Annotated in this window: 109 protein-coding genes, 3 tRNA genes, 2 pseudogenes and 1 riboswitch (1 of these 115 running past the window's edge); of the genes and pseudogenes, 58 read left to right on the top strand and 56 right to left on the bottom strand. The window is 59.0% G+C overall.

Annotated features, from left to right (window positions below):
* Window positions 1-1060, top strand: partial view of a DEAD/DEAH box helicase gene (locus tag JN12_RS03455; protein WP_170241829.1) — the 3' end only. It extends 1457 nt beyond the left edge of the window; 1060 of the gene's 2517 nt are visible here — the last part of the coding sequence; its start codon lies off the left edge, out of view; its stop codon occupies window positions 1058-1060.
* 170 nt (window positions 1061-1230) lie between these two features.
* Here the strand turns inward: JN12_RS03455 and JN12_RS03450 are convergent, their stop codons facing one another.
* Window positions 1231-1554 (bottom strand): BrnA antitoxin family protein, encoded by a 324-nt coding sequence (locus JN12_RS03450; RefSeq protein ID WP_145018206.1) that lies wholly within the window; start codon window positions 1552-1554, stop codon window positions 1231-1233.
* A 458-nt stretch (window positions 1555-2012) separates the two neighbouring features.
* Between JN12_RS03450 and JN12_RS20950 the strand changes: the two are divergent.
* Window positions 2013-2087: pseudogene (locus tag JN12_RS20950) on the top strand (hypothetical protein); the annotation flags it as partial.
* Between the two features lie 171 nt (window positions 2088-2258).
* Window positions 2259-2483 carry a restriction endonuclease gene (locus JN12_RS20945; RefSeq protein ID WP_281287711.1) on the top strand — a complete coding sequence of 75 codons (225 nt, stop codon included), beginning with the start codon at window positions 2259-2261 and terminating at the stop codon, window positions 2481-2483.
* Window positions 2484-2524: 41 nt separating this feature from the next.
* On the opposite strand, the gene vapC is transcribed toward JN12_RS20945, so the two are convergent.
* Both vapC and JN12_RS03430 read right to left on the bottom strand, forming a co-directional pair.
* Window positions 2525-2932 (bottom strand): type II toxin-antitoxin system VapC family toxin, encoded by a 408-nt coding sequence (gene vapC / locus JN12_RS03435; RefSeq protein ID WP_145018200.1) that lies wholly within the window; start codon window positions 2930-2932, stop codon window positions 2525-2527.
* The gene (locus tag JN12_RS03430) at window positions 2929-3129 is read right to left on the bottom strand and encodes a type II toxin-antitoxin system VapB family antitoxin (protein WP_145018197.1); all 201 of its coding nucleotides are present in this window, start codon (window positions 3127-3129) and stop codon (window positions 2929-2931) included. Before JN12_RS03430 ends, vapC begins: the two co-directional genes overlap by 4 nt.
* Before the next feature lie 173 nt (window positions 3130-3302).
* Between JN12_RS03430 and trpB the strand changes: the two genes are divergently transcribed.
* The 6 genes from trpB to JN12_RS03400 all read left to right on the top strand — a co-directional run bounded on the left by trpB (window position 3303) and on the right by JN12_RS03400 (window position 9260).
* Window positions 3303-4493: a tryptophan synthase subunit beta gene (gene trpB, locus JN12_RS03425; protein ID WP_145018194.1), complete on the top strand. Its 1191-nt coding sequence runs from the start codon at window positions 3303-3305 to the stop codon at window positions 4491-4493.
* Window positions 4494-4893: 400 nt separating this feature from the next.
* Window positions 4894-5433, top strand: coding sequence for a lysozyme family protein (locus JN12_RS03420; protein ID WP_342795399.1), 540 nt, complete (start codon window positions 4894-4896; stop codon window positions 5431-5433).
* Between the two features lie 45 nt (window positions 5434-5478).
* Window positions 5479-5976, top strand: coding sequence for an LEA type 2 family protein (locus JN12_RS03415; RefSeq protein ID WP_145018186.1), 498 nt, complete (start codon window positions 5479-5481; stop codon window positions 5974-5976).
* Between the two features lie 139 nt (window positions 5977-6115).
* Window positions 6116-6922, top strand: a complete 807-nt coding sequence (gene trpA / locus JN12_RS03410) for a tryptophan synthase subunit alpha (RefSeq protein ID WP_145018183.1) — start codon at window positions 6116-6118, stop codon at window positions 6920-6922.
* 89 nt (window positions 6923-7011) lie between these two features.
* Window positions 7012-7863: an acetyl-CoA carboxylase, carboxyltransferase subunit beta gene (gene accD, locus JN12_RS03405; protein ID WP_145018180.1), complete on the top strand. Its 852-nt coding sequence runs from the start codon at window positions 7012-7014 to the stop codon at window positions 7861-7863.
* Window positions 7864-7952: 89 nt separating this feature from the next.
* The gene (locus JN12_RS03400; protein WP_145018177.1) at window positions 7953-9260 is read left to right on the top strand and encodes a BamA/TamA family outer membrane protein; all 1308 of its coding nucleotides are present in this window, start codon (window positions 7953-7955) and stop codon (window positions 9258-9260) included.
* A 90-nt stretch (window positions 9261-9350) separates the two neighbouring features.
* Here the strand turns inward: JN12_RS03400 and JN12_RS03395 are convergent, their stop codons facing one another.
* The 3 genes from JN12_RS03395 to JN12_RS03385 form a co-directional block, all read right to left on the bottom strand.
* Window positions 9351-11036, bottom strand: a complete 1686-nt coding sequence (locus JN12_RS03395; protein WP_145018174.1) for a DUF4382 domain-containing protein — start codon at window positions 11034-11036, stop codon at window positions 9351-9353.
* 60 nt (window positions 11037-11096) lie between these two features.
* Window positions 11097-11432 (bottom strand): hypothetical protein, encoded by a 336-nt coding sequence (locus tag JN12_RS03390; RefSeq protein WP_211360493.1) that lies wholly within the window; start codon window positions 11430-11432, stop codon window positions 11097-11099.
* A gap of 105 nt (window positions 11433-11537) precedes the next feature.
* On the bottom strand, window positions 11538-11828 hold the full coding sequence (locus tag JN12_RS03385) for a hypothetical protein (protein WP_145018149.1): 291 nt from the start codon (window positions 11826-11828) through the stop codon (window positions 11538-11540).
* Window positions 11829-12264: 436 nt separating this feature from the next.
* Between JN12_RS03385 and JN12_RS03380 the strand changes: the two genes are divergently transcribed.
* The gene (locus JN12_RS03380; RefSeq protein WP_145018146.1) at window positions 12265-12861 is read left to right on the top strand and encodes a peptidylprolyl isomerase; all 597 of its coding nucleotides are present in this window, start codon (window positions 12265-12267) and stop codon (window positions 12859-12861) included.
* A 7-nt stretch (window positions 12862-12868) separates the two neighbouring features.
* Here JN12_RS03380 and JN12_RS03375 read toward each other — a convergent pair whose 3' ends face one another.
* Window positions 12869-13666 (bottom strand): L,D-transpeptidase, encoded by a 798-nt coding sequence (locus tag JN12_RS03375; protein ID WP_342795398.1) that lies wholly within the window; start codon window positions 13664-13666, stop codon window positions 12869-12871.
* A gap of 163 nt (window positions 13667-13829) precedes the next feature.
* Here JN12_RS03375 and JN12_RS03370 point away from each other — a divergent pair, with 163 nt between their 5' ends.
* The 13 genes from JN12_RS03370 to JN12_RS03310 all read left to right on the top strand — a co-directional run bounded on the left by JN12_RS03370 (window position 13830) and on the right by JN12_RS03310 (window position 29790).
* Window positions 13830-15104 (top strand): bifunctional folylpolyglutamate synthase/dihydrofolate synthase, encoded by a 1275-nt coding sequence (locus tag JN12_RS03370; protein ID WP_145018143.1) that lies wholly within the window; start codon window positions 13830-13832, stop codon window positions 15102-15104.
* Window positions 15105-15213: 109 nt separating this feature from the next.
* Window positions 15214-17229: an LPS-assembly protein LptD gene (locus JN12_RS03365; RefSeq protein ID WP_170241828.1), complete on the top strand. Its 2016-nt coding sequence runs from the start codon at window positions 15214-15216 to the stop codon at window positions 17227-17229.
* 69 nt (window positions 17230-17298) lie between these two features.
* Window positions 17299-18372, top strand: a complete 1074-nt coding sequence (gene rfbB / locus JN12_RS03360) for a dTDP-glucose 4,6-dehydratase (protein WP_145018137.1) — start codon at window positions 17299-17301, stop codon at window positions 18370-18372.
* Between the two features lie 75 nt (window positions 18373-18447).
* Window positions 18448-19275 carry a dTDP-4-dehydrorhamnose reductase gene (gene rfbD, locus JN12_RS03355; protein ID WP_145018134.1) on the top strand — a complete coding sequence of 276 codons (828 nt, stop codon included), beginning with the start codon at window positions 18448-18450 and terminating at the stop codon, window positions 19273-19275.
* An 82-nt stretch (window positions 19276-19357) separates the two neighbouring features.
* Window positions 19358-19723, top strand: a complete 366-nt coding sequence (locus JN12_RS03350) for a phosphomannose isomerase type II C-terminal cupin domain (protein WP_211360492.1) — start codon at window positions 19358-19360, stop codon at window positions 19721-19723.
* Between the two features lie 11 nt (window positions 19724-19734).
* Window positions 19735-20883, top strand: coding sequence for a sensor histidine kinase (locus JN12_RS03345; RefSeq protein ID WP_145018128.1), 1149 nt, complete (start codon window positions 19735-19737; stop codon window positions 20881-20883).
* A gap of 122 nt (window positions 20884-21005) precedes the next feature.
* Window positions 21006-23714 (top strand): preprotein translocase subunit SecA, encoded by a 2709-nt coding sequence (gene secA / locus JN12_RS03340; RefSeq protein ID WP_145018125.1) that lies wholly within the window; start codon window positions 21006-21008, stop codon window positions 23712-23714.
* 98 nt (window positions 23715-23812) lie between these two features.
* Window positions 23813-24220, top strand: a complete 408-nt coding sequence (locus tag JN12_RS03335) for a DUF2914 domain-containing protein (RefSeq protein WP_145018122.1) — start codon at window positions 23813-23815, stop codon at window positions 24218-24220.
* A gap of 58 nt (window positions 24221-24278) precedes the next feature.
* Window positions 24279-25454, top strand: a complete 1176-nt coding sequence (locus JN12_RS03330) for a serine hydrolase domain-containing protein (RefSeq protein ID WP_246125736.1) — start codon at window positions 24279-24281, stop codon at window positions 25452-25454.
* 111 nt (window positions 25455-25565) lie between these two features.
* Window positions 25566-26396, top strand: a complete 831-nt coding sequence (locus JN12_RS03325) for a metallophosphoesterase family protein (protein WP_145018119.1) — start codon at window positions 25566-25568, stop codon at window positions 26394-26396.
* Window positions 26393-27274 carry a CRISPR system precrRNA processing endoribonuclease RAMP protein Cas6 gene (cas6, locus tag JN12_RS03320; protein ID WP_145018116.1) on the top strand — a complete coding sequence of 294 codons (882 nt, stop codon included), beginning with the start codon at window positions 26393-26395 and terminating at the stop codon, window positions 27272-27274. Before JN12_RS03325 ends, cas6 begins: the two co-directional genes overlap by 4 nt.
* 57 nt (window positions 27275-27331) lie before the next feature.
* Window positions 27332-29173: an ATP-dependent zinc metalloprotease FtsH gene (gene ftsH / locus JN12_RS03315; protein ID WP_145018113.1), complete on the top strand. Its 1842-nt coding sequence runs from the start codon at window positions 27332-27334 to the stop codon at window positions 29171-29173.
* A gap of 56 nt (window positions 29174-29229) precedes the next feature.
* Window positions 29230-29790, top strand: a complete 561-nt coding sequence (locus JN12_RS03310) for a nitroreductase family protein (RefSeq protein WP_145018110.1) — start codon at window positions 29230-29232, stop codon at window positions 29788-29790.
* 45 nt (window positions 29791-29835) lie between these two features.
* On the opposite strand, the gene JN12_RS03305 is transcribed toward JN12_RS03310, so the two are convergent.
* The 5 genes from JN12_RS03305 to JN12_RS03285 all read right to left on the bottom strand — a co-directional run bounded on the left by JN12_RS03305 (window position 29836) and on the right by JN12_RS03285 (window position 35491).
* The gene (locus JN12_RS03305) at window positions 29836-32091 is read right to left on the bottom strand and encodes an ATP-binding protein (RefSeq protein ID WP_145018107.1); all 2256 of its coding nucleotides are present in this window, start codon (window positions 32089-32091) and stop codon (window positions 29836-29838) included.
* An 8-nt stretch (window positions 32092-32099) separates the two neighbouring features.
* Window positions 32100-33815 carry a methyl-accepting chemotaxis protein gene (locus tag JN12_RS03300; protein WP_145018104.1) on the bottom strand — a complete coding sequence of 572 codons (1716 nt, stop codon included), beginning with the start codon at window positions 33813-33815 and terminating at the stop codon, window positions 32100-32102.
* A 36-nt stretch (window positions 33816-33851) separates the two neighbouring features.
* Window positions 33852-34415 carry a CheB methylesterase domain-containing protein gene (locus JN12_RS03295; RefSeq protein WP_145018101.1) on the bottom strand — a complete coding sequence of 188 codons (564 nt, stop codon included), beginning with the start codon at window positions 34413-34415 and terminating at the stop codon, window positions 33852-33854.
* A gap of 2 nt (window positions 34416-34417) precedes the next feature.
* Window positions 34418-34849, bottom strand: coding sequence for a response regulator (locus tag JN12_RS03290; RefSeq protein ID WP_145018099.1), 432 nt, complete (start codon window positions 34847-34849; stop codon window positions 34418-34420).
* A 483-nt stretch (window positions 34850-35332) separates the two neighbouring features.
* Window positions 35333-35491: a hypothetical protein gene (locus JN12_RS03285; protein WP_145018096.1), complete on the bottom strand. Its 159-nt coding sequence runs from the start codon at window positions 35489-35491 to the stop codon at window positions 35333-35335.
* Window positions 35492-35585: 94 nt separating this feature from the next.
* On the opposite strand from JN12_RS03285, the gene malQ reads away from it, so the two are divergent.
* The gene (gene malQ / locus JN12_RS03280; protein ID WP_145018093.1) at window positions 35586-37076 is read left to right on the top strand and encodes a 4-alpha-glucanotransferase; all 1491 of its coding nucleotides are present in this window, start codon (window positions 35586-35588) and stop codon (window positions 37074-37076) included.
* An 87-nt stretch (window positions 37077-37163) separates the two neighbouring features.
* A complete protein-coding gene (locus JN12_RS03275; RefSeq protein WP_145018091.1) occupies window positions 37164-38450 on the top strand; it encodes a homocysteine synthase in 1287 nt (428 codons plus the stop codon).
* 77 nt (window positions 38451-38527) lie between these two features.
* Here JN12_RS03275 and JN12_RS03270 read toward each other — a convergent pair whose 3' ends face one another.
* On the bottom strand, window positions 38528-38911 hold the full coding sequence (locus tag JN12_RS03270) for a glutaredoxin domain-containing protein (protein ID WP_145018088.1): 384 nt from the start codon (window positions 38909-38911) through the stop codon (window positions 38528-38530).
* Window positions 38908-39258 carry a S41 family peptidase gene (locus JN12_RS03265; protein WP_246125735.1) on the bottom strand — a complete coding sequence of 117 codons (351 nt, stop codon included), beginning with the start codon at window positions 39256-39258 and terminating at the stop codon, window positions 38908-38910. The genes JN12_RS03270 and JN12_RS03265 overlap by 4 nt, the downstream gene beginning before the upstream one ends.
* Window positions 39259-39394: 136 nt before the next feature.
* Between JN12_RS03265 and asnS the strand changes: the two genes are divergently transcribed.
* The 7 genes from asnS to JN12_RS03230 all read left to right on the top strand — a co-directional run bounded on the left by asnS (window position 39395) and on the right by JN12_RS03230 (window position 45564).
* Window positions 39395-40777, top strand: a complete 1383-nt coding sequence (gene asnS / locus JN12_RS03260) for an asparagine--tRNA ligase (protein WP_145018082.1) — start codon at window positions 39395-39397, stop codon at window positions 40775-40777.
* Window positions 40778-40818: 41 nt separating this feature from the next.
* Complete coding sequence (locus JN12_RS03255; RefSeq protein ID WP_211360491.1) at window positions 40819-41406, top strand: RNA polymerase sigma factor; 588 nt, start codon at window positions 40819-40821, stop codon at window positions 41404-41406.
* Window positions 41403-41786 (top strand): DUF3619 family protein, encoded by a 384-nt coding sequence (locus JN12_RS03250; RefSeq protein WP_145018079.1) that lies wholly within the window; start codon window positions 41403-41405, stop codon window positions 41784-41786. Before JN12_RS03255 ends, JN12_RS03250 begins: the two co-directional genes overlap by 4 nt.
* Window positions 41735-42334 carry a DUF3106 domain-containing protein gene (locus JN12_RS03245; protein WP_246125733.1) on the top strand — a complete coding sequence of 200 codons (600 nt, stop codon included), beginning with the start codon at window positions 41735-41737 and terminating at the stop codon, window positions 42332-42334. Before JN12_RS03250 ends, JN12_RS03245 begins: the two co-directional genes overlap by 52 nt.
* A 40-nt stretch (window positions 42335-42374) precedes the next feature.
* Entirely contained in the window at window positions 42375-42695 is a 321-nt protein-coding gene (locus JN12_RS03240; RefSeq protein WP_145018072.1) for a hypothetical protein, read from the top strand.
* Window positions 42696-42810: 115 nt separating this feature from the next.
* Window positions 42811-42885, top strand: a riboswitch (cyclic di-GMP riboswitch).
* Window positions 42886-42957: 72 nt separating this feature from the next.
* Entirely contained in the window at window positions 42958-44721 is a 1764-nt protein-coding gene (locus JN12_RS03235) for a coiled-coil domain-containing protein (RefSeq protein ID WP_145018069.1), read from the top strand.
* 87 nt (window positions 44722-44808) lie between these two features.
* On the top strand, window positions 44809-45564 hold the full coding sequence (locus JN12_RS03230) for a TSUP family transporter (RefSeq protein ID WP_145018066.1): 756 nt from the start codon (window positions 44809-44811) through the stop codon (window positions 45562-45564).
* A 32-nt stretch (window positions 45565-45596) separates the two neighbouring features.
* On the opposite strand, the gene JN12_RS03225 is transcribed toward JN12_RS03230, so the two are convergent.
* The 5 genes from JN12_RS03225 to JN12_RS03205 all read right to left on the bottom strand — a co-directional run bounded on the left by JN12_RS03225 (window position 45597) and on the right by JN12_RS03205 (window position 48408).
* A complete protein-coding gene (locus JN12_RS03225; protein WP_145018064.1) occupies window positions 45597-46016 on the bottom strand; it encodes a hypothetical protein in 420 nt (139 codons plus the stop codon).
* Window positions 46017-46141: 125 nt separating this feature from the next.
* Window positions 46142-46969, bottom strand: a complete 828-nt coding sequence (gene lpxC / locus JN12_RS03220) for a UDP-3-O-acyl-N-acetylglucosamine deacetylase (RefSeq protein ID WP_145018061.1) — start codon at window positions 46967-46969, stop codon at window positions 46142-46144.
* A gap of 70 nt (window positions 46970-47039) precedes the next feature.
* Complete coding sequence (locus tag JN12_RS03215) at window positions 47040-47654, bottom strand: NUDIX hydrolase (protein WP_145018058.1); 615 nt, start codon at window positions 47652-47654, stop codon at window positions 47040-47042.
* 1 nt (window position 47655) lies between these two features.
* Window positions 47656-48096 (bottom strand): DUF4149 domain-containing protein, encoded by a 441-nt coding sequence (locus JN12_RS03210; RefSeq protein WP_145018055.1) that lies wholly within the window; start codon window positions 48094-48096, stop codon window positions 47656-47658.
* A gap of 78 nt (window positions 48097-48174) precedes the next feature.
* The gene (locus JN12_RS03205; RefSeq protein ID WP_170241827.1) at window positions 48175-48408 is read right to left on the bottom strand and encodes a hypothetical protein; all 234 of its coding nucleotides are present in this window, start codon (window positions 48406-48408) and stop codon (window positions 48175-48177) included.
* A gap of 294 nt (window positions 48409-48702) precedes the next feature.
* On the opposite strand from JN12_RS03205, the gene JN12_RS03200 reads away from it, so the two are divergent.
* The 5 genes from JN12_RS03200 to JN12_RS03180 all read left to right on the top strand — a co-directional run bounded on the left by JN12_RS03200 (window position 48703) and on the right by JN12_RS03180 (window position 52354).
* Window positions 48703-48948 (top strand): hypothetical protein, encoded by a 246-nt coding sequence (locus JN12_RS03200; protein WP_145018052.1) that lies wholly within the window; start codon window positions 48703-48705, stop codon window positions 48946-48948.
* 203 nt (window positions 48949-49151) lie between these two features.
* On the top strand, window positions 49152-50801 hold the full coding sequence (locus JN12_RS03195; protein ID WP_145018050.1) for a fatty acid--CoA ligase: 1650 nt from the start codon (window positions 49152-49154) through the stop codon (window positions 50799-50801).
* Between the two features lie 76 nt (window positions 50802-50877).
* Window positions 50878-51711 (top strand): rhomboid family intramembrane serine protease, encoded by an 834-nt coding sequence (locus JN12_RS03190; protein WP_145018047.1) that lies wholly within the window; start codon window positions 50878-50880, stop codon window positions 51709-51711.
* A gap of 85 nt (window positions 51712-51796) precedes the next feature.
* Complete coding sequence (locus JN12_RS03185) at window positions 51797-51994, top strand: hypothetical protein (protein ID WP_145018044.1); 198 nt, start codon at window positions 51797-51799, stop codon at window positions 51992-51994.
* A gap of 177 nt (window positions 51995-52171) precedes the next feature.
* Window positions 52172-52354, top strand: a complete 183-nt coding sequence (locus JN12_RS03180; protein WP_145018041.1) for a MerR family transcriptional regulator — start codon at window positions 52172-52174, stop codon at window positions 52352-52354.
* A gap of 77 nt (window positions 52355-52431) precedes the next feature.
* On the opposite strand, the gene JN12_RS03175 is transcribed toward JN12_RS03180, so the two are convergent.
* A complete protein-coding gene (locus tag JN12_RS03175) occupies window positions 52432-52812 on the bottom strand; it encodes a hypothetical protein (protein WP_145018038.1) in 381 nt (126 codons plus the stop codon).
* Window positions 52813-53041: 229 nt separating this feature from the next.
* On the bottom strand, window positions 53042-54667 hold the full coding sequence (locus JN12_RS03170) for a fumarate hydratase (RefSeq protein ID WP_145018035.1): 1626 nt from the start codon (window positions 54665-54667) through the stop codon (window positions 53042-53044).
* Window positions 54668-54948: 281 nt separating this feature from the next.
* On the opposite strand from JN12_RS03170, the gene JN12_RS03165 reads away from it, so the two are divergent.
* Window positions 54949-55128, top strand: coding sequence for an SAP domain-containing protein (locus JN12_RS03165; RefSeq protein ID WP_145018032.1), 180 nt, complete (start codon window positions 54949-54951; stop codon window positions 55126-55128).
* 143 nt (window positions 55129-55271) lie between these two features.
* On the top strand, window positions 55272-55544 hold the full coding sequence (locus tag JN12_RS03160) for a hypothetical protein (protein WP_170241826.1): 273 nt from the start codon (window positions 55272-55274) through the stop codon (window positions 55542-55544).
* A gap of 14 nt (window positions 55545-55558) precedes the next feature.
* Here the strand turns inward: JN12_RS03160 and JN12_RS03155 are convergent, their stop codons facing one another.
* Window positions 55559-56758 (bottom strand): L,D-transpeptidase family protein, encoded by a 1200-nt coding sequence (locus JN12_RS03155; protein ID WP_145018029.1) that lies wholly within the window; start codon window positions 56756-56758, stop codon window positions 55559-55561.
* A 156-nt stretch (window positions 56759-56914) separates the two neighbouring features.
* The gene (gene hcp / locus JN12_RS03150) at window positions 56915-58561 is read right to left on the bottom strand and encodes a hydroxylamine reductase (protein ID WP_145018025.1); all 1647 of its coding nucleotides are present in this window, start codon (window positions 58559-58561) and stop codon (window positions 56915-56917) included.
* Window positions 58562-58854: 293 nt separating this feature from the next.
* Here hcp and JN12_RS03145 point away from each other — a divergent pair, with 293 nt between their 5' ends.
* From JN12_RS03145 to JN12_RS03135, 3 genes are all read left to right on the top strand, one after another.
* Complete coding sequence (locus JN12_RS03145) at window positions 58855-59424, top strand: hypothetical protein (protein ID WP_145018022.1); 570 nt, start codon at window positions 58855-58857, stop codon at window positions 59422-59424.
* A gap of 282 nt (window positions 59425-59706) precedes the next feature.
* Window positions 59707-60111 (top strand): response regulator, encoded by a 405-nt coding sequence (locus tag JN12_RS03140; RefSeq protein ID WP_145018019.1) that lies wholly within the window; start codon window positions 59707-59709, stop codon window positions 60109-60111.
* Between the two features lie 18 nt (window positions 60112-60129).
* Complete coding sequence (locus JN12_RS03135) at window positions 60130-62925, top strand: response regulator (RefSeq protein ID WP_145018016.1); 2796 nt, start codon at window positions 60130-60132, stop codon at window positions 62923-62925.
* Window positions 62926-63039: 114 nt separating this feature from the next.
* On the opposite strand, the gene darG is transcribed toward JN12_RS03135, so the two are convergent.
* From darG to gabT, 20 genes are all read right to left on the bottom strand, one after another.
* Complete coding sequence (darG, locus tag JN12_RS03130) at window positions 63040-64089, bottom strand: type II toxin-antitoxin system antitoxin DNA ADP-ribosyl glycohydrolase DarG (RefSeq protein ID WP_145018013.1); 1050 nt, start codon at window positions 64087-64089, stop codon at window positions 63040-63042.
* Between the two features lie 13 nt (window positions 64090-64102).
* Window positions 64103-64747, bottom strand: coding sequence for a type II toxin-antitoxin system toxin DNA ADP-ribosyl transferase DarT (gene darT / locus JN12_RS03125; protein WP_145018011.1), 645 nt, complete (start codon window positions 64745-64747; stop codon window positions 64103-64105).
* Window positions 64748-64762: 15 nt separating this feature from the next.
* On the bottom strand, window positions 64763-65176 hold the full coding sequence (locus JN12_RS03120; RefSeq protein WP_145018008.1) for a DUF4020 domain-containing protein: 414 nt from the start codon (window positions 65174-65176) through the stop codon (window positions 64763-64765).
* Window positions 65177-65293: 117 nt separating this feature from the next.
* Window positions 65294-65380, bottom strand: a tRNA-Leu gene (locus JN12_RS03115).
* A 23-nt stretch (window positions 65381-65403) separates the two neighbouring features.
* Window positions 65404-65688, bottom strand: a complete 285-nt coding sequence (locus JN12_RS03110; RefSeq protein ID WP_145018005.1) for an integration host factor subunit beta — start codon at window positions 65686-65688, stop codon at window positions 65404-65406.
* Window positions 65689-65745: 57 nt separating this feature from the next.
* The gene (locus tag JN12_RS03105) at window positions 65746-67500 is read right to left on the bottom strand and encodes a 30S ribosomal protein S1 (RefSeq protein WP_145018002.1); all 1755 of its coding nucleotides are present in this window, start codon (window positions 67498-67500) and stop codon (window positions 65746-65748) included.
* 66 nt (window positions 67501-67566) lie between these two features.
* Complete coding sequence (locus JN12_RS03100) at window positions 67567-68415, bottom strand: 4-hydroxy-3-methylbut-2-enyl diphosphate reductase (protein WP_145017999.1); 849 nt, start codon at window positions 68413-68415, stop codon at window positions 67567-67569.
* A gap of 12 nt (window positions 68416-68427) precedes the next feature.
* A complete protein-coding gene (cmk, locus tag JN12_RS03095) occupies window positions 68428-69102 on the bottom strand; it encodes a (d)CMP kinase (protein ID WP_145017996.1) in 675 nt (224 codons plus the stop codon).
* The gene (aroA, locus tag JN12_RS03090) at window positions 69099-70388 is read right to left on the bottom strand and encodes a 3-phosphoshikimate 1-carboxyvinyltransferase (protein WP_170241825.1); all 1290 of its coding nucleotides are present in this window, start codon (window positions 70386-70388) and stop codon (window positions 69099-69101) included. The genes cmk and aroA overlap by 4 nt, the downstream gene beginning before the upstream one ends.
* A 23-nt stretch (window positions 70389-70411) precedes the next feature.
* Window positions 70412-71272 carry a prephenate dehydrogenase gene (locus tag JN12_RS03085; protein WP_145017993.1) on the bottom strand — a complete coding sequence of 287 codons (861 nt, stop codon included), beginning with the start codon at window positions 71270-71272 and terminating at the stop codon, window positions 70412-70414.
* A 16-nt stretch (window positions 71273-71288) separates the two neighbouring features.
* On the bottom strand, window positions 71289-71591 hold the full coding sequence (locus tag JN12_RS03080; protein ID WP_246125732.1) for a hypothetical protein: 303 nt from the start codon (window positions 71589-71591) through the stop codon (window positions 71289-71291).
* Window positions 71592-71720: 129 nt separating this feature from the next.
* On the bottom strand, window positions 71721-72797 hold the full coding sequence (gene pheA / locus JN12_RS03075) for a prephenate dehydratase (RefSeq protein ID WP_145017987.1): 1077 nt from the start codon (window positions 72795-72797) through the stop codon (window positions 71721-71723).
* Window positions 72798-72944: 147 nt separating this feature from the next.
* The gene (locus JN12_RS03070; RefSeq protein WP_145017985.1) at window positions 72945-74882 is read right to left on the bottom strand and encodes a GspE/PulE family protein; all 1938 of its coding nucleotides are present in this window, start codon (window positions 74880-74882) and stop codon (window positions 72945-72947) included.
* Window positions 74883-74915: 33 nt separating this feature from the next.
* The gene (locus JN12_RS03065; RefSeq protein ID WP_145017982.1) at window positions 74916-76277 is read right to left on the bottom strand and encodes a peptidoglycan-binding protein LysM; all 1362 of its coding nucleotides are present in this window, start codon (window positions 76275-76277) and stop codon (window positions 74916-74918) included.
* 28 nt (window positions 76278-76305) lie between these two features.
* Window positions 76306-77511, bottom strand: coding sequence for a hypothetical protein (locus JN12_RS03060; RefSeq protein WP_145017980.1), 1206 nt, complete (start codon window positions 77509-77511; stop codon window positions 76306-76308).
* A 139-nt stretch (window positions 77512-77650) separates the two neighbouring features.
* The gene (locus JN12_RS03055) at window positions 77651-78394 is read right to left on the bottom strand and encodes a hypothetical protein (RefSeq protein ID WP_145017977.1); all 744 of its coding nucleotides are present in this window, start codon (window positions 78392-78394) and stop codon (window positions 77651-77653) included.
* Window positions 78395-78433: 39 nt separating this feature from the next.
* Window positions 78434-79600, bottom strand: coding sequence for an ABC transporter permease (locus JN12_RS03050; RefSeq protein ID WP_145017974.1), 1167 nt, complete (start codon window positions 79598-79600; stop codon window positions 78434-78436).
* Window positions 79601-79833: 233 nt separating this feature from the next.
* Window positions 79834-80286: an IS200/IS605 family transposase gene (tnpA, locus tag JN12_RS03045; RefSeq protein ID WP_145017972.1), complete on the bottom strand. Its 453-nt coding sequence runs from the start codon at window positions 80284-80286 to the stop codon at window positions 79834-79836.
* Window positions 80287-80678: 392 nt separating this feature from the next.
* Window positions 80679-81029, bottom strand: a complete 351-nt coding sequence (locus JN12_RS03040; protein ID WP_145017970.1) for a TIGR04076 family protein — start codon at window positions 81027-81029, stop codon at window positions 80679-80681.
* Window positions 80972-82315: a 4-aminobutyrate--2-oxoglutarate transaminase gene (gene gabT / locus JN12_RS03035; protein WP_145017968.1), complete on the bottom strand. Its 1344-nt coding sequence runs from the start codon at window positions 82313-82315 to the stop codon at window positions 80972-80974. The genes JN12_RS03040 and gabT overlap by 58 nt, the downstream gene beginning before the upstream one ends.
* A 342-nt stretch (window positions 82316-82657) precedes the next feature.
* On the opposite strand from gabT, the gene JN12_RS03030 reads away from it, so the two are divergent.
* From JN12_RS03030 to JN12_RS02970, 13 genes are all read left to right on the top strand, one after another.
* Window positions 82658-84433 (top strand): sigma 54-interacting transcriptional regulator, encoded by a 1776-nt coding sequence (locus tag JN12_RS03030; protein ID WP_145017966.1) that lies wholly within the window; start codon window positions 82658-82660, stop codon window positions 84431-84433.
* A gap of 370 nt (window positions 84434-84803) precedes the next feature.
* Complete coding sequence (locus JN12_RS03025) at window positions 84804-86048, top strand: amino acid ABC transporter substrate-binding protein (protein WP_145017964.1); 1245 nt, start codon at window positions 84804-84806, stop codon at window positions 86046-86048.
* Window positions 86049-86195: 147 nt separating this feature from the next.
* Window positions 86196-87080, top strand: coding sequence for a branched-chain amino acid ABC transporter permease (locus tag JN12_RS03020; RefSeq protein ID WP_145017962.1), 885 nt, complete (start codon window positions 86196-86198; stop codon window positions 87078-87080).
* Window position 87081: 1 nt separating this feature from the next.
* Window positions 87082-88071, top strand: a complete 990-nt coding sequence (locus JN12_RS03015) for a branched-chain amino acid ABC transporter permease (RefSeq protein WP_145017960.1) — start codon at window positions 87082-87084, stop codon at window positions 88069-88071.
* A 2-nt stretch (window positions 88072-88073) separates the two neighbouring features.
* Window positions 88074-88799 carry an ABC transporter ATP-binding protein gene (locus JN12_RS03010; RefSeq protein WP_145017958.1) on the top strand — a complete coding sequence of 242 codons (726 nt, stop codon included), beginning with the start codon at window positions 88074-88076 and terminating at the stop codon, window positions 88797-88799.
* The gene (locus JN12_RS03005; protein WP_145017956.1) at window positions 88796-89506 is read left to right on the top strand and encodes an ABC transporter ATP-binding protein; all 711 of its coding nucleotides are present in this window, start codon (window positions 88796-88798) and stop codon (window positions 89504-89506) included. Before JN12_RS03010 ends, JN12_RS03005 begins: the two co-directional genes overlap by 4 nt.
* Window positions 89507-89751: 245 nt before the next feature.
* Window positions 89752-91206, top strand: a complete 1455-nt coding sequence (gene gabD, locus JN12_RS03000; protein WP_145017955.1) for an NADP-dependent succinate-semialdehyde dehydrogenase — start codon at window positions 89752-89754, stop codon at window positions 91204-91206.
* A gap of 48 nt (window positions 91207-91254) precedes the next feature.
* Window positions 91255-94251: an NAD-glutamate dehydrogenase domain-containing protein gene (locus tag JN12_RS02995; RefSeq protein ID WP_145017953.1), complete on the top strand. Its 2997-nt coding sequence runs from the start codon at window positions 91255-91257 to the stop codon at window positions 94249-94251.
* Window positions 94252-94277: 26 nt separating this feature from the next.
* A complete protein-coding gene (locus JN12_RS02990) occupies window positions 94278-95078 on the top strand; it encodes a universal stress protein (RefSeq protein ID WP_145017951.1) in 801 nt (266 codons plus the stop codon).
* Window positions 95079-95114: 36 nt separating this feature from the next.
* Window positions 95115-95570, top strand: coding sequence for a pyridoxamine 5'-phosphate oxidase family protein (locus JN12_RS02985; RefSeq protein ID WP_145017949.1), 456 nt, complete (start codon window positions 95115-95117; stop codon window positions 95568-95570).
* A gap of 205 nt (window positions 95571-95775) precedes the next feature.
* The gene (locus JN12_RS02980; RefSeq protein ID WP_145017948.1) at window positions 95776-97155 is read left to right on the top strand and encodes a hypothetical protein; all 1380 of its coding nucleotides are present in this window, start codon (window positions 95776-95778) and stop codon (window positions 97153-97155) included.
* A 188-nt stretch (window positions 97156-97343) separates the two neighbouring features.
* On the top strand, window positions 97344-97622 hold the full coding sequence (locus JN12_RS02975; protein ID WP_145017946.1) for a hypothetical protein: 279 nt from the start codon (window positions 97344-97346) through the stop codon (window positions 97620-97622).
* Between the two features lie 80 nt (window positions 97623-97702).
* Window positions 97703-99166 (top strand): FG-GAP repeat domain-containing protein, encoded by a 1464-nt coding sequence (locus tag JN12_RS02970; RefSeq protein WP_145017944.1) that lies wholly within the window; start codon window positions 97703-97705, stop codon window positions 99164-99166.
* A gap of 99 nt (window positions 99167-99265) precedes the next feature.
* Here JN12_RS02970 and cobO read toward each other — a convergent pair whose 3' ends face one another.
* The 8 genes from cobO to JN12_RS02930 form a co-directional block, all read right to left on the bottom strand.
* Window positions 99266-99793: a cob(I)yrinic acid a,c-diamide adenosyltransferase gene (cobO, locus tag JN12_RS02965; RefSeq protein ID WP_145017942.1), complete on the bottom strand. Its 528-nt coding sequence runs from the start codon at window positions 99791-99793 to the stop codon at window positions 99266-99268.
* A gap of 51 nt (window positions 99794-99844) precedes the next feature.
* Window positions 99845-101686 carry a feruloyl-CoA synthase gene (locus JN12_RS02960; RefSeq protein ID WP_145017940.1) on the bottom strand — a complete coding sequence of 614 codons (1842 nt, stop codon included), beginning with the start codon at window positions 101684-101686 and terminating at the stop codon, window positions 99845-99847.
* Window positions 101687-101850: 164 nt separating this feature from the next.
* Window positions 101851-103803, bottom strand: coding sequence for a solute symporter family protein (locus JN12_RS02955; RefSeq protein WP_145017938.1), 1953 nt, complete (start codon window positions 103801-103803; stop codon window positions 101851-101853).
* Window positions 103800-104123, bottom strand: a complete 324-nt coding sequence (locus JN12_RS02950) for a DUF485 domain-containing protein (protein WP_145017936.1) — start codon at window positions 104121-104123, stop codon at window positions 103800-103802. Before JN12_RS02950 ends, JN12_RS02955 begins: the two co-directional genes overlap by 4 nt.
* Window positions 104124-104199: 76 nt before the next feature.
* Entirely contained in the window at window positions 104200-105558 is a 1359-nt protein-coding gene (locus tag JN12_RS02945; RefSeq protein WP_145017934.1) for an MmgE/PrpD family protein, read from the bottom strand.
* 44 nt (window positions 105559-105602) lie between these two features.
* Window positions 105603-107024 (bottom strand): methylaspartate mutase accessory protein GlmL, encoded by a 1422-nt coding sequence (gene glmL / locus JN12_RS02940; RefSeq protein WP_145017933.1) that lies wholly within the window; start codon window positions 107022-107024, stop codon window positions 105603-105605.
* A 49-nt stretch (window positions 107025-107073) separates the two neighbouring features.
* The gene (glmS, locus tag JN12_RS02935; protein ID WP_145017931.1) at window positions 107074-107496 is read right to left on the bottom strand and encodes a methylaspartate mutase subunit S; all 423 of its coding nucleotides are present in this window, start codon (window positions 107494-107496) and stop codon (window positions 107074-107076) included.
* The gene (locus JN12_RS02930; RefSeq protein ID WP_145017929.1) at window positions 107486-108955 is read right to left on the bottom strand and encodes a hypothetical protein; all 1470 of its coding nucleotides are present in this window, start codon (window positions 108953-108955) and stop codon (window positions 107486-107488) included. Before JN12_RS02930 ends, glmS begins: the two co-directional genes overlap by 11 nt.
* Window positions 108956-109650: 695 nt before the next feature.
* On the opposite strand from JN12_RS02930, the gene JN12_RS02925 reads away from it, so the two are divergent.
* Window positions 109651-110451, top strand: a complete 801-nt coding sequence (locus JN12_RS02925) for an IclR family transcriptional regulator (protein ID WP_211360490.1) — start codon at window positions 109651-109653, stop codon at window positions 110449-110451.
* Window positions 110452-110600: 149 nt separating this feature from the next.
* On the opposite strand, the gene JN12_RS02920 is transcribed toward JN12_RS02925, so the two are convergent.
* The 3 genes from JN12_RS02920 to JN12_RS02910 form a co-directional block, all read right to left on the bottom strand.
* On the bottom strand, window positions 110601-111485 hold the full coding sequence (locus JN12_RS02920; protein ID WP_145017928.1) for a DMT family transporter: 885 nt from the start codon (window positions 111483-111485) through the stop codon (window positions 110601-110603).
* Window positions 111486-111507: 22 nt separating this feature from the next.
* Window positions 111508-112584 carry a butyrate kinase gene (gene buk / locus JN12_RS02915; protein WP_145017926.1) on the bottom strand — a complete coding sequence of 359 codons (1077 nt, stop codon included), beginning with the start codon at window positions 112582-112584 and terminating at the stop codon, window positions 111508-111510.
* A gap of 246 nt (window positions 112585-112830) precedes the next feature.
* A tRNA-Leu gene (locus JN12_RS02910) sits at window positions 112831-112916 on the bottom strand.
* A gap of 142 nt (window positions 112917-113058) precedes the next feature.
* On the opposite strand from JN12_RS02910, the gene JN12_RS02905 reads away from it, so the two are divergent.
* Window positions 113059-113134, top strand: a tRNA-Ala gene (locus JN12_RS02905).
* A 277-nt stretch (window positions 113135-113411) separates the two neighbouring features.
* On the opposite strand, the gene JN12_RS21300 is transcribed toward JN12_RS02905, so the two are convergent.
* Both JN12_RS21300 and JN12_RS02895 read right to left on the bottom strand, forming a co-directional pair.
* Entirely contained in the window at window positions 113412-113846 is a 435-nt protein-coding gene (locus tag JN12_RS21300; protein ID WP_456237309.1) for an IclR family transcriptional regulator domain-containing protein, read from the bottom strand.
* A gap of 172 nt (window positions 113847-114018) precedes the next feature.
* A complete protein-coding gene (locus tag JN12_RS02895; protein WP_145017922.1) occupies window positions 114019-114567 on the bottom strand; it encodes a glycine zipper 2TM domain-containing protein in 549 nt (182 codons plus the stop codon).
* Between the two features lie 541 nt (window positions 114568-115108).
* Here JN12_RS02895 and JN12_RS02885 point away from each other — a divergent pair.
* Window positions 115109-115343 (top strand): annotated as a pseudogene (locus tag JN12_RS02885) (IS110 family transposase); the annotation flags it as partial.

The following is a 115343-nucleotide window of genomic DNA, read 5'->3' as shown; positions in this document are numbered from 1 at the left end:
GCTCGTGGCCAAGTGGCGACGCTTTAAATTCCTCTGTGAGGCGGATCAGAAGCGGCTCCAGGCGGCCCTTGCCACCATGCGCATGGCTGCCGACAACACCTATCTCGTGGACAGGAAGACCGTCTTCGGACCGAAGCTCGATGAACTGGAGACGCTGCTCAGGGAGCTGGTTGTGGAGGGGAGCGAAAAGGTGGTCATCTTCAGCCAGTGGCTCCGGATGACCGAGCTGGTGGAGGGAGTGCTGGAGCGCAACGGCATAGGCTACGCCCATCTGAACGGCAGCATCCCATCGAAGGAGCGCAAAGGGCTCATGGCCCGTTTCAAGGAAGACCCCGCCTGCCGGGTCTTTCTCTCCACCGATGCCGGCGGGGTGGGGCTCAACCTCCAGAGCGGTTCGGTGGTGATCAACATGGACATCCCCTGGAACCCGGCGATTCTCGAACAGCGGATCGCCAGGGTCCACCGGATGGGGCAGAAGAAGCCGGTACGGGTGGTCAATTTCGTCTCCCGTGCCTCAATCGAGGAGCGGATTCTCGATCTCCTGCGCTTCAAGAAATCGCTCTTTGCCGGAGCCCTCGATGATGGCGGCGCCGACGTGGTCATGATGGGCGAATCGCAGTTGGAAGGGTTTATGAAGTCGGTCGAGGAAGTCAGTGGCGGCATTGAGCGGCCCGACCCGGCCGATGAGCAGGCGGAGCGGCTGGAGGAGGCGTACGATACCTGCACTGCCGAGGCGGCGGAACAGGCCGAAGAGCAGGTGGAACTGGCCGAACGTGTCCCGGCGGGCGGCGGGGAAGCCCTGGCCGGTCTGCTCGCCAGCGGCGCGGAGTTTTTGCAGAATCTGAGCCGGGTTGTTGCCGGTGCTGCGCTGTCTGCTGACGCCGCTTCCGGCTCGACGCGGCCGGTGGAGAGCGCCCTGGCCGGGATGATCGCCAGGGACGAGGCAACGGGAAGGACCTGTCTGAAGATACCGCTGCCGGAGCCGGAGGTGCTGACCAATCTTCTCTCCGGGTTCGGGCAGTTGCTGGCGGGGGTCATGACGAGGCGAAAAGGGGCATAGCTACCGTCGGCATCTGACTGATACGTGCATTCAATTGTCTTGGGCGATTCTTGGGGAAAATGATGAATCTGTCCCCGGTTCGGTAAAATGCTTTTTGGGCTGATTAGCACCAAACAGGATCGACTTTCAACCACTCGGCGGCAGCAGGCCGGCGCGGATGACCGCGCCGTTCACGCACGTTTCAACGGATGGCCGGACATCCATTCGTGAAGTGCAGCATCGATACGTGATTGCCAACCAGTACCTGTGGCCTTGAAATATTCAACCACATCAGGAGAAAGGCGAATAGCAATTGGTACTTTAGTTGTTTCTGCCTTAGGCCTCCCCGGTTTTCGCGCAACCTTTGCAGAAGAAAAGAAGTTCGCCACCTGTTCAGGGTCGTTAGGGTTATACAGGTCAGTATCGGGATCATATGGTGGTATGGGAGCATCTGAAGAGGCATCCCGTTTCACCTGATCCCAATCAGTCTTTGAATCCTTTTTCAAGCCAGGCATGGTAAGCCTCCCTTTCGTTTTTGTGAGCCCTGCGAAAGCTGATAATCCGTTGTTTTTCGCCCGGAAGCCATATAACTGTGAGGACGGTCAACACTTCTGCAACATACGCAAAAGTCTGCCGCCTTATTTCGCCGTTACGAACAGTTTCAAACTCAAGATGATACGATTGGACAAGACAAGTCCCGCATCAGCAAAGTCAAGATGATGCTTTTCGAGGTTACTCTGGCGGTTTGTTTCGTCCCAAACCATAATTATTGTATATACTGTAATTGCTAAAACGTCAACCGGCTAATACTGAAACATAATTTGCAGGAGTTCCCAACTCTCGCGTGGATACGGACGCGATAAATCCGCACCGGTCACGCTCACAACCGTTGGCCCAAAATCAGGAGATTGATTTGAGTGCGATCGAAGATTGGGTAGCCGCGAAGAAAAAAATATAGGCTCTCAAATGGGCTCGCGCCCATATGAAAATGGCAGGTCTTGTCGAGAATACGAGACGTGGCATCTTTCGCATAACCCAACGTGGTTCTAAGCTTTTGGAAAAATCACCTTCCGAAATCAACTTGCGCATCCTGCGCGAATTTCCGGAATACCTCGAAGCAAGAGACCGGACCCAGTCCAGCCAAGTAGGTGACGTCTCCGCTGCAACCGACGAGCAGGAAAGCAAGACGCCAGCGGAGCGACTGGAAGAGGCGTATGAGATGCTGAGAAAGAATCTTGCTGACAAGCTTCTTTCGCAACTGAAGTCATCGTCTCCGAGTTCCTTCGAGAAAATCGTGGTCGAGGTTCTGGTAAAAATGGGGTACGGTGGTTCTCGAAAGGATGCTGGTCAGGCAATTGGACGTAGCGGTGATAAAGGCATCGACGGCATCATCAAAGAGGATTGGCGCGGGAGTAGACAAGGATACAAGACGAATAGGTGCTGACGAATTTCTTTCCCGTTTCGTGCTGCTGCAGGCTAGATCGTTCAGCAGCGGGGAGAGTGAAGCGTTATCGGCAGGTGAGGCTGAAACAGGGGAAAATCTCCATCCGTCGTGAATATGGGGATCTTGCGCCGCACTGCAACGGCACAGATAAGAAAGTCCGTGTTTGATCCCTGGATTCCCTTGCCACGACAAAGGTTGAAAAATTCAGCCGCAGTTTCGTAATCACCGGTTGTCAGTTCAAGATCCGGAAATGCCCGCAGGTGGTTGCGCAGCTTCTGGAACTGGGCCTGGCTCTTCACCCCGGAGAGGAGTTCCTGACGTACCGGTCCGATGACCTGTACCCGCACCTCCCTGATCAATTCGATCAGTTCTGACACCTCAGGCCCATCAGCAGGCTGATTGCGCCTGAGCGCCAGGGACCATACCGATGTGTCAACCAGAACCTTCACTGCTTCTTCCGCTGTATCTTGTAGTCATAGTCGGGAACATATTCCACTGCGTGGAACAGGCTGATGATCTCGGCTTGTTTCCGGCGCTGGATATATTCAGTTAGTGCTTCGTTTACCACCGCCTTTTTGGTTGAGTGCTTGCCGACGATCCGGGCCTCTTCGAGCAATTTGTCGTCAATGGCGAGGTTTGTAGCCATGGGATACCTCCGTTACACAAATTTTTACACTTTGCATTGTGTGAAGTCAAGCGGGGAGGCGGTAACTACTTCCCGGACAATAATTTGAAGTTATAGATGGTCCGGCGCAGCCACGCTTGATTTGCAGGGGCAATGTTGCTACTATTGCCCAATTTTGCGGACCAGGGAGTATTATGAAATTACCCGATAAACAAGGACATTTCGGTCAGTTTGGCGGCAGGTACGTTTCCGAAACACTGATGCCTGCCCTCCTGGAGCTGGAGGCTGCCTACCGTAACTACAAGAACGACCGGGAGTTCAAGGCCGAGTTCGACTACTACCTGAAACAGTACGTGGGACGCCCCAACCCGCTCTATTTCGCCCGGAAGCTGACGGAAAAGCTCGGCGGGGCGCGGATCTACCTGAAGCGGGAGGACCTGAACCACACCGGCGCCCATAAGGTGAACAACACCATCGGCCAGGGGCTTCTGGCGAAGCGGATGGGGAAGCGGCGGGTGATCGCCGAGACCGGTGCCGGCCAGCACGGCGTGGCGACCGCCACCATCGCCGCCCTGTTCGGCATGGAGTGCGAGGTCTTCATGGGGGAGGAGGATATCCACCGCCAGTCCCTTAACGTCTTCCGGATGAAGCTCCTGGGGGCCACGGTGACCCCGGTCAACTCCGGGACAGCCACCCTCAAGGACGCCATGAACGAGGCGATGCGCAACTGGACCACCTATGTCGCTGACACCTTCTACGTCATCGGCACCGTGGCCGGCCCGCACCCCTATCCGATGATGGTGCGGGACTTCCAGTCAATCATCGGCCGTGAGGCGCGGTCCCAGCATCTGAAGGCAGAGGGGCGGCTTCCCGATGTCCTGGTGGCGGCGGTCGGTGGCGGGAGCAATGCCATGGGACTGTTCTATCCGTTCCTCAACGACCGGGAGGTGCGGATGGTCGGTGTGGAGGCTTCAGGTTACGGCATCGGCAGCGGCAAGCACGCGGCCCCGCTCTGTGCCGGCAGTGTCGGCGTACTTCACGGCAACCGGACTTATCTATTGCAGGACAATGACGGCCAGATCAGCCATGCCCACTCCATTTCGGCCGGCCTGGATTATCCGGGGGTCGGTCCCGAGCATGCCTGGCTCAAGGAGAGCGGTCGGGCCGACTATGTGCCGATCAGCGACGACGAAGCGATGGAGGGGTTCCAGACCCTTACCAGGGAAGAGGGGATTCTGCCGGCCCTGGAGTCGGCCCATGCCATTGCCCATGTCCTGAAGCTGGCGCCGACCATGGGCAAAGAGCAGAGCATCGTGGTTTGCCTTTCCGGACGGGGCGACAAGGACATCCATACGGTCGCCGAGGCCATGGGAGTTGGTCTGTAACATGTCGGAATTATGTTTGTTATGGTTTGCTGGTAAAACGCAATTGTGTGTAATTAAAACATTGTTATCTGATTTTCGTTGACATAGAGACGGGGGTGGGGTATATACGCCACCACTGTTCAGCGGCGAACGCCAACAAGAGAAAAGGCCCTTTCGAGGGCCTTTTGGTGTTTTACGGCCGATAGCAGTAACCCTTTAAATTCACTGAGAAAGGAGTTCCCCGCCGGAGCATCCGGAGCCATGGAACGGGCGCTTACACCCATCCGGCAAAGCCGATACCACTTCCCCTTTATTACTTATGCGAATAGCTCTCATTATTGCAGGATTACTCTCCCTGATCGTAGTTTCCACCAATCAGGCCTATGTGCGCCAGGATTCGAGACCGACGGACAGCGCAGCCGTGGAATTGTACCGGGGAGAACTGCAGATCATTGAAAAAGGAACCTCCCTGGAAGAGCGTTGGCGGCAGGTTCCGGCCATTGCCGCTGCCTTTGCCCGCAGGACCGACGAAAAACGAGCGTGGCACCTGGCGAAACTCTGCTACCTGAAGACTCTCGGCACTACCTTTATTCCGCTTGACCTTGCGGAGATCGCCCTGGCCGAGACCGGCGGTCATGGTCTGGTGGGGAAATCGGTTTCCCCTCGTGGTGCCCTCGGTGTCTGGCAGCTGATGCCGGTTCGGGCAAAAAGTCACGGTTATGCACCCGAAGAGATGGCCGACGACGCAAAATGTGCCGATGCAGCCGTTCGGGAACTGTTGTGCAAGATGGCGATGGCGGGCGGTAATCTGCCCCTTGCCAAGCGGTATTACTGCGGTACCGGCGCCGAGGCACGGATGTATGCCGTCCGCATCCGCCAGTATCACCGCGAACTGATGAGCGAGATGCAGTCGTTGACGACCCGGCAGGCGGTGATCGGCATCAATCAGTTTCCGTCATAACGTAACGGACCAGCCGCAGCCGGCTGACTGCACGGAGCAATGACAGTGAAGAGAATCCTGGCCCTTGTTTTTCTGGTTATCACCGGTTGTACCATGTTCGTTGCCGAACCGACGGTGACGGTGCAACGTGCCAACATTATCAACCTGGATACCCGCGGGGTCGATCTGGAGTTTTTGTTGGCGGTCCAGAACCCCAATTCTTACGGGATTACCCTGAACGGCTACCACTACGATCTCCAGGTCGTCACCCTCCCTGTTGCCCGGGGAGGGGCCAGGGAGCGGGTCGAGTTCAGAGGTAAGGGGACCACCGATTTCCGGCTCCCGGTCAGGATCGAATATAAAGATCTGCTTGCGATCATGAAGCGTCGCCCCGATCCGGACAAGATCCCCTACCGGCTGCAGGCCGACCTGGACGTGGAAACTCCCGTGGGCCAACTGCTCATCCCGATCGACAAGGTCGATGCCTTTACCGTTCCCGATCACTACCGCCCTTCCTTTTATCTGAAAGAGATCCCGGAATTCGTACGACAACTGCTTAAATAAAGGATTGAGGTACGAGGATAGGGGATCGAAGGTCTGGTTCTTCCTCGGTCCTTTATCCTCGTAACTTGTTTGTTGGCCTGTACAAAGGTGTGCCCATCTGCTATAAACGGACGGATTCCATACCTATCAGGAGCTGCATATGAGCAGGATCGGCGACACCTTTGCCCGCTTGGGCAAAACCGGGGACAAGGCCCTGATTACCTTCATTACTGCCGGCGACCCGGACCTGACGGCCACCGCCGGGCTTATCCCCCGCATGGCCGCGGCCGGGGCCGACATCATCGAGCTCGGGGTGCCGTTTTCCGACCCAATGGCCGACGGTCCCACGATCCAGAAGGCATCAGAGCGGGCGCTGGCGGCCGGCGCCACCCTGGCGGGAATTTTAGCCATGGTAAAGGAGGTGCGCAACTCCTGCCAGGTGCCGCTGCTTCTCATGGGGTACTACAACCCGATCTACATCTACGGGGTCGAACGTTTCTGCCGTGACGCGGTCGCTGCCGGTGTGGACGGCGTGCTGGTGGTGGACCTTCCCCCTGAGGAATCTGCCGAGCTGAAGACCGTCGCCGATCAGGCCGGTCTGGACGTAATCTTTCTCCTGACCCCGACCTCGGACGCCTCCCGGATCAAAACGGTGAACCGCCTGGGCCGGGGGTTCATCTACTACGTCTCGGTAACCGGGGTGACCGGTGCCCGTACCTCCCTTGCCGACTCCCTGTCAGCGTCGGTAACGGCGATACGGAGTCAGGTACGCCTGCCGCTGGCAGTAGGTTTCGGAATCTCCACCCCGGAGCAGGCAGCGGGTGTTGCCGCCGTAGCAGACGGCGTGGTAGTGGGAAGCGCCATTGTCAAACTGTTCGAGGAGCGTCGGGACGGGGAGTTGGTCGAGCGGGTCGCCGACATGGTGCGGGTGCTGAAGGACGGGGTTCGTTCCGGGCAAAACAATTGACTTCCAATCAGGTTTCTGGTACCAAACGCTTTTATTTTAACTAAAATTCTACCCACCTGCACCATGGGTGCCACCTGCGAGGTATCACAATGGCTTGGTTCAAGCGTGACAGAGCCCCATTCAAGGCAAACGAAGACGAAAAAAAGGTCAAGGTTCCCGAAGGGCTCTGGACCAAGTGTCAGAACTGCAGTGAGGTGATCCTCTCCAGGGATATCGAGGAGAACCTGAACGTCTGCCCCAACTGTTCCTTCCATTTCCGGGTGTCGGCCAGGAAACGGCTGGCGATCCTGCTGGACGAGGGGACGTTTGACGAGCACGATGCCAACATGGTCTCCGTCGATTTCCTGGAATTCAAGGACTCCAAGAGCTATCAGGTCCGGATCGACGCTGCCGTGGCCAAGGGGGGCTCCAAGGACGCCATCATCTGCGGGGGCGGAAAGCTCAACGGTATTCCGGTCCAGATCGGCGTCTTCGACTTCTCCTTCATGGGCGGCAGCATGGGGAGCGTGGTGGGGGAGAAGATCACCCGGGCCATCGAGCGCGGGATCGAGCAGCATACGCCGGTCATCGTCGTCTCTGCCTCGGGCGGGGCGCGCATGCAGGAGAGCATCCTCTCCCTCATGCAGATGGCCAAGACCTCGGCCGCCCTGGCCAAGCTGAAGGCCGAGGGGCTGCCGTTCGTCTCCATCCTGACCGATCCGACCACCGGTGGGGTCACCGCCAGCTTCGCCATGCTGGGGGACATCAATATGGCCGAACCGCGGGCATTGATCGGCTTCGCCGGGCCACGGGTCATCGAACAGACCATCCGGCAGAAGCTCCCCGAAGGGTTCCAGCGGGCCGAGTACCTCCTGGACCACGGCATGGTCGACCTGATCGTGGAACGCAAGGATATGAAAAAGACCCTCGGCAACATCCTTTCCATGCTCTACCATCGCTGATGGGGCGCGAACATCGTTTATCGGCGACGAGACGGGAAATGGTTACATCAGTGCGAAAAGCTACCTTAGTCGGAACATTGAACAATGCTATGATACATGTTTTCCCCACCCTCTGCCGGCTCCTCCTGTGCACCCTGCTGATCTGGGTCTCGCGGGGTGCGGCCCTGGCCGACAGTCATCCCGCCCTCCTGCAACAGGCACAGATCGACCGGCTTTCGGCGTCGGAATACCACACTCCTCTCGCGGGAGAGCCCTGTACCCCGGAGGTTTTCGGGGAGCGCATCAACATCCTGGGCCGCGACCGGGACAATTCCGCGGCCCTGGTACTGGGCGGTACCATGTTCACCCCTCCGCTGGCAGGGCTGGAGGCCCTCCCCATCGGCGCCGTATACCTGAAACACCGCTGGGACGATACCCGGTTCCGGGGGGTCTTCAGCATCTTCGTCAACGAAGCGGATGTCTCGAAGAGTGTCGGCTCCCTCCAGTTCCTGGGCCATCTGGACAATAACACCATCCCCTTTCCGACAGCGGAGATCGCCGGCGGGAGAGAAGTAAAGCGGACCTCGATCATCTGGGGGAACGTGACCGGCCGGCTTGGAGTCGGGCTGCGCCTGCCGGTGGCCCCCTTCCAGGTGGACAACGATCTCAGGGTCCAGCTCTTCTACCAGGGCGGGTATCTCTACTCAAAACGGGTATCGGATACCGGCCCGAATGTGGTCCTCCCGCCAGACACCCTGGTGCACGGACCGCTCCTCAGGCTCCGCTATGATGGCTTGGCCAGAAACCTGCTGGAGCTTCCCCACCGGGGGGTGGCTGCTGGCGTGGATGCGGAATTCATGCGGCGCGACAGCTGGTCCGACGCCAACTACGGCGGCGCCGTCTATACGCGCGACGAGACACGGGACTACTTCAAGGTATCCGGCTACCTCACCGCTGCAGCCGGCATCCCCGGCCTCTCGGAGAAGAACCGCCTGCTGATGAGCTTCTACGGCGGCTTTGCCCCCTACGGGAGTCTCGACCGCTTTTCCGCCTTCAGAATCGGGGGCGGGCCGCTCCCCTCCGAGACCGACGACCTCTACCGGCAGGTCTATCCCGGCGCCATGTTCAATCAGTTTCCCTCATCCGATTACCTGATCGGTTCCGCCGAATACCGGCGTGAACTTCTCTTCTTCCTCTATCTCCACCTGCGTGCCACCTACGCCTGGGTGAACCGGGACATCTTCACCTCCAGGCGCCTGAAGTTTCTGGACCAACGCGGCGAGGCCTACTCCGCCGCCATTACCAGCGGTTTTCTGTGGGACTCGGAGCTCTACCTGGAGTATGCCTACGATACGAGCATCCTGCGTAACGGCTCATCGGGAAACACCATCAGCGTTCTCTGGTCAAAGGGATTCTGACGCCGGCCGATTCGCTCCCATTTAAAAACCCCGCGCCTTTCGACGCGGGGTTTTTTTAGTCGCAACTGATGCTTTGGTTCCACTCTCCAGCTAAAGTCCGGACCTCAGCGTAATGGCTGGAGGCGTGTTGCCGGTGGTCGGCACGCTGCCGGTGGTCAGATCGAGGTGCTGCAGGCTCCCCGAGGCAATCTTGCCGCCTCCCCAACCGAACACGTTCACCCCATAGTAGGCGCCGGCAAGGGGGGTGGTCGTCGTGCCGCCCGGAAGATTCAGGACGGTGTACTGACCGCCGCCTGCCGCTATGAGTGAGTCCACCTGATAACTGTCAATGACCAGTCCGCCGTGGGTAATGAAAAGGTGCCCCTTGGTCAGCCCCGTCAGCGTTAAGGGGATGGTGACATTGGCGGTGATGGAATTGGCGCTGGGAAGGGCGGCCAGGACGCTCGGCGCAAAGCTGACCGGCGACGCGCCGTTGGCAACGGTAACCGGGGTTCCCCTGCCGTAGAAGGATGCTTCGACTATGGCGGAGAAACTCCCTTGGCTGGTGGTGTCGGCTGTGAAGGCTCCCACGGTCTGGGCAGCGTTATCGAAGCTGGCCACCTGTATCGGTCCGGTGGAAAGCTCGATCGGGGCGAAAAACTTGCCGGTGTAGGGGTTCAGGTGGCGGTAACGGACCTCGTAGGGGATTGAGTCACCCGCGATGGTCTGGTAGAAGTTCAGCCAGGCGCCGGAAGGGTGGTAGGCATTCTGGAGCTGGGCCGTGAACTCGCTCCCCGTCTGCATGGCGATCGTCCCCAGGTTTACGCCGGATGCGATGGTGGTTCCCTTGTGGACCTTGACCCCCTTGACGATGGCGGTCTGAACGTTGCGGCCCCGCAGGAGGATATCGTAGGTGGCGGTGGTGGCGGTGCCGAAGACCGGCAGCGGGTAGAGGTTGAACTTACCGGTCGTCTTGTCCACCGAGGTCCAACGGCGGACGATGCGGTAGGTCTTGTTGGCAGCGACCTGTTCCGCCTTGATGACGAAGCGGCTGGTTGTGAGATTGCCGAAAGAGACCTTGCCGGTGATCGAGGCGACACGATTCATGTCAAAGTAGCCGAGCCGTGGCTTCAGGATGAACTCGGTCTGATTGTTGGGGGAGACCTTGACCACGTCGTTGTTCAGGTTGAAGTCAAGGACCAGTTTGACGCTTGCCCCGGCGGTCACTACTACCGGCGATTCCGGGACCAGCTTGATTCCTTCGGCCGCAGAGGGGACCCGGAGAGGATAGTGGGTCGTGTCATTGGGCAGCTGCACCTCGTTGTTGTACGTGAGCCCCGTTATTGACCCCATGTATGAGCCTTCGGTCGGCGCCAGGATGATCCTGATCTGCTGGTATTTCCCCTCCGGGAGCTTGATCCCGCTGAAAAGAGACTTGCCGTTGGTGTCGGCGTACACCGTGCCGTTCGCCAGTTGGGCCAGGTCCACCGTTACCGGCGCCGGAAGGGTCTGCACCTGCCAGTCGCTTGTCTGGACGGCCCGGTTGGCGGTATACGACTTGAACACATGGTTCGTGCTGAACAGCCTGAACCCCTTGGTGTCGACGGTGTGAAACGCTACTGCCCTGACCGTAACGTACACATGGGCATAGTCAATGGAGGCCGCGTCGGTCACGTCCACGTCGACCGTGCCGGCCGGGGTCGTGTCGCCGGGGCTGGAGCTTCCGCAGCCGGCAAGCAGGAGCGCCAGGGAAAACATGGCCACTGCCGGACGTAAAATTCTTCCAATACCTTTCATTGTCGTTCTCCTTTTCACTGTGTGGCTGGATGTCTGTCTGTCAAGGGATGGCGGGCGGCGCTATTTCGCCGTTACTTCCCGCTCGTTGTGCTTCTTCCGGTAGATATCCCGGCTGGCCCGGTTCTGCTCCCGCCGTAGTTTGGCCCGCTCTTTTTTGGTCAGATTGCCGTCGGCCTTCATCCTCGCTTCGTCCTGTTTGATCCTGGCCTGCTCGGTCTCCAGACGGCCGGCTTCTTTGGGAGTCAGCTCGCCGCTCTTGATTCCCTGTTGGATACGTTTCTCCTGGTTCTGCTCCCGCTGCTGGATGCCGGGATCATTGGTATTGCCTGCGTAGACCGCTGTAGCGAGAAGCGCTGAGGTGAAAGAAGCAATCGCGATTGTCCTGATACGGTTCATTATGGTCTCCTGGTGTGGTGTGAATAGTTCTGTTGCGGGCAAGTCAAGACCGAGCGCCTGAAGGCTGACGGCCTGCCGTGGCGGTGCATACGTCACATTAATGGGCTATGCGTAGATTGTTGTCGGGGGAGCTCGGGGGTTTTGCGGAATACTGAAAGAGGGGGTGTAGGTGCTGACAATCTCGTGGTCGAATTGTCCGTCGACAGGTTCGGGGAGGAGAATGTGAAACTGGAGGGGAGTGTCGTTGGCCGCTAAGTCATTGGCAACCTTGCAGATAATGCAGTCGGGATGAACGCGGAAGTCGACGTGATGATGAAAGGAGGTCACCATTACCGTGGTAACCAGAAGCACGATCAGCAGGATTGCGATGTTCAGGCTGCATCTCTGGCGAAACATCATCCGCTCCGGTCTGACAATAGCTGCTCACGATGTCTATCGGGATATGCCGGGAGAACTTTAATGATAAAGGGGCTGTGTTTAACTTGTAACATTCGAGAAGAAAAATGGTCCCCTTGCCAGCCTGTGCCGAGGGTATGCGTACCGCACCGTTTTTGAACTTTTCCCCTTTCCTGTTATAGTCATGACCACCTGTTCATGACTTAGAGCTTGTCCGTAAATAAGCTTTGCGATCCCGCAACCCGTCTTCAGAGCACCTTTGCCCCGGCCTCAATCACAAAATCCTCGACATGGCCCTGCTATGCCTGCGGTTTTGCTCAATCGGCCAAGTCAAATCTGCCCCAAAGCCGGGCGCACTCTTCGCGGCAGTTATTTACGGACAAGCTCTAATTTCCATCCGGAAGCAACTATTTGTGGCCGAAAGAAGGGAGCTGCCATGAAAATAATTGTTCTGCTCGTGATCCTTATTACCAGCCTCGCGAGACCCTGCGCCCATGGTGCATCAGCCGGCGAGTCCGGGGGGGATGCCGGGCCGCCGGTGGTCCTCATGGAGACCAGTCTGGGGAGGATCAGGATACAGCTCGAACCGGAACGGGCACCGGTCACGGTGAAAAACTTCCTCGACTACGTGGAGAGCGGTTTCTACGACAACACCATCTTCCATCGGGTGGTGAAGAACTTCGTGATCCAGGGGGGAGCGTACAGTACCGACCTGCAGCGCAAACCGACCGGTGCCCCGATCGGGAACGAAGCTGCCAACGGCCTGAAGAACAGAAGGGGCGCCATTGCCATGGCCAGGGGGGTGGCAGTGGATTCGGCCAGTGCCGAGTTCTTCATCAATGTTGCCGACAACCCCATTCTCAACCATCAGGACGACTCCATCCAGGGGTATGGCTATGCCGTGTTCGGCAGGGTGATCGAGGGGATGACGGTGGTGGACCGGATTCAGAGAGTGGAGACGGCAAAAAGGAAGGGGCTGCGAAAGGTTCCGAAGGTGCCGGTGGTGATCAAGTCGGTGCGGGTAATCCGATAGCGTGCTGTTACAACGGCGGAGTGCCGACGATCAGTACTTTGGGGCCATAGTTGATCTTTTGGAGCCGTCCCGTGTCGCGGTGTGAGCCGACCACCCACTCGTAGAGCCTCCTGGCGTCCGTGAGGCCCGGGGTTTGCGGCGTCTCGTAATACTGCTTCTGCATCTCCTCGTCGTAGAGGCCGATGCAGCCGTGGGATGCCGGAACTCCGGGCAGGTCGCGGCCGTGGAGCCAGTAGGTCACCCACATCAGCTTGTCGACATAGAATCTCAGGGCATAGTGCATCGGATAGGGGGTGTCGGTCGTCTCAATCGCGTACTGGTCCGACTCGTGCCGTCGGTCAATGGCATCGATCCTGAACTCACCGTTCGGGACCCGGTGCCCCTCGACGCCGACCGCCACGGGGGCGGAAAAGATGAGCCTGCCGAATTCGTATGCCCCGAGAAACAGCTCGGCCTGATCCACCAGGATGAATTTCTCCTCGTTGGCTGCCGGCGGGAAGAAAGCCGGCATCGGCGTGAATCCCCTGATCGTTTCGAGCTGTTTCGGCACCTTGATCGATTTGCCGCGGACGAAGTGGCGCCGGTCCAGCCGGTTGAAGCGGAGCACGTCCTGCCACTGCTCACCGAACAGGCTGGTCGGAGTGTCCTTTTTCCCGATGGTCCGGCATTCCCACGCGATGCGGTCATCGCTGGGAAAGTGGATGTCGCAGAGCGGCTCCATACCGAAAGGCGCAGCTACGGCCACCGCAGTGCAGAGCAGGTAAAATAGGAGAATGTGGCCAGTGAGTGCGAGCGGTTTCATCATGTCATTCATTAACCAGGCAGTAGGCTGAGCACGATAACCGTAACAACTGTTCGGCCAATGTCAAATCGGCCGGGCAGCAGGATTCCCCCTCGCCCTATGAGTCCTCAATCCAGGGATAACGCCTGGACTTTCCCCTGCCGATTGCCTATAATCCCGGCCTGCCATGACCTACCGGGAAACCCTGACATACCTCTACTCCTTAGGCCGTTTCGGCATGAAGCCGGGGCTGGAACGGATCACCGCCATCCTGGCGGCGCTCGGCAGGCCCCAGGAGCGGATTTCCATCGTGCAGGTGGCCGGGACCAACGGCAAGGGCTCTACCGCTGCCTTCCTCGCTGCCATCGGCACGGCTGCCGGACTGCGGACCGGTTTGTTCTCCTCTCCCCACCTGACCAGCTTTACCGAGCGGTTCCGGGTCGACAGCAAAGAAATTGAGCCGGAACGGGTGGTGAAACTGGCTGCCCACGTCATGGCCGTGGCGCCGCCGGAAGCGACGTTCTTCGAGATCGTCACCGCCATGGCCTTTCAGTACTTTGCCGAGGAGAGGGTCGATCTGGCAATCATGGAGACCGGCATGGGGGGGCGCTGGGACGCTACCAACGCGGCCTGCGGTATCCTCTCGATCATCACTTCCATCGGCCTGGACCATTGCCAGTACCTGGGCGATACCGTCGCGGCCATTGCCGGCGAGAAGGCGGGCATCATCAAGCCGGGGAGGCCGGTAGTGACGGCCCGCCAGGAGCCGGAGGCCTGGCAGGTTATCGAGGAGCGTTGCCGGGAGCTGACCAGCCCGCTCTATTGCAGCGGCGATCGTTTCACCGCTGCCTGGGAGGCCGAAGGGCTTGCGTATCGTGGACTCGGTGTAACCCTGACCGGGCTTTGCCCCGGCATCGGTGGCCGCTACCAGGCGGAAAACGCCGGCTGTGCCCTGGCTGCGGCCGAACTTTTGCTGAAGAGCGGGTTTCCAATCACCGGTGAAGCGATGCGGGGCGGCATAGCAGATGCCCGCTGGCCCGGCCGGATGGAGCTCTTTCCCGGTAGGCCGCCGATCCTCCTGGACGGTGCCCACAACCCGGCAGGTGCCACGGCCCTGGCCGAGTCGCTTGCAGATTTTCGCCGGCAGCGGCTCATCATGGTGCTGGGGGTCATGTGCGACAAGGAGTTGTCCGGTATTCTTTCGCCCCTTCTTCCCCTTGTCGATCTGGTCCTGGCTATTACCCCGAACCTGGAGCGTGCCATGCCGGCTGCGGAGCTGGCCAATGCCTGCACGGCACGGGGGGCGGCTGCAACGGCTGCCGGGTCGGTGGCCGAGGGGCTGGCACAGGCCCGGGCCGCGGCCGGACCGGCCGACCTGATCCTGGTCTGCGGTTCCCTGTTCACCGTCGGCGAGGCCCGGTCGCTTCTCACCAACAGTGCCTATGAGCCGTTTCGGGGATAAGAGTTCAATGTTCAAGGTTCAAGGTTCAAGGTTCGGGAATTCTCTTACAACGGGTTCTTCTGTTGTGCATTGCCACCCGTCTGTCATGGCCTGCTGCTTGGTCATTTTTGTGGTAAGTTCTGTCAAGCCCGCTGTAGCGGCCGAACTGCCGGCTGCGGATAAGCTGACCATCCAGGCCGATACCATGTCGTTCGACGAAAAGAGCAACATGCTCAGTGCCGTGGGTATGGTTAAGGCCTATTGGCAGGAAACGACGCTCAAGGCCGATAGTGCCACCATTGATCGGAGCGGCACCGAGGCGACCGCTGTCGGACATGTGGAGCTCAGACGCGACGGCGACCGGCTCACCGCCGACCGGCTCAAGATTGCCATCGATACTGAACAGGGCGAGGTGGAGAACGGTTACCTCTTCCTGAAACAGCCCAATTTCCACCTCCGAGGGGCGCGGTTCGCCAAGACCGGCAAAGCCGACTACCACCTGGCAAAAGGTTCCTTCACCACTTGCGACGGTGACTCACCCAGCTGGCACTTCACGGCCGACAACCTTGACCTCACCCTGGAGGAGTACGCCACCGGCCGCAACGCTGTCTTTTCCATCGGCAGCGTTCCCGTGTTCTACCTTCCCTACGTGGTCTTTCCGGTCAAGACCGAGCGCCAGTCCGGCCTGCTGTTTCCCCGGCTGGGGAGTTCCGGCAAGAAGGGGGTCTATCTCGATGTCCCCTGGTACTGGGCGATCTCTCCCAGCCGTGACGCCACCATCGACCTCGACCTGCAGAGCAAGCGCGGCGTCGGGGTGGGTGTTGACTACCGCTACCTGGGCGGTTCGGACAGCGACGGGCGGCTGAAAGGGTACCTCATCTACGATACCCGCCAAGACCGCGCCCGGGGCGACCTGAACCTGCAACTGCGGGAAAACCGCCTGCCGCTCCGGTTTAAGGCCGACGTCCAGCAGGCCCTGGACCGGGACTTTTACCGGGACTACGGGATAGAGAGCGGCGAGTACAACCGCCAGTATCTGGATACCACAGTATCACTGTCTCGCTCCTGGCGGGATTACGGCGCCGCCCTGGAATTCCGCGCCCTTGACAATTTGGAGACCGCAAGCAATGATACCACGCTCCAGCGGCTCCCCCGGTTGACCATCGATAATGCGGGAGAGCGGCTCGGTGGACTGCCGCTCTTCTTCACCCTGGAGTCGGCGGCCACCAACTTCTACCGGGAGGCGGGGAGCATCGGCCAGCGGCTTGAGGCCGCTCCCCGGCTCGCCTGGCACCAGCCGCTGCTGCCCGGAATCGGCCTGGAAACGTGGGGCGGGTTCCGGCAGAGGCTCTACCATGCCGACCGGAGCGATAGTGGCGAAGGGTGGCGCGGGGTCGGGTTGGCGGAGGGAGGGGCGGCGCTCCACGGCCGCTTTGCCCGGGTTTTCCCGGTAGCCTGGGGCGAGACAATGCGGCTCCGGCACGAACTGCAACCGGAGATCGGCTATCGGGTGATCGAGTCAAAGGATCAGTCCGATCTGCCGTTTTTCGACTACGACGACCGTTCCGTCGGTGGAGAGCAGTTCTACTGGTCGGTAGCCAGTGCAGTTACCGGCCGCAGCGGTACGGGTGATGCGGTACGGTACCGGGACCTACTTTACCTGCGGTTGAGCCAGGCATATCAACTTTCCGGCGGCCGGCGCGATCTCCTGACCCTTGTGGACGATGGTCGTCGCTTCACCGACCTGCGCTTGGAGGCTCGCATTGCCCCTGTCGAACATTTCGCGGTCACCACAGATACCCGTTTTACCACCCAGCGGGGTGACGTTGCCACCGCTGCGGTCGGTTTGGAGGCGGACGACAGGCAGGGGAACCGGGCCGGGCTTGTCTACCGCTACGGCCGGGACCAACTGGAGTACCTGGAGGGGAAACTGGCCGTGGCCAGCATCAGGCCGTTCACTGCCAGTTACGCGGCCAGATACTCGTTCGACCGTCCCGGCTTCCTGGAATCGCTCTATACCGTCGAGTACCGCCACCAGTGCTGGAGTCTGATGTTCTCCTTCCGGGACCGTTCGGATAACCGGGAGTTCATGGTTACCTTCAATCTGGCCGGCATCGGGGCGCTGGGGCCAATGAAGGCGTTCTAACGCTGGTTTTTCAGCCTGCAATATGTTACTGTGCCACCGTTTATTCACCCAGAGAACCGGAGTTCCCCAATGACAGATACCTTTATTCCCCGTTCGCTGCTCGTCACCGGCGGGGCCGGCTTTATCGGCTCCAATTTTATCCACCACTACCTGACCGCCAACCCTGACTGCCGGCTGGTCAACCTGGACTGCCTCACCTATGCCGGCAACCTGCGAAACCTGGCCGGGGTGGAGCAGAACCCCAATTACCGCTTCGTGAAGGGGGACATCGGCGACGCCCCGCTGGTGGCCGGACTGCTGGCGCAGGAGAAGGTCGATGCCGTGATCCACTTTGCGGCCGAGTCCCATGTCGACCGCTCCATTTCCGGACCGGAGATCTTTGTCCGGACCAACGTCCTCGGTACCCAGGTCCTCTTGGAGGAGAGCCGCAAGCACTGGGCGTCCGGAGCGGTCAATGAGTTCCGGTTCTTCCAGATCTCCACCGACGAGGTCTACGGTAGTCTCGGCTCTACCGGCTTCTTCACCGAGGAGACCCCTCTGGCAGCCAACTCACCCTATTCGGCGAGCAAGGCCGGGGCCGACCTGCTGGTGCGGGCCTACCATGAGACCTTCGGTTTCCCGACTCTGAACACCCGTTGCTCCAACAACTACGGTCCGTATCACTTTCCGGAAAAGCTGATTCCGCTCATGATCCACAACATCATGAAGAAAAGGCCGCTGCCGGTGTACGGTGACGGCAGAAACATCCGGGACTGGCTCCATGTGCGTGATCATGCCCGGGGTGTGGAAGCGGTGCTGAAGGGGGCCGTGCCCGGTTCGGTCTACAACATCGGCGGCAATAACGAATGGCAGAACATCGACATTGTGCACCTGGTTTGCGATCTGCTGGACGATCGGCTGGGGAGATCGGTCGGCGAGAGCCGCGGTCTCATCACCTTTGTCAAGGACCGGCCGGGGCATGACCGGCGCTATGCCATAGATGCCGGCAAGATTCGCCGGGACCTTGGGTGGGAGCCCGCCTATACCTTCGAGTCCGGCATCAGGGAAACCATCGACTGGTACCTGGCCAACCAGGAGTGGGTGGCCAAGGTGACGTCGGGCGAGTACCAGCAGTACTACGCGGAACAGTACGAAAAGCGGTGACTGGTAACTCGTGACTCGTAACGCGAAAGTATTTACCGGTCACGAGTCACCAGTCACGAGTCACGGGGGTATAAAATGATACTGGTAGTCGGCGCCAACGGTATGCTGGGCCACGATTTGATGGAAGTGCTGGGTGGTGAGGTGCGGGGGCTGGACCTGCCGGACATCGATATCACCTCCCTGGAGTCGACCTTGCGGGTGGTCAGGACCCTGAAGCCGCGAGTGATCGTCAATGCCGCTGCCTACACCGATGTGGACGGGTGCGAAACGAACCGGGAGCTGGCCATGCAGGTCAATGGCGAAGGCGTCGGCCACCTGGCCATGGCTGCCCGGGAGATCGACGCGCTATTGGTGCATGTCAGTACCGACTACGTCTTCGATGGCAACAAGGGGACTCCCTATGAGGAGGACGACCTGACCGGGCCGGTCAGTGTCTATGGCGATTCAAAGCTGGCCGGGGAGTTGAACGCACCCTTTGCCGGCGCGTACCTGATCGTCAGGACCCAGTGGCTGTACGGTCTTCACGGCAAGAACTTCGTGGAGACCATGCTTCGCCTGGCCGGTGAGAAGACGGAGTTGACGGTGGTGGATGACCAGATCGGCTCCCCCACCTGGAGCCATGACCTGGCCTTGGCGATCAAGGCGCTCATCGACAATGGCTGCCGGGGCATCTACCATGCGGCCAACAGCGGTTACTGCTCCTGGAACGAGTTCGCCCGGGCCATCTTCGCGGAAACGGGAATGAATGTTGCTGTCAAGCCGATGACCACGGCCGAACTGAACCGTCCGGCCCGCCGACCGCTCTACTCCACCCTGGATTGCAGCAAGCTGGTGCGGGACGCCGGTTTTCAGCCCCAGCCGTGGCACGAGGCGCTGAAGGGGTACCTGAAGCTGAGAGGGTGAGTGGTTGCGTAGGGGCGATCCTTGTGATCGCCCAGATTGGGCAGACACACAGGTCTGCCCCTACCTGATAACGGAGATGACAATGGAACGCGGTGAACGTCCCTGGGGTACCTATACGGTCCTGGACGAGAAGAACGGGTACAAGATCAAACGGATCGAAGTCAAGCCGCGCGAGCGGCTCTCCCTCCAGAAGCACCACCACCGGAGCGAACACTGGATCGTCGTCTCAGGAACCGCCCAGGTGACCTGCGGCGACCGTGAGTTCACGGTCAATGTCAACGAGTCGACCTTCATCCCCATCGGCATGACCCATCGCCTGGAGAATCCCGGGGTGATCCCGCTGGTGATCATCGAGGTGCAGAGCGGAGAGTACCTGGGGGAGGACGATATCGTCCGGTTCCAGGATGACTACAACCGCTGCCCGGCTGATGAACCCGCTGCCGGGTAGGGAGGAATGCCATGACTGCGTTTGCTGAACAGCATCCCACCCGCTTGGCAGTCGGGAATGGCGGGGTGCAGAGTAGCCGCGAAACGCTTCTCGACCAGGAGTTACTGTTCACCATTCTCGACGCCATCCCCTATTTTGCCATGGTGCTTAATAGCGAGCGCCAGATCCTGGCCGCCAATACCCGCACCCTCAGCACCTTTTCCCGGGAGGACCTCGGGTCCCTGATCGGTAAGCGGACCGGCGAGGCAATAGGCTGCCTGTTCGATCGGGAAGGTACGGACGGCTGTGGCAGCGGCCCCCACTGCGGCACCTGCGGAGCACTTCGCTCCATCCTGGAAAGTCAGCAGATGATGCGGCCGGTGACCCGGGAGTGTTCCATCCTGCTCCGGGATGACATCGGAACGGCCATGGATCTTGAGGTGCTATCCACCCCGACGGTCATCGAGGGGATTCCGGTAGTCATCTGCATCTTCAAGGACATCAGCGCCGAGAAACGGCGGGACGTCCTTGAGCGGGTCTTTTTCCACGACGTGATCAATACCGCCGGCGGCATCAAGGGGATTTCCAGCCTGCTGGTGGAGGGGAAGAACCTCGACGAGGAGAAGGAGGAGGAGTACAAGCAGTGGCTGCTCGATCTTTCCGACCGGCTTATCGACGAGATTCTGCTGCAGCGCAAACTGGTGGCTGCCGAGAGCGGGGCGTTCAAACCTGAAATGATGCTGGTTTTCGTTCCCAAGCTGCTGGAAGATGTGTGGTGTCTCTACACCGGCCACGAGGTTGCAGAGGAGCGCACCCTGTGTCTGGGCGAAGTTGCCGGATGCCATATTGTCAGCGACGGCGCCATCCTGCGGCGCATCCTGGGAAATCTGGTGAAAAATGCTCTGGAGGCGACCCCGCAGGGCGGTACCGTGACCCTTTCTTCCCGGGAGGCAGACGGTGAGGTGATCTTCAGCGTCCACAACCCCGGGGTTATCTCACAGGACGTCGCCATGCAACTGTTCCGGCGTTCGTTCAGCACCAAGGCGGGCACCGGCCGCGGCATCGGTACCTACAGCATCAAGTTGTTCGGCGAGCGCTATCTGGGAGGGAAGGTCTCCTTCGAGAGCAATACTGACACCGGGACCACCTTCCGTTTCACCCTTCCTGTAACAAATTCCTGACAAATTCCTGATGGATGGCGCTCGGAGCGGAATTCCGGGCGCCCTTTTCCTGTTGAGCACACGTCCCCTTTGTGGTACCTTTACCTGTTTTTAAATCGCCATCGTGCCGGGAGACTGACTTCATGTTGGGTAACATCATAAAGAAGATCATCGGGAGCAAGAACGAACGGGAACTGAAGCGGATGTGGCCGGTCGTGGAGAAGATCAACGGTCTGGAAGCACAGTTCGCCAAGCTCACCGACGATCAGCTCAGAGATAAGACCGCCGAATTCAGGGAACGGTCTCAGCGGGGCGAGAGCCTGGAATCGCTTCTTCCGGAAGCCTTTGCCGTCTGCCGGGAAGGTGGCAAACGGGCGCTGGGGATGCGCCATTTCGATGTTCAGCTCATCGGCGGCATGGTCCTCAACAGCGGCCGGATCTCCGAGATGAAGACCGGCGAGGGGAAGACCCTGGTGGCCACCCTGCCGGCCTACCTGAACGGCATCACCGGCCGCGGGGTCCACGTGGTCACGGTCAACGACTACCTGGCCAAGCGGGACTCGGAGTGGATGGGGCAACTCTACACCTTCCTGGGGCTATCCGTCGGGGTCATTGTCCACGGTCTGGACGACGAGGAGCGTCGCGACGCCTACGCGGCCGACATCACCTACGGTACCAATAACGAGTTCGGTTTCGACTACCTGCGGGACAACATGAAGTTCGCCCTGGAGGATTACGTTCAGCGGCCGTTCTATTACGCCATCGTCGACGAGGTGGACTCCATCCTGATCGACGAGGCCAGGACCCCGCTCATCATCTCCGGCCCCACGGAGGAGTCCACCGACAAGTATTACATCATCGACCGGATCATCCCCAGTCTCAAGAAGGGGGAGGTGAAGGAGGTGGAGGCCAACACCCTGTCGGGCAAGCGGAAGACCTACACCGGCGACTTCACCGTGGACGAGAAGGGGAAGAGTGCCACCCTGACCGAAGACGGGGTCCGCAAGGTAGAGAAGCTCCTCAAGATCGACAACCTCTACGATCCGCGCAACATGGTCATCCTGCACCATGTGAACCAGGCCCTGCGGGCCCACGCCATGTACCGGAGGGACGTGGACTACGTGGTAAAGGACGGCGAGGTGATGATCGTCGACGAGTTCACCGGCCGGCTGATGCCGGGCCGCCGCTGGTCCGACGGCCTCCACCAGGCCATCGAGGCCAAGGAGGGGGTGAAGATCGAGAACGAGAACCAGACCCTGGCCACCATCACCTTCCAGAACTACTTCCGGATGTACGAAAAACTCTCCGGCATGACCGGTACCGCCGACACCGAGGCCGAGGAATTCCACAAGATCTACAACCTGGACGTGGCCGTCATCCCCACCAACCGGCCGCTTCTGCGCCCGGACTTTCCGGACGTGGTCTACAAGACCGAGCGCGAGAAGTTCACGGCGGTCATCGAGGAGATCAAGGAGTGTCACACCAAGGGGCAGCCGGTCCTGGTCGGCACCATCTCCATCGAGAAGTCCGAGGTGCTGGCCGAGATACTCAAGCGGGACGGGATTCCGCACAATGTCCTGAACGCCAAACAGCACGAGCGTGAAGCGGAGATCGTGGCCCAGGCCGGACGCAAGGGGGCGGTGACCATCGCCACCAACATGGCCGGCCGGGGTACCGACATCGTCCTCGGTGGTAACCCGGAAGCCATGGCCAAGCAGTGGCTGCGGGCCAACCCCGGGGCTGCCGACGAAGAGTACGCCGCGGTCCTGGCCAGATGCAAGGAACAGTGTGCCGCAGAACACGACGAGGTCGTAAAGCTGGGCGGCCTGCATATCCTCGGCACCGAGCGCCACGAGAGCCGCCGGATCGACAACCAGTTGCGGGGCCGTTCCGGCCGCCAGGGAGACCCGGGCTCGTCACGGTTCTACCTCTCCCTTGAAGACGACCTGCTGAGGATCTTCGGCTCCGAGCGGGTGGCCAAGATCATGGACATGCTCAAGATCGAGGAGGGGGAGGCGATCACCCACGGCCTCATCAGTAAGGCGATCGAGAATGCCCAGAAAAAGGTGGAGGCCCACAACTTCGATATCCGCAAGCACCTCATCGAGTACGACGACGTCATGAACAAGCAGCGCGAGGTGATCTACACCCAGCGCAAGGAGATCCTGGCCGGCGAGGAGATCCGCGCCAGCTTCCTGGAGATGCTGGACGAAACCATCAGCGACGTCGTGGCCGAATACGCCATCGACAAGGTCCCGGCCCACGAGTGGGACTGGCAGGGACTCACCGAAACGGTCTATAAGACCTTCGGCATCGAACTGGACCTGCCGGCCGAGACCATCGCCCGTCTCGTTCCCAACAACTTCGCAGACATGCTCAAGACGGAGACCAAGGAGCGGTTCGACGCCAAGCTCGCCCAGTTCGGCGACGAGCTGATGGATCACCTGATCAAGGTCATCATGCTCCAGTCCATCGATCAGCACTGGAAGGACCACCTCCTCTCCATCGACCATCTGAAGGAGGGGATCGGCCTGCGCGGCTATGGCCAGAAGGACCCGAAACAGGAGTACAAGAAGGAGGCTTTCAACCTCTTCATGGCCATGATCAGTCGCATTCGCGCCGAGGTGGTGGAAAAGATCTTCTGGGTCCAGCTCTCCCGGGACAATGACTTTGAAGACCTGGAGGATCACATCGAGGAGTTGGAAGAGCAGCATCAGAAGCGGCAGAAGCTGGTGTTCAACCGCGAGGACGAGGAGGCCGCCCGGCCGGTCAAGAGCGCCAAGACGGCCGGTCGCAACGATCCCTGTCCCTGCGGGAGCGGGAAGAAATTCAAGAAGTGCTGCGGCGCGTAGCCGCAAGTAGGCGACCGCCTGCGGTTCTGACGACGTTACTCACAACTGAAGTCGATTATCGCACCTGATTCTGATAGAGCATTCACCGGAGGTATGGCATGAAGCATCTCCTCGTCCTTGCATCTGCACTGTTCATGCTACTGGCACAGATGAGCCACCCCGTGCAGGCGGCAGAGTCTGACCTGAAAATCACCGAGCTGGCGGTGACCACCAAGATCGTCCGGAATAAGCCGATCGATTCGGTCCACCGCATTTCGTCGGCGTCGGTCAAGGCTCTCTACTGCTTCACCCGGATTACCGCGCCCGAGGATACGGATACCACCATCAAGCATGTCTGGTACCGGGGTGACGAAAAGGCGGGCGAGTATGAACTCCCGGTGAAGGGGGAGCGCTGGCGCACCTTCAGCAAAAAGGAAATCCAGCGTGGCTGGGCCGGCGATTGGCGGGTGGAGATTCTGGACAGTGACGGTAACCTGCTGCAGACGGTCAAGTTCCGGATAAACTGAAATAAACGGAGGGGGGAGACGATTCCCCCTTTTTCTATGCTGGAGGAATGACCGAGTAATGCGCTGGCTGTATGTGATGATTCTGGTCGTGACGACCTTCCTGTTCAACGGTCTTGCTGCTGCCGGCAACGGCCCCCAGGCGGTAATGCCCGCCAGCGAGCGTATAGATCAGCTCATGGCAGGGGCGATGGGCAAAGGTCTGATTGCCGGCGGGGTGGTGCTGATCGGCAATCAGGACCGGATACTGTTCGAAAAGCCCTATGGCCGGGTCTCTTCCGACCCTCACTCCCCACCGGTCACCAACGACACCCTGTTCGATCTCGCCTCTCTAACCAAGGTGGTGGCAACGACCCCGGCGATCATGAAGCTGGCTGAAGAACGAAAACTTTCCCTGGTCGACCCCCTCTCCCGCTGGTTTCCCGAATTCGTCGGCAAAGGAAAGGACGAGGTGCTGGTGGTGAATCTGCTCACCCACACCTCGGGGCTGGACGACTTCGGCCTGAGCTCTCTGGCGCCGATGCAGAGCGCCGTGGAAGGAGCGGCCGAGCAGAGGCTGAAGGGTGAGGTGGGAAGCCGTTTCCATTACGCCGACATCAATTTCATTCTCCTGGCCGAACTGGTCCGGAGGGTGAGCGGCGAGCCGCTGGATGTCTATACCCGCAGGCAGCTCTATGGCCAGTTGGGGATGAACGACACCATGTTCGCCCCCGGCGCCGTCCTGCATTCGAGGATTGCCGCCAGCCCCTCGGACCGGAGCCATCTGGCCGGTCAGCCCCAGGATTCCCTTGCCCGGCTGTTGGGCGGCGTGGCCGGTCATGCCGGGCTCTTCAGTACCGCCGGCGATCTTGCCCGGTTCTGCCGCATGGTTTTCGATGAAGGGGTGCTGGACGGGATACGGGTGCTGGAGGAGCGGACGGTGCGCCAGATGACTGCCCCGTATTTCTCCCGCAAGGGCCAGGTTGTCCGGGGACTCGGCTGGGACATCGCCTCTCCCTTCTCGTCCCCGCGGGGCAACGGCTTCTCCCGCAGCTCCTTCGGCCATACCGGCTACTCCGGCACCTCCCTCTGGCTCGACCCGAGCGCAGGGATATACGTGATCCTCCTGACCAGCCGCCTGGAATACAACAAGACCCACGAGTTCAGCCAGTTGCGAGGCAGCCTGTCGAGCCTGGCAGCAGAGCTGTACGGTGTGCCGCCGGCGCTGCGGGATCTGGAGGAGCTGGCCGGTGAGTGAGTGTCGGCGACATCGTAGGGGGCATGCTGTCTCCCCCATGGTTGTTCACTGGAGCAATAACAAGCCAACGATGGGTTGACATGATGTCGCCACGTCGTAAAGGGAGACGGGATGTTTCATCGTAGATGCGCCACCGGGGTCTGTGCCGGCATTATCGGCCTTGCAGTTGCCGTCGTGTTCCTTCTGTCACAGACGGTCCTGGCCGAGACCCTCTTCGACCGGTCGTTGCGCCAAGTCACCAGCCGGGCCGCACAGTCGGCACCGGACGATTTCTCCTTTGTCGTGCTCGGCGACAGCCGGGGGGATGACAAGGTCTTTACGGCTGCGCTGCGGCGGGCGTCCGCTTTCAAGCCGCTCTTCATCCTGCATGGCGGAGATCTTTCGGATAACGGCACAACTAAAGAGTTGGACCACGCACTACAGCTCATTGAGCGGACCGTGCCCGGCCTGCCGGTGTTCGTGGTGAAGGGAAACCACGAGCGGGACCGGGCGCTGTTCGAGGAGAAGGTCGGCCCGCGCAACTTCAGCATCGATATTGCCCGGCTCGGCTTCAAGCTGGTGGCAGTGGACAATTCCCGCAATAGTCTCGCAAAGGAGGAACTGGCCTACTTGCGCCGGCAGCTTGCCCTGCGCTCCCCCCTTGCTTTCGTTGCCATGCATGCGCCGCCCGGGACAGAACGCTGGAACTGGCATACGTTCAGCGAGGGGGCTCCGGAGCTGATTCGTCTCCTTAGCGGCGAAGGGGTGACCATGGCCTTTTTCTCCCATGTGCACCAGTTCGACCGGGACACGATCGGTACTGTGCCGGCCATCATCAGCGGTGGTGGCGGTGCGCCCCTGGTAGGGCGGGAGCTGTTCCCCGGCGAGCCGGTTTACCACATCGTCGTGGTGCGGGTCCGCAAGGGGATTGCCATGGCGGAGATGGTACCCGTTCAACCATGAATATTACCCTGGCCTCTCTGGTCCTGGACATCACCCTGACCGCCCCGCTCAGGAGCCCGGCCGCCCCTTTTGCCATCCGCACCTTTTTCCCCGCAGCGTTCAAGAGAGCTGTCGACCGACTGCACGAGCCATCCTGGTGGCAGGCAACGTTCGGGCAGCAACTCAGTCCGGACCCGGAAGCGGTCCGCCGCTACCAGAAGCCGCCGCTCCCCTTTGTCTTCGATCTGCCGGCGCTTTCAGCCGGCCACCGGGGCACCGCTGAGTTGGGTCTCACCCTGGTCGGCTCGGCAGTCAACCATCTTCCCGCGTATATCCTTGCGCTACGGCTTCTTTTCGCGGATGAGGCCTTTACTGGCAGGTTCCCCGTCCGCCTCGACGCCATAGCGGCCCTGGACGCGGCCGGCAGCAGGACTCTCCTCTGGCGGAATGGCGATGAACCACAACTTTCCGAGGTTCCCCTGGTTAGCGCTACCCAGCTTACCGATCGGGAGCAGGCGATGCCGGATCACCTCCACTTGGAGATACTTACTCCATTACGCCTGCTGCAGGATGGGCGCCCTTGCCGGGAGCCCGGTTTTTCCCTGCTGGCCCGTTCCCTGATGCGCCGTGTCTCGGCCCTGGCCTATTACTACGGCGGCGAGGAGCTGAATATGGATTTTCGCTGGCTGGCGGAGCGGAGCGCATCGGTGGCAACCGTCCGGAGCGAACTCCGTTGGGTCGAGTGGGGCGGTGGTGTCCAGGGTGTTGTCGGCCGGATCGAATTCCGGGGGGAACTGATTGATTTTCTGCCGTTCTTTCGGCTCGGCGAGCGGCTGCACGCGGGGAAAGGGGCCTCCTTCGGCCTGGGGCGCTATTCCATCCCGGCCGAGGTGTTGTAAACCGGCCAGGAACCGGTACACTGTCCATGGAATCTCGTAACTCGACAAGGAGCGTCCATGGCCCAGTCCCTCTGGAAACCACTGCTTTTGGTCATGCTCATGGTCCTGGCCATGAATTTGATGTATACCTATGTCGCCAGGCAGGCACAGGGCTCGGCCGAGATCAGCTACAGCCGTTTTCGGCAGGAACTGACGGCCGACAATGTCCGGTCAGTGACGCTCAAGGGGAGTGCCATCAGTGGTGAGTTCCGCGTGGCGGCCAAGGTGGAGCAGACCATCCAGGGGAGCACTGTCACGCGGAGCGTCTCGGCCTTTACCACCGTCCTGCCGCCCATTGCCGATACCAGCCTCATGGCCGACCTGACTGCCAAGGGGGTGGAGGTCAAGGCCATATCCACGGAAGTTTCCACGTTCACCAACCTGTTGATCTACATTCTGCCGTGGGCGCTGATCATCGGTTTCTGGTGGTTCGGCATGCGCAACGTCCGTTCCCAGGGCCCAGGCGGGATGCTGGGCGGATACGGCCGGTCTGGCGCCAAGGTCTATACCGCCGGGGAAAAGGTGAACGTCACCTTCGAGGACGTGGCCGGCATGGAGAGCAGCAAGCAGGAGCTGAGGGAGGTTGTCGACTACCTGAAGGACCCCAAGCGGTTCCAGACCCTGGGGGGAAAGGTCCCCAAAGGTATCCTCCTGGTCGGTCCGCCAGGGACCGGCAAGACCCTGCTGGCGCGGGCCGTGGCCGGCGAGGCCGATGTCACCTTCTTCAGTATTTCCGCCTCCCAGTTCATAGAGATGTTCGTCGGGGTCGGCGCCAGCCGGGTACGTGACCTGTTTGCCGGCGCCAAGAAGGCGGCGCCGAGCATCGTCTTCATCGACGAACTGGATGCGGTCGGCCGAAGCCGGGGGGCCGGGTTCGGCGGCGGTCACGACGAACGGGAACAGACCCTGAACCAGCTCCTCTCCGAGATGGACGGTTTCGATCAGCACGAGGAGGTCATCGTCCTGGCGGCCACCAACCGCCCGGACGTTCTCGATCCGGCCCTGCTCCGGCCGGGGCGGTTCGACCGGCATGTGGTGATCGAGCGCCCTGACTGGCGGGACCGGGAAAAGATTCTCCGCGTGCACAGCCGCAACGTTCCCCTTGCCCAGTCGGTCGATCTGGCGATCATCGCCCGGGGGACACCGGGAATGACCGGCGCCGACCTGGAGAATCTGGTGAACGAGGCGGCCATCATGGCGGCCAGGGAGGGGGCCGGTGCGGTCACGATGACCCACCTGGAGCAGGCCAAGGACAAGATCCTGATGGGGGGGGAGCGGAAGATGTTCATCTCGCCGGACGAGAAGCGGATCACCGCCTTCCACGAGGCAGGGCACACCCTGGTGGCCAGGCTCCTCCCCGGTACCGATCCGATTCACAAGGTTACCATCATCCCCCGTGGAATGGCCCTGGGGGTGACCCAACAGCTGCCGGTGGACGACCGTTACCACTATCCCAAGAGTTACCTGGAGAACCGGTTGGCCGTGGTCATGGGGGGGCGGGTGGCCGAACGGCTGGTCTTTGGCGAGGTATCCACCGGTGCCCAGAACGACCTGAAGGTGGTGACCGACCTGGCCGAGAAGATGGTCTGCCAGTGGGGGATGAGTGACAAGGTGGGACCGATGACCTTCAGCCGGGGGGAGGAGCACCCCTTTCTCGGTCGCAAGCTGGCCGAGGAAAAGAGCTTTTCCGAGGCGATGGCCTGGCGGATTGACCAGGAGATCAACGCCTTCATCCGGGAGGCGGAAGAGAAGGCCGAACTGGTCATTGTCGCCAATCGACCGAAACTGGACGCCCTGGCCGCTGCCCTGGTGGAAGAAGAGACCCTGGACGGCAAACGGGTGGAAGAGATAGTTGGCTAAGGGGCTTGAGCGATTTGCCGGCTAAGCCCCGATCAATATGAACAGGAGGAAGTTCAATGGACGTGCTGGAAGCGATCGGAACCAGAAGAAGCGTGCGCAAGTTTTCGGACCGGCCGGTGGAGCCGGAAAAGCTCCGGGCGGTGCTGGATGCGGCCCGGCTGGCGCCGTCATGGGCCAACCTGCAATGCAGCCGCTACGTGGTGGTCGAGGATGCGGCAATGAAGGCGCGGATAAGCGAGCTGTCGTACGTGGAGTCGTACTTTGCAACCAAGGGGTACAAGAGCAATCCTGCCCAGCAGGCGCTGGCCAACGCGCCGGTGGTGATCGTCGTCTGCGGGGACCCGACCCTGTCCGGTGATCTGCGGGGCCAGGAGTACTATCTGACCGATGTGGGGATTGCCACGGAGAACCTGATGCTGGCCGCCCATGCCCAGGGGCTGGGGAGCGTCTTTGTCGGGGTCTTCGACGAGGAGCCATTGGGAGAGCTGCTTAACATCCCTCCAGGGATGAGGATTGTCGGGCTCTTCCCGCTTGGTTACCCGCTGGAAGCGGCAAAGTCCGGGCCGTCCCGCAAGCCGCTGGAGGAGATCGTGCACTACGGAACCTGGAAGGGGTAATAGGGAGGAGACGAGAGGCAGGGGGAGTTTGAAGCCCCTGACTGCTCAGGCTGTTGCACGTTCTTTCTGCAGAACCTGCCGTACCCGGTCAAGTAGCTGCTCGGCCGTGAACGGCTTTTGCAGGAAGCTGAGTTCTTCCTCCAGGGTACCATGGTGGAGCACGAAGCTGTTCGTGTATCCGGACATGAACAGTACCGGTATGTCGGGAAACTTTTCCTGCAGACGGTCGTACAGTTCCGGCCCGTTCATGTCCGGCATGACGACATCGGTCACCAGAAGGTCAATGGCGGTAACGCCGGTTGTCAGCTCCAGCGCCTCGGTTGGCGAGGTGGCAACCAGTATGTTGCTTCCAATGGAGCGCAAAAGCTCCACCACCATTTCCCGTACGAGCTGGTTATCGTCGATCACCAGTATCGTTTTTCCGGCAAGCCCGCTGAAATCGGCTGGTGACGGCATAGGTGCAGTTTGTTCGCGATCATCCGTTGTCCGGGCTTCCGGCAGCAGAATGGTGAAGGTCGATCCGGTGCCGACCCTGCTTCTGACCTTGACTGATCCTTCATGTTGCTTGACGATTCCGTAGACTGTGGCGAGTCCCAGCCCGGTGCCCTGACCGACCGGCTTGGTGGTGAAGAACGGCTCGAATATGTGGTTCAGCACCTCATCCTCCATCCCCCTGCCGTTGTCCGATATGGCCAAAAGGATGTAGGGGCCGGTTTTCATTCCCGGATACACCCTTGTGTACTCTTCATCCAGGATGACATGGCCGGATTCGATAGTGATCGTGCCATTGCCGGATATGGCGTCCTGGGCATTTACCGCCAGATTGAGCAGGATCTGTTCGATCTGGCCCCGGTCGGCCCTGATCCGGGTTGCGGAACCGGACAGCCGCAGATCGATCGCGATGTTTTCCCGAATAGTGCGGCTGAGAATTTCGCGGAAGGCAACAATGACCTGGTTGAGATCGAAAGGCTCCACCCGCAATACCTGCTTCCGTCCGAAGGTGAGCAGGCGGCGTGTCAGCTCCCCGGCCTTGAGCGCGGCGCTCAGTATCCCCTCAACCTTCCTTAGGTAGGAAGGGTCGTCGCTGTCGCCTTGTTTCAGCATCTCCGCATAACCGATGATCGGGGTGAGCAGGTTGTTGAAGTCATGGGCGATGCCGCCTGCCAGCTGGCCAATCGCCTCAATTTTCTGGATATGCAGCAACTGTTCTTCCAGCACCTTCCGCCGCTTCTCCTCATTGACCCGGCCAATGGCGATGCCGGCCAGGTGGGCTGCCGACTCGGCCACCCGTATCTCCTCCGCCCTCTGTTGGCGTGGCTCCCGGTAGTAGATGGCCAAGGTTCCCAACAGGTTTCCGTCTGCGGACAGGATAGGCTCCGACCAGCATGCCCTCAACCCTTCATCTCTGGCCGGCTTGAAACCTTTCCAGTACGGATGTGTCTCGATGTCCTCGACCGCAACCCTTTTGCGCAGGAATGCAGCAGTACCGCAGGAGCCCATCTTGTTGGCGATCCGCAGACCATCGACCGCCAGGTTGTATGCTTCGGAGAGACCGGGAGCCGCTCCGTGACGCAGATGGCCGGTACCGTCGGCAAGCATGATGGAGCAGAGCGAGCCGGGAAGTTCCTGCTCGACCAGGCGTACGATATGAGTCAGCAGCGATTCAAGCGGTGTGCCGGTGGCCATCTCCTCCAGGATCTTCGACCGCGTCCGCGTCCGCAGCTCGTCCCGTTGCCGCTGGGTGATATCCCTGACGACGGTCAGAATCATGGGCCGCCCTTCGCTGGTCATGGTTCTGGCCCGCACCTCCACCGGCACGATGGTCCCTTCCTTTGTCAGGTAGGCCGAATCGAAAATCGCCTCGCCCACCTGTCCCAGCAACCTGATGTTGCCGGTGACCTGTTCGGCATATTCCGGTGGCTTGAATTCCTGCAGGCGCCGGCCCCGCAACTCGTTTTCCGCATAGCCGGTGAGCTGGCAGAGCGCCTGGTTGAAAGAATGGAGCCGGCCATCAAGATCAATCAGCAGGATGGCATCGTTGGCCGCGTCGATCTGTGCTGCCTTGGTCAGCAGCTCGCTCTGCTGTTTCGAGAGCATGCCGTGGGCATCACGCAGGTGATCCAGATGGCGGAACAGAAGCCCGATCAGGATGGCGACCAGCAGAAAGAGCGCTATCGCAAGGCATGCCTGCATTCGTTCAGTGACCAGCCCGCAGGTGGTGGCAAGTATCACTGTGCCGACAATGACAATGATGGCGAGTCTGACTCTTGCCTTGAGCTGGTCGATGTCAATCGCGGTCATCTAATCCCCTACATGCGGAACTGGGCCACTATCTGCTTCAGTTCGGCCGCCATGCCGGCAAGCTGGCTGGATGCGACCGCGGTCTGATGCGAACTGTCCGCCGCATGGCTGTTTACGTCTGAAATCTGGTGCATCCCCTTGCTTATCTCGTTGGTGGTGGCTGTCTGTTCCTCGGCTGCAACGGCAATCTGGTTTATCTGGCTGGCGACGTCTCCCACCTGGGCGAGTATGGCCTCCAGCGCCTTGCCGGACCGGGAGGCGTCTTCCGTCCCCTTTTCCACTTCCCTGACCCCTTCCACCATGGCCGCAACCGCCGATTGGGTTTCCTGCTGGATCGTCTTGATCATCCTGCCGATTTCGTGCGTGGCCTTGGTGGTACGTTCGGCCAGCGCCCGCACCTCGTCGGCCACCACGGCAAAGCCCCGCCCCTGTTCGCCGGCCCTGGCCGCCTCGATAGCCGCATTCAGCGCCAGCAGGTTGGTCTGGTCGGCGATATCCTCGATGGTCGCGACGATTTCGCCGATCTGGTCGGAGCGGGTGCCGAGAGACTCCACGGTCCTGGCGCTCTCCTGCACCTTTTCGGCGATCCGGGAAATACTGAGGACCGCCTTGCCAACCACCTCTGAGCCGTTTTTGGCGGTCTCGCCAGCCTGTTTGGAGATCTCCACGGCACGCAGGCAGTTTTTCGAGATCTCCGAAGAGGTGGCTGCCATCTCCTCGCAGGCAATGGCAATGGAGGTCGATTGCGAAGCGGCCCGTTCCGTCCCCTCGACGATGCTTGCCGATGTCCGGTTCAGCTGTTCGGCCGAGGAGGCGACCTGGACGGAGTTCTGGTTGATCCGCTCCACTATCGTCTTCATGTTGTCGAGGAAGCGGTTGAACGACCTGGCCAGGGAGCCGGATTCGTCATGCCGGTCGACGGTCAGGCGCCGGGTCAGATCTCCATCGCCGCTGGACATCTCGTCAAGGTTTTTCGCCACGTACCCAAGGGTCCTGGTGATGCCGCGGCTGACAGAATAGGCAATAAGCAGGCTGAACAGGGCCACCAGGAGATTCAGGCCGAGCAACATCCAGCGGATGGTGTTTACGCTTTTCTGGACATCGTCCACATAGACACCGGTACCGACCACCCACCCCCACGGCTCGTACTTCTTTACAAAGGAGAGCTTCGGATACAGTTCGTCGGTCGTCCCTCCTCCGGCTTTCGGCTTTGGCCACTCATAGGTGACAAATCCCTGTCCGGCCCGCTCTGCCACATCGTTAAAGGTGACAAACAGGTTTTTCCCTTCCAGTTTCTCCAGCCGTTCGGGAACCTCTCCGCTCATGCCGGTTGCCTTGTTGAACTTCGGATCGTCGAGGACCTTCCCGTCCAGCGCCGGCACGGTCGGGTGCATGATCATCCTGGGGAACGGTTTTCCCAGGTCGTTGATCCAGATATACTCCTTCTGCTCGTAGCGCATTCTGGAAATGATCTCCGCCGCCTGTTTCCGGGCCTGCTCCGGAGGCATACTGCCGGCCTTTGCATAGGCGTCATGCTGTTCGATGATCGCCATGGCCGCCTCGATCTGGTGGCGGGTGGCATCCATCTTTTCCTTCATGATCTTGCGTTCGAGGAACGGAAGCAGGTAGCAGAACAGCCCGAGCATCATGACGAGGATACTCGCCACCGTGATGAACATGATCTTGTACTGGATGTACCAGTGTCTGAAACGCTTCAACTGCATGAACAGCCTCCTTTGGTGTTGTTGAAAGAGATTCGTTCAGGCGAACAGTTCGCTGAGTTTTTTGCCTATCTGGCTGGTGGTCAGTACGAAGTCGACACAACCGGTCTCGACGGCGGCTTTGGGCATGCCGAAGATGACGGATGTCGACTGGTCCTGGGCAATGGTTATGCCCCCGGCCTTTTTGATGTGCGCGATTCCGTCCGCCCCGTCCCGCCCCATGCCGGTCAGGATAACCCCTGCCAGTCTCCCCCCGTTGTGCGGCTGGGCAGAGTTCATGGCCACGTCGATGGAGGGGCAGACCGAGTTTACCTTTTCCCCTTGGGACAGATGTATGGTCCGGTTGTTGCCCAACGTGAGATGGAGCCCTCCGGGGGCAACCAGGGCCACCCGGTGCTGAAGGGATTCTCCGTCGATGGCGAGACGCACCGGCATCGACAGGAACCGTGAGAGCGAAGCGGCAAAGGACTCATCGATACCTTTGGTGATATGCTGGACGATCAGTACTGCCGCATTCAGGGGGGGCAGGGTCGCGAACAGCTCTTCGAGGATGCGTGGCCCACCGGTAGACGATCCTATTATCAGCAAATTACTGCACTGCATACCTACTCTCCGTATCGAGCGGCCTCGTCGAGGTAGCCGAGATACCTCTTTACCGCAGCCAGGAATTCATCGGGGATGAACGGTTTGGTGATGTAGTCGATCACAATCTCCTGCAGCCCGTCCATTCCCTCGTCGGGGATATCAACGGCAGTAAGCATGGCTATGACATTCCCGTGGAGAAGGCCGGCGCGTTTTATTTCGCGAATGGTTTCCCAGCCGGTTTTGTCCGGCATCATCAGATCCATCAGGATCACCCCGCGAAAGCCATTCCTCAGGTGATGCAGGCAGGCGTCCGCACCATCGGCCGTCAAGACGTCGATGCCGTTGGCTGTCAGCAGGTCGCAGACCAGGTTTCTGATACACTCCTCGTCGTCGACAAGCATTACCTTTGGTTTCGGAGAGCCGTTCCCGATTGCTGGGGTGGATTCTGTCATGCAACACCTCCGGTCTTAATGGCGAGTCTGTTCACTCATCAGATGCTTGCTACTACAGTCAGGTATGGTCCTGGTGGCGCTCGTATATGTCAGAGTTTTGGGAACAGTGGGGTCACCAGGGGCTCTATGCTTTCTGGATTCTGGAGATATCTTGAAATTGGCTATTGGTATAACGCAGTTACATCGTTTTGGCGATCAATGCGAATATCTTAATTATCGGCAGGCAGGCGGGAACTTTAACTAAATGTGAACAGCGGAGAGTTTGGTGTCGTGCGGCGATCAGTGGGGGGGCAGCGAAACAAAACGAAATTTCAGGGATGAGCGTGCCGGTCGGCAACTACGCATGTTTTGGCACTGTGCGATTTTTGAGGGAAAAGTATATGACGGCCGAAGCGCTGCCGCTTCGGCAACATAAAGCGGTTGCGCGATATCTTGCCGAAGGGGCGGATACCGGCTACTCTTTACATACCAACATGGCAATTTCTAGTAGATGATGATATACCCGTGGTCAGTAGCGATCTTAGAGATCTCCAAGGGGTCACTGATTCTATAGCTCTTCCCGTCCAGGGTAAAGGTGTAGGTGCCGTCCTCGTTCCTGGTGGCGCTGTCCATCAGGGTTTCAAACAGTGCGGTCTTGACCATGCCGGTTCCTCCTGACCGCTTCTATACCACACTATTCCGGGCCGCGTAAAGATCCTGCCCGCGGACCCGGTTTCGGCCGGGCAGAGGAGAGTGCATGCACCAGCAGCGCCAGAGCGGCATACTGCTACACCCCACGTCCCTTCCCGGGCCGGGTGGTATCGGCTCCTTCGGGATCGAGGCGAGGCATTTCGTGGATTTCCTGCGGGATGCCGGCCAGTCCCTCTGGCAGATCCTTCCCCTGGGGCCGACCGGTTACGGCAATTCTCCCTACTCCTGCTATTCGGCGTTTGCCGGGAATCCGCTCCTGATAGACCTGCGGACACTTGTTGCCGAAGGTGATCTGCTGCCGGAAGAGATAGCCGACACCCTGCCGACGGAGCGGATCGATTACCAGGCGGTGACCGAGCACAAATTGAGTGCCCTCCGCAGGGGTGCAGAGCGCTTTTTCATTGCTGACGACCGTTCCCGGAAGAAGGAGTTCTGGCACTTCTGCGACACCACGTTCTGGCTGCACGACTTTGCCCTGTTCATGGCCCTGAAGGAGCATTTTGCCGGCAAGGGATGGAACCGCTGGCCGGCCCCTCTGGTCCGTCGGGATGCGGACGCCTGTAGCGAGCATTCCCATCTCCTGGGCCATGCCATCGGTATCCAGAAATACCTGCAGTGGCAGTTTTCCCGCCAGTGGCAGGCCCTGAAGCGTTACGCCAACGAGCGGGGGATCAGGACCATCGGTGATGCGCCCATCTTTGTCGCCTTTGATTCGGCCGATGTCTGGTGCAACCAGCATCTGTTCCGGCTCGACAAGGCCGGGAAACCGTTGGTGGTGGCCGGGGTACCGCCGGATTATTTCAGCAGGACCGGCCAGCGCTGGGGCAATCCGCTCTACGACTGGGAGCGGTTGGCGGCCGACGGTTACGGCTGGTGGATCGCTCGTCTGAAGAGCGACCTGGGCCTGTACGATCTGGTCCGGATCGATCACTTCCGGGGGTTCGAGGCGTACTGGGAGATCCCGGCCACGGAGAAGACGGCGGTGAAGGGTGAATGGGTCAAGGGGCCCGGCGAGGCGCTGTTCCATGCCTTCCGGGAGGCGATCGGTGACCTGCCGCTGATCGCCGAGGACCTGGGGGTCATCACCCCGGAGGTGGAGGCGTTGCGCGACCGGTTCGGTCTGCCCGGCATGAAGATCCTGCAATTTGCCTTTGATTCCGGCGCGGACAACGCCTACCTTCCCCACAACTATTGCCAAAGCAGCGTGGTCTATACCGGCACCCACGACAACGACACCACCCGCGGCTGGTTCAATGGGCTTAGCGAACGCCAGCAGCGCAGTGTCTGCAGTTACCTCCGCTGCTCCCCGCAGGAGGTGGTCTGGGAGATGACCCGGGCTGCACTGTCATCGGTTGCACGGCAGGCGATCATCCCGATGCAGGACCTGCTGGAACTGGACAGCTCGGCGCGGATGAACACACCTGGCGTGGCTGAAGGGAACTGGACATGGCGGATGCCAGAAAAGGTGCTCGGGAGAGGGTTGGCGGGTCGCCTGGCCGAACTCACATCCCTGTACAACAGGGGAGCCGGCCGTTGAAATAAGTTGTTGACTGTGTAACTGTGAACTGTTTATAGCTTATTTACTCACAAAGTCGGGAAATACTATCGTGAAGGAGACGTTATTATGGCTGACAGCACACTGAAGTTCGACACCCTGGCCCTCCATGCCGGACAGACGCCGGATGGCACAACCCTGTCCCGGGCAGTCCCCATCTACCAGACCTCCTCCTATGTGTTCAGGAGTTCGGAGCATGCGGCCAACCTGTTCGGCCTCAAGGAACCGGGCAATATCTACACGCGGCTGATGAATCCGACCACCGATGTGCTGGAGAACCGTCTGGCGCAGCTTGATGGCGGTGTCGGCGGCCTGGCGGTCGCCTCCGGTCAGGCGGCCACTACCTATGCGGTGCTCAATATCGCCAAGGCCGGGGACAACATCGTTTCCACCAGCTATCTCTATGGCGGCACCTACAACCTGTTTCACTACACCCTTCCCAGACTGGGGATCGAGGTGAAATTCGTCGACTCCTCGGATCCGGAGAATTTCCGGAAGGCGATAGACGACAAGACCCGGCTGGTCTATACCGAGTCGGTGGGGAACCCGAAGAACAACGTGGACGACTTCGAGGGGATCGCCAAGGTCGCCCATGGGGCCGGCATCCCCTTTATCGTGGACAACACGGTGACCACGCCGTACCTGTTCCGCCCCCTGGATCACGGTGCCGATATTGTCGTCTACTCGCTCACCAAGTTCATCTGTGGTCACGGTACGAGCATCGGTGGCGCCGTGGTGGACGGCGGCAAGTTCCCCTGGAACAACGGCCGGTTTCCCGAATTCACCGAGTCCGATCCCTCGTACCATGGCCTCAAGTACTGGGAGGCCCTGGGAAACCTCTCCTACATCCTCAAGATGCGAGTGACCCTGCTGCGCGACATGGGAGCCTGCCTCTCCCCCTTCAACGCCTTCCAGTTCCTCCAGGGGCTGGAGACCCTTCATGTGCGGATGCCGCGCCACGTGGAGAACGCCAAGGCCGTGGCAACCTGGCTGGAGAAGCATCCCCTGGTGTCGTGGGTCAACTACGCCGGGCTCGCCAGCCACCGTGACCATGGCCGGGCAGAGAAATACCTCCCCAAAGGGACCGGCGCAATCATCGGCTTCGGCATCAAGGGGGGAATGGAGGCCGGAAAGAAGTTCATCGACAACGTAAAGCTGCTCTCCCATCTGGCCAACATCGGCGACGCCAAGTCGCTGGTGATCCATCCCGCCTCCACCACCCACCAGCAGTTGAGTGAGGAGGAGCAGGTCTCCACCGGGGTGACGGCCGACTTCATCCGGCTCTCCATCGGCCTTGAAGATATCAGCGACATTATTGCCGACATCGACCAGGCGCTGCAGGCTTCGCAGCAGTAAAGGGCACCGTTATAGCGAAAAAACGGGATGGGCCGATGTGGCTCATCCCGTTTTTTCGCTGAAAGCAGGAGATGCAGCTACTTCTTCTTCCCCTGCAACTCCTCCACGGCCTTCTTGAATCTCTGTTCGTCAAATCCCTTTAGCACCTTTTCGTCGTTGCCGAGCACGATGACCGGCACCCCCTGGCTCTTGTACTTATTGATCAGTTCGTTCATGGCACTGTCGTCGAGCTCTACATCCTTGTTTATGAACGGTATGTTGTTGCTGGTCATGTATTCCTTGGCCTGGCGGCAGTGGGGACACCAGGAGGTCGAGTAGAGAACGATCTTCGGATACTGCAGCTTGACTGGCGCAGCCGGATTGATGGGGCTCTGGGGGGCATCGGTCGAGGCCGGCCCGGCGGCGGTGGTGACGGTAGCGGTGAAGAGCAGAAATGTGGCGGCGATCAGAATTTTTGTCATCTCGGATTCTCCTTTACGTTGCCGATCATCAGCTGGCGCCGGATCAGCGTGACGGTATGCGGTTTCGTTTCTCCAGGGCGATGGATCTTCAGGGTGACGGGGGTGCCGGACCGTCCCCGGAGCCGATGGTCGACCAGTTGCCTGAAATCGTTTCCCTTGGTTGGTTTGCCGTCTATGTGGGTGATGATGTCGCCAGCCTTTATGCCCGCCTGATGGGCCGGACCGCCGGCCACCAGTTGCCTGACAACGATCTGTCCGTCGGCCTGCGGAACACCGTCGATCCCGACGCCGCCGAAGTTCTTCGCCGAAGGGGCCGCGCTGACGCCCGTAGCGATAACTGTCTGCACTATGAATAATAAGAAAAAGATGATGCGCATAGGTTGGCAAAACTATAGCGCAGGGGCGGGATGGGGTCAACCCGGCTCTTGTTCCTGCGGCTGTCTGTGCTAGAATGGCAGCAATTCTGAAGTGACGGAGTATGCCATGTACAAGCGGGTTCGGGTGAAGCAGGCGCTGGCGAGCGGGCCGGAAACGGCGCTGGAGGTACGGGGATGGGCGCGGACCGTAAGGTGCGGCAAGGAGGTGGCGTTCATTGCCCTGAACGACGGTTCCTGCTTCGGGAGTCTGCAGGTGGTTGCCGGGCCTTCTTTGGCCAATTTTGACGAGATCTGCCGGCTCGGGACCGGGAGTGCCATTGCCGTCCGGGGACGGGTGGTGCCGTCGCCGGCGGCGGGTCAGGCAGTGGAGCTCGCTGCAGAGGAGGTCCGGGTCATCGGCCCGAGCGACGACAGCTATCCGCTCCAGAAAAAACGCCATACCATGGAGTACCTGCGGACCATCGCCCACCTGCGGCCCCGTACGAACACCTTTGGCGCGGTGTTCCGGGTGCGCTCCTCCCTGGCCCAGGCGATTCATAGATTCTTTAGCGAGCATGGTTTTCTCTACGTCCACACCCCGATCATCACCGGCAACGACTGCGAAGGGGCCGGCGAGCTGTTCCGGGTCACCACCCTGCCGCTGGACAAACCGCCGCTGGTAGGGGGCCGGGTGGATTACAGTGCCGACTTCTTCGGCCAGGCCACCGGGCTCACGGTGAGCGGCCAGCTGGAAGGGGAACTGTATGCCCTGGCCTTCAGCGACATCTATACCTTCGGTCCCACGTTCCGGGCTGAAAATTCCAACACCTCCCGCCATGCGGCCGAGTTCTGGATGATCGAACCGGAGATGGCCTTTGCCGATCTGCAGGACGATGCCCGGCTGGCCGAGGAGTTCTTCCGCTATCTCTGCCGCCACGTACTGGACGAGTGTCACGATGATCTGGCCTTTTTCAATGACCATATCGACAAGGGGCTGATTGAACGGGTCCGGCAGGTTGCTGATTCTTCCTTTGCCATGATGGAGTACACCGAGGCGATCGAGCAGCTGAAAAAGGCGCCGATTTCCTTCTCGTTCCCTGTCGAGTGGGGGCTCGACCTCCAATCGGAGCACGAACGGTACCTCACCGAGCAGGTGGTGAAGGGACCGGTCTTTATCGTCAACTATCCCAAGGAGATCAAGGCGTTCTACATGCGCCGGAACAACGACAACAGGACCGTGGCCGCCATGGACCTGCTGGTGCCCAAGGTGGGGGAGATCATTGGCGGCAGCCAGCGGGAAGAGCGGCTCGACCTCTTGGAGGCACGGATGGCGGAGGCAGGGATCGATCCGACCGGTCTCTGGTGGTATCTGGACTCCCGGCGCTGGGGGTCCTGCCCCCATGCCGGTTTCGGGCTCGGTTTCGAGCGGTTGCTCATGTATCTCACCGGGATGGAGAATATCCGCGATGTGATCCCGTTCCCCAGAACACCGCGGCATGCCGAGTTCTGAATCTGTGACAAAAAGATTTCCGGTCAACCGGCAGGGCACTGGTGCGTTTAAATTTAAAACTATGCAAAAGTGCAAAGGAGCAGGAGCTGGATAACGCGGCAGAGCTCAATCAATTCCTGGCACAGGTGGAGCGGCGGGCGTTCCGGATGGCCATGTATGCGGTGGCAGAGACAGAGGATGCCCTTGATATCGTCCAGGAGGCTATGCTGGTTTTTGTCAGGAATTACCGCAATCGGCCGGCAGCCGAGTGGCAGGTGCTCTTTCAGCGGACCTTGCAGAGCCGGATCACTGACAGTCATCGGCGTGCGGTGGTGCGCAACCGTTTCCGCACCTGGTTCGGCCTGGGCTCCAGAGAAGACGATGACAGTGACCCGATCGAGGGACTGCCTGATATCGACGGCCAGAGCCCGGCAGACCTCCTGGAACGAGAAGGATTGGGCAAGGCCATCGGTGAGGCGGTGGCAGCGCTCCCGCTTCGCCAGCAACAGGCGTTTCTGCTCCGTTCCTGGGAGGGGCTCGATGTTGCCGAAACAGCTTCTGCCATGGGATGTTCCGAAGGTAGCGTAAAAACCCATCATTTCCGTGCCGTGCGCACGCTACGAGAGCTTTTGAAGGAGTATTGGCCATGAGAGAGAATGAACATGACGGAACTTTCATTCGCTCCATCGTCCGCGGACTGGACGAAGAGGCCGACCGGCTGCCGCCGGTGGTGGTCGGCCGACTGCGCGATGGACGGATGCGTGCCATCGGGGTGCCGCAGGGGGGGTGGTTCAGGTATCGCATCGTTCCCCGCTGGATCACTGCCGGCGGATTCGCCACGGCCGCGGTCCTGGTTGCTGCCGTCTCCATCTGGCATGGAGGAGATCGCAGCAGCACGCAGGTCAGGAATCTGGATGAGCTGGAGATTGCTTCTGCCCAGGAACAGCTTGAGTTGTACGAGGATCTGGATTTCTATCGGTGGCTGGCCGACCAGCCCGGCAGTGCCGGGCACGGGGGCGTGAAGAGATGAAGCGCGCCCGGTCGGTAGCGATGGCTGTCATTATGCTTTTTTGGGGGGTGACCGTTTTTGCGGAGCCGGCCCGGATACCATGGCAAAGCCTGCCACCCGAAGAACAGAACACCTTGAAACCGTTTGCCGATCAATGGGACACCTTTTCCCCTGAACGTCAGGAACGTCTGCAACGAGGTGTTGAACGGTGGCGTCAGATGACGCCGGAGGAGCGCCGGGAGGCCGGGCAACGGTTCCGGCGGTGGCAGGAACTTCCCCCGGAGAAGCGGGAAGAGCTCCGGCTCAAGTTCGACAGGTTTCGTCGTCTCCCACCCGACGAACAGGAAAAGGTCCGGGAGCGGTTTCGCTGGTTCCGGGCACTTCCGCCCGAAGCACGGCACAGCCTGCGTGAGGAGTGGCACAGCCTGCCTCCTGAAGAACGTCGGGCTATCACGGAGCGATGGCACAAGATGACTCCTGAGGAGCAGCGGGCGGCACGGGAGCGTCTCCGCGAACAGGCCGGGCATGGCAGTGGGGCAGGGGGCAGTGTAGACCACAATCGGCCGTGAGTGCTGACCGTTTGAGATGCAAGGATATGAGGTTATGCTGATGAAAACCCGATTGGCAGTGATAATCGGCTGCCTTCTTCTGGTTGGTATTATCGGGGTTGTGGACTACTTCACTGGCGATTATTCCCTGGTAATCTTTTACCTTATCCCGATAAGCGGCGTGGCATGGTATAGCGGTCGCCGGAGCGGCCTGTTGCTCGCCTCTGCCAGCTGGGTGACCAGGATTGCCTCTGACTATGCCCTCCATGGTGCAGAACTACGCTCTTCCCTCCACTACTGGAACTTTACCGTTGAAGCACTGTTCTTCTTCATTGTCGGTACCCTGGTAACCACCTTGAAGAACGCGTTGAGCAAGGATTGACGAGTGCCGACAGGTTTGTGATCATGGTCACAGGATCACCTTGCCAGATGTCTTGACGGTTAGGGGAGCCCCTTGGTACGATACGTTACAATTTGCGTTTAGAAATCAAACTGATAAGCGATAAGACTAAACCTCCAGCGATGGCGGGGCGGATAGCCCAAGGGTCTCACGAAGACAGCCGGGTGCCGAAATATCAGAAGATATTCCTGCGCCCGGCTTTGTTATTTCATACCCCAGTTGTCCCCAACCGTGGAGGTGCCCGATGTCGTTTTCTTTCAACCCTTCTGTTGAGTATGTAAAGATCGACGAACCTTCCCTCTACGAACTCTTTCAGTCCAAATCGCCGGTTGTTCCCGATGACCCTTCCTTTTGTGGCCGCCAGTGCGAGGCATATATCTGTACTGCCAGAGAGGGGCAGCAACTGCGCATCTTCGTGTCATTTCTCGATACGGGCTTCAAGCAGATTCACGTCTACACTCCGGATAGCGATCCCACCGATGCGGCTGATTATCTGCGTCTGCTGGCGCAAGCCCATGAGTTTGTCGCTGCCAAGGGGTTTGTCGTGGAAAAGGTCAACATCGATTTCAGCGCGGCAATCCGCCAGGTGATCATTCGCAGTCTGCGGATCATGCGTCCACCGGCAGCTTCACAGAAGAAACTTCTCCATCTGGTCCCGCCAGTTGAAAAATCATTGATAGAGCCAGCAGTGGTTGAAAAACCTTTAACAGCACCCCACAAGGAGCAGGTGGCTCCCGAACAAATAGCATTGCTCCGGTCTGAGTTGGCTGAGGCGCTGGCGGCAAGGGACACAACGGCGAAAAAGTCGGAAAACGAGCTGGCTGCGGTTCAGAAACTTCTGGCAAAGGCCGTTGCCGAAAAAGAGGCGCTAGAGCAGCAGCTGACCGCGGAAAAAGCTGCCGGAGCAGCGGCCCTGGAGGGGTTGCAGGCTGAGTCGGCCGCATTGACGGCCCACTTGGTGGAGGAACGGGCAATTAACAAGTCCCTGATCGAAAAGCTGCAAAGCGAGCTGGATACGGCTGCCGGCGTTGCCAATGCCGAATTGGCCGCCCTGGCCGGAGAGCTTGCCGGGGCCAGGGCATCGCTTACACACCTGGAGCAGGTACAGAACGAGCTACAGGAGGCGCGCCTGGAACTGACGCAACTCTCCAAGGACAACAGCCTCATCCTGGTAGAACTGGAGCAGCTTGCGGAAGAACGCAAAGCCGAACGTGCGGCCAGTGCCGATGAGCTTGTTTTGCTTCGGGCGGAAAATGAACGATTGACCAAGGCCTTGCTGATTCAGGAACAGGTTGCGCAGCGCGAACAGACGGCTCTCCGGGCCGAACTGCGGGCCATGGTGGCCGAGATGGCTGCCGGTGGCGCACTGCCGGTGCAGCACTCTGTTCCGTCCCCGGACAGGGACAATGTTGTCGCACCTCCCGCGGTTGCCAGCACACCATTGACGGTGCCGGAACAGGAGCATGAGGACCTGCACGAAGAGGAGGCGGATGCTTCATCGTCAGGCGCGGAAGAAGCATTGGCGATGCTGGACCCCGAGAGCCCGTTCAGTGCCGCTGGAGCAGATTCCACGACAGAGTTCGGGCTTGACGCCGGCCTCGACACCGTGCCGTACCGCTCATCCGTAGATGTGCTGGCAGTGTTCCTTTCCATCAATACGGTTCAGGCGGTTCCCATCGGACGTGAGGTCCAGAAGTGCAGTGGATATGTCTGCGCCGTGGCCGAAGAAGGCCTGCCCCGTATCTATATCGCCTGGCACATGCCGGAGAGCGGCCGGGTTGCCGTCTATGTGCCGCACCAACAGCCGGCTGACAAGGCATCCTGCGCCACGGTGCTGCGTGATGCTATTCAGTATTTCGAGATCATGGGGTTCATGATGGAGAAGCACGATCTGGGTGCCACGCCGCAAAAACGGCGGAGCGTGCTGAAAAAGATCCCGGTACTCAAACGGGTTGAAAAAGGTCATGCTGAACATCCACAGCAAGAGCCGTTAAGGCAATCCGCCTGAACCGGGGCAGTCAGTCCGGCAGAATTCCGTTGCATCCCGTTGTCCGGCGCGTTACCGTGCAGCAGATCTCATTTCGGGTGGCTGCAGATGGCAACGTACTCCTTGCTGGGCATTCTCTTTATCACCGCCTTCGTCGCCGGGCTCATCGACTCCATAGCCGGCGGCGGCGGACTCATCACCATTCCCGTTCTCCTTGGATGCGGACTACCTCCCACCGAAGCCCTCGGTACCAACAAGCTGCAGTCAAGTTTCGGTTCCGGCAGTGCCATGCTCCACTTTGTGCGGGCCGGAGTGGTGCACCTCCGTGACTGTCGCACAGGGATTCTCTGCACCACCGTCGGTGCCGCCGTTGGTGTCTGGGCGGTGCAACGCATCGATCCCAACCTCCTTCGCCACCTCATCCCCTGGCTCCTGGTGGTGATTGCCGCGTACACCCTCTTTACCCCGCGCCTCGGTTTCGAGGACCGCGCTCCGCATTTCCCGGCGGGTCCCTTCTATCTGCTGGTTGGCCTGAGCATCGGTTTCTATGACGGATTTTTCGGCCCGGGCACCGGCTCGTTCTGGGTGGTCGCCCTCATGCTCGGCCTTGGTTACAACATGACCAAGGCCACCGGCTATACCAAAGTGATGAACTTTACCAGCAATATCGTTTCCCTGGTGCTGTTTCTCGCGGCCGGTCAGGTCAGGTTCCGCGAAGGACTGGTCATGGGAGCCGGTCAGTTTCTCGGGGCACGGGTCGGCTCGAAGCTGGTCATCCGCCGGGGAACGGGGTTCATCAGGCCGATTTTCATCGTGATGGTCCTGGCCGTCACCGCGCGACTGCTCTATCTCAACTACCGGTAACCAGTCTCTCCCCGACTTGCCCAAGTACACAATCAGGGCACCGAGAAGGTGCCATAGACCGGGTTGGACAGGTTGCCGTACGAGTCGCTCAGGTAAAGGGTGAAGTCGTAGGTGCCGGCCATCATGGTGATGTAGTCGATGGAGAAGGAGATGGTGCCAGCCGCATAGCCGCTGAAAGTCCTGAGGTCGGTTCTCGTCCGGGACGCTTCTCTGCCGGTGAGACGGTTGGTGACGACAATGGTCATGTCGTACAGGTCGGCATCATGGTCGGTGAACGAAATGGTGCCGGTGACCAGTTGGGTGGTCCTGTCCTGCGTGTACTGAAGTGACGTGATGTCCGGCGGATATGATACCTGGACCGGAATGGTCACCGCGACCTCGCTGCCGCAGCCGGTAAGGGCCATCATCAGCATCAACCCGCCGAACAGCGCCGTACATAATCTCGTTTTCATATGTTCCCCCCACGATGTCGGATCTCTTTAACCGTGAGCCCAGCATAGCAGGAGGATATCATGCAAGCCACCGACATCGGCCGGTCTGCGACCCGATGTCGGGTTCCATGAGGGGGTGGAAGTGGTCAGTAGATAGCGTAATTGTCGGGGGAGGAGAATATCTCGCGGAGCAGGAGATTGTTCAGGTGGTGGCCGGTCTTGTATGCCTCGATTTTGCCGAGGATGCGGTAGCCGCTGGTGTAGAGGTCGCCGATCAGGTCGAGGATCTTGTGGTTCACCAGCTCTTTTTTGTAGCGGAGGCCATGCGGATTGACGATGTCGTCGTGGCCGATGACCACCGCATTGTCCAGGGATCCTCCCTTGGCCAGTCCGGCCTTTTGGATCGCCTCGATCTCTTCCTGCAGGACAAAGGTCCGCGAGTTGATGATGGCAAAGGCGTTCTCGACGTCGGTCACCCTCTTGCGCTGTTTGCCCACTGGAGGCCGGAATTCGATGGTCATGGAGATGTCCAGCGTATTGAGCGGCCTGATACGGATATAGGCGTCGTTGAAGGTGGCCTCGATCATCCGGTGGGGCTTCAGGTAGACCCCGGTTTCCGGGAACTCGTACACCCCGGCCCGCCACATCTCCTGATAGAACTCCCAGGCCGAACCATCAAGGATCGGCACTTCCGGGCCATTGATGTACACCAGGCAGTTGGTGATGCCGGCAAAATAGAAGGCTGCCATCAAATGTTCGATCGTGGCGACCGACCCTTTTTCTCCGGCAATCTGGGTGGAGAGACGGGTGTCGTTGACCCGGTCGAAGCGGGCCGGAATCAGGCAGTCCCCCAACACGAAGGCGATACCGGTCTCGCGGCGGGGAAGAAATTCCAGCGTAACCGGGCGGCCGGTGTGGAGGCCGATCCCCGTGATTCTGAAGATTTTATTGATGGTGGTCCGGCGTTTGATCATTGGCCATTTATCGCACAGAAACGGTGGCGCGTCAACGGCTGGAGGTAGTCGGAGTTCCCCTCGGTACGGGTCAGGTCGGAGGTGGGAGGGGGTGGCCGATGAGCGAGAGGAACTGTTCGGTCAGGCGGTAGGTGATTCCCCAGAGAACCGGCCCCTCCGGTCCCAGCAGGTCGAGGGCCGGCCGGTAGTAGGTCGTGCTGTTGAACGGTATGGAGGTCAGTTGGTGACGTCCTGGCATCAGCAGTTCGTACAGGGGGAACCAGAAGGCTTTGGCCACTTCATCGTTGGGGGCGAGCTCCTGGTCGACGGTAAGGGCGTAGACGAAGCAGGAGACCTGTATCGGCAGGTTGGTGCCGGTGATGTCGTCCAACTGCCCCAGATAGCAGGCGCAGTCCAGGCTTAAGCCCACTTCCTCCAGTGTTTCCCGTTCAGCTGTTGCCCTGACGGAGTGGTCGCGTTTTTCCACCCGGCCGCCGGGAAAACCGATATTGCCCGACCAGGGATCGTGCTCATCGTCTGCCCGCCGGATGTACAGCAGTTCAGGGCCGTCAGTTCCGTTTCGGAGGATAATGGCGACGGCGCTTCGCTGGGTGGCTGATTCGAACCGTTTCGGACTGTATCCTGCCAATGCCCGGGCGATATCGCTCAGGGTGATTTGTGGCTGTTCAAGGTTTAAATCGCTCATGTCACAACAGCACCAGAAGGATCACACCACCGCTGAAAACCGACAGGTTGCAGATGGCGGAGAACGCGTGGAGCCGGGAGAATTCGCGGCGCAGCGGATGCTCCTTGCTGGTGGTCTCGAAGGAGGGGATCTCCTTCTTGAGCGCTGCGGCCCGCGGCTCGATGACGAATGCCTGAACCGAGGTGATGGTCAGCATGGCCAGGATGATGACGAGCCTGGCACTGAATGCCCGGTCACGCAGCACCAGGAGAGTGGCCAGCGCAACCGCTCCGCAGGCCAGCCCCCAGCGGAAGTAGCCGGGGAAGAGGATGCCGACGATGCTTCCTGCCTGGTCGCGCGTCAGAGCCCGAAAAAGAGTGGGGGTGAGTACAAAGGTGAAGATGGCTATGCCGCCAACCCAGAAGGCGACCGCCACTCGGTACAGTATGGAAACAAGCTGCATGGTAACCTCTGCCAACTAATGGGAATCAGGATAATCCCTTTTCCCTGGCGGCTCAACCCTTTTTTGAGGCGGGACAGTTCAGGTGAGACGCCGGTTTCTGAGGATGCGCATCAGCAGGACGCCGAGGATGGAGAGGGCCAGTCCGGTGCAGAGAAAGAGATAGCCGATGGCGCGGCCGTCGCCCCAGCCCCACAGGTCATGACCTTTGAGGAGCGCTATCATGGCGATGCCGCCGAAGGTGCCGATACCGCCGACGATATAGATCAGCAGTGCGCAGATACCCAGGGCGAAGCCTCTCTTGTCTTTCATCATGTGTCCTCTGCCTGAGCTGGTATGCGTACCCTGGCGACGATATCCCAGAGCCGGTGGCCAGTCAATACCAATCAGCAACGGCGAACTGACGAATTCCAACGCACCACTCGTGCTGACGCAAATAAGGTTATTGTCGGAGGTTTTCAGGTGTCCTGTCGGGCTGTGGCATCCGTAGGGATGGAAAATGTTTCACGATTACAGCTTGTTGCGGTGGTAAACTGTTTGGCACGGTCGCTGCTATAGGATAAGACAGCACAACCACTCAACCACACAACCACAAAAAAGGAGTCGATCATGAAAAAAGTATTCTCCACCATCGCCGCTGCCCTTGTTGCCCTTGCATTCGCCGGTACCGTTCTCGCCGCTGACGCGCCGAAGACCGAAGCTGCCCCGGCCATGCCCGCCGGTCACCCCGCAATGACCAAGGAAACCGCCAAGCCGGCCAAGAAAGCCAAAAAAGTCAAAAAGGCCAAGAAAGCCGTGAAGAAGGAAGCCGCCAAGCCGGTCGAAGCCCCGGCTGCTGCTCCGGCTGCGAAGTAATCGTCGCAGATCACAGTAGTGAACAAAAGGGCCACGTCATTGATGTGGCCCTTTTGTTATCTCATCCCGCCACGTTGCATCGAAACGCTTCCCATAGTACCTCACGAGTTACACAAATTTCTGTTTCCTTGCCTTCGCTGTCAAGGTATTCTGCGCTGCGGGTCAGGTGACCCGACGGCCAACCAATACAGCGAGGTGTCGGCATGAACGATTCTCTTTCCCCGTCAGCCATGGCAGCATATGCGTATCCTCTTCTGATCAAGAACCTTCTCCGGACACCGCTGGTCTGCGCTCCGGACCAGGAGATCGTTTACCGGGACCTGCGACGGCACACCTATCGCGACCTTCACGAGCGGATCTGCCGTCTGGCCAATGTCCTGACCGACCTCGGCGTCAAGGCCGGCGATACGGTGGCGGTCATGGACTGGGACAGCCACCGGTATCTTGAGTGCTTTTTTGCCGTGCCGATGATCGGGGCCGTGCTCCACACCATCAACGTCCGGCTCTCGCCGGAGCAGATCCTCTATACCATCGACCATGCCGAAGACGATGTCCTGCTGGTGAACAGCGAATTCCTGCCGATCATCGAACAGATCCGCGGCCGCATCGATACAGTCAAGAGCTACGTCCTCCTGAACGACGAACCGGCTCCTCCCGTCACCCATGTAACCCTGGCCGGAGAGTACGAAACCTTGCTGGCCGCAGCAGCGCCCGATTACTCCTTCCCTGATTTCGACGAACATACGAGGGCCACCACCTTTTACACGACCGGCACCACCGGCATGCCCAAAGGGGTCTACTTCAGCCACCGCCAGCTTGTGCTGCACACCCTTGGCGTCATCGCCGCCCTCGCCACTCCGGCCGTCCAGGGGCGCTTTCACCGGGAAGACGTCTATATGCCGATGACCCCCATGTTCCATGTCCACGCCTGGGGGCTTCCCTATGTGGCCACCACCATGGGGGTCAAACAGGTCTATCCGGGCCGCTATGCCCCGGAACATCTGCTGGAACTGGTCCAGAGGGAGAAGGTCACCTTTTCCCACTGCGTGCCGACCATCCTGCACATGCTCCTGAAGAGCCCGATGAGCCATACCGTTGATCTGTCCGGCTGGAAGATGATCATCGGCGGGGCCAGCATGAACAAGGCACTCTGTGTGGAGGCGCTGCAGCGGGGTATCGACCTCTTCACCGGCTATGGCATGTCCGAGACCTGCCCGATTCTTACCATTGCCCACCTCAGTCGCGAGGCGCTGGAGCTGGCGCCGGCGGAACAGGCGGAGATCCGCTGTAAAACCGGTCTGCCGTTGCCGCTCGTTGATCTGCGCCTGGTGGATGAGCAGATGCAGGATGTTGCCAGGGACGGCAGGAGTACCGGCGAGATCGTGGTTCGGGCACCCTGGCTGACGCAGGGATATCTTAAAGACCACAAGACCTCTGACCGGCTCTGGGCGGGTGGATGGCTTCACACCAACGATGTGGCCAATATCGATGGCCAGGGGTATGTGAAGATCACCGACCGGACCAAGGACGTGATCAAGGTGGCCGGCGAGTGGGTGTCGTCACTGGAGTTGGAGGATATTCTGGCGCATCATCCGGCCGTTGCCGACGTGGCGGTCATCGGTCAGCCCGATGAAAAATGGGGGGAGCGCCCCCTGGCGCTGGTGGTGCTGAAGCCGGAACAGATGGGGCTGGTTGCCGAGAAGGGGCTGCAGCACTATGTGCGGGAGTATGCCGACAAGGGGGTCGTGTCCAAGCAGGTGGTGCTGTTAAGGGTCAGCTTCGTCGATGCCATCGATAAGACCAGCGTCGGCAAGATCAACAAGGTCGCGCTCCGGGAGAAATACCGGGGGTAGAGGGTGCCGGCAGGGCGGGGATCGTGACGTATTCATTGTGGTATATGCAGCAACTCATGGCAAGGAGCAACGAGAAATGAAGCAACGGGCTATGCTCTGTCCCCGCTGTCGGCGGCTGATCGGCAGCACGGAAACCACCTGTTCCTGGTGCGGGGCGTCACGTGCAACCACCTGGTGGCGCGGAGCGGTATGGCGCCGCGGTATACTGGACGGCGATTGGCTGGTCAAGGCCATCATCACCGGAAATATTGCGTTCTATATCCTGTCGCTGCTGCTGTCGTCGCGGCGCGGCTTTTTCGGCAATCCGCTCAGCGCCTTCAGCCCGGACCAGACGAGCCTCATGCTGCTCGGTGCTACCGGTACGCTTCCCATTGACCGGCTCGGCCGGTTCTGGACGATCCTTTCTGCCAACTATCTCCACGGTGGCATCTTTCATATCCTCTTCAACCTGATGGCCCTGCGCCAGATTGCCCCCTGGGTCATTAACGAGTATGGCCCGAACCGAATGTTTGTCATCTATACCCTGGGTGGTATGTGCGGCTTCTGGATCTCGTACCTGGCCGGCGTTCCCTTTACCATCGGCGCATCGGCAGCGGTCTGCAGCCTGATCGGCTCGCTTCTCTACTACGGCAAGAGCCGGGGCGGGGCTTACGGCAGTGCGGTCTACCGCGAGGTGAGCGGCTGGGTGGTCGGTCTCGCGCTGTTCGGTCTGATAATGCCGGGAATCAACAATTGGGGGCATGGTGGCGGGATAGTGGGGGGGATTCTGCTGGGCATGCTGTTGGGGTACGAGGAACGACGCCCCGAAGGGACAGCCCACCATTCCCTGGCGCTTCTCTGCGGCGGAATGACCATTGGGGTGCTGGGGTGGGCAGTGATCAGTGCATTGACCATCTGGTTCGGTTTCTGAGCGCAACGCCACGGTTCACGGGATGCAAACCCTTCAGGTTCCTGGTATTATATAGACAAAGAACGACGAAAGGAGGGGCCGCGCCATGAAAGGCTCGCAATTTGACGCAGTCTGTTACCGGACCGAACAGCGTGAAGAACCTGTCCCCCTCAAGAACCTTAAGAGCGGCGAGATCGGCTACTCGTTCGGCTGTACCTACGGTGGCGATACGGTTCAGGTGAGATTGGAAAACGGTGAATTGGACAGCTGGCGCAAGGAGGAATGCGCCGAACTGAGCGATTAGTGCCCGATTGCCATGGCATGAGGTGAGCCCGCGTGTAGCGGGCTTTTTTGTCGGCGCGCCCGGGGAAATTGCTGACGTTTCCGGGGGACTCCCTGAATGTACGGTCCCGCAGGGCGATTATTTACGAACGAGCTCTAAGTGATATACTTCACAAAAGTTCTGGAGAGGGGGCCTCCCATGTCATTCGAGAAAACCTGGTACACCCTGGATGAGGCAACGGAGAAGTTCGGCGTGGAGAAGAAGGTCATCCTGTCGTGGGTGGAAGAGGGGCTGGTTCGCGGGGAAGAGACGGACAAGAAGGTGGTGCGGGTCAACATCGACGACCTGGAGCTCAAGGTTCAGGAGATGACCGGAATCTGAGGACAATCACGCTCCCTGCGAGAAACGGCGCCTGGATCGGCTGCGATTGACGAGTCCCGGCGCCGTTATTTTTTTGTTCAGCCCAAGGTTTTGACCACTTCCAGAATCTTTATGAGAGCGGCAAGAATGATGCGTACCCCCTGTTTCCTATCATGGGGAGGAGTGATTCGGATCGCGCGTAGTTGTTCGGCTGCAACGTTCTGGCCGTTGATGTCCTCGATGCCGTTCAGTTGGGCGACCTGGGGGATGTAGGTGCGAGCGAGGTTGGTAGCCCGCTCTTTGACTGGCTCAGAAATTGTTCCGTTGGTGAGCGAGTTGTCCAGATCGGAAAGAAAGTCCTCGAACATGCGGGTCGAACCGAACAGGCCAATGAGCGAGGATGAGAATAGAGCAATCTTGCGGTCGTTTGTTGCATTCAATTCGTGGAAAACAGAAATCAATGCCCGTGCTTCTTCCATGAATGCCTCCGTTGTTCAGTGGGATTGGTGTGATGAGCAACAAGCGACAAGTGTCCCGCTTCCCGCAAGGGCTGCAGCATCGTACTGCAACTGGATCTTAGAAGGAAATGTAGAGGAGGAAAAGCAAATGTCAAGCCTGCTATTGTAGCGTGATGCATGTATGACAACAGCGCCTGCATACCCCCCCGGCCACGGGTGCGACCGGGGGGGGGGATCATGTCTCCGTGTACTACAGTCCCAACTGCTTGAAGAAGTCGTTCCCTTTGTCATCCACCAGGATGAACGCCGGGAAGTTCTCCACTTCAATCTTCCAGACCGCCTCCATCCCCAGTTCGGGGAAGTCGATGCACTCAACCTTCTTGATGTTTTCTTCGGCCAGAACCGCAGCCGGGCCGCCTATGGAGCCGAGGTAGAAACCGCCGTGCTTCTTGCAGGCGTCGGTGACCTGCTGGCTCCGGTTCCCCTTGGCGATCATGATCAAGGAACCGCCGTTGGCCTGGAGCAGGTCAACGTACGAGTCCATCCGGCCGGCCGTGGTGGGACCGAAGGAGCCGGACGCCTTGCCCTTCGGGGTCTTGGCCGGACCGGCGTAGTAGATCGGGTGGTTCTTGAGGTAGTCGGGGAGCGGTTTGCCGCTGTCGAGGATCTCCTTGAACTTGGCGTGGGCGATGTCACGGCCGACGACGATGGTACCGTTCAACAGGAGCGGCGTTGATACCGGGTGCTTGGAAAGCTCGGCCAGGATCTCTTTCATCGGTTTGTTCAGGTCGATCTTCACCCCGTGCTCGTGTTTGCCCCGGTACTGGTCGGGAATCAGGCGGCCGGGGTTTCTGTCCATCTCCTCGACAAAGAGGCCGTCCTTGGTGATCTTCGCCTTGATGTTGCGGTCGGCGGAGCAGGAGACTGCCATCCCCACCGGACAGGAGGCGCCGTGACGCGGCAGGCGGATGACCCGGATGTCGTGGGCAAAGTATTTGCCGCCGAACTGGGCGCCGATGCCGAGCTTGTAGGCCTCCTGGAGCAGCTTCTCTTCCAGTTCCAGGTCGCGGAAGGCCTGGCCGTACTCATTTCCCTTGGTGGGGAGGTCGTCATAGTACTTGGCTGAGGCAAGTTTGACCGCCTTCAGGCAGGAGTCGGCGCTGGTACCGCCGACGACTACGGCGATGTGGTACGGCGGGCAGGCGGCCGTGCCCAGGTATTTCATCTTCGCTACCAGGAACTTGACCAGGCTGTCCGGGGTGAGGAGCGCCTTGGTTTCCTGGAAGAGGGAGGTCTTGTTGGCCGAACCGCCACCCTTGGCCATGAAGAGGAACTTGTAGTAATCGCCGTCCACGGCCTGGATGTCGATCTGGGCCGGCAGGTTGGTGCCGGTGTTGATCTCCTCGTACATGTCCAGGGCCACGGTCTGGGAGTAACGCAGGTTCTCCTCGGTGTAGGTCTTGTAGACCCCCTTGGAGAGAAATTCTTCGTCCTTGCCGCCGGTCCAGACCTGCTGACCCTTCTTGGCAACGATGGTGGCGGTGCCGGTGTCCTGGCAGACGGGGAGTTCGAAGTTGGCGGCGATCTCGGCATTGCGCAGGAAGGCGAGCGCCACCCCTTTGTCGTTCTGGGAGGCTTCCGGGTCGCGAAGGATCTTGGCCACCGACTCGTTATGCTCGGCACGGAGCAGGAAGGAGACATCCCGCATGGCCTCATTGGCCAGGATGGCGAGCGCTTCGGGGCAGACCCGGACAACGTCCTGGCCGGCGAACTGCTCGACCGTAACGAATTTTTCCGAACCTTCGATCTTGCGGTACGTGGTGCTCTCCTTCCCAAGGGGGAACGGCTCCTGATACACGAACGGCTTGGTGGACATCGGTGATTCTCCTTTCAGTCGAATCGGCTGCCGGACAAAAAATTCAGGGCACAGTGGGAAAGATGCCGGCTCTTCACCCTGAGCCCCGAGCCATGAGCCCTGAGCCTGTTTTATTTGTGTATACGGTATGCGGAAATATATTGGAAAAATTTGATTTTGTCGAGCGGGAAGTTGCACGCGACAAAACTGTCCGCACCAGTTGCATACTCACAGTGGTGTGCTACGCTTAGGACGTTTTTATCTAAAGAGGGCAGAAGATCCGTATCAAGGAGGCATCAATTATGAAAATGCAGGATGTGAAGGAGATCGCCAAGAGTCGTGGCATCAAGGCCGGCAAGCTGAATAAGGGCGAACTGGTCAGGTCCATTCAGGCTGACGAAGGCAACGAGGCCTGCTACGAAACAGGTCAGGCAGCGGTCTGCGGGCAGGAAAGCTGCATCTGGCGGGATGACTGCAAGTAAGGTTCAAAGACCGTGGCGCCAAGCACGGCTGAAAAAACGGGCTGGACCGGGAGAACCGTTTGTGTTGTTAAGGCGTGTGGTCAGCCCCGCGCCTTTTTCATTGTCATGGGCGCCTGACTGGTGCGGTGGCACGGGAGGATGCGATGAACGACGTGATCCGGCCGGAACTGGCCTTGGTACTCATAATGGCAGTGCCGGGAATCATCGGCGGTGTCCTGGCCGCCAACCGGGGCCGTAATATCTTTGTCTGGGGGCTGCTCAGTGCCCTGTTTCCGATCTTTATCCTGATTGTCTGGTTTGAAAAACCGGTGAAAGAGGTCGAGGGGAAATTCAAGAAGTGCGTGCAGTGCAGCGAATGGATCAAATGGCGGGACCCGACCTGCAAGTACTGCCAGGCCGCCCAGCCGCCACGCTAAGGAAATCGGATCTATTAGAGCGACACGTCTTCGGCGACGCCGCTCTTGGTCTTCAGTACCCGCGTCACCTTTCCCCAGTCCACCCGGTTCTCCACGCCGTTGCGGGCCACCAGCCGGTGGACCTCTTTCCTCAGGTCCTTTACCTTTTCGTAGACATCCCGGTGCACCTCGATGTAGACCCGCCCCTCGTCGGTAACTGCCAGCTTGACCGGTTTGTAGATGATCTCTCCCGGCGTGTTCACCCGCACCTGACGGAAAAATGCCTCCATCTCGCTCGGGGCGATCCTGATGCAGCCGTGACTGGAGTAGCCGTAGATGCTGGCCGGCAGGTTGGTGCTGTGGAGCAGGATGCCGGAAAGCGAGGTGTAGATGGCGTACTTGCCGAGGGGATTTTTTTGGCCCGACGGGACCAGGTCGACAACCTTTTTCCGCTCTTCAGCCATCTCTGCCTGGATGGAAGGGGGAACGCGCCAGACCGGGTTCTTTGCCTTGCCGACCACCTTGAACCTGCCGACCGGCGTCTGCCAGACCGGTTCACCGTCCCGTCCTTTCGGCCGGCCCACGGCAACCGGGATGGTTCGCTCCAGGCGGCCGTTTCTGAAGTAATAGAGGGTACGGTCCGGGATGTTCACCACGATGCCGCTGGCGACCTGCTTCGGGATGATCCGCAGGTTGTTGAAACGGATCTCCTGGCCGGGTTTGAGGTGCACCTGCGGGTCCAGGCCGTTGAGATGGGCCAGCTGCAGCCAGTTGACCCCCACCTTTGCCCCGACCGAACGCAGGGTTTCGGATTTCTCAACAACGTAGATGCTCTCGCCACCCACGAGCCAATCCGATTGGGGATGGTCATCGTCTTCGTCGGCAGATGCGTCGCTTGTCTGTTCGACAGCTGCCGTGACCATCGGTGCGGCAGGTTCAGTTGTCGATGGGGAGGAGGCGATGAGTTGGCGCAGCAGCCGTTCGCCCGTTTCGGCCATCCGAACGAATATCCCGTCTGCCTCGTCGGTCCGGTTTGCCCTGGCCAGGGTATCTCCGCGGGCAAAAAGCTCCTCGACTTTCCGGTAATCCTCACGGACGCGGTTTTGGGCGCCTTCCTGGCGCAGTCGTACCAATACCAGCAGCGCGTTGAGGCGGGTGTCTTCGGGATGGGCGGCAAACGCGGGGGGGGCGATGAGAGCTGTCAGCAGCAAGCAGCCCAAGAGGGTACGGAACAAATGGGACGACCTCCTGCATTAAATGTTGCCAAGATGCCGGCGGTGGTGACCATAGCAATTTTCTTGCGGGATTTCAAGCAGGGCGAGCACTGGCAGTAAAAACAAAGAGACGTGGAGATAATTCCCCACGCCTCTTTGTCATATGCTGCGTTGTATTTACTGGCCGAGTGCCGCTTTCAGGTCGGCGTCCACCGTGGTGATCGGCCCGATGTTGAAGTTCTCCACCAGGAAGTTGAGGACGTTGGGGGTGACGAAGGCCGGCAGGCTCGGCCCCAGCTTGATGTTCTTGATCCCCAGGTGGAGCAGCGACAGGAGGATGACCACCGCCTTCTGCTCGTACCAGGAGAGGATAAACGACAACGGCAGGTCATTGACCCCGCAGTTGAAGGCACCGGCCAGGGCCACGGCGATCTGGACCGCCGAGTAGGCGTCGTTGCACTGGCCCACGTCCAAGAGGCGCGGGATGCCGCCGATGTCGCCGAACTCCAGCTTGTTGAAGCGGTACTTGCCGCAGGCCAGGGTCAGGATAACCGTATCGGCCGGCGTTTTTTCGGCGAATTCGGTGTAGTAGTTGCGGCCCGACTTGGCACCGTCACAGCCGCCGATCAGGAAGAAATGCTTGATGGCGCCGCTCTTCACCGCGGCAATCACCTTGTCGGCCACGCCAAGGACTGCGTTGTGGCCGAAGCCGGTGAGGATCTGCTGGCCGGGGTTTTCGGGAAGCCCCGGGAGTTCCAACGCCTTGTTGATGACTGCCGAGAAGTCCCAGCCTTCGATATGCTTCACGTCCGGCCATTGGACGAGTCCCCAGGTGAAGAGCCGGTCCTTGTAGGAGTCCGACGGCCGCTGAATGCAGTTGGTGTTGAAGACGATGGCGCCGGGGAAGTTGACGAACTCCTTGGCCTGGTCCTGCCAGGCGCCGCCGAAGTTCCCCACCAGATGGGAGTACTTCTTGAGGCCGGGATAGCCGTGGGCCGGGATCATTTCGCCGTGGGTGTAGATGTTGATCCCCTTGCCTTCGGTCTGCTTGAGCAGTTCCTCCAGCATCTTCAGGTCATGGCCGGAGACCAGGATCGCCTTGCCGGCCTTGGTGCCCAGTTCGACGGGGGTCGGCACCGGGTGGCCATAGTTCTCCACATGGCCGGCATTGAGGATGCCCATGGTGGTGATATTGTGCTTGCCGCACTCCATGCACAGACCGACGAAATCCATCAGCCCCAGGTTCGAGTCGGTGGTGGCTGCCAACGCCTTGTGAAAGAAGGCCATGACCTCTTCATCGCTTTTGCCCAGGATCAGGGCGTGGTCCATGTAGGCTGCCATCCCTTTGAGGCCGTAGGTGAGGATCTCGATGACCGAGCGGATGTCTTCGTTGACGTGGAGGGTGGAGAGACCGTGCTCCTCTCCCTGGCGGATCAGTCCCGCCTGGTCCGGCGCCGGCGTCCAACTGGCCTGGAGGGCGGTTATGGCTGCCGGTGTGGTCCCCTTGGCCTGGCATGCCTGCTCATACAGGGCCTTGGCCTTGCTGCGGACCTCGACGCTCTTGCGTACGGCCTTCTCGATGTGGCCGGCATCAAAATCCACGTTGGTGACGGTAGTGAAGAGCCCCTCGACGACGAACTTGTCGATGGCATCATCCTTGGCTCCCAGCTCCCTGGCCTTGGCGGCGTAGAGGGCGACTCCCTTCAGCCCGTACAGAAGCAGGTCCTGGAGTGACGCCACTTCCGGTTTCTTGCCGCAGACCCCCGAGATGTTGCAGCCGACGCCGTTGGCAGCCTGTTCACACTGGTTACAGAACATTCCCATGTCGATATCCTCCTTGATTGTTGTGGTGGTGATTCGCCGTGTCGTGTATCCGTTCGGAATGGACTTTCAAACTATAGCGTCGAGTCATCCAAACGCAACCGTTCCTTGGGACCAAACGTATCCGAAAACGCGGCATGGCTCTTTGACCTGGGTCAATATTTGCCAAAACGCCCATAACACTCTCCAGGTTTTCGGATTCACGGAATAGCGCTTCTTTTCCCCGTTGGGGTATACTGGGAATGCATTCGGGAGTGTCGTTACTTCAATGACGCACTTCGTAAGAAGGGATGCTCATGTTGATTTGTCTGAACTGGATAAGGCGGTTATCCGCCATACTGCTTTTCCTGGCTTCAGTGCAGGTTCCGTCGGCCGCTGGAGCCGTGGCCGACGCCGGGCGCTTCTTCGATCCGTCGCGACTGCTTACCACCGGTGGGCTACTCTATCAGCCGAGCCTCTCCTTCTCTCTGGAGCCGATGATCGGCCTGGATTATCGGCAGCGTCTGGAAGAGATGGGTGGCGGGGCGGCACTTTCCACACACAAGCTCCATGCCGAGGCAGGGGGAACGATGCGGCTCTTTGAGCGGTTTTCCCTGTCGACTGCGGCCAAGATTCCGGTCACCACCTTTTCCCGTGCCGGGAGCCTTTCCGGTCATCCGGGTCAGGATAAGGACTGGCAGGTTTCCAGCGATCTGCGGCAGCCCGGCTCCAACCTGGGATGGCGGAGCGAGGTGGGGATCAAGCTGGCGCCGCAGCTGGACCTGAATCTCTTCTACGACCAGACACTGTTCGGCCGGCCTCCGGTCAGGGGGGGGGAGCAGCCGGAGGAGAGCTTCGGGACGAGATTCATCATCAGGTTCAAATAGCTTCTGTTGTAAAAATAGAAAAAATTGCATATTCCCTCCAATTGTCTCTCAAGGTCGACCAGGTTTACCCGATTTAATAAATCATGCCTAACTGCACAAGGACGACCCCGGTCACCTTTCCCCTTCGATTCGATTCATGGCACCAAGAGATGGTTCGCCGGCCGGCAGTGCCGCTGCCGGTGCATCGTTTCCGTATGCCGAGTCTGCAGGCGTGTCCCGGTACGGCGCAGACGCTTTCGGAGCGGGGCCGTAGAGTGTTCGACCAAACTAAGGAGGAGTGTAATGCGATTTCTCATTGTTGAGGACGACTTTACCAGCCGCAGGATGCTGCAGATGTTCCTCGCCGCGCACGGGGAGTGTGATGTGGCAGTGAACGGCAGGGAGGCACTTGCGGCCGTTTCCATGGCCCGGGCTGAACGGAAGCCCTACGCGCTCATCTGCCTGGATGTCATGATGCCTGAGCTTGACGGAATGGAGGTCCTCAAAGAGATCAGAATACAGGAAAAGCAGGCCGGGGTCCCGCAGCACCAAGAGGTGAAGGTTGTCATGACGACATCGCTTGAATCGCCCAGGGATGTGGTGGGTGCCTATTACCATGGGGGATGCAACGGTTATCTGGTCAAGCCGGTCAGTCGGCCGGCCCTGGATAATCTGCTTCGGGAATACGGCCTGGCAGCCAGGGCTTAAGCAGAATAAGGGTCTTACGTGATTGACAGATTCATTTTTTTGAGAAACTGGGGGGTCTTCTTCAAGATCGTCGGTATTTCCGCAGTGGGCGTCATTTCGGCAACCGCCGCACTGTTCCTGTATCTTCTCCCGTCCATTGAAGAAAAGCTCCTTGCCGAGCGAAAGAACGCCGTCCGTCAGATCGTTGAAGCAGCCTGTTCGACGGTTGCACATTATGCGAGTCAGGCAGACAGCGGCAAGATGGATCGTGCCACGGCCCAACGCCAAGCGATAGCCACCCTGCGGGCGTTGAGGTATGGCAACAACGACTATGTTTTTATCCAAGGCCTTGACGGCAGAATGGTTTTGCATCCATTGAGCCCCCAACTGGAGGGCCAGGACACGAGTAACCTCCAGGATTCTGCCGGCAAACTGATTTTCAGGGATATGAACCGCATCGCCTTTCGCGATGGGAGCGGCTATTATCGCTATTTCTGGCCAAAGCCGGGAGCTAACGAGCCGGTGGCCAAAATCTCCCGTATCACCCTGTATGGACCGTGGGAATGGGTCATCGGGAGCGGAATCTATGTCGACGACGTGTACGGTGATATGCAGTCTCTGAGGCATGGCATTTTTGCGGTAGCTGCTGCCCTCTTCACCGCCAGCCTGCTTTTCTCATCCCATGTGGCCAGACGGATCAACCGCCCCCTCAAGCAGGCCCTTGACCATGCCGCCCACGTGGCCCTCGGCGACAATGATGAGGTTCTGAACGGGTGCAGCGACGAAACACGCCGCCTTCTGCACGCCATCACCCAGATGGTTGCCGAGCTCAAGCAGGCTAAGGAGGCAGCCGAGGCGGCCAACCGCTGCAAGAGCCGATTCCTTGCCAACATGAGTCACGAAATCCGCACCCCGATGAACGCCATCATCGGGATGACAGAGCTGGCGCTCCAGACTGAGCTGCAATCCGATGTGCGCGGCTACCTGGAAACGGTGGGCAATGCGTCCGAGGGGCTTTTGACCCTGCTCAACGATGTCCTGGACCTTTCCAAGATCGAGGCGGAGAGGCTTGAACTGGAACAGACCGACTTCAACGTGCACACGGTCCTGGACGAGAGTGCCGAGACGTTCGCGATTCTGGCCCACAAAAAAGGGGTCGAACTGATCGTTCACCTGGACCCCGACGTGCCGGTGATGCTGGTTGGCGACCCGACCCGTCTCCGGCAGATACTCTGCAATCTGATCAGCAATGCGGTTAAATTCACCAGCAAAGGGGAAGTGGTGGTTCGGGTCGGCAGGGATGCCTGCATGGACGCCAATGGCGAAGGGGATGCCGTACGTCTGCACATCATGGTTGCGGATACCGGCATCGGCATCGCTCCCCACAAACTGGATCTCATTTTCGACTCGTTTACCCAGGCCGAGGGGTCGACTAGCCGCAGATTCGACGGCACCGGTCTTGGCCTTTCCATCTGCCGCAGCCTCGTAACCATGATGGATGGCAGGATCTGGGCCGAGAACAACCCGAGCGGCGGGAGCACCTTCAACGTCGTTGCCCGGTTCGGTCTGAGCCCTCTCCCGGTAGCGGATTCTGTCCCCCTCCGGTGCTATGAGGGCCGCGACCATGTCCTGATTGTCGACGACAATCAGACCAACCTGTTCATCGTCCAACAGGCGCTTGATCACTGGGGATTCCGGACCGACCCGGCGACGAGCGGCGAACAGGCCTTAGGGCTCCTCTGCCGGGCGGCCACCGAAGGGGACCCCTTTCATCTGGCCATCATCGACGGTCAGATGCCGGACATGGATGGCATAACCCTTGCCAGGGGGATCAGGGATACCGGGGCACTTGGCGACCTTGCCCTGATTCTGCTCACCTCATCGGGCAACATCCGGGCCGATATCTGCCGTGAACTCACTATCGCCCGCTCCCTGGCCAAGCCGATCAAGCAGCGGGAACTGTATACCGTTGTCTGCCTGGCCTTGCAGGGACATGCCTCCCATACCGCCGTCCAGACCACGGCCGTCACCCGTCATGGGGGTGCGGCGCTGCGGATTCTTCTTGCCGAAGACAACCTGGTCAATCAGAAGGTGGCCGGCCTCATCCTGGAGAAGATGGGACACACCGTAACCATTGCCTCTGACGGCAGAGAAGTGCTTGCGTTACTGGAGAAGGGGGTGTTCGACATCATTTTGATGGATGTCCAGATGCCGCTGTTGGACGGCATCGAGACTACCCGGCTGATCAGGAAGAGGGAGTCGGAGAGCGGCGCGACGGCTATTCCCATCATTGCCATGACTGCCCACGCCTACAAAGAATACAGTGCCAACTGCCTGGCCGTGGGGATGAACGGCTTCATAGCCAAACCGATCCGTGGGGCTGATCTGGCCGGGGCGATCAGCCGGTACTGTCCGTCAGCACCGGCCGGGCGTGAGGTTCCTACCGGTTCAGACCTTGCGGCCCCCATCGACTACCCGGAGGTTATGGCGCGAGTTGGGGATGACAGGGATATTCTGCGGGCCATACTCGACGCGTTTCTGCAGGATGCGCCACAACAGGTGGCGATCCTTCAGGAGTCTCTTCGGGGAAACGACCTTTCCCTGGCCTCACGACAGGCCCATACGCTGAAAGGGTGCGCGGCCAATATCGGTGCGTCGAGACTCAGAGGGCTGGCGGCGGACCTGGAACAGGCGATAGCCGCCAGTGATCATGGCTCGGTGAAGAGCCTGATGATGGCCATGGACAATGAAATGGCGTTACTGGTCGAGGAACTCCCGGCCTATCTCATTGACAGCTCCAATGCTGAAGACGCAGCTACTGTGCTGAGCGGTTAATTCCCTCCGCGCAATTCTGGGGCTCCACGGCGTCGTCCTCGGCTTACGCAGCACTCTACCGTGGTCCACAGGTGAGTTCGCGGGTGGGGTCAGTATCCTGTTTGGGGATTACACTCATGACACCGCCGCGTTGAACCACCCTTGGGAATTAAGATGGCTCCACGCGATGCGGATATGCTCCGGCTTGAACAGCTTTCGCTTGCGGTCAGTCCAAGCCGCCATGCTGACGATGGCTTCTTCAGGAGTCTTTACTTGGGGAGTGGCATGCTTCGCCAGCCAATGGATAGACGATAGCAGTTCCATACCGTAGGGGGTTTCAAAGCCGTCGATGAGGTTGCTGACCCGCTCTAATCGCTGTAGCTCCGGCTCCTGATCTGCCAGGAAAGCCTTGGCCTCCTCTTCGGCCCCTTCCAGCAGGGTTATCTCGACATCCGGCTTTTGTGAGTCGCCATAACCTCGGATGAAATGACCCTCAAGCATCTCCAGCACCTTGTTCAGGTTCGGAGCATACGGGCCGTAGATGCCGGTCTCGTACTTCAGGCGCAACGGCTGTTCGGCCTCCTGGAGAAAGTAGGCAAGCTTCTGGATCTCCAGCAGGGTCAATCTATAGGCCGACTGGCCGTACTGCTGCATCAGCTTGATGAACAGCGCACGAGGTACGGTTAACTTGGGTCGCTCCGAGCCGATCGGCATGGTATCGGCGGCGGGGGTCTCACCCGGTTCAAATACCAGCACCTGAGTGTCGGGTAGCTCGGCGAATGCCTGTTCGATCATCCCCTTGACCTTGCCCCAGTTCAACCCGCCGAGCCCGCACCCAAGGGGCGGCACGGCTATCGACCGGATTCCGAGGCGGCGGATCTCGGCCACCAGCGCCCGCAAACCGGATTCGATGTCTTCATACCGGGAGCGCTCGCGATAGTGCCGCTTGGTCGGGAAGTTGATGATATAGAGAGGGTTGAGCATGCGCCCCGTTGAGTACACATGCATCCGTCCCGGTTGCACCTCTTCGGACCTGCAGGCCTTCTGGTATTCTGTGAAGTTCTCAGGGTATGCCTTCTTGAACTGCAGAGCAATCCCTTTGCCCATGAAGCCCACGCAGTTAACAGTGTTGACCAATGCCTCCGCATCAGCTCGCAGTATGTTTCCCTTTGTGTACTGGATCATCCTTCACCTCTTATTAATAATACCATACAGAACGAACTTGCACATCCGGTCTGTGTGCGTTCGGGTATGCCGACAGTATCTCCCGGACTCTGGCGGCTACATTGTTGTTAATGACGGCGATCTCTCGTATGAGATTCCACGGGCATTGTTGATGAACAAGGAACTCTGCCTGCTTGCGCCGCTGCCGGTCCATATCATCCACGTCATCTGACCAGTACCGCTCGTATATCATATCCCAATCCAGATTCTCCAGCATGTCGAGGTCGGCATACCAATCCGTGAACCGTGCAATCCCGTGTCCATCGGAGAACACATAGCCACAACCTGCCTCTACTAAAGCCTGCGCCGTGGTAACCAGATAGATCAGCGGTGCCTGTCCCTCGGTATACCCATCGACCCGCCCGGTATGCAGTTGAAGCAGCATCGGAGAGCGCGGCCCGAGGTAGAACGGTACATAGTCGTGCAGGGTGCCGCCCGGTCCGCAGGGAATAGGCCGTACATGCCGTTCGTTCTGGATGTCCAGGTTATGGATCGTCTTGTACGGGAGCCCGTCATCAGGCACATGACATGGTGCATGCATGCCACCGCGTTGCAGCAGCACCGCCAGGTTGTCAATATGCAGCATCCGGTATATGGGGGTAGGGATAGGCGTGGTCATATCGTTGTTATCACTCTAAAAAGTCTCATTACAGCCAAGAGTAATAAGGCTGTTCTGGATTTTTGTAAGCGATCTTCCATCAATACCTCTATCGCGGAGTACCTTGGCGAGAGGAACCAGTTCAGTGCACATCCATGACTTTGTCATCTGAGGGATAAGATGTATAAGGAGCTTCGCTAACTCACTGGGGTATTTGTTTGCAATTCCCTTCTCATTCATAAGATGGAACGTGTAGGAATCTGATATCTCGGGCGCAGGGAGATCGCAGATCATCTTTACCACCTTATCGAATACACTTCCCAGGCAGGCGGACCACTCAACCATCTCTCCCAATTCTGATGAAGACAGGGGTGCCGGTTGTCCTAGGTTCCGCAGGATGTCCGCAACGGCGTACAGACGCTTGTGTTTGGGAAGGGTAAGACGAGCCATGAAGAATGCTCCGATGAAAATTTCGTGGGAATACCGAGATATATTTATTGGACAATACAAAAAGCCCTGATTTCTCAGGGCCTTTTGGACTGCTATGTATACCGTTGGATTCTATCGTGGTGCCCGGAGCCGGGCTCGAACCGGCACAGCCTTGCGACCGAGGGATTTTAAGTCCCTTGCGTCTACCAATTCCGCCATCCGGGCCTGGCTGTTGCTGGCAGGATAGATCAGGCCTCGCCGTTGACCCGCTCCCTGAGCTCCTTGCCGGTCTTGAAAAATGGTGTCTTCTTGGCGGTGATTCTGACAACCTCTCCGCTCTTCGGATTCCTGGCTTCACGGGCGTCACGCTCCCGAATCGTGAAGCTGCCGAATCCGCGGATCTCCACCTTTTCTCCCCGCTTCAGCGCATCGGTCATGGAGTCAAATATCAGATTGACCACCAGTTCCGAATCCTTGCGGGACAGGAGCCCGTTAACATCCATAAGTTTTTGGACCAGTTCGCTCTTCGTCATTGCATACCCCTCTTCAGCAGATAAATCATAGCTGGCAGTCTGTCGCTTCCACTCTCTCTACTCAGACGAGCCGTTCTTTTTCAGCCCACCCTTGAGCAGGTCTCCCAGGCTGGAGAATGATTCCGACTGGTTCCCCATGTAGCCGGCCATTTCTTCCTTCTCCAGGGCGGTCTGCAGAGATTTGATGGAAAGACCGATCTTCCGGTCCATGGTGTCTACGCTCAGGACCACTGCTTCCATTTCGTCACCGACATTGGCAAAGCCTTTGGCGGATGGAACCTTTTCCTGGGAAAGCTCGGAAACGTGCACCAGACCTTCGATCCCTTCCTCAATTTCAAGGAATACACCGAAATCGGTAACCGAGGATACCTTGCCCCGCACCCGGGTGCCCGGCCGGTACTTTTCCGTTACCAGGGACCAGGGATCGGGCAGCAGTTGCTTGATACCCAGGGACAGACGTTCGTTTTCCGGGTCGACATTAAGTACCACCGCCTGGATCGTCTGACCCTTGCTGAATACTTCGCCGGGATGCTTGATCCGCTTGGTCCAGGAGATGTCTGATACATGGACCAGACCGTCAATCCCGTCCTCAACGCCGATAAAGACCCCGAAGTCGGTGATGTTCTTGATCTGGCCTTCGAGCTTGGTGCCAACCGGGTATCTTTCGATCAACACGGTCCACGGATTTACCGTGGTCTGCTTGAGGCCGAGGGAGATGCGGCGATTGCCGAGGTCGACGCCGAGGATTACCGTGTCTACGCTTTCACCCACCTTGAGTATTTCGGACGGATGACGGACGCGACGGGTCCAGGACAGCTCGGAGACATGAATGAGACCCTCGATCCCATCCTCCAGCGCAACGAATGCGCCGTAGTCCACCAGGCTTACGACCTTTCCGGATACCCGGTCGCCGATGGTATATTTCCCTTCCACATTCAACCATGGGTCCGGGAGGATCTGCTTCATCCCCAGGGAGATCTTCCCCTTGGTGCTGTCGTATTTGAGGACCTTGACCGTTACCGTGTCACCAACCTTGACCACTTCGGACGGATGGCTCGGCTTGCCCCAGGACATGTCGCTGATGTGCAGGAGGCCATCCAGGCCGCCCACATCGACAAATGCGCCGTAGTCAGTGATGTTCTTGACCACGCCTTCGAGTACCTGTCCCTCGGACAGGGAGGACAGGGTCTGCTGCTTGACCTGCTCGCGTTCCTCCTCCATCAGTGCCCGGCGGGAGAGGACCACGTTGCCGCGCTTGCGGTTGACCTTGAGGATGCGGAACTTGTCGACTATGCCGAGATAGCGGTCCAGATTGCCGGCAGGGCGGACATCGACCTGAGACGCGGGCAAAAAGGCCGGCATGCCGATATCGACCGTGAAGCCGCCTTTCACCTTGGCGGAGATGGTGCCTTCAATGATCCCGCCTTCACCTCCGGCAGTGGCGATATTCTCCCAGCCGACCCGTTCTTCGGCCTTCCGCTTGGAGAGGACCACGTAGCCCTTCTCGTTTTCGCCGCGCAGGACCACAACCCGCACCTGGTCGCCGGGCTGGACGATCACTTCGCCGTCTTCGTTGGTGAACTCCGAGGTGTAGACGCATCCTTCCGACTTGTACCCCACATCAACCAGGACGATGTCCGCATTTACCTGGACAACGGTGCCGGTGACAACCTCGCCGACCTGGATCTCCTTGAGGCTCTCATGGAACAGCTCCTCAAACTCCCCCGATCCGGCCTCATGATCCTCGTCAATATCGGTAAAACGCTTTATCAGCGTGGTGTTGCCCTTCGACTGCCTTTTCTCCTCACTCATCAAACCAGTACCCCCTCAACGCTTGTCTTTAGAATTTTGCAAACCTAGCAATATTTCCCGAAAAATTCAACTGCTTTTGTCTTGGTCGATCCGGCTGATCCGTTCCATTACTTCGTCAATGAGCCACTTCGGCGTGGAGGCCCCGGCAGTCACCCCGGCCCGATGCACACCTTCGAACCAGGCGGGATCAAGCTGCTGGGCTGTTTCGATATGGTAGGTGCGGGGCTGGAGCTCGGCACAGACCTCGGCCAACCGTTTGGTGTTGGCGCTATTGTAGCCACCGATGACGATCATGCAGTCCACGGCGCGGGCCAGTTCCTTGGCAGCTTCCTGCCGTACGGCGGTGGCATCGCAGATCGTGTTGAAGACCCGGATTTCGCCCCCTTTTGCCAGGCACTCCATGGTGACCAGTTTCAGGTTTTCGAACGACTGGGTCGTCTGGGCCACGATGCCGACCTTGGCCATCTTGGGGAGTTTGAGCGCTTCATCGCCGGAACCGACCACATAGACCTTTCCCTTGGCGTAGGAGACGATCCCCTGCACCTCGGGATGGTCGGCATCGCCGACGACCACCACATCGTAGCCGGCCTCGGAGAGACTGCTCACATGTTCCTGGGCCTTCTTGACAAAGGGGCAGGTGGCGTCGACGATCTCCAGGTCCTTGCGGACCGCCTCGGACAGCTCTTCGAAGGTCACGCCGTGGGAGCGGATGATGATGGTCCCCTTTTCCAGATCGCTCAGTTCTTTCAGGACCCGCACGCCTTTCTCTTCCAGGTTCTGGACTACCTGCGGCGAATGGATGATGGGGCCGAGGGTGTAGGTGGTCCCTCCCTTGTCGGCAGCCTCGAAGGCCATCTTGGTGGCCCGTTTGACTCCGAAGCAGAAACCGGCCTGTTTGGCGAGCAATACTTCCATGAAGACTCCTTGTTAGCGGGTGCGCCGCTCCGTTATGACCCGCTCCATCCGTTCGACCACCTCTTCGATGGACAGTGCGGACGAATCGATCTCAACGGCATCGTCCGCCTTTCTGAGCGGGGCGATGGGCCGCCTACGGTCCGCGTCGTCGCGTTGGCGTACTTCGGCAATGGTCTGCTCAAGGGAGACCTGCTCCCCTTTGGCGCTGAGCTCCAGGTACCGGCGTCGGCCGCGCTCCTCTGCGGAGGCGGTGAGGTAGAACTTCACCTGGGCATCGGGAAAGACCACGGTGCCGATATCGCGCCCCTCAAGGACTACCCGACCGGTTCGGCCCATCTGCCGCTGCCGTTCCAGCAGGCAGTTCCTGACGACACCGACCGCGGAGATCTTTGATGTCAGGAGGCTGATGTCCGGGGTCCTGATGGCAGTTGTCACGTCTTCGCCGTTTGCCACCACGCGGCAGTGATCGTTTTCTGCCACCAGGTCGAGGGACAGGCCATTGCACAGGTTTGCCAGCCCCTCCCGGTCAGCGGGGTCGATGCCGGCCTGCTGGGCCATGAGGGCCACGGCACGGAACATGGCGCCGGTGTCGATATGGAGAAAGCCGAGCCGCTTGGCCAGAAGCCGGGTGATGGTGCTCTTGCCCGCCCCCGAAGGTCCGTCGATGGCGATGATGAAACCGTTCACCGTACTGCCACCTGTTCGAGCAGCCTCATGAACGTCGGGAAGGAGGTGGCGATGCAGGCGGTGTCGTTCACCGTGGTGGCGCCGGTGGCGGCCAGTCCGGCGATCAGCATGGCCATGGCGATCCGGTGATCGCCGTGGCTGTCCGCCGCACAACCGGCGAGGGTCTCCTTGCCGTCGACCACCATGCCGTCCTCGGTTTCTTCCACAGAGGCGCCGGCGAGACGGAGCGACTGCGCCATGGCCGCGATCCGATCGGTCTCCTTGACCCGGAGTTCCCCGGCATCGCGGATCACGGTACGCCCCTCGGCCAGCGCCGCAGCGACGGCGATGACCGGGAACTCGTCGATGGCCCGCGGAATCAGGTCGCCGCCGATCTCGATCCCTTTCAGGCGGGAGGAGCGGACCAGCAGGTCGGCCACCGGTTCGCCCGAGACCTCCCGATGGTTCTGCAGTTCCAGGTCGCCCCCCATCAGGGTGAGGATGTCGATGATCCCGGTTCTGGTCGGGTTGATGCCGACGCCGCGAATAAGCAGTTCGGAGCCGGGCACGATCAGCCCGGCCACCAGGAAAAAGGCGGCCGAGGAGATGTCGCCCGGAACCACGATCTCCCGACCGTCCAGTTCCCTGCCCCCCCTGATGGTCACCCCGTCGTCGGCAACCTCCAGATCGGCCCCGAAATGGCGGAGCATCCGCTCCGAATGGTCACGGGAGACGTGGGGTTCCCTGACAACGGTCGGCCCCTGGGCGTAGAGTCCGGCCAGCAGCAGGGCCGATTTTACCTGGGCACTGGCCACCGGGGAGCGGTAGTCAATACCGGTCAGCGGCCGGCCGGCAATGGCCAGGGGGGCCTTTTCGCCGCCGTCCCGACCGAGAATGGCGGCCCCCATCAGGGCCAGCGGCCCGACGACCCGCTTCATCGGCCGCCGCCGCAGGTACTGATCGCCGGTCAGGACCGAAAAGAAGCGCTGTCCGGCCAAAAGGCCGGTCATGAGGCGCATGGAGGTGCCGGAGTTGCCGCAATCCAGCACATCCCCCGGTTCGGTGAGCCCGTGGAGCCCCTTCCCCCGGATGGCAAGGGTTTCGCCGTCGTCTTCAATCACCACCCCCATGGCCCGGAAGGCGTTGAGCGTGGCCATGTTGTCCTCACCCCTGAGGAACCCTTTGACCGTCGTCGTCCCCCGGGCGATGGAGCCGAGCATGATGGAGCGATGGGAGATGGACTTGTCGCCGGGGACGGCAATCTCCCCCCGGACTCCCTTGACCGGCTGTACGGTGTAGCTTTCCACATTACCCCCTGAGAAACCCATAGTCACCCGATGCCGTCCCGGTACCCCTTGGAACTGGCGAAAAACTGTTCCAACCCCTGGCTGTCGCCGCTTTCGACGAGCCGGCGCAGGTCGGCGAACCAGCCGGCGAAGAAATCCATCATCTCCAGGAGCGCATCCCGGTTCATGACGGCGATATCGCGCCACATGACCGGGTCCGACGAGGCGATGCGGGTGAAGTCGCGGAAACCGCCGGCCGAGTACTTGAGCAGGTTTTCGTCGCACCGGTCGTAGGCGCCCACGGCATTCACCAGGCTGTAGGCCACCATATGGGGGAGGTGGGAGACCGCCCCCATCACCCGGTCGTGCTTGAAGGTGTCCATCAGGACCACGTCGCTGCCGGCAAGCTGCCACATCCGCTCTACCTTGGCCAGGGCCTCCGGGCTGGTGGCCTCCGTCGGGGTGAGGATGCAGCGCCGATGCTGGTAGAGGGTGGCAAACGCGGCCTCCACCCCGGACTTTTCGGTGCCGGCAATGGGGTGGCCGCCGACGAAGAAGGTCCCCGGCGGCATGAGCGGTTCGCACAGGGCGACGATCTCCCCCTTGACGCTGCCGCCGTCGGTCACGATACAGCCCGGCGCAAGACCAGGGGCGATTTCCCGGACCAGGTCGGCAATGGTGCAGACCGGCGTTGCCAGGAATACTAGGTCGGCTCCGGCAACCCCGTCCACCGGGTCGTGGCTGAATCTGTCGATCACTCCCAGTTCCACGGCCCGTTCCAGGTTGGCTCTGCCCCTGCCGATCCCGACGACTTCGCACACCTCGCCACGGTCCCGCAGGATGCGGGCCAGGGAGCCGCCGATGAGGCCGACGCCGATTATGGCTAATCTATTGATCAACGGCATCGGTGCAATTCCCGGATCACTCCTCTTCCTTGCCCCAGCGGTCGACAAACTGCAACTTGTGGAGAAAGTTCTGGACATTGACCTCGCCGGCAATCTTGTCGGCCTCTTCCGCGGTCAGGCCAATGCTGGGGCGCACCCCCATCCAGTGGGTCACATCACCGGTGGGATTGTCCAACGGGCGCGGAATTGGCGGTCCCGGCTTGAAGCGGCCATCAAGGAACAGGGCCGCTTCTAACTGCCGTGGCAGCCTGACGAGACGGATTTCGACATACATGCCGTTTTTCAGCGTCTTTTCCACGATGAGATCCTGAACTTTCATCTCTTCAGGTACGCCTTGATACTCCATCGCTCATTCCCCCCAGTGAGAGTAGTTGTTGGGCTTTGGCCCGGCTTAGGACGCTCGCGTCATCTCGGTTCATGCGGATTCTACGGGCACCAGCAGCAACGGTTACTTGGCGCGCGGATACGAGCCGAGCACCTTGACGAACTGGCAGTATCCCTTCAACTCTTCGACGGCCTCGTCGATGCCCGGTTCGGCCAGGTGTCCCGCCAGATCGAGGAAGAAAATATACTCCCAGGCCTTTTTCTTCATCGGCCGCGATTCGATCTTGGAGAGGTTGATCCCCCGCTTGGCGAACGGCTCCAGCATGTGGTAGAGGACCCCGGGGGCATCCTTGACCGCAAACATCAGGGAGGTCTTGTCGTCGCCGCTGGGCTGGGGCAGGGTGGGGCCGATGACCAGGAACCGGGTGAAGTTGTTGATCTGGTCTTCGATCCGCTCCCGCACCACCTTGAGATCGTAGAGCGAGGCAGCATACTCGCTGGCGATGGCAGCCGCGTGGTAGTCCTCGCTGACGATCTGCGCCGCCATGGTGGTGGAGGCAACATCCACCAGCGGCACGTTGGGCAGGTTGTCCTGCAGCCACTGCCGGCACTGGGCCAGCGGCTGCGGGTGGGAATAGACCTTCTTGACATCCTCGATCCGGCCGGTGCGGGACAGGAGAAAGTGGGAAACCTCCAGCAGCACCTCGGCATTGATTTTGAGGCTGCTCTCCATGAACATGTCCAGGGTATGGGAGACGACCCCTTCGGTGGAGTTTTCCACCGGTACCACCCCGTACATGGCCCGACCCTTTTCAACCTCTTCGAATACCGCCGGGATCGATTTCTGGGGGACCAGCTCGGCGGAGAGGCCGAAGCGCTGCATGGTTGCCAGGTGTGAAAAGGTGGCCTTGGGGCCGAGGAAGGCCACCTTCATGGGAGTTTCCAGGGAAAGGGAGGCGGAGATGATCTCGCGGAATACGCTCCTGAGCCCGTCGTTGGGGAAGGGGCCGGCGTTGTTTTTGGCCAGGCGTTCGTAAATCTCCCGTTCCCGGTTGGGGACGTAGAATGCGCGTTGCTCCGCCTCTTTGACCTTTCCCACCTCCAGGACCCGGGACGCCCGTTCGTTCAGGAGGTCGAGTATCCGGTTGTCAATGGCATCGATGGTTGCACGGAGTTCGTCGAGGGTATGTTTTTTCGGCACGCTGAATCACCACGAGGGAGAATGGGGGAGCTTTGGGAGGGTGTAATTTAAAGGATAGCCGGGGAAATTGCAACGCCTTTTTCCCCGTGCGGTTGTCGGGGCTAGGCGTGTGTTTGCGCTTTTGCTGGGCGATCACAAGGATCGCCCCTACTTCATGCAGACCCTGCGGACTTCCTGCATGTCGGTCAGCCCCTGGAAAACCTTCAGGATGCCGTCCTGTTTCAGGGTGGTCATGCCGTCGGCGAGTGCCTGTTTCCGGATATGGTCGGTTTCGGCCTTATGCTTGATGAGGCTCTTGATGGTGTCGGTCGACTCCAGGAGCTCATGGAGTCCGATCCTGCCCCGATAGCCGCTGTTGCCGCACTTGTGGCACCCCACAGGCCGGGCCATGGTGACCTGCTCCACATTGATGCCGGTCTGGCTGAAGAACTCGGCACCGTACTCGTCGACGATCTCGGCCAGCTCGCTGGTGCCCGGCGTATAGGTCTCCCTGCAATCCGGGCAGAGGGTGCGGGCCAGACGCTGGGCCAGAACGCAGAGAAGGGAATCGGAGAAGCTGAAGGGGTCCATCCCCATGTCCAGGAGGCGGGTAACGGTCTCGGAGGCGCTGTTGGTATGCAGGGTGGAGAGCACCAGGTGTCCGGTGAGCGAGGCCTCGATGGCGATGGAGGCCGTTTCGATGTCCCGCATTTCTCCCACCAGGATCACGTCCGGATCGAGCCGGAGGAACGAACGGAGTGCCGCCGCGAAGGTAAGGCCGATACGGGTGTTCACCTGCACCTGGCGGAGGCCTTTCTGGGTGATCTCCACCGGGTCCTCGGCGGTCCAGATCTTTACCTCCGGTTTATTGATCGTGGACACGGCCGAGTGGAGGGTGGTGGTCTTGCCCGAACCGGTCGGGCCGACCACGAGGATCATGCCGTAGGGGCGGGTGATGCTCTCCCGGAATACCCGCTGGTTGCGCTCGGTAAGCCCCAGCCGTTCAAAAGGGACCGGTTCGCCGCTGTTCAGTATCCGGATCACCACATCTTCGAGCCCCCCGGAGGTCGGCATGGTGGCAACCCGAAGCTCGATATCCAGCGGACCGAACTTCTTGAAGGCGATCTTGCCGTCCTGGGGACGGCGCTTCTCGGCAATGTCCAGTTCGGCCATGATCTTGATCCGGGAACTGATGGCGAACTTGTACTTGTAGGGGATCTGCTGGTAGAACTTGCAGTGACCATCCACCCGCATCCGCACCATCACGTCGTTTTTCCCCGGATACGGCTCGATATGGATGTCGGAAGCGCGATTCATGTTGGCGTCGTAGATGATTTTGTTGACCAGCTTGACTATGACGCTGTCCCGCTCCGTGACCTTGCGGACCTCCTCCTCCAGGTCGGGCTCTTCCGTGCCTCCGGTGGCGCTGAGGATATCGCCGATGCTGTCCGGGGAGATGTCCAGGTCGTACGTACTCTCGGACGATCCGGTATCGGTGGTTGCCGAGGTTTTGTACAGACGCTGCTGGGCAAGGATGATCTCGCTCTCCGGCGCGATGACCGGGATGATCCTGAGGCGGATGGTGGCTTCCAGGTCCTTCAGTTCCTGGAGTTTCAGGGGATAGGACATGGCCAGGGTCAGGGTGTTGCCGATCCTGGAGATGGGGACGATCTTCTGCTTCTGGGCGTAGCTGGCGTTGATGGAGCGGGCGAGGTCCGGCTCGACAATCATGGAATCGATGTGAACAAAGGAGAGATCATACTGGCCGGCGATGATCTTCCCCAGGACACCTTCGTTCAGCAGGTTGAGTTTGAGAATCGCCTTGTGAAGGGGGATGTCGTCGCGCCTGCTGACTTCAAGAGACTTGCCGATCTGTTCCGCATCCAGAATTCTCTGCTTGATCAGGATATCGGAGAGCCGCTGACGCTTGCCACTCTGCTCCAGGACATACACCAGATCGGACTCCTGGAGAAAGCCGAGTCGGCACAGGAGTTGGCCCACTGTCTGGTTGGGGAAGACCTTTTGCAACTCCAGGGCTTCACTGAGCTGCTGTTCAGTGACAAGATTGTTCTCTATGAGGATTTCGCCGAGCTTTTTCGGTGCCATGGTGTCGTGTCCCGGGTCGTTACGTTCGGTCGCTCAGTCGGCCAGCACCCGGTAGCCGTTCAGATCCAGCAGCTCCCGGTGGAGAGGCTGAAGTTCCCTCGATGTGACGAACAGAGTTCCCCCGTTTTGGGCACTCCGCGGCAGCATGACCCCGGAAACACGCAGCGAGTAAGGTGCATCGCCGGGTGCCCAGAGCGTGTGCCGCGCATAAGAGCCCGGAAGGCGGAGACGGGACATGAGTTTTTCCGAGACCTGTTGCAGGCCATCCTTTGCTTCCAGCATGACAACCCGGTAGCCCCTGGTCTCCAGGAGCCTGGTCAGGGTATAGGCCACCGGGTCGCCAGTGAAGGTATTTATGATGAAGCGCTCTCCCCCGCTTTCCACGTAACGGTCGGCCTTGATGGTTAGAACCAGTCCGCTCTCCCGGTAACTGAAAAGCTCTACGTTCCGGTCCCGGTCAACCGGCAGATTCAGGGCCTTGAGCAGGCCGTCGGCCATCCCTTGCGAATCCTTGGCGGTTACCTGCCAGACGGTCCCCCGCCTGCCGCTCCCGCCGGCAACCGTCTGGGCAAAGGGTTCCTGCACAGAGAAACCTTCCTCTCTGAGAAAGGCTCCCAACGCCGGAGGCATGGCTGGCAGGTCATCCCGGACGTTCAGCAGGAGCAGTTCATGCTTGAGCAGGCTGTCGGCGGCTTTCTCGATCTTGTAGTCGGCCGTGACGGTCAACTGAGGATCGCTGCCAAAACCGACGGAGAAATCCTCTTCCACGGAGTAGAAGCGTGCTGCCTTCAGCAGCGACGAGAAGAACCGCCGGCGGTTGGCCGGATTTTCCGACACTACCCGCACCTTGTCCCCCTGCTCCATGAGCAGGGTCCTGACCAGCGACGGCATGGTTCCGGCCGCATCGACCACGATCCTGCCGCCGTCCATGGCCGGCAGGGCCGGATAGCGACCGGCGTCAAGGGAGAGGGCAAAGGTTGGGCTTGAAACCTCCAGCGGCCTGTATTCGGTCTCTTTTGCCGGTACCATGCCGGGCCAGAACTGTTTCAAGACCTCCAGCGCTCCAACCTCGGTCCCCTTGGTCATGCTGAGCATCTGCAACTGCTGGCCGGTCCCTTTTTCGACCAGTTGGGACCTTGCTGGGCGGTTACGGTGGCTCGCCACTCGGGAGTGTCTGACACCCTTTTTCGCTGGTTGCGCGGTCGCGGGCTTGGAGGCAATCGGCGCACTGTCGCGCCGTTGCGGCTGGTGCGCCGGCGTCTCTGCCGCGGCAGGCCTCTGATCGAGTGTTTTTAGGTCAATGGCAAAACGCGGATCGACGGCAACGGCTTCAGCCGCAAGCCCCATCACCAATACCAGAGCCATCAGGGTTTCCGTCGTTCGCTTTATCCCCATGCTACTCCCCGTTCATAATATGCAATCGTCACGGCCAGGTGACCACTATTGCCCGGATTGTTGCGGGCGTTTTTTTCCGATAGAACAGGATCTCTCCCTTGCCGGAAATGGTTCCTTCCTCCACCAGGTAGCCATCCTGCTCCCTGGTACTTTTCACCGTGTAGCCTGCAGAGTGGAAGGCGTCCCGCAGCAGGGCAGTGACCGTCGGCTCGGGTACGTTGCCGCCATCTCTGCCGATTACCTGGAGGGCCTTCATATTCCCCTGTTCCTTGAATACCAGGTATTCAAGGGTAGGCGTCAGATACCGATCCCAACCCGGCCGGCTTGTGCCGTAGGCGGCATCTCGGTTGTTCAGCGGAACGATGGCGGGAATGGGCCTGGCGCCGGTTCCGGCCCCAACCGGCAGGTTCGCTGTCGCCGCCGGCGCCGCTGGTTTCGGCTTGAGGCCGAACCAGCGCGGGGCAAAAAAGAAGGCGCCTCCCAGCAGTAACGCCAACAGGATACAGAGATAGAGCCATATTCGGCTGGTGGTCTGACGGGGCGTTAATCCCGGCTCGAAAGGAGGTGTTTCCACTGTGGCGTTTATCGGTGGTATTGCACCTGTCCCGACAGCGTGTGACCCTGCTGCACCCGGCGCTGGGGCAACCCGTTTCTGGGTTGGCGCAGACTTGCGCACCGCAGCCGGTTTTGCTGTCGGCTGGGTTGTGCCGGGCTTCGGTGCAGCCGGCCGGTGCGGAGTAATCGTGGCGCGCGGTGCCGTTGACGGCTCCGGTGTTTCACTCCGTTGGGGAGATATGGTGGGGGCCTGTGCTGCGATTGACGGTGCGGACTCCGGTGGTATTGTCGGGGGGGCTGCTTCCAGCAGCTCCAGGCCGGCGACCTTTTCCAACTGGCTGCGCGTCAGTTTCAGTACCTCCTCCAGAGGCAGGAAGAGGTCGATGCTGTCGTCAAAGGCATGCCGGGAGGCCGGGGGCCTTTCCGGGGCATCTCTGAGCAGGACCAGGCGAGGCGAGTCGTCGCGCAGAAGCCCTTTGATATGCTTGGCCACGGCATCACCGGAAATCCCGGCAATCTCGCTCTGGATGAAGACCGCCACTGGCCGTTTGTCGAAGACTTCCTTCAGTCCCTGGTCGAAGTCGGTCACTAAGTTGATCTGCCCCCGAACCAACGGCTGGAAGAAGTCGGTGACTGACTGGCTTTGTGTATCGTTGGAGATTATAAGGATATTTTGCATGATAAACCGTGCTTATAAGCAAATCGGCCAGTTGCCATAGTTGATATAGTTAGTTACCATAAGGTCTTTTCATCGGCAAACAATTACTATAATTAAACGAAATTATAGCACCAAACCATTCGGATTTACTGGCAACGGATCAATCCACCTCAATCTGCGCCCCGGGATTGAGCGGATTGGTCCTGACCGCCAGGGAAAAGAGATACGGATAATCCTCTTTCAGGTGCTCCAGATAGGCAACCCATTGGCGCAGGAGATGGATGTGGGCGCGCTTGATGTCGCCGGTAAGGTGATCCAGGTCGCTTCCGGGCAGCCCGGCAAGTTCGGTCCGGCTCTCCAGTTCTTCCAGCAGGTGAAAAACGGCCCAGAGCAGATCGGTGAAGTCGTCGTGCTCCAACAGGTTAGGATTCTCCATTAAAGAGAGTAGAAACGTCCGTTTTCCCCTCAAAAACTCCTTTAGTGCCGGCAGGTCGCCCAGTCGGCTGTCCATCTTCACATCCATCCGCTTCAGCCAGGCAGCAAGGGAGCGGAAATCGTCCCCGTTCCAGAGCGTTGATATCTTCACTCTCTCCGCCAACTCCCGGCCATCGGTCACGAAGCCGTGGCCGTTCTTGAGCAGGGCTTTCCCCACTTCGCTGAAAAACAGACCGATGACCATGTTCAGCTTCTGGCGGAGCGCTTCCTTTTCCCGCTCCTTCAGGACCCGCTCGATCATCAGGGTTACCAGAAGGACATAGATGGGGAGAAAGGCCAGGTTGCCGAGGAAGCCGAAGCCGATCTCCCCGGCCCGGCCGTACAGCCAGTAGTCGAGCCCGTAGAGGATCAACGATAGTGCCAGCAGGAACCAGGCTATTCTATCGCTCTTGAGTCTGAAGCCAAACATGGGACATCACCCTTTCAGATTGTCGTTGACCGGGCACCATCATGATGCCCGCAGGGCATCCACAATAGTCATCCGGGCTGCCCGGAATGCCGGCAGTACGCCACCCACCAGCCCCATTAACAGTGCGAAGACCAGAGATTTCAGGACGATGGCGCCGGTCAGGGAGAAGGAAAAGGCCAGTTCGGCGAACGATTGCCAGTTCATGGTGGAGATGGTGATCAGTTGCATGAAGGAGGCCGCAAAAACCCCGACGATTCCTCCCAGGAGTCCCAGGAGGAGCGACTCCAGCACAAAGGCCGAGAGGATGCTTCGCCGGCTGAACCCCAGGGCGCGCAAGGTGCCGATCTCGGTGATCCGGTTGGCAACCGCCGCGTACATGGTGATCATTGCCCCGATCACCGCACCCAGGGAGAAGATGATGGTGAGGGTGATGCCGAGGATTCGGAGAAACTTGGCCATCGCCTCTGACTGGTCCAGATAGTATGTGGTCTCCCGTTTCGCTTCCAGGTGGAGGCGCGGATCTTCTTCAAGCCGCTGCCTGACCGCCTCGAACAAGCCGGAATCTCTCAGCTTGAACAGGATCGACGAATAGACCGGGCGCCGGAAGGCCTGCATGAGCTGGTCGACATCGCCCCAGATCTCCGACGAGAAGCCGGTGCTCCCCGCGTCGAAGATTCCCACCACGGTCCAGTCGCGCATCCCGAAACGCAGCCGTTCGCCAATCCCCCCACCCTGAAAGCGGCGGGCAATGCTGGCACCGGCCATGATCTCCGCCGAACCGGGCCGGGGCATCCTGCCTTCCTTCAGCCTGACCTGGGGACGCAGCTTCATGGAGGTCTGGCCTATGCCGCGGATAACCACGTTGGCCGGCTTGTTGGTCCCCCGTTTGGGGAGGTTGATCAGGACCACCAACTCTTTGGCCACCAGCGGCTTGCCATTGGCGTCAATCGCGATTTCCGGCTGACTCTCGACAATGGAGGCCTGGAGGTGTTCCACCCCGCTCTGCACCTCCGATTGAGAACCACGGCGAATGACCAGGGTGTTGTCGTAGGAGCCGGTCTCCACCAGGGTCTTTCGCAGCCCCTCGGCCAGCATCAGGGTCGCGGCAAAGACGAAGACCACCAGGGCCATGCCGACGGCCGTCAGCACGGTGGTCAGCCTCCTGGTCCAGAGGTTGCGGAAGCTATAGGAAAAGGGGATTGGCATGTCGTGTCCTGCCGGGGAATGAATTCCCCGTCTACAAGCATTCTATCGCTAGCGCGATGTTTATCGTGTTTTCGCCGCGTAGCGGCAGCATGCCTGTAGCCGTGGGATTCATTCCACGGGACGGGACGAAGGCATCACACATAAATTTCATCGCGTGGCGATAGAATGCGTGTAGACGGGGAATTCATTCCCCTGCGTCTGTTCTCCTCCGGTTTCCCCCCAATCCCACACCCTCACCCCCACACAAACCGTTCGTCAAAAGCAATCTCATGCTTGCGTAGAAACGCCACGTACTCTTCCTGAAAGGTTCGTTGCCGGTGGTGCTCCCTCTGCCCCTCAATATACCTGACCGTATCGGCAACCTGGGACAGTCCGACCGTAAAGGCGCCGTAGCCGTCCTGCCATGCGAACGCCGCCATATCGTTGAAGGTCTGGTGAATCCAGTGCGACGACGCCCCCTTCATCATCTGGACCGCCTTCGATACCGGCATCGTTGGTGGGACCGCAACAAGGGCATGAACATGGTCATTGTATCCGCCGACGATTATCGCCTGCATCCCGTTATCGCGGGCGATGCCGCCGATATAGTCCCAAATTTGGCCCTCGTTTTCCGGCGTAAACCAGGGCTCGCGGTTCTTCGTACTGAAAACGATGTGGTAGCGAAGAAATGTAAAGGTGTTTGCCATGCCTGCCCCCTACGCTTGGCCATGAAAGGCCGGGCTACAAGGTTCGCATCATAACCCGGCGATGAATCGCCGGGCTACACGCATTCTGCCCTTTAGGCCCTTTGGGTCCTACGGGGCGTAAACCCGAAACCATCGCGGAGCGATAGAATGCCTGTAGACGGGGAATCATCCCCCGGCATCTGCCGATTGATGCTTCACGGCGTAAACGCCGACCAGAAACTACCTATTTCCGAACCGGAAAGGAAGGATTTTTCATGCTGGCAAGAAATTTGGGCGGGATAAATGCGAGACAAGAGGCCAACGGTCAAGCAGGTTAGCTTGACCGTTGGCCTCCATGAAAACGTGCTACGCGGACGGCTATGGTGCTTCGGTCATGTCGACCCTGACAAGCTTCATGGGTGAGCTCCTGATTCCGTACAGGCCGTGATGCTGAATTCCACCAGCTTGTCCGGGCAGCAGAGCCGGTAGCCGGCCGGGGTGTGACCCAGTTTTTCCGACTCGATCCCGAAACGGGCGGTCATGACCCAGGGGTAGATCCCCACCAGGGCCGACACGCAGACCGGGGCAGACCGCTCATAGTCGATGAGCGGCCCGTTCAGATACACGGTAGCCCCCTCCTTCATGAGGGGGCATTCCGATGAGACAACCTCGATCCTGACCCGCTGATCCGGTTCCATCCGCATGATCAGCGCCCGGCGCAGGCGCAGCTCTTTGCCGGGCTCCGCTCTGCCTCCAGTTCGCACAGGGACTCCTCCAGGATGGCGAGACCCCGCTCCAGCTGCTCCTCGCTGATGACCAGGGGCATCAGGAAGCGGATCACGTTGCCGTGGCTGCCGCAGGAGAGGATGACGAGCCCCTTGTCAAAGCAGAGCTTGGTCAGTTTCTTGGCCTCGTCGCCGGCCGGCTCCCTGGTCTCCCGGTCGCGGACCAGTTCCAGGGCCAGCATCGGCCCCTTGCCGCGCACCTCGCCGATGATCTCGTGCTTCTCCTGCAGGGCGACGAACCTCTGCTGCAACCGGTCGCCGAGGAGTTCGGCCTGCTTGAGCAGTCCATCCTCAATGAGGATTTCGAGCACTGCCAGGGCTGCCCGGCAGGAGAGCGGGTTGCCGCTGTAGGTGCCGCCGAGTCCGCCGATGTGCGGCAGATTCATCAGCTCGGCCCGGCCGGTGACGGCGCCCAGCGGCATGCCGCCGGCAAGGCTCTTGGCGGAGGTGACGATATCCGGGGTGATCCCCCAGTGGTCGATGGCAAAGATCTTGCCGGTCCGGCCCATGCCGGACTGTACCTCGTCGATGACGAGGAGGATGCCGTACTTTTCGCAGATCGCCTTGAGCTTGGGGAAATACTCGGGCGGCGGGGTGACGAAGCCCCCTTCGCCCTGGATCGGCTCGGCGATGATTGCCGCAGTCTGCTCGGCCGCCACATGGGAGATGAAGAACTCTTCCAGGTAGTCAGCGCAGGCGGCCTTGCACTCGGGGTGCTTCAACCCGAAGGGGCAGCGGTAGCAGTAGGCGTAGGGGGCCCGGTAGATTTCCGGCGCGAACGGCCCGAAGCCGAGCTTGTAAGGTTTTACCTTGCTGGTCAGCGCCATGGTCAGATTGGTCCGGCCGTGAAAGCTGTTGTCGAAGGCGATGATTGCCGGCCGTTTCGTGGCGTAGCGGGCGATCTTGATGGCGTTCTCGTCGGCCTCGGCTCCGGAGTTGGTGAACATGGTCATCTTGGCGAAGTCGCCCGGGGCAAGCTCGTTGAGGCGGACGGCCAGTTCGACATACTCTTCGTAGGGCGCTACATGGAAACAGGTGTGGATGAATTTTTCCGCCTGGTCCTTGATGGCGGCGACCACTTTGGGGTGGCAATGGCCGACGTTGTTCACCCCGATCCCCCCTGCGAAGTCGATCAGTTCCCGGCCATCGGCATCGACCATGATGGCACCGCTGGCCTTGGTGATGAAGGCGGTGGTGATATTGACGAGCCCCTGTGGGACATGCTGGTTTCGTTGCTCCAGTAGTTGTGCGTTTCGCGAGGACATGGGCATACTCCTTTGTATTTGGTGGGTGCGGGGACAGCCGGGTCGGGTTGCAGTTGATCTGCAGGGCCTTTGGCCGCAATCGGCAGCAGGAGGCAGTGTCTGTCTGCATGACAGCGGTTATCAAGGACCATACCAAAACAATCAAAATATGTATTATCAGCGAGTTATGGCGAGATGCCTGCGGTTGGTGCCCAGAGACACGACCTTTTGTGGCCGCGTCTCCCGGTTCTGATATTCGTTATTGCATAAACTATGCATCTGTGCATAATGCAGGCATAACGCTATTTCGTTCCCATCCATACGCTTTGAATGGGAAGCTTATTTCCCGGTGCGAGGTATCCCATGTCGCTGACAATCGACCCCTTCCCCCTGATCGGTTCCACGTTCGGTGCCGACGCGTTTCCTGCGGAAAACTTCTACCAGGCCATGGTGAATGCCATGGAGGTGGGGCTCCTGGCGGTCAACACCTCCGGCATGACCCTGCTGGCCAATCGGGTTGCCCGGACCAATTTCGGGATCTCACCGGGCATCCACCTGAACGACGCCCTTCCCGAGCTCTGGCCAAAGGTCGCCAAGAAGCTCCGGGGACGAACCCATAGCGTTGAGATCACCGTACGGGGAAACGAGGGGAATTACCTGGTACAGGTCAGCCCGATACTGATGGATACGGAGCAAATCGGAGCGGTCTGCGTATTCGTGGAGAGTACCGGGTTGGAAGAGATGGCGATGCAGATGCGGTTCTACCAGGAGCTGACCGGGGAGCTGGACGCGATCATCGATTCGTCTTCCGACGGCCTCTGGATCTGCGACGGGGAAGCCATCGTACTCCGGATGAATCCGGCCTCGGCACGGCTGAACAGGGTACGGCCGGAGGAGATTATCGGCCGTTCCATGCATGACCTGGTTCGGGAAGGTTTTATCGACAAGTCCGCAACCCTGGAGGTGATCAGGACCGGCCAGGTGGTAAACATGCTCCAGCAGCGGGACGAGCGGAAGCTGATCATCACCGGCACGCCGGTATTCGATGCGGGCGGTCGGCTGATCCGGGTCGTGGTGAGCGAACGGGATATCACCGAGATCGACACCCTGCAGCGGGAACTGGAAGAGCAGGAGGCGATCAAGGACCAGTTCCGGAGCCAGATGCTGGAGATGCAGCAGATGGAACTGGAGTCGCGGCGGGTCATCGCCCGGAGTCCCAGCATGCTGAAGGCGCTGCGCCAGTCCCTCAAGGTGAGCGCCGTCGATTCGTCGGTCCTGATCCTCGGCGAGTCAGGGGTGGGCAAGGGTCTCATTGCCGATCTGATCCACAAGAATTCACCCCGAGCCTCTAAGCCCCTCATCAAGATCAACTGCGGCGCCATCCCCGAGTCGCTGATCGAATCGGAGCTGTTCGGCTACGAAAAGGGGGCGTTCACCGGCGCCCAGGGGGCCGGCAAGCCGGGCTACTTCGAGCTTGCCGACGGAGGGACCCTGTTCCTGGACGAGATTGCCGAACTGCCGCTCCCTTCGCAGGTCAAGCTGCTCCGTTTTCTCGAAGACGGCCGGATCACCAGACTCGGCGGTACCAAGGGGCGGACCGTGGACGTCCGGATACTGGCTGCCACCCACCGCAACCTGGAAGAGATGGTGGAGCAGGGACGGTTCCGCCTGGACCTTTATTACCGCCTCAAGGTGATCCCGATCTATGTGCCGGCGGTGCGGGAGCGCAAGGAGTGTATCCCCTCCCTCATCAACCATTACCTGGACTCTTTCGGTAAAAAGAACAACATCAGGAAGCGGCTGACCCGGGCCGCTTCCGATGCCCTGCTTTCCTACCCCTATCCGGGCAATGTCCGCGAACTGATCAACATCTGCGAGCGGCTGGTGGTCATGACCGATACCGAACTGATCGATCTCAAGGACCTGCCGATCGACATCGTGGGGCCTGCCGTCGACGCGTCCCATGTCGAAGTTGGGTGGGACGAGGGGGTGACCTTGCAGCAGGCCCTGGAGAGCGTGGAGCGGCAGATGCTGTTCCGTGCGCTGGAGCAGTACGGCAATCAGTCGCGAATGGCGGAGGCGCTCGGCGTCAACCAGTCGACCATTGCCCGGAAGCTGAAGAAATACGGGCTGGGGTAGTGGTGAATTCTGATTAATATGCAAATATGCATAGCGATATCCTGTCGAATACTGAATTTACGAACAGCGTTTATCCGATTTGTTTTCCCGTTGACAGGAATTTTCTCCTTCAGAGAAGAGTGGCCCCTCGCCACCCGCAGTCAATGCGGCAATTATTACAGAAGGTTATCCGGTGATCCGTTTCAGCCGGCCAATCGGTTGTTCCCGTCTCCCATTTCTTTCGTGTTCTCCTGGCATACCTTGTGCTTTTAGTGACTAATATAAAAACTTGTTTTATTTAATCGCGAACTTACGTGGACAAAGAGCAGGACGGCGCACAATAGCTCACGCTCGGATCAGCTGACAACCATCACCAACAAGGAGGCAGAACATGAAACGTAGCATACGAGTAGGACTCGCCCTCATCACCTCGGCCCTGCTGGCCACTGCGGCATACGCCGAGGAGGCCCGGAACTTCTTCAAGGTTGGGGTCGTCACCGAGCTCTCCGGCGACCTGGCCACCGGCGGGAACGTCACCAAGCGGGGATACGACCTCTGGGCCCAGGAGGTGAACGCCAAGGGGGGAATCGATATCAAGGGCAAGAAGTACCAGGTGAAGCTCTTCTATGCCGATGCCCAGTCCAACCCGGCAGCAGGGGCTTCCGCAGCCGAGCGGCTGATTACCCAGGAGAATGTCGACTTTATCCTCGGTCCCTACTCTTCCGGGGTAACCCTGGCTGTGGCACCGATCGCCGAGAAGTACAAGATTCCCATGATCACCGGTTCCGCCGAATCCCCCCTGATCTGGACCAACAAATTCCATTACACCTTCGGCACCGTGCCGCCGGTCAACTTCACCGGCGCAGCGCCGATCAAGACCCTGACCGAAATGAAGCCCGCACCCAAGACCGCGGTCATTCTCGGCTCCAACGACACCTTCTCCAAGGCAACTGCCGAGGCGTTCAAGGCGGCTGCCGAAGCGGCAAAGATCAAGGTTCTCAAGTTCAATATCGTTCCGGCCGGCCAGGACCTGACCCCGCTCCTCTCCGCGGTCCGTGGCATGAAGCCCGACCTGATCGCCTTTGGTGGCCACGACGAGGAGTTGATCAAGCTGGTCAAGTCTCTCCGTCAGATCAACTACACCCCCAAGGCGTTGCTCATGCACTACGGCGTGACCGAGCCGGCCTTCATCCAGGCCCTGGGCAAGGATGCCAACCAGGTGTTCGGCGCCTCGGTCTGGACCCCTGCGGCCAGGACCAGCAGCAAGATCCTCTGGCCGAACGCCGCCAGCTATGCCGCCGCTGCCGAAAAGGCGTTCAAGACCCCGGCCGACTACACCCAGGCTGGCTCGTCCGCAGCCGGCATCGCCTTCCAGGCTGCCCTGCAGAAGATCGGTGCCACCCCCGGGATGTCCGAGGAGCAGCGAAACAAGCTGGTCAAGGCACTTGAGGCACTGGATGTGGATACCTTCTACGGCAAGGTCAAGTTCGCCACCAGCGGCCAGTTCTACCACGCCAACGTCGGCATGACCCCGCTCACCATCCAGATCCAGAACGGCAAGGCGCTCGCCGTCGGCCCGGTTGCCAGCCAGGAGGCGAAGCCCCAGTACCCGATGCAGGAGTGGAAGAACCGGTAGCACCGGGTAACTCTTGAACTAACGTATAATTCCCTCCCCCCTGGCGGGGGAGGGGGGACATATGGATGAATTTTGTAATTTAACCCTGAAATCTTCACCTGATACACGCCGCACGCAGATCGAACGTCTTTGTTGGAGGAACAGTCCATGGAACTACTGCCGCAAGCCCTGATCGACGGGATACTGCTCGGTGGGATCTACATCACCATAGCCATCGCCTTCTCCCTTACCTACGGGGTGATGCACGTCATCGACTTCGCGGTCGGCGAATGGATCATGTTCGGCGCCTTTGCCGGCTACTACCTGAACAAGTGGACCGGTCTGGACCCGTTCATAACCCTGCCGGTCGTCTTCATCTTCTTCGCCCTGATCGGCTACCTGATCCAGCCGGTCATCCACCGGGTGATGAGTGGCAACCGGGGCAATCCCCTGCTCATGGGGCTGGTCTTCACCTTTGCCCTGGGGCTCATGTTCCAGGGGCTGGCCCTGACCGTGTTCGGTTTTTACACCAATTCCATCCCCTCCATGTTCTCCGAGGGGTCGATCCTGATCGAGAAGCTCGGCATCAGCGTGACCATTCCGACGATACGCCTGGCCGGTCTCTGCTACGCCCTGGCGATCACCGCCATACTCCATTATCTCCTGAAGAAGACCACCTTCGGCCTCGGGGTAAGGGCACTGGCCCAGCACAAGGACGCCGCCGGACTCATGGGGGTCAACGGCAAGCGGACCGGGGCCTACGTCTACGCCATCTACGTGGGGATCAGCGCCATGACCGGCGTCCTGATCGGCTGCATCCTCTCCGTCAGCGCCCAGATGGGGTCGCAGTACACGATCTTCGCCTTCTTCGTGGTCGTCCTGGCCGGGATGGGGTACCTGGCCGGCGTGCCCTGGGCAGCGCTTCTGCTCGGCATGGTCCAGTCGATCTTCCTGATCTACTTCGATCCGGGCCACACCCTGCTGGCTGTCTTTGCAATTCTGTACACGATACTGCTGATCTCGCCGAGGGGTCTCTTCGGTAGGGGAGTCTGACATGAAAGGTTTCAACATCCGATGGGCTCTGCTGGTACTGGCCGTACTCCTGGCCGTGCCAACGGTTATTCACGACACCTTCGTCCTGCGGGTCCTTACCGAGGGGATCATGTGGATCGGGCTGGCCATCGCCTTCGACGTGATCGCCGGGTACACCGGGTACCTGAACTTCGGTCATGGGGCGTTCTTCGGCCTCGGGGCCTATACGGTCGCCATCCTGATGATGCGGGCCAACTGGCCCTTTGCCCTTGCCCTGCTGGCCGGCGGGGGGGTGGCCGGGATCGGCGCCGTTATCGCCGGCCTGCCGACCCTGCGCCTGAAGGGACCCTATTTCGCCATCGCCACCTGGGCACTGTCGCGGGCGATCCAGCAGCTGGCGCTGATGATGGAGATCACCGGCGGCCCGGACGGGATGCGGCTCAACGCCTTTCTGAACCCCCGGTTTTTCTACTACCTGATGTTCGGGGTGGTCGCCGGGACCTTCATCATCCTCTGGTACCTCCTGGAGCGGGCACCCTTCGGGCTGAAGCTGAAGGCAATCCGCGAGGATGAGCAGGGGGCCATGGCCTTGGGGCTCAATCCCACCAAGCTCAAAATGCAGTCGTTCGTCCTCTCGTCGCTGCCGACCGGCATCCTTGGCGGCATCTATGCCTACTGGATCACCTTCATCGACCCCGCCTCGACCCTGGGTGACCTGGTGAGCGACCAGGCGCTGGTCATGGTCGTCTTCGGCGGCATGGGGACCCTGATCGGACCGGTAATCGGCGCCATCGTGATCTTTGCCTTCAAGACCGTGTTCTGGGCCTACCTCTCCGAGTACCAGGTGCTGTATCTCATCATCCTCGGTGCCCTCATCGCCCTGAGTGTCGTCTTCATGCCCAATGGCGTGTGGGGCACCTTCATGGGGTCGAAGAGGGGAAAGCAGCAGAACAAGCCGGAAACAGCAGGAAAAATCATTGACGTGCGCGTGCCACAGGAAGAGGGGGAGTGACCATGGCAGAACCTCTATTGCAGGTGAACGGGGTAACCAAGTGCTTCGGGGGGCTGACGGCAGTCAATAACGTCTCCTTCCGGGTCCGGGAGGGGGAGATCGTCGGCCTGCTCGGCCCCAACGGCGCCGGCAAGACGACCCTGTTCAACGTCATCAGCGGTTATTACGCCCCAACGAGAGGCACCATCATCTTCAAGGGGAAGGACATCAGCGGCAAGCCACCCTACGACCTTGCCGGGGTCGGCATCGGCCGGACATTCCAGGTGGTGAAGCCGTTTGCCGGCCTGTCGGTGCTGGAGAACGTGGTCATCGCCTCGTTTCTCCGTTACCCGAAGCGGGCTGCTGCGGAGAAGCATGCCTGGCAGATCCTGGAGATGACCGGTCTGGCCGACCGCGCCCACGTCTCTGCCGCCGGCCTCACCCTGGCGGGGCGGAAAAGGCTGGAGATCGGCAAGGCCCTTGCCCTCGAACCATCCTTCCTCCTCCTCGACGAGGTGGTGGCCGGGCTCAACCCGACCGAAGCGGACCGGACGGTCGAGCTGATCCTAAAGCTCAAGTCTCAGGGGATCACCATCCTGATCGTGGAGCATATCATGCGGGTCATCATGAGTATCAGCGACCGGCTCGTGGTGCTGAATTTCGGCGAAAAGATAGCAGAGGGGGCGCCGGCAGAGGTGGCGCAGGACCCGATGGTTATCGAAGCCTATCTGGGAGAGGCAGCGGCATGAAAGTACTGGACGTTTCATCCATATCGGTCAAATACGGCGACATCCAGGCGCTCTGGGACATCTCCTTCTCGGTGAAGAAAGGGCAGCTGGTGGCGCTGATCGGGGCCAACGGCGCCGGCAAGACCACGACCCTGAAGGCGATCTGCGGGCTCGTGGGGCTGGAAGAGGGGAAGATCGAATACTGCGGCACAATGACCAGCGGCTGGCCGGTGCACCGGGTGGTGGACCTGGGAATCACCCTGGTACCGGAGGGGCGGCAGCTCTTTCCGAAGATGACCGTGGAGGAGAACCTGCTGGTCGGGGCATACCTGAAGCGGGCACAGGGAAAACGGGCACAGACCCTGAAACGGGTCTATGAGATCTTTCCCCGCCTTGAGGAGCGGCGTACCCAGACCGCCGAGACCCTGTCGGGAGGGGAGCAGCAGATGGTCGCCATCGGCCGGGCTCTGATGCAGGACCCGCAGGTGATCATGTTCGACGAGCCGAGCCTGGGGCTGGCGCCGCTCATGGTCAAGGAGGTCTTCAACGTCATCAAGGATCTGCATGGCCAGGGACTGACCATCTTCCTGGTGGAGCAGAACGTCCATCAGACCCTGAAGGTGGCCGACTACTGCTACGTCATGGAGAACGGCCGGATCGTGGGGCAGGGGACCGGCCGGGAACTGGAGGCCGACCAGTCGATCCGTGAGGCGTACCTGGGGTTCTAGCCCCGGAGCGGAGCCGGTACGATCACAACTGACGTAGGTTGGGTTAGGCGGTTGTATCGCCGTAACCCAACGAATCAGCGGCATTTGTTGGGTTACGCTGACGCTAACCCAACCTACAATCTCACGTCCCATCGGGACAGAATGCCTGTAGCCGGGGGATTCATCCCCCGGTAAGGGTATGGCACACCCCTTCAGTCACGTACGTGACGAAAACAATTACGACAACGAGACAGGAGAAAGCAGCAATGTTTAAACTCAAAGATCCCTCCCTCTTCCGGGAGCAGTGTTATGTGGACGGCCGGTGGATCGGTGCCGATAGCGGCGAGACGGTGGCGGTGGCCAATCCGGCAACCGGGGAGAAAATCGGTGTCATCCCGAAAATGGGTGCTGCCGAGACCCGCCGGGCCATTGAGGCGGCCAACGAGGCGTTTCCCGCCTGGCGCGCCAGGACCGCCGGTGAACGCTCCGCCATCCTGCGCCGCTGGTTCGAATTGATGCTTGAGCACCAGGAGGACCTGGCCGTCCTGATGACCGCGGAGCAGGGAAAGCCGCTGGCCGAGGCGCGGGGGGAGATTGCCTATGCCGCCTCGTTCCTGGAGTGGTTTGCCGAGGAGGGGAAGCGGGTCTATGGCGACACCATCCCCCCGCACCAGAAGGACAAGCGGATCGTGGTCCTCAAGGAGCCGATCGGGGTCTGCGCGGCCATCACCCCCTGGAACTTCCCGTCAGCCATGATCACCCGCAAGGCAGGGCCGGCCCTGGCTGCCGGCTGCACCATGGTGCTCAAGCCGGCCACCCAGACACCGTATTCGGCCCTGGCCATGGCTGAACTGGCATCCCGCGCCGGTGTGCCGGCCGGGGTGTTCAGCGTGGTGACCGGTGCATCGGGCGCCATCGGCGGGGAGATGACCGGGAACCCCATCGTGCGCAAGCTCACCTTCACCGGCTCGACCGAGATCGGCAAGCTGCTGATGGAGCAGTGCGCCGGCACCGTGAAGAAGCTGGCCCTGGAGCTGGGGGGGAATGCGCCGTTCATGGTCTTCGACGATGCCGACCTGGATGCGGCGGTGGAGGGGGCGCTCGTCTCCAAGTACCGGAATACCGGCCAGACCTGCGTCTGCACCAACCGGTTCCTGGTGCAGGACACTGTCTATGATGCCTTTGCCGCGAAGCTGGTGACGGCGGTGCGGAATCTGAAGGTCGGAGACGGTCTGAAGGGAGAGACCCAGCAGGGACCGCTCATCGACCTGAAGGCCGTGGAGAAGGTGGAGGAGCATATTGCCGACGCTGTTGCCAAGGGGGCGCGGGTGCTGTGCGGTGGGAAGCGGCATGCGCTCGGTGGGAGCTTCTTCGAGCCGACCGTCCTGGCCGACGTTACCCCGGATATGGCCGTTGCCCGCGAGGAGACCTTTGGCCCGCTGGCGCCTCTCTTCCGGTTCCGTAGCGAGGAGGAGGCGATCCGGATGGCCAACGACACCGAGTTCGGCCTGGCCGCCTATTTCTATTGCCGCGACATAGGCCGGGTCTGGCGGGTCGGCGAGGCAGTGGAGTACGGCATCGTGGGGATCAACACCGGCCTCATCTCCACGGCGGTCGCCCCGTTCGGCGGGGTGAAGGAGTCCGGGTTCGGCCGCGAGGGGTCCAAGTACGGCATGGATGATTTCCTGGAGGTCAAGTACCTCTGCATGGGCGGGATTTAAGCGCCCGGCTGGATACTGTATCAGGAACGTGTGCAAAGGAGCACGATCATGCATTTCACCTCAGAAGCCGGTCTGTACCGGAACGTGCGGGTAGCCATTGACAATGCGGGAAGCGTGGCAACGGAAAACCTGGATTGGCTCCAGCAGCAGATGGACCCGTATTTTCCCATTACCATGCAGGAAGAGACCGAGGCCGTGGCCAGCCTGGCCACGGGGCTCCACACCCTGGGGCAGAACCAGCGGCTCCTGCTGGCGGACCGGGAAAAGACCCTGATTCTGGCCAGGTTGAACCTCCCCGGCTCCCTCTACGACACCCTGCGGACCCTTCAGGAACGGGAGATCTCCTACGCCCAGTTCACCCATTCGTACGGGAACATTCCCGGACTCGAGCACGGGCTGGAGGTTCAGCGGTTCAAGTTCGACCGGAAGTCGCCCCGGGAGATCGCCACTGCCGATCCGCCGGCCATCCCGACCTCGATCCGGGACGGGATCGCCGCTGCCCTGGTGGAGCACTACCCCCATTTCGACCAGGACGACCTCGACCGGCTGCTCCGGATACTCTGGCTCAACAACGAAACCTACGTCCGGCTTTCACCGCCGAAGCGGGTGGCCCAGCTTCTCTGGCTGTACCAGCAGGCCAACCGCCAGGGGGGGATCTACCTGGATGTGGAGGATGCGGACGAACTCGCCGAGCAGGGCGAGACCCGGGTGCTGTTTGCCGTCGGCAACCCGCCCCAGAACGACTTCCTGGTGCAGACCATGGAGGTGTTCAACCGGCTCGATCTCGGGGTGAAGCGGGCCTACTGCCTGACCATTTCCAACGGGGTCCATCCGTATTTCCTGGGCACCTTCTATGTGCGTAAACGGGACGGCATCACCCTGGTCAAGGGGTCGGAGCTGTTCGACCGGCTGCGCCAGGAGCTGTACAACACCCAGATCCTCTCCACCGGCTCCCCCACCTACCGGGAGTTCGTCACCCGCCAGGTGATGACCGGCGAGGAGGGGTCCCTGGTAAACGCCTTCATCTCCTTCTGCCACACCAACCTGGCCCACCACCATCCGGACCCGTTCGGCTACGAGGACGTGATGCGGGCCTTCCATTCCCACCCGGACATTGCCCTGCAGCTGACACGGCTCTTCCGCTGCCGGTTCGAACCGGGGCTCGCCGGGCGGGAGGCGCTCTACCGGCAGGCCCTGGCGGAGACGGTCCGGTTCATCGAGGAGTACAACACCGGCCACCGGTACATCGACGACATCCGGCGCGCCATCTTCCGCTGCTGCATCACCTTCATCCGCAACACCCTGAAGACCAACTTCTTCGTGCCGGAAAAGCATGCCCTGGCGTTTCGCCTCAGCCCGGCCTACCTCTCCGAACTCAACCCCGAATACATAGCCGACCTGCCAAAGGAGGTACCGTTTCGGATCACCTTCTTCTTCGGCCGGTACGGCGCCGGCTACCACATCGGCTTCTCCGACATCGCCCGGGGCGGGTGGCGCACCATTATCACCAGGGACCGGGACGACTACGTCACCTGCGCCAGCACCCTGTTCCGGGAGGTCTACGTCCTGGCCCACACCCAGCACCTGAAGAACAAGGACATCTACGAAGGGGGCTCGAAGATGGTGGTGGTGCTGGACGCCGCCGGCCTGGAGGACCAGGAGCTGGTGAACCAGCGCCTCTACAAGCTCCAGTTCGGCTTCACCAACGCCTTCCTGGACATCTTCGTCACCGAAGGCGGCACGGCCCGTGACCCGCGGGTGGTTGACTACTACGGCGAGGACGAGCCGATCGAGCTCGGCCCGGACGAGAACATGCACGACGTGATGATCGAGATGATCGCCCGCCAGTCGATGAAACGGGGGTACCTGCTCGGCAACGGCATCATGTCCAGCAAGCGGATCGGCATCAACCACAAGGAGTACGGGGTCACCTCCACCGGGGTCATGACCTTTGCCGAGATCACCATGGAGGCACTGGGGATCGATATCCGCACCGAGCCGTTCTCGGTGAAATTCACCGGCGGCCCCAACGGCGACGTGGCCGGCAACGCCCTGCGCATCCTCCTGGAGAGGTGCCCGCAGGCAAAGATCAAGCTGATCCTGGACGGGACCGGCGCCATCTTCGATCCCGAGGGGCTGGACCGGGAGGAGGTGGGACGGCTCGTCCTGGCCCACGACCTGGACGCCTTCGATCCGAGCCGGCTCCATCCGGGCGGGTTCATCCTCTACCGCCGCTACCAGCGGACCGAAGGGCTCAGAGAGCTGTTCAAGCGGGTCGTCTGCATCGACTCCGGTCCCGAGGAGCAGTGGGTCACCATGGACGAATTCCACCGGGAGTTCAGCACCCTGATCTTCTCGGTCCCCACCGACCTGTTCATCCCGGCCGGCGGCCGGCCGGAGACCATCGACAAGGACAACTGGCAGCGGTTCTTCCGGGAAGACGGCACACCGACCACCCGGGCCATCGTGGAAGGGGCCAACTCGTTCATCACCCCGGAAGCGCGGAGCCAGATGCAGCGGCGGGGGATCGTCATCATGCGGGACGCCTCGGCCAACAAGTGCGGGGTCATCTCCTCCTCCTACGAGATCATCGCCAACCTGCTCCTGACCGAGGCGGAGTTCCTGGCCAACAAGGAGCGGTACGTGGCCGACGTGCTGGAGATCCTGGAAAAACGGGCAGCAGACGAAGCGCGGCTCATCCTGCGCCGCCACCGGGAGCCGGGATGCAACCTCCTCTACACCGAGATCTCGGACGCCATCAGCCAGGAGATCAACGGCCACTACAGCCGGCTGTTCAACTTTTTCCAGCGCAACCCCCACCTGTGCAACGACCCGCTGTTCCGCCAGGCGCTGCTGAACCACCTGCCGCGGCTGTTGCGGGAGGAGCCGCTCTACAGCTCGCGGGTGAAGGAGTTGCCGGCCAAGTACCGGTTCGCCATCCTGGCGGCGGAGATCGGCTCGTCCCTGGTCTACTGCGGCGACCGGGAGGCGGATTTCGAGGAGATGCTCAAGGGGCACCTGGCCAGGAAGATGGCGCGGCAGTAATACCGCAGCTTGAGGAGGTTTTGACAATGTCACTGAAGGAAATTCTCGTTGTCCTGGACAATTCGCCGCAATGCGCCAGCAGGCTGGAACTGGCGGTAGCTCTGGCCCGGCAGCACGGTGCCTGCCTGGCCGGTCTGCATGTGATCACCCACCCCTTCTACGAACCGGCGCACAACGACGCGCCGTGCAAGGCTGAAGAGGTTCGGCGGCTGTTCGAAGCCATGACCGGCAGCGCCGGCATCCCCGTTAAGTGGATCGGCGTGGACTGGAGCGTGGTGGGGGTCGCGGTGGCGGAGATTGTCAACCTCCACGCCCACTACGTTGACCTGGTGATCGTGGGCCAGGATCAACCGCGCGGCACAGATAGCAGCATTCCGCCCGGTCTCCCCGAACGGGTGGTCATGGGGGCGGGGCGGCCGGTCCTCGTTGTTCCCTATACCGGAAGCCATCTCACTATTAGCGAACGGGTCATGATCTCCTGGAAGGGGGGGCGGGAGTCGGCCCGGGCCGCCAACGACGCCCTGCCGCTTCTGCAGTACGCCAAGGACGTCTGCGTGCTGGAATTGAATACCGAGTCGTACGGCAACGATGCGGGACAACGGCTGTGCGAGCACCTGGCGGCCCACGGCATAAAGGCCCACCCCAAGGATGTTGCCGCAACGGATATAAGCATCGGCGATCTGCTGCTGAACCGGATCGCCACGGAAGGAAGCACCCTCCTCGTGATGGGGGCATCCGCACCTGCGCGCCTCGGAACGTCATCATTGGGCGAGGTGGCGCGTCATATCCTCAAGCATATGACCGTGCCGGTGCTCATGTCCCATTGACCGTAATCGCTCCAGACAAAATGGAGGAGAAACCTCGTGCGCAGGAAAGACAGGCACATCAGTGACAGGGATGCCATCGACGACATCATCGGGCGGTGCCGGGTCTGCCGGTTGGGGCTGTGCGATGACGGTCAGCCGTACGTCGTTCCCCTGAGCTTCGGGTATGACGGACAATGCCTCTATGTTCATGCTGCTGCGGAGGGGAGGAAGATCGACATCCTGCGCAGGAACAACCGCGTATGCTTTGAGTTCGACATCCTCGAAGAGGTGATCTCTGCGGACCAGGCGTGCAACTGGGGCATGAGATACGAAAGTGTCATCGGGTCCGGCGTGGCGGAAATCATGACGGACAGCGATGCCAAGAGGGCGGCACTCGACCGTATCATGCAGCAGTACAGCAGCGACAGATGGACGTTCGATGAGCAGGCACTGGCGGGAACGCTGGTTGTCTGCATCAGGATTGAGGAGGTCAGCGGCAAAGCGCGCCGCTGAATGAGTTGGTTGGGCCGTAACTTCGCCGGTCCATCCTGATAGCGGTAACCGTCCGTAACGCGATTCAAGCCGGCCCTCTCGCCGGAGCAATAGCAGTGATGCGCTGTGGCAACCACCCGTGTTGCAGCCTTCTTTGAGCCGGATATCTCCATTCGGGTGGGAGTGGAGCGTCCGGTACCCGGTACCACACATCAAGGAGGCTATAATGAAATGTTTGAAACATGCAGTAACAGTTGCTACGGCCTGCACAGTGGCCGCAGTGACGGCAATGCCGGCTTTGGCGCTGGAAAACGAGTTCCATGGCGCATACCGGATGAAGACGTTTGTCACCAATTTTGACGACGGCACCTTCAATCAGTACGATCCCGCGGGCAAGGACAAGAATGCCCCGACCAACAGCTATGTGGAGCAGAGGATCAGGCTCAAGTACTCGGCCAAGCTGAATGACGATTTCAAGCTGAAAACCGACTTCAAGATCGATTCCCGCTGGGGGAGCGGCGCCTACGACACCCACCGCAAGCTGGGTGGCGAGATCGGCAGTGACACGGTAAACCTGGAAACCCGGGCAGCCTACCTGGATTTCAATCTTCCGGTTGGCGGGGTCAACGTCAAGATGGGTATTCAGCCCTGGACCGATGCCTACGACGGCATCTTCGTCGACTCGCAGATGGCCGGCGTGCTCGGCTCGACGACCATCAACGACCTGGCCCTCTCCCTTGGGTGGTTCCGGCTCGATGATTCCGCAAAAACTCCCTTCGGTCACAGTCCCAGGGATCTGGTCGTTCTCGATGGCAGCTACACCGTGAACAAGGAGCTGACCATCGGCGGCAGCTACTACATGCTCAACGACCCGACGACCTCGGATACCAAGTATCTGGGCGGCAGCCCACGGACCCTCCCGACCGAGACGGTGCACACGCTGGGGGTCAACTCGATGGCAAAGGTCGGTGTGGCCACGCTCAATGGCTACCTGCTCTACCAGTTCGGTGATCTCACGGAGCTCGGAACCGGTAAAGACCGCAACATCAGCGCGTTTGCCGGCGGTCTGGGCGCCAGGGCCAAGCTGGATGCCGGCACGGTGAAGGCGTCGTTCCTCTATGCCTCCGGCGACAAGAATTCCGGCGGCAGCAAGGCGTTTCGCGATGTGCAGGACCTGGACGGCGGGACCGAAACCGACTATTCGTCCGATATGAGAATGCTCAGGAAGGACCAGTTTGCCGGGGCCTCCGGGAAGTCGATCATCGCGTCCATCAACAACCTCGATCAGGGGGTGATTTTCGGGTCGGCCGGCTACGACACCAACCTGAGCGAAAAGGTATTCGCCGGTGCCAATGTCGGCTTTGCCCTCGTTGCGGAGGAAAATGCCAACAAGCCGGTCAACCTCGCCACCGGCGTCAGGAACTCAAGCAACTACCTGGGCACGGAGATCAACGCCGCCATCGGCTACAAGTTCAATGCAAACGTGACGGCCAGCCTGCGCGGCGCCTATACGATCCTCGGCGATTACTACAAAGGGGTTGCTTTGAGCGGCAAGACTCCCGACGACCCGTATTCGACCAGCCTGATGCTGGTGTACAGCTTCTAGCTGCAGGCAGCCGGCTAAACGGGAAGATCAAAGGCAATTAAACGCGGATTGAATCTGATTTAAACGGATTAACGCGGATAACCCGAAACAATTTGCTCCAATCCGCGTTCATCCGCGTTTAATTGCAGTTCCGGCTTGCTCACTTTCTGCGAAGACACAAAGTCGTAGGGGACTTATAAGGAGGTTTTATGAAAAGGATCGGATTGCTTTGTGCCATGGGACTGCTCCTGGCGACGTCGATGCCGGCGGTCGCCCAGATGAGTGCAACGGAGAAAAACGAGTGCCTGCTCAGCTCCAAGTCGTGCAAAAACGAGGCGGACAGCATCCAGAAGAAGATCAAGCTGCTGCAGAAGGAGATCAAGAAGGGGAAGACGGTCTATTCGGCCGAAGAGATCAAGAAGCTTCAGGATAAACTGAAGGAAGCGAACGATCTGCTCGACAACCTCCTCAAGGGGGGCGGGAAATAGATCATGGTTCCGTTTGTCCGCACGTTCGGGGGGATTTCCCTGAACGTGCAGGCAACGGGTTCTGCTGGCGGAGGTCGGGTATGAAGATGCGCTCGTTATGTGTTGTCCTGCTGCTGGGGCTGGTGTTCCTGCCTCTGGCCGGCGCCGGTCAGATCAGGACGTATGTTGCTGAATTCAAGGTGGTGGGGGCGGAACGTCCGGACGAGATGAAGGGGCTGCTGCCCGATCTGCTCGGTTCGCGTCTGAGCAAAGGCGGGGTCGCGGTCGTCGGGACGCGTGCCGACGCCGATGTCGTGGTGACGGGCCGCTACACGCAGGCCGGAAAACTTTTCAGCCTGGACGCCGTGGCCAGTGATGCAGCGGGCAAGACGGTAGGGCGGGACTATGTGGAAGGGGACGACCAGGGGCAGCTGCTCCCGGCCCTGGGGAAGCTGGCCGCCGGGCTGGCCACGCAGATCACTGCATCCGCGGCCGACAGGGCATTGCCGCAGACGGTACCGGCAGCTTCCGCCGGTCGGGCCGGCAACGGCTTCGGAGCGCCATCGGCTGGCGTGGCCGCAGGAGTGGCCAGCACGGGAACCCGGTGGCTCAGTCAACGGCTGACCGGGAGTTTCATCGCTATTGCCCCTGGCCGCCGGTTTGAAAACGGCGAACGCGAGCTTTTCGTTGCCGGCGGACACGCCCTCAAGTTGTTCAGGACGGGCAAGGAGCTGCGGCAGATTGCCGAGGTTTCGTTCCCGGTTGACGAGCAACTGCTCGGCGTGGACAGCGCCGATCTCGACGGCGATGGCAGGCCTGAAGCGTATGTGACGATATTCAACGGCGATGCGCTGGTTTCCCAGGTCTGGGTGGTCAGGGATGACACCCTGGTGAGAAAGGCTGACAGGCTCCCCTATTTTTTCCGGAGCATCGCCATGGACAACGGGAACGTGAAGCTGTACGCCCAGGAGATAGCACTCAAGGCCGATTTTTTCGGTGATGTGCGGGAGGTGGCCTGGAATGGGACCGCTTATACGCTGCAGAATCCGGTCAAGCTGCCGCGAGGGGCGATGCTGTACAATTTCAGCCGGTTCCGGGACGAGGCCGGGAACGAACTGTTCGTTCTGTTGAACGATGACGGCAACCTGGTGGTTCATGCGGCCGATGGTGAGGAGTTGTGGCGGAGCAAGGAGAAGTATGGCGGTACGGAACTGGCCTTCAAGCGCACGGACCTGACCGACGTCAAGTACGGGAGCGATCCGTACCGGTGGATATTCCTCCAGCAGCGGATCTTCGTGACCCCTGAGGGGGAGATCGTTGTGCCGCAGAATATCGGTTCCTGGAGCATGGGCCATAGCCGGACATTCAACGCGAGTCGCATGCTCTGCTTCCGCTGGAACGGGTCAAGCCTGGAAAAGGGGTGGCAGACCGAGGAGAATGAACAGTACCTGGCCGATTATTTTTACGATCCTGCAGCGCGGGAACTGGTAAGCCTGGAGGTCGTCAAGCATGAGGGGATGTTCGGCAAGGGGGCCAGCATCGTTTCCATACGAAAGATACGCTGAGTCGAACAGTTCAGCCGTAAGAGCCTGAAGGGCCGGGCAGAACCCGACGTAGCAGAAACATGCCCAATCCGGACATCCCCTGGATTGGGTCTTGTGGCCCTACATCTCAATCCCGGTTCTGGCAGGCACTCCAGCGTTGTAGTAATGTTTGACCTCGCGCATCTCGGTCACCAGATCAGCCACTTCTATGACCCGATCATGGGCGTTGCGCCCGGTCAGTACCAGTTCGGTCTTTTCAGGTTTCCGATTGATCAGCCCCAGTACCTGTTCGACGTCAATCAGGCCGAAGCCGACGGCACCGTTGATTTCATCGCAGATAAAAAGGTCAAATTCACCAGAAGTCAACAGCTCTTGTGCCTGGACAAAAGCATTCTGCGAAACACGCCGGTCTTCAGCGATATCCTCGGTGTTGACCCAACCCGGCTTGCCGGTCTGGTAGATGGTCATCAACGGTGCCAGCTTTTCGGCCGCAAGATGTTCGCCATAACGTCCCCCCCCCTTTATGAACTGGAACATGCAAACCTTGAGACCACGCCCGACAGCACGCAGTGCGAGTCCGAGTGATGCGGTGGTTTTCCCCTTGCCGTTTCCGGTATAGACCTGAATGCAGCCCTGTTCCAGCGTCATTGTCGCACCCCTTTGCCATATGGTGGTTAATCCGATATGCCCGTGGCCTGATTATACAAGTATCACCTCCGGAGCCGTCTTCCGTGCATGCAGCTTTGCCACGAGCTCTTTCCGCATCTCCAGGGCAGCGCGCTGATTTATATACCCTTTGTCGGTAATCTCGTTGGCGTCGATAGAGGGGGGGACGGTCATGAGCATGATCCGGTGGACCCGTGTGGCAGAGCCTTCCTGTTGGGCGTTATAGCTCCTCAATGCCTTCCGCAGATAATCAACCAGCTTCTTGCTCCGCAACAGTTCTTCTGCCGGCAGTGTCCCCTCGGTTCCCTGGCAAATCCCCTTGCACCCCTGAATGTTCGGCCAGGCGAGAATGCCGACGTAATCCCGATCATGACCGGTCACCAAAACATCCTGCAGGACGGGGGCCGTTGCCGTCAGGACGCCGAGTCTCAACGGTCCCACATGAACCCAGGTCCCGGTGCTGAGCTTGAAATCCTCGGCGACCCGGCCGTTGAATGTGATCCCTTTGCCGGGGGCAGTGGGGTCGGCAAATGCTCCGGCATCGCCTATTCGGTAGAATCCGTCCTCGTCGAAAGCGGCTGCGGTCAGGTCGGGTCGATGCAGGTAGCCGGGGGTGACATTCGGCCCCTTGACCCGCAACTCGAATTTGCCGCGATAGGGAACCATCTTGAGGGTGACTCCTGGCAGGGGGATGCCGATGACCCCCGCCTTGTCGATGGGGAAATGCGCCGACGTCACCGCAGGTGCAGTCTCCGTTGCCCCCCAAGAGGAGGTCATGGGCACCTTCCTGCCGGTTGCCAGAAGTGACACCGTCTCCAGTCGCTGCCACAGATCCTGCGGCAGGGCAGCTGCCGCGTAGAAAATGAGTTGCAGTCTCCTGAAAAAGTTGTTGCGCAAGGATTCGTCATTTTCCAGAAACGGGAGCAGCATGGCGAAGCCGGCCGGAACGTTGAAGTAGATGGTCGGGGAGATCTCCGCCAGGTTCTTCACCGTCTGTTCGACCATGCCCGGGACAGGCTTGCCGCCGTCGATATACAGGGTCCCTCCCCGCTTGAGGACCATGTTGAAGTTGTGATTTCCCCCAAAGGTATGGCTCCAGGGAAGCCAGTCCACCAATATGGGCGGCGTCTTCTTCGTGAATGGCCACACCTGCGCCATCATCTGCTGGTTCGCGCAGAGCATGCCGTGGCTGTTGAGCACCCCCTTGGGGATACCGGTCGACCCGGAAGAAAATAGGATCTTGGCAATTGACGACGAGTCAACCTGTGAAAATCTCTGCTCAACCTGTTGCGTGGGAGCGGTTTCCAGGAGAGTGGAAAGGGGGGTGCAGGGGTGAGCCGTCTGCCCGCCGGCTGTGACAACCTCAACGCCGGAAAGGTCCAGCGCGGCGAGCGCATTGCCGAACAGATCGGCTCGTTCCACATAGAGCAGTGCCGGCCTGACCTCGCTGAATATGTATTTGAGCTTGGCAAAATCCTGGCTTAGGAGCGAATAGGCCGCTGAAACCGGGACCACCGGTACCCCTGCAATGAACCCTCCGAGGGTGAGCAGTGCATGACCGATGGAGTTTCCGGAGAGGATCATGACCGGCCTATCGTCGCCGAGGTTCCTGTCTATGAACGCCTGGGCAATCGCATCGGCACGACAGCCAGCTTCTCCGTAGGTCAGGAGGTTCCATTGACCGGAAGTGTCCCTTTCCCCGAGAAAAGTTTTTTCGGGGGTCTCTTCGGTCCAGTGGCGCAACATCCCGCCCAGGCATTCTTCATAGCGCTCCAGGGGCATGGGGGAACTGAGGAGATAGCCTCCCTCTGTCGTCTCTCTCACGTTGACTACTGCCGGAGCAAAGTCAAGAGGTATGATTTCGGCTTGATTCACAGGTCCACTCCTTTCCTATACTGCACCAACCTTAATTCCATGCCAGTACGTGGTTTACCGCTAGAAACTCAGAATCAACGACAATGCTCCAAATTACCCGGTCTGGTCTTGAGACTAGAACCTCAGAGATGAACTGCTGCGGTAGTTTTGAGCGTAACCCGGTATCAATGATCAACCGCCTTCTCTATGCCGTAGCCGGTGGTCTGCCGAGCAAAAAGTTCGTCGAACATTTCTTCTTCACGCCTGTTACCGAACAGCAGGGTGGCGGCAATGGTGACCAGGAATCCGAATGGTACTGAGATGATGCCCGGGTTTTTGAGATTGAACAGAGGCGCATCTAGGCCGACCAAGGATGTTCCATTTTTGTTACTGGCATAATCTGCCCTCGCCTTTTCCAGAGTTTTCAAATCCTTCTCCGGTAGCACGACTCCTGATGCCTGTTTTTTCTCCAGAACTTCTACTATCTTCTGAGCATCCGCTGCGATCTTTTTGGGATACGTCATATTTGGAGAAACCATCAACACACCAATGGTAAAAAGCGTGCCGACAACAAGGCCGGTTACTATCCCGGCACTATTGAAGCGCTTCCAAAACAGGGCGAACAGGATCACAGGGAAGTTTGCAGAGGCTGTTACGGCAAGAGCAAGGCCTACCAATTGTGCGATATTCTGATTTTCACAGGCTATTCCAAGCACGATCGAAACGAGACCAACACCGAAGGATGCGTACCGTGCGACCTTTACCTGTGTTTGCTGATCAGCTTTGCCATCCTTGATGATATTGACATACAGGTCGTGGGCAATGGCGGCCGATGATGCCAGCACGAGACCCGAGACCACCGCAAGTATGGTTGCGAAGGCAACAGCACAGACAAAGGCAAGGAGCAAGTCGCCACCGATGGTGCCGGCGCCGCCGCCAATGAACTGGGCAATCATAAGCGCAGCCGTGTTTCCGCCCTTATCGACAGCCATGATCTGCTGTGGAGTAATGTAAAGAGCGGCACCGAAACCCAGAAATGAGACCATAATCAGAAAGATACCGATCAGGAACATGGCAACGACAACGCTTTTACGTGCTTCTTTGGCGTTTGGAACCGTAAAGAAGCGCATCAGAACATGCGGCAGCCCCGCAGCGCCAAAAATCCAGGCCAGGCCGAGCGAAATCTGGTCCAGCGGATTTTTGAAGAACAGTCCAAGCTCCAGAAAGCGCTGACCGTAGTCGAAACCTTGCTCGGCAACCGGCTGCTTCAGAATCATGCGTACATGGTCCTGAATTGCCTGGCTTGACACGACTTCGTCGAAGAACTGGAACGGATTGAACCCGGATTTCCAGAGTATGGCAGCTGTCAGTAATACGCCTGTGAACATGAGCAGACCGGCTTTGATGATCTGTACCCAGGTAGTCGCTTTCATCCCACCGAACGCGACATAGACTACAATCAGCGTCCCGACGCCGATAATCGATGTTTTGTAGGGAATACCCAACAGCAGCTGCATGAGTTTGCCGGCCCCCACCATCTGACCGAGCAGATAAAAAATGCAGACGACAACGGCCGAGGCAGCAGCGGACCCGCGTACCACCTTGGAGGAAGAACGAAAGGCAAGTATGTCCCCGAGGGTGTATTTACCGGCATTGCGGCATGGCTCGGCAATAATGAGAAGCACTGTCAATAGACTGACGATTACTCCGACCGAATACATGAACCCATCGGGACCGAAGAGTGCCATAAGTCCTGTGATGCCGAGGAACGTGGCAGCAGAAAGGTAGTCACCGGCGATGGCCCAGCCGTTCTGCATGCCCGAGATCCCCCCACCGGCCGCATAATAGTCGGATGCTGTCTTGGTCTTTTTTGAAGCCCAGACGACAATCCCCCCCGTGGCCGCTATCATCACCAAAAACATGCTGATGGTGAACATCCTGTTGGTCTTGATCTTCTTCGGCAAGGCGGCAGGTGCCTTGGCAGCGGCGGTGGGCGGAATGGTCTGGATAGCGGCAGCCACCGGGGTCTGGGGTGAGGTGGAAATCGTAGCAGGCGACGGCATGGCTACTGGATCGGCTGCGAACACGAACGAACTGAGACTCAACCAAAGCATCGATGACAAGAATAGATATTTCATTCGAGTTCCCCCTTGTTGATCAAATCCAGTACTTCATTCATAAGCGGGTCGAAATCATGATTGGATCTATAGGTATAGTAAAGGGCAATTGCCCATGCCAAGACAAACTGAAAAAGGCAAAATAGATAGCCGAAATTCAGCCGGCCGATAATTTTCGTATTGAAGAGATCGGGGGCGTACAGTGCACCGATCAGAACCAGAAAATATGAGATTGCGCCGACAAGCCACAATCCTACGAGAAATCGGGACTTCTTCCGGTGAAGTTCAAGAAACTTCGGGCTTTGAACTATCGTGCTCCAGGCAACTGTTTTACCTATCATTGTAGGTTCTCCCCTTTGTTTAGCTGCTGGATAAGCTTAAGCAATTAATTTTGGAACGCTCGGTCGATCTAATCGTCTAAATCATCAGATGGACCAGAGACCGCACGTCCTTCACCTTGTCAATATCTTCTATCGAGCCAACCAACTCCTTCACTCGATGATCAGGTATTGCATCTTTCGCGTAATCGATACATTCAGTGAATCGCAAAAGATGATCCGCATCGCTCAGTGAATTGCCAGGAAAGCCCGGCGCTATATCGAGCTTCTTGACATGCGTTTGGCCTTCTGTTGTAACGATGGTCAGATCGACTGCCGTGGGGCTCCTCTCATCGAGGCTTGCGTCTAAGACGACCTTTATCCTCTTGATGAACTCCAGCACCTCGGGTTTGCGAATGTCGGTTTCGCAGAAATGTACCAGCTTTGATGCCTTCCTGATAAAGGCGTTGGCAACGCAGTACTGCACACTGAACTGAGCGTTGACACGCGCATACTCCCCGACGTAAAAGTCATGACCGACGAGCCGGTAAGCGTAAGGTGGCAATCGTATCTCAGCGGAGACGATCTGTTCGGGTTCCAGATGCAACTCGCTGGAAAACTGCAGCGCAAGATCAGTGACCCCCTGTGTGAGCCCACAACTCGGGTACTTCTTGAACATCGTATCCATGACTTTGTATGTCTCGCCGAGGCCAGCGATTAAGCTACTTGCTTCGAATTTGTCCTGCGCGAACAGATGCAGATAACCGTAAATGCCACCCAGAAAATTGGCAGGCCCCGTCCAACCGCTTTTGGCAAGAACGGCACAAGTCACTCCGGACTCCGCAACCCAGCCCTGAATCAGTCGCACCGCAAGAGAACCGTCCACGTTGCTCTGGAAGCTTCCGCCACATCGATTGAACGCCAGAGCAAGTGCATTCAGCATCTGATCTTCGGTCAACCCAAGTATGCGGCCCGCGACCGCCGTTGCCGAAAAAACCCCCGCCACGCCTGTGGGATCGAAGCCGTTGTACTCTTTTTGTGTCAGGTTCATCCGCGCGCCAAGTTCCGCACCAGCGGTCAATGCAGTGATAAACTCCCGGCCGTCGCATCCTCCCCTAAGTTCGACAGCTGCAAGCGCAGCTGGAATCAGAGAGGAGCCCACATGGACTCCCGGCATCATCGCATCGCAATAATCAAGAGCACGACTCATGACCCCATTTAGCAGTGCGGCACTGGGAGCCGGCAACTTATCGCCATATATCAGCACGGTGGCCTCGGGTTTGCCGCCCTGCGCCACTAACATTTCGCGCAGAGGCTTGCACCCATCTTCGGCAGCACCTGCGACCGTCGTTCCCATTACTCCCAACAGCATCTGTCTGACGACTTTCAAGCTGTCTTCGGGAATCTGTTCCCGTTCAAGTTCTCGTACATACTTGGCCAACGTGCGTTCTACGGTCATTTGCGGCTCCTTTCAATATTTCGTTAGAAAAGACTCCATTCCTGTCACGTCGTGAGACTGATTGGCTTCAAGTATTTTTTCGCGATTCTTAGCGCTTTACTCGGATAATGCTCTGCCAACAAACCGATGCCATACATGATATATTCATCATCTGTGTAAGCCTTTGGAGCGATAGGTTTCAAACTCCAAGGCTCTCTCTGATCAAATAATGCTGACGATAGAATCTCAACTGGCCACCGTCCGTATTTGAAGATCCCACCTGTGCCAATAATATTTACTGTCTGAGTCAGATCCTTTCCGGTTTGCACTTTAATATCTCCATTCAAGGAGAATTCCTGCTTTAATGTGCCGGAATGCCTTCCTACAGCAAAGGAAATTGCTGATTCTGACAACACCCTGTCGATGCAATCGTCCAAATCATTATCGGGCACACGACCGACGTCATTTGACAGCGAGTTGACCTTAGCCTCTAATTGGGCGGAATCGAGAGCTACGTCTGGGGCTATCTGACAAAGCCTTGACAAAAATTTCTCGGTCCCAACCAGGTCCAGAATTGTCGGTGCGTTGTACCTGATGCCTAAGTCGCCCTCCACCGTTCTCTTCACTTTTGTTTCCGGCAATCCTCTTACAACAGTATGCGGGTCGGAAGGGCTGCCATCGGCTACCGAATGAATATTGACGGTTGCACCACCCACCTCGACAATTAACAGGGAACCGATCCCAGGCTCCTGGTCTGTACCTTCAGCCAGCAAGGTGGCTGCTTGTAGCGTTGCCTTTGGCGTAGGCATTACGATATCACCGAGGTATTTCTGAGCCTTATTCAAACCCTTTGCTTCGGTAATCTGCTTTATAAATATTTCACGTATCAGATCCTGAGACGGTTTGATGTTCAGGCTTTCCAAATCGGGGAGGACATTGCTTGTCACGATCGACTGCTTACCTGCTTCGTCAAGGATTCGCTTGACCTCGCTTGTTGCCACCCGATTACCTGCGACCACAATCGGAGCATTGATCTTAGATTGGGCGAGTACCCTTGCGTTATGGAGGATTACGTTCTTGTCACCGCCATCCGTTCCCCCGGTCAGTAAAACTATGTCGCACGATGCCGCTTCGAGTTCAGCAATTCTTTCATCGTAGAGCTCAAATCCCGAAGACCAGACTACTTTGGCACCCGCCCCCAAGGCCGCCCGCCTTGAAGCTTCAAGTGTTAACGCAGGCACCAATCCGATTGCTGCCATCCTCAATCCTCCAGCTGCACTGCTGCTGGCGTATTTGCCTACTACATCCCGCTCATGAAGGTTATGTTTTGAAAACAAGGTCTCAAGAGCACGGTTCAGTCCTATCGTGATGTCCTCCTCGACAGTCGTCATCGCTTGAGCCCTGCCAATAACATCTTCTTTCTCAATATCTACCGCTATAATCTTGGTGTACGTACTGCCGAAATCTATGAGCAATACAACTTCCATGACTTTCTCCTCTTTCACTGCCTTTAGGCCCAGACGGGAATCCTGATAATCATAAGAGACCTAGGTCTTTCTTTAGGATTGTCACTACTTCACCGGCTGTGACTGTGTTCCGAAAAACCCTATTGAATCCCATTTCACTGAATCTTCTTTCTATTTCGGGCCAGTTCCTCTCAAGCTCCAAAGGTGCCGCAACCGTACCGCCGGCATATAGAATTATCTCTTTTAGACCGGCTTCAATGCACCTGTCCCTTAAACCCTCACAATCCAAAACACCCATGCCGTACATTGATGAAACCAGTATTGCGTCTGCTGCAGTTTCGATTGCAGCATTAACAAATTCCTCCTGGGGAACCACAGCGCCAAGAAAGGTCACTCCGAATCCAGCCTCTTTAAAGGCTTTCGTTAATACCCAACCGCCGATCATGTGCGCATCAGAACCGATAGTTCCAATTACAATGTTTTTAGCTGTCATGTTTTTTTCCTTTCAATACTGAGGCGAATTGAAGATCATGAACGACCATGTCCAGTCCAGCCACTCGATTTTCTTTCTTCTCTCTCTCAGATATCTTTTCGCGATGGTAGTCTTTTACTTCTTGCGGCAGGGGGATGTTGCCACTATTCAGGTAACGTACTGCGTTCTCAGCGTCGCGCATTACCAGTACATTTCCTTGGTTATGTTTCCACGGTGTCAACATGGTGTCTATCCACCCGACTTCGACACCCTTGCATAAGCCTACAGCTATATCGCCATCACCTGCTTCGAGGCACTTCTCCATCAGAGCCCTTACTTCCATTTCAATGATTGCTTCTTCCCTGGCCAGCTTCTCGTTCTCGGGGAATTTCTGATTCCCCATCAAGGTGAGCAGGTGTTTCGCAAGTCTCACGGATTTTGCCATTCCCTCTTTAGTGGGGGTGGCAAGCGCCTCATCCTGGCATTTCAACAGCACACCAGGGAAACCGCCCATAATTGGGATCACTGCATTCCATGCGATCATGGCATTCGCCTCTTCCTCCCGTGGCGGCCATGCTCCCAGGAATGGGAATGCACCTGCATAAAATTCGACGTCGTGGTAGCCGAATCGGGCACAATACTCATAACAAAGTCTTTCCGTGACCCTGATCATCGCAATATCCTGGATCAGGTTCATATTTAAACCATGGAGAAGATGCTGATGTTTCACTCCTTGCTCAGCTCCGAGCAAAGCTTCTGAAACACAGACGAAGGAACGGAATCCAGCGCTGTCATATCCTGATAGATTCGATGGATTTTGGGGGCAAATGGGCACACCCTTCTCAGTATAAATCCCGGCGAGCCGCGCCTCGTATTGGTTTATTCTTATTTGCTCTTCCAACGTAATGTCCTTGCAGTGTGCGATAACTTCCTGCAACGAACGTACGGTGCATGCACTCCACCCGGCAGCCAGGACTATTTCAGACGCCAATCGCCCATCTTCGTCAGTCGAATTGAAATGAATCGGCAGATGTGAGGCCTTCATTATCTTTCTTGCGTCTTCAACTCCAAAATTCACGACCGGCCAACCATTGAGCATCGACATGCCTTCTTTCTTACTGCGCTCAATGCCCTTAGCGGCGCTTTTAAAATCGCATTTTCTTGTGTAAGAATCAGAATATATAAGCCACTGACCTCCTTCCAACAAATCCGATTCCCGCTCAACAAATGGCATTCCTTCCGTCATGTATTCAGTCAAGGCGCGACCAAATTGCGGGATCAATACATGTGTTCCTGTTTCTTTTGCATGTTTGAATGATAAAGCTGAATTTTTTCCTTTTGATAGTTCTCTGGCTGCATCGATATTTTCATCGAGGTTTTCTACTCCCTTGCCGGTTTCCCACTGAGACAGCACTTCTTCTTTTCGAATCTTAAAAAATTGTTCATCTGTAAGCTGTTTATTCCGAATTTTTACCGTCATCTCAGATTCCCCCTTTGAATATTTGTGGTTGCCAGCAGGTAGGTAATGAGCGCCTTGCTTTTAAATTACTTATTGCGTAATCAAATTCCTTAGTACGTAATTAAAATATACGAAACGCGGATATTTCTGTCAACCTAAAAAAATGTTTTATTTTGTCATTACGAACTACTGGATATATGCCAAACATGGCGACCGGTGTGTCCCCCCGCAAAGGCCTGTTGTGCCCTAATCATTCAAACGCGGGTTCCACCTGATCGTGTAGTCAACGCGCCGATGTCGTGAGAATTCGGCAAATTGGCAACGGCATCATGGGCTGAGTCGTCAGGGGCCTTTCGAACCGTGCAGAAACACGAGGGGCGCCCAGGAGAACCAAGTCTGGAAGCAGTTAGGCGTATCCACCGATGCGCTGCCGCATGGTACCTTCGGAGGGGACGTCCTCAAATATTCCTTGAACAAATTGTACCTATAGTCTACTAACCGTGTCAGTGAAGATGGGATTCGAGTGTGAGTGAAGGTGGGAAAGGGAGATGCAGTCCTAGGGAAGCGCAGTGATGATGAGCGGCTAAGTCATGACCCGATTTTTATAGGTGCAATCGAAAGCATCGCACTTAAGATCAACACTGCAATTTATTGATAATCACAAATAAAACAATACATACGCCGGTTGTGACCGGGTTAACGTTACGGGAGTCTATGTGAGAGAGGAAATGGAAGGTAAGCACGGCGTCCAATCGGTCGAAACATGCATGCACGTGCTTAAAGCAATGCTTAATGGTCACCGCGGCATGATGCTTAAGGAGATTGCCGAGGCTGCGGGGATGCCTGCATCAAAGGTACATCGCTATTTGGTCAGCATGGTCCGTACTGATCTCGTGGAGCAAGACACTAACAGCTCCCTCTACGATCTCGGGCCATTCGCCCTCAACGTTGGCCTGGTAGCAGCGGACAGACTCGACAGAATACAATTCGGGCTGACTGAAATTGCCGAGTTATGTAATGAAATCAATGAGGCCACAGCTCTGGCAACATGGACACCCGACGGTCCGATAGTGGTACGTTGGGAAAGGCCTCGCAAACCAATCTCGGTTAGCGTGATAACGGGGACAACGTTGAATATGATCACCACTTCCAGTGGCCGTATCTTTGGCGCCTATCTTCCGCCGGCAACCTACCAACATTTAATCACTGAACAAGTAAAGTCACCGTCTTTGCCTGATGAACTCCGTTCTCTATCAGCAGTTGAGCAGATCTTTGCCGAAATTCGCCAGATCGGTGTGGCTGTCACTGATAAGTACCACCTTCTTCCGGGGCTGGCATCGGTTTCCGCGCCTGTATTCAATGCACAGGGTGGAATCACGCTAGCCGTGGCGGCCGTTGGTATCCAGGGTAGCCTTGATGTAAGCCTTGACGGTCCGATCATTAAAGCCTTGAAAACTTCGGCTGAAAGGGTTTCCAGAAAACTCGGCTATAAGATGGACAATGGCCCGAAATCATAATCGCTCCGAGCCGCTGGCATGCACAGGACATCAAGTCCGGGGCAGTTCGCAAGCGCTTGGTCAGGTATGACCGCCGGCCCGCTTTGACAAACGGGCCAGGTGGATTTCGGGATTGGTTGCGGATTGTCGGTGGCGGTATGATGGAGACGTCATCTCCTGACGGCCAGCGCGACACCGGTCACGGTCACGAACATCCCGGCCAGGGCCGTCAGCCCCAATCGCTCCCCGAAACAAAAAAAGGCCAGCAGCGAGGTGACCGGCGGGACCAGATAAAAGAGACTCGCCACCCGTGACGCCTCGCCCCGGCGGATAAGAACGTGCAACAGGCTGATGGCGCCGAGCGACAGCACCAGCACCAGCCAGGCCATGGCGAACATAAACGGACCGGTCCACTGTACCCGCATTGTTTCGCACAGGGGGGCCAGGAGCGCCATCGTCAGCGTCGAGGCGCCGAACTGGATGACGCCGCCGCTTCGCAGATCCAGGTGGGCGCAGAACCGCTTCTGATACAGGGTGCCGGCAGTGATGCCGAACAGGGCCAGGACCGACATCCCTACCCCGACCGGACTGCCGCCGGCAAAGGAAATCTTGTCCATCAACACCAGCAGCACCCCTACCAGGCCAAGACCGAAACCGACCCATTGTCTGGGGTAGACCTTTTCGCCCAGCACCCGCCCGGCAACAACCGCGGTAAACAGTGGCTGCAAACCAACGATGAGCGACACGATGCCGGTGGGTACGCCGTGATAAATGGCGGAAAACACGCCGCCGATATAGAGCCCATTGACCAGGACCCCGGACACGGCGATATGGGCTGTCTGGGCCATGCTGGCAGGCCAGGGGGCTCGCATCAGCAGGGCCAGCATCAGGAGCAGCAGGGTGACGAACCCGTACCGCCAGAGCAGAAACGTCAGGGGCTCGGCATACGGAAGGCCGAACTTGCCGCCGATGAAGCCGGTGCTCCAGAGAAGGACAAACAGGCCGGGGGCCGCCATTTGTCCGTAACTGCCCCGTTGTGCCGTGGTCGTTGTCATGTGGGGTACCTCTGATACCGTTTCAGGAGTAGACTGACAACTCTTCTTCCTTGTTGAAGTAGCGCATGGCCGCATCGGCCAGGGCTTCCATCTCGTTCTCGCCCGGATTCAGGTACACCGGCGCGATGAACGAGATCTTTGGCTTCAGGCTGTCCAGGAGCCGCTGGGAGTAGACCAGGCTTCCGGTCAGGGCGATGGCGTCCACTTTCCCTTCCAGCACTGCCGCGCAGGCGCCGATCTCCTTGGCAATCTGATAGATCATGGCCTCTACCACCTCTGCCGCCTTCTGGTCGCCGGCATCGATCCGTTCCTTGATCTCGATGACGTTGGTCGTCCCCAGGTAGGCGTATAATCCGCCGCCGCCGGTCAACAGTTTCAGTACCTCGGCCTTGGCGTACTCGCCGCTGAAGCAGAGCTTGACCAGGTCTCCGGCCGGAAGGCTCCCGGCCCGTTCCGGCGAGAAGGGGCCGTCGCCGTCCAGGGCGTTGTTGACATCGATGATCTTTCCCTTCCGGTGGGCGCCCACCGAGATGCCGCCCCCCAGATGGGCGACGATCAGGTTGACCTCGTCGTACTTCCTGCCCAGCTCTCCTGCAATCTTCCGGGCCGTGGCCTTCTGGTTCAGGGCATGGAAGCTGCTCACCCTGGTGATTTGCGGAATTCCCGAATACCTGGCCGACGTGCACAATTCATCGGTCATGGGCGGGTCGGCGGTCAGGACCGGGATATTGTACTGATTCCCCAGGTCAAAGGCCACCAGTCCGCCGACGTTGATCGGGTGCCCGCCGTAGATGCCGCTCTTCATGTCTGCGATCATCTTGGGACAGAGCCGGTAGATGCCGCCGGGGAGCGGCTTGACGTTGCCGCCGCGGCAGGCGATGGCATCGATCTCCTCCATGGAGAGGTTGTTGTCCCGCAGGAATCCCAGGAGGGCATCCTTGCGGTAATCGTACTGGTCCCAGATGGTCGGAAACTTCCTCAGCTCCGCGTCGTCGTGCTTGACCGATACGTTGATCTTCATCTCGCCGCCGGAGAAGATGCCGATCTTGGTCGACGTGGAGCCGGGATTGATGATCAGGATGGTTTTATCACAGGACATTGAATGCCTCCATAAGTGTCTGATGTAGAGTAGCCTGACGACGCAGCTCTGTATGCGTGGTGAATATTATCATGAAAAGTAAAAAAACGTTTTGCAAAATTGAATCCGTTTTGAAGTTGAAAACGGGTATGAAATTGAATACAGATTTAAGAATACCCAAAAAGACATTGCTGGAGAACTGACAAACAAAAAGCCCTGATTTCTCGGGGCTTAATTAATTGCTTTGGATTTCGCTGGATTGTCTTATGGTACCGGAGGCCGGACTCGAACCGGCATGCAGTTGCCTGCGGCAGATTTTGAGTCTGCTGTGTCTACCATTTCACCACTCCGGCATGTGGAGGCGGATTATAGAAGATGGGGCATGGAGCGTCAAGGGGGAAATCACTATACTCGAAAGCTGGATTTGCTGAAACGTGTAGAGAAAAAATCGTTGACATGCTCAGATCTCATTTGCTATAAGAGGACTTCGCTAATGGGGCTGTAGCTCAGTTGGGAGAGCGCTTGAATGGCATTCAAGAGGTCGTCAGTTCGATCCTGATCAGCTCCACCAAAAAAAACAAAGGGTTGCGAGAAATCGTAACCCTTTTCTTTTGGCAAAAGTGTCTACAGTTATCTACGCTTTTATCCTAAATCCCATCCTATAATCGCTATAGCAAAATCAACTTACCTCAAACTGTAGTGGACGTTTCCTCCATTCTCCAGAGAAGAATAGGAATAGGGGTCGAATAGGAATAGAGAATAGGAATAGGGGTCAACTCTCCATTATCCACTAAAGATTGAATTCATCGTAAAAATGGAATATGGAGAGTTGACCCTTTTATTCTCCTTTATTCTCCCACAGGCGCGGAAACCGATGCCAGCCCCGGAAGAAGGTGGTACTTATCAGTGACAGCCACACCGATCTGGCGAATTTCGGCAAAGATCTGCTCAACTGCTGATAGAGAACGGAGTTCATCAGGCAAAGACGGTGACTTTACTTGTTCAGTGATTAAATGTTGGTAGGTTGCCGGCGGAAGATAGGCGCCAAAGATACGGCCACTGGAAGTGGTGATCATATTCAACGTTGTCCCCGTTATCACGCTAACCGAGATTGGTTTGCGAGGCCTTTCCCAACGGACGACGATCGGATAGGATGGATAGAGGATGGATAGAGGATGGATAGAGGATGGATAGAGGATGGATAGAGGATGGATAGAGGATGGATAGAGGATGGATAGAGGATGGATAGAGGATGGATAGAGGGTCAACTCTCCATTCTTCACTAAACATTGAATTTATCGTAAAAATGGAATATGGAGAGTTGGGCCTTTTATTCTTTTTGGTAGTTAAAAGATAAAGGGGAACTGGCACGTAAACCTCTAGCGCCGGTTCCCCCTTTCTCCGTCCAACATTGTGGGCGATCACCTGACGGCTTTTGGGTCAGGTAGCATTTTGTCACTGCGTAGCTACCGGCGGCGTCACGACCACCTGGCCCTTTTCCACCGGTAGGGTGTTGCCCGGCCGGGAGGCCGTCCTTACAACCCCTTCCCTGTCTTTAAGGCGATACGTGACGTCATAGCCAACCAATTTCTGCGATTTGTCATAGACCGTTTTGCAACTTCGTTTCGTCGTTGTGACAACGTCACTTTTCTGCATGCTATCCTGCACCTTGTTACCGGCATACGCTCCGCCAGCAGCCCCTACGATCGTGGTGACCGTGTTGCCTGTGCCGCCGCCGATTTGGTTGCCCAGCACGCCGCCTGCAATTCCGCCAATCACGGTCCCGGCGATACGATCGGGATCCTTGACCGGCGCCTTATGCTGCACCGCCACATTCCGACATTCCTCGCGCGGGGTTACGATCGTCTCTTTGATCTCCTTCACAGCGACAACATCGGCAAACTTCGGCTGGCTCAGCGCCTTGTAGCCCCCGACTGCTGCAACCGCGAGAACCACCGTCGCTATGCCGCCGATCACACTGCCTTTGATCATGGACTTGTCCATGGTGTTCTCCTTTTTGACGGAAACCGTTGTGCCGGCTACTTGTGGATTGCGTAGCAACGGCATCGCAACAGTTTCTTTTTATCTAATAATAACATAAAAAAGAATAGGAATAGGGGTCAACTCTCCATTATCCACTAAAGATTGAATTCATCGTAAAATGGAAAATGGAGAGTTGACCCCTTTACTTCCCCAAGATCAAAGATAGGGGCACCGGTTATTTTCGTTTCAGTAGCCGCGCACTCTACGGGAAGTATAGGTTGTATAAAGTGCCAACAACAGCTGGTTGGACGAAAGCGCATGCCTTACAGTGAAGAACATCGGAAAGCCGTGTGCGGGAAAACTGCATGCACGGTTTGATGAGGGAGGGCAGGGGGAAACCTGCTCTCTACTCTACCCTTTACTTCTCTTATAATTTTTTCATTTAACTTAACACTTAGACATAATGTCTGTCAGTAGAAAGTAAGCGACCTGCCCCTTGCAAACGTGGGTTATGTTGGGAATGGGAATTCACCACACAGAGCCACAACCAAGGAGGCAGGTCATGAAGAAGAATACCATATTTGTCGGGCTTGATGTTCACAAAGACTCCATCGATGTCGCACTGGCTGATGTCGGCCGTGACGGTGATGTCCGGTTCTACGGCACGATCGGTGGCGACCTGGATTCGCTGCACAAGGTTGTTCGCAAGTTGCAAAGCACGGGCGCTGAACTTCGCTTTGCCTATGAATCAGGCCCCTGCGGGTACGACATTTACCGCTCTCTGACAAGTAAAGGAT

Source organism: Geobacter argillaceus (assembly GCF_007830735.1).
GTDB classification, from domain to species: Bacteria; Desulfobacterota; Desulfuromonadia; order Geobacterales; family DSM-12255; genus Geomobilibacter; species Geomobilibacter argillaceus.
The sequence above is the reverse complement of the archived record's forward strand: the minus strand, read 5'-3'. Positions and strand labels throughout refer to the sequence as shown.

Excerpts from the sequence above, each read along its gene's own strand:
- JN12_RS03450 (WP_145018206.1), bottom strand. The coding sequence starts at position 1,554 with ATGCCTGGCTTGAAAAAGGATTCAAAGACTGATTGGGATCAGGTGAAA.
- JN12_RS20945 (WP_281287711.1), top strand. The coding sequence starts at position 2,259 with ATGCTGAGAAAGAATCTTGCTGACAAGCTTCTTTCGCAACTGAAGTCA.
- JN12_RS03430 (WP_145018197.1), bottom strand. The coding sequence starts at position 3,129 with ATGGCTACAAACCTCGCCATTGACGACAAATTGCTCGAAGAGGCCCGG.
- trpB (WP_145018194.1), top strand. The coding sequence starts at position 3,303 with ATGAAATTACCCGATAAACAAGGACATTTCGGTCAGTTTGGCGGCAGG.
- trpA (WP_145018183.1), top strand. The coding sequence starts at position 6,116 with ATGAGCAGGATCGGCGACACCTTTGCCCGCTTGGGCAAAACCGGGGAC.
- accD (WP_145018180.1), top strand. The coding sequence starts at position 7,012 with ATGGCTTGGTTCAAGCGTGACAGAGCCCCATTCAAGGCAAACGAAGAC.
- JN12_RS03400 (WP_145018177.1), top strand. The coding sequence starts at position 7,953 with ATGATACATGTTTTCCCCACCCTCTGCCGGCTCCTCCTGTGCACCCTG.
- JN12_RS03395 (WP_145018174.1), bottom strand. The coding sequence starts at position 11,036 with ATGAAAGGTATTGGAAGAATTTTACGTCCGGCAGTGGCCATGTTTTCC.
- JN12_RS03390 (WP_211360493.1), bottom strand. The coding sequence starts at position 11,432 with ATGAACCGTATCAGGACAATCGCGATTGCTTCTTTCACCTCAGCGCTT.
- JN12_RS03385 (WP_145018149.1), bottom strand. The coding sequence starts at position 11,828 with ATGTTTCGCCAGAGATGCAGCCTGAACATCGCAATCCTGCTGATCGTG.
- JN12_RS03380 (WP_145018146.1), top strand. The coding sequence starts at position 12,265 with ATGAAAATAATTGTTCTGCTCGTGATCCTTATTACCAGCCTCGCGAGA.
- JN12_RS03375 (WP_342795398.1), bottom strand. The coding sequence starts at position 13,666 with ATGATGAAACCGCTCGCACTCACTGGCCACATTCTCCTATTTTACCTG.
- JN12_RS03370 (WP_145018143.1), top strand. The coding sequence starts at position 13,830 with ATGACCTACCGGGAAACCCTGACATACCTCTACTCCTTAGGCCGTTTC.
- rfbB (WP_145018137.1), top strand. The coding sequence starts at position 17,299 with ATGACAGATACCTTTATTCCCCGTTCGCTGCTCGTCACCGGCGGGGCC.
- rfbD (WP_145018134.1), top strand. The coding sequence starts at position 18,448 with ATGATACTGGTAGTCGGCGCCAACGGTATGCTGGGCCACGATTTGATG.
- JN12_RS03350 (WP_211360492.1), top strand. The coding sequence starts at position 19,358 with ATGGAACGCGGTGAACGTCCCTGGGGTACCTATACGGTCCTGGACGAG.
- JN12_RS03345 (WP_145018128.1), top strand. The coding sequence starts at position 19,735 with ATGACTGCGTTTGCTGAACAGCATCCCACCCGCTTGGCAGTCGGGAAT.
- secA (WP_145018125.1), top strand. The coding sequence starts at position 21,006 with ATGTTGGGTAACATCATAAAGAAGATCATCGGGAGCAAGAACGAACGG.
- JN12_RS03335 (WP_145018122.1), top strand. The coding sequence starts at position 23,813 with ATGAAGCATCTCCTCGTCCTTGCATCTGCACTGTTCATGCTACTGGCA.
- JN12_RS03330 (WP_246125736.1), top strand. The coding sequence starts at position 24,279 with ATGCGCTGGCTGTATGTGATGATTCTGGTCGTGACGACCTTCCTGTTC.
- JN12_RS03325 (WP_145018119.1), top strand. The coding sequence starts at position 25,566 with ATGTTTCATCGTAGATGCGCCACCGGGGTCTGTGCCGGCATTATCGGC.
- cas6 (WP_145018116.1), top strand. The coding sequence starts at position 26,393 with ATGAATATTACCCTGGCCTCTCTGGTCCTGGACATCACCCTGACCGCC.
- ftsH (WP_145018113.1), top strand. The coding sequence starts at position 27,332 with ATGGCCCAGTCCCTCTGGAAACCACTGCTTTTGGTCATGCTCATGGTC.
- JN12_RS03310 (WP_145018110.1), top strand. The coding sequence starts at position 29,230 with ATGGACGTGCTGGAAGCGATCGGAACCAGAAGAAGCGTGCGCAAGTTT.
- JN12_RS03305 (WP_145018107.1), bottom strand. The coding sequence starts at position 32,091 with ATGACCGCGATTGACATCGACCAGCTCAAGGCAAGAGTCAGACTCGCC.
- JN12_RS03300 (WP_145018104.1), bottom strand. The coding sequence starts at position 33,815 with ATGCAGTTGAAGCGTTTCAGACACTGGTACATCCAGTACAAGATCATG.
- JN12_RS03295 (WP_145018101.1), bottom strand. The coding sequence starts at position 34,415 with ATGCAGTGCAGTAATTTGCTGATAATAGGATCGTCTACCGGTGGGCCA.
- JN12_RS03290 (WP_145018099.1), bottom strand. The coding sequence starts at position 34,849 with ATGACAGAATCCACCCCAGCAATCGGGAACGGCTCTCCGAAACCAAAG.
- JN12_RS03285 (WP_145018096.1), bottom strand. The coding sequence starts at position 35,491 with ATGGTCAAGACCGCACTGTTTGAAACCCTGATGGACAGCGCCACCAGG.
- malQ (WP_145018093.1), top strand. The coding sequence starts at position 35,586 with ATGCACCAGCAGCGCCAGAGCGGCATACTGCTACACCCCACGTCCCTT.
- JN12_RS03275 (WP_145018091.1), top strand. The coding sequence starts at position 37,164 with ATGGCTGACAGCACACTGAAGTTCGACACCCTGGCCCTCCATGCCGGA.
- JN12_RS03270 (WP_145018088.1), bottom strand. The coding sequence starts at position 38,911 with ATGACAAAAATTCTGATCGCCGCCACATTTCTGCTCTTCACCGCTACC.
- asnS (WP_145018082.1), top strand. The coding sequence starts at position 39,395 with ATGTACAAGCGGGTTCGGGTGAAGCAGGCGCTGGCGAGCGGGCCGGAA.
- JN12_RS03250 (WP_145018079.1), top strand. The coding sequence starts at position 41,403 with ATGAGAGAGAATGAACATGACGGAACTTTCATTCGCTCCATCGTCCGC.
- JN12_RS03240 (WP_145018072.1), top strand. The coding sequence starts at position 42,375 with ATGAAAACCCGATTGGCAGTGATAATCGGCTGCCTTCTTCTGGTTGGT.
- JN12_RS03235 (WP_145018069.1), top strand. The coding sequence starts at position 42,958 with ATGTCGTTTTCTTTCAACCCTTCTGTTGAGTATGTAAAGATCGACGAA.
- JN12_RS03230 (WP_145018066.1), top strand. The coding sequence starts at position 44,809 with ATGGCAACGTACTCCTTGCTGGGCATTCTCTTTATCACCGCCTTCGTC.
- JN12_RS03225 (WP_145018064.1), bottom strand. The coding sequence starts at position 46,016 with ATGAAAACGAGATTATGTACGGCGCTGTTCGGCGGGTTGATGCTGATG.
- lpxC (WP_145018061.1), bottom strand. The coding sequence starts at position 46,969 with ATGATCAAACGCCGGACCACCATCAATAAAATCTTCAGAATCACGGGG.
- JN12_RS03215 (WP_145018058.1), bottom strand. The coding sequence starts at position 47,654 with ATGAGCGATTTAAACCTTGAACAGCCACAAATCACCCTGAGCGATATC.
- JN12_RS03210 (WP_145018055.1), bottom strand. The coding sequence starts at position 48,096 with ATGCAGCTTGTTTCCATACTGTACCGAGTGGCGGTCGCCTTCTGGGTT.
- JN12_RS03205 (WP_170241827.1), bottom strand. The coding sequence starts at position 48,408 with ATGATGAAAGACAAGAGAGGCTTCGCCCTGGGTATCTGCGCACTGCTG.
- JN12_RS03200 (WP_145018052.1), top strand. The coding sequence starts at position 48,703 with ATGAAAAAAGTATTCTCCACCATCGCCGCTGCCCTTGTTGCCCTTGCA.
- JN12_RS03195 (WP_145018050.1), top strand. The coding sequence starts at position 49,152 with ATGAACGATTCTCTTTCCCCGTCAGCCATGGCAGCATATGCGTATCCT.
- JN12_RS03190 (WP_145018047.1), top strand. The coding sequence starts at position 50,878 with ATGAAGCAACGGGCTATGCTCTGTCCCCGCTGTCGGCGGCTGATCGGC.
- JN12_RS03185 (WP_145018044.1), top strand. The coding sequence starts at position 51,797 with ATGAAAGGCTCGCAATTTGACGCAGTCTGTTACCGGACCGAACAGCGT.
- JN12_RS03180 (WP_145018041.1), top strand. The coding sequence starts at position 52,172 with ATGTCATTCGAGAAAACCTGGTACACCCTGGATGAGGCAACGGAGAAG.
- JN12_RS03175 (WP_145018038.1), bottom strand. The coding sequence starts at position 52,812 with ATGGAAGAAGCACGGGCATTGATTTCTGTTTTCCACGAATTGAATGCA.
- JN12_RS03170 (WP_145018035.1), bottom strand. The coding sequence starts at position 54,667 with ATGTCCACCAAGCCGTTCGTGTATCAGGAGCCGTTCCCCCTTGGGAAG.
- JN12_RS03165 (WP_145018032.1), top strand. The coding sequence starts at position 54,949 with ATGAAAATGCAGGATGTGAAGGAGATCGCCAAGAGTCGTGGCATCAAG.
- JN12_RS03160 (WP_170241826.1), top strand. The coding sequence starts at position 55,272 with ATGAACGACGTGATCCGGCCGGAACTGGCCTTGGTACTCATAATGGCA.
- hcp (WP_145018025.1), bottom strand. The coding sequence starts at position 58,561 with ATGGGAATGTTCTGTAACCAGTGTGAACAGGCTGCCAACGGCGTCGGC.
- JN12_RS03145 (WP_145018022.1), top strand. The coding sequence starts at position 58,855 with ATGTTGATTTGTCTGAACTGGATAAGGCGGTTATCCGCCATACTGCTT.
- JN12_RS03140 (WP_145018019.1), top strand. The coding sequence starts at position 59,707 with ATGCGATTTCTCATTGTTGAGGACGACTTTACCAGCCGCAGGATGCTG.
- darG (WP_145018013.1), bottom strand. The coding sequence starts at position 64,089 with ATGATCCAGTACACAAAGGGAAACATACTGCGAGCTGATGCGGAGGCA.
- darT (WP_145018011.1), bottom strand. The coding sequence starts at position 64,747 with ATGACCACGCCTATCCCTACCCCCATATACCGGATGCTGCATATTGAC.
- JN12_RS03120 (WP_145018008.1), bottom strand. The coding sequence starts at position 65,176 with ATGGCTCGTCTTACCCTTCCCAAACACAAGCGTCTGTACGCCGTTGCG.
- JN12_RS03110 (WP_145018005.1), bottom strand. The coding sequence starts at position 65,688 with ATGACGAAGAGCGAACTGGTCCAAAAACTTATGGATGTTAACGGGCTC.
- JN12_RS03105 (WP_145018002.1), bottom strand. The coding sequence starts at position 67,500 with ATGAGTGAGGAGAAAAGGCAGTCGAAGGGCAACACCACGCTGATAAAG.
- JN12_RS03100 (WP_145017999.1), bottom strand. The coding sequence starts at position 68,415 with ATGGAAGTATTGCTCGCCAAACAGGCCGGTTTCTGCTTCGGAGTCAAA.
- JN12_RS03085 (WP_145017993.1), bottom strand. The coding sequence starts at position 71,272 with ATGCCGTTGATCAATAGATTAGCCATAATCGGCGTCGGCCTCATCGGC.
- JN12_RS03080 (WP_246125732.1), bottom strand. The coding sequence starts at position 71,591 with ATGAAAGTTCAGGATCTCATCGTGGAAAAGACGCTGAAAAACGGCATG.
- JN12_RS03070 (WP_145017985.1), bottom strand. The coding sequence starts at position 74,882 with ATGGCACCGAAAAAGCTCGGCGAAATCCTCATAGAGAACAATCTTGTC.
- JN12_RS03065 (WP_145017982.1), bottom strand. The coding sequence starts at position 76,277 with ATGGGGATAAAGCGAACGACGGAAACCCTGATGGCTCTGGTATTGGTG.
- JN12_RS03060 (WP_145017980.1), bottom strand. The coding sequence starts at position 77,511 with ATGCAAAATATCCTTATAATCTCCAACGATACACAAAGCCAGTCAGTC.
- JN12_RS03055 (WP_145017977.1), bottom strand. The coding sequence starts at position 78,394 with ATGTTTGGCTTCAGACTCAAGAGCGATAGAATAGCCTGGTTCCTGCTG.
- JN12_RS03050 (WP_145017974.1), bottom strand. The coding sequence starts at position 79,600 with ATGCCAATCCCCTTTTCCTATAGCTTCCGCAACCTCTGGACCAGGAGG.
- tnpA (WP_145017972.1), bottom strand. The coding sequence starts at position 80,286 with ATGGCAAACACCTTTACATTTCTTCGCTACCACATCGTTTTCAGTACG.
- gabT (WP_145017968.1), bottom strand. The coding sequence starts at position 82,315 with ATGTCCTCGCGAAACGCACAACTACTGGAGCAACGAAACCAGCATGTC.
- JN12_RS03030 (WP_145017966.1), top strand. The coding sequence starts at position 82,658 with ATGTCGCTGACAATCGACCCCTTCCCCCTGATCGGTTCCACGTTCGGT.
- JN12_RS03025 (WP_145017964.1), top strand. The coding sequence starts at position 84,804 with ATGAAACGTAGCATACGAGTAGGACTCGCCCTCATCACCTCGGCCCTG.
- JN12_RS03020 (WP_145017962.1), top strand. The coding sequence starts at position 86,196 with ATGGAACTACTGCCGCAAGCCCTGATCGACGGGATACTGCTCGGTGGG.
- JN12_RS03015 (WP_145017960.1), top strand. The coding sequence starts at position 87,082 with ATGAAAGGTTTCAACATCCGATGGGCTCTGCTGGTACTGGCCGTACTC.
- JN12_RS03010 (WP_145017958.1), top strand. The coding sequence starts at position 88,074 with ATGGCAGAACCTCTATTGCAGGTGAACGGGGTAACCAAGTGCTTCGGG.
- JN12_RS03005 (WP_145017956.1), top strand. The coding sequence starts at position 88,796 with ATGAAAGTACTGGACGTTTCATCCATATCGGTCAAATACGGCGACATC.
- gabD (WP_145017955.1), top strand. The coding sequence starts at position 89,752 with ATGTTTAAACTCAAAGATCCCTCCCTCTTCCGGGAGCAGTGTTATGTG.
- JN12_RS02995 (WP_145017953.1), top strand. The coding sequence starts at position 91,255 with ATGCATTTCACCTCAGAAGCCGGTCTGTACCGGAACGTGCGGGTAGCC.
- JN12_RS02990 (WP_145017951.1), top strand. The coding sequence starts at position 94,278 with ATGTCACTGAAGGAAATTCTCGTTGTCCTGGACAATTCGCCGCAATGC.
- JN12_RS02980 (WP_145017948.1), top strand. The coding sequence starts at position 95,776 with ATGAAATGTTTGAAACATGCAGTAACAGTTGCTACGGCCTGCACAGTG.
- JN12_RS02975 (WP_145017946.1), top strand. The coding sequence starts at position 97,344 with ATGAAAAGGATCGGATTGCTTTGTGCCATGGGACTGCTCCTGGCGACG.
- JN12_RS02970 (WP_145017944.1), top strand. The coding sequence starts at position 97,703 with ATGAAGATGCGCTCGTTATGTGTTGTCCTGCTGCTGGGGCTGGTGTTC.
- cobO (WP_145017942.1), bottom strand. The coding sequence starts at position 99,793 with ATGACGCTGGAACAGGGCTGCATTCAGGTCTATACCGGAAACGGCAAG.
- JN12_RS02955 (WP_145017938.1), bottom strand. The coding sequence starts at position 103,803 with ATGAAATATCTATTCTTGTCATCGATGCTTTGGTTGAGTCTCAGTTCG.
- JN12_RS02950 (WP_145017936.1), bottom strand. The coding sequence starts at position 104,123 with ATGATAGGTAAAACAGTTGCCTGGAGCACGATAGTTCAAAGCCCGAAG.
- JN12_RS02945 (WP_145017934.1), bottom strand. The coding sequence starts at position 105,558 with ATGACCGTAGAACGCACGTTGGCCAAGTATGTACGAGAACTTGAACGG.
- glmL (WP_145017933.1), bottom strand. The coding sequence starts at position 107,024 with ATGGAAGTTGTATTGCTCATAGATTTCGGCAGTACGTACACCAAGATT.
- glmS (WP_145017931.1), bottom strand. The coding sequence starts at position 107,496 with ATGACAGCTAAAAACATTGTAATTGGAACTATCGGTTCTGATGCGCAC.
- JN12_RS02930 (WP_145017929.1), bottom strand. The coding sequence starts at position 108,955 with ATGACGGTAAAAATTCGGAATAAACAGCTTACAGATGAACAATTTTTT.
- JN12_RS02920 (WP_145017928.1), bottom strand. The coding sequence starts at position 111,485 with ATGACAACGACCACGGCACAACGGGGCAGTTACGGACAAATGGCGGCC.
- buk (WP_145017926.1), bottom strand. The coding sequence starts at position 112,584 with ATGTCCTGTGATAAAACCATCCTGATCATCAATCCCGGCTCCACGTCG.
- JN12_RS02895 (WP_145017922.1), bottom strand. The coding sequence starts at position 114,567 with ATGGACAAGTCCATGATCAAAGGCAGTGTGATCGGCGGCATAGCGACG.